General features: G+C 67.8%; 87 protein-coding genes, 4 tRNA genes, 1 pseudogene and 1 riboswitch (2 of these 93 cut by a window edge). Of the genes and pseudogenes, 55 read left to right on the top strand and 37 right to left on the bottom strand.

What is annotated here, in order from left to right; translation table 11 throughout:
- Positions 1-945: the 3' portion of a cytochrome c biogenesis protein ResB gene (gene resB / locus ACSUZC_RS04965; protein ID WP_439031792.1), read on the top strand. 813 nt of this gene lie to the left of the window's left edge; the window shows 945 of its 1,758 coding nt (coding positions 814-1,758); the start codon falls outside the window, past its left edge; it ends in the stop codon at positions 943-945.
- Between the two features lie 20 nt (positions 946-965).
- Entirely contained in the window at positions 966-1,991 is a 1,026-nt protein-coding gene (ccsB, locus tag ACSUZC_RS04970) for a c-type cytochrome biogenesis protein CcsB (protein WP_439031793.1), read from the top strand.
- A 39-nt stretch (positions 1,992-2,030) separates the two neighbouring features.
- Here ccsB and ACSUZC_RS04975 read toward each other — a convergent pair whose 3' ends face one another.
- The 3 genes from ACSUZC_RS04975 to ACSUZC_RS04985 form a co-directional block, all read right to left on the bottom strand.
- A complete protein-coding gene (locus ACSUZC_RS04975) occupies positions 2,031-2,507 on the bottom strand; it encodes a helix-turn-helix domain-containing protein (protein ID WP_439031794.1) in 477 nt (158 codons plus the stop codon).
- A 119-nt stretch (positions 2,508-2,626) separates the two neighbouring features.
- The gene (locus tag ACSUZC_RS04980) at positions 2,627-2,845 is read right to left on the bottom strand and encodes a hypothetical protein (RefSeq protein ID WP_439031795.1); all 219 of its coding nucleotides are present in this window, start codon (positions 2,843-2,845) and stop codon (positions 2,627-2,629) included.
- A gap of 96 nt (positions 2,846-2,941) precedes the next feature.
- The gene (locus ACSUZC_RS04985; RefSeq protein WP_238421464.1) at positions 2,942-3,166 is read right to left on the bottom strand and encodes a BldC family transcriptional regulator; all 225 of its coding nucleotides are present in this window, start codon (positions 3,164-3,166) and stop codon (positions 2,942-2,944) included.
- Between the two features lie 280 nt (positions 3,167-3,446).
- Between ACSUZC_RS04985 and ACSUZC_RS04990 the strand changes: the two genes are divergently transcribed.
- From ACSUZC_RS04990 to ACSUZC_RS05015, 6 genes are all read left to right on the top strand, one after another.
- Entirely contained in the window at positions 3,447-3,719 is a 273-nt protein-coding gene (locus ACSUZC_RS04990; protein ID WP_238421550.1) for a DUF4229 domain-containing protein, read from the top strand.
- A gap of 25 nt (positions 3,720-3,744) precedes the next feature.
- Positions 3,745-4,866, top strand: coding sequence for a PLP-dependent cysteine synthase family protein (locus tag ACSUZC_RS04995; RefSeq protein ID WP_439031796.1), 1,122 nt, complete (start codon positions 3,745-3,747; stop codon positions 4,864-4,866).
- A 119-nt stretch (positions 4,867-4,985) separates the two neighbouring features.
- Positions 4,986-5,615: an ABC transporter ATP-binding protein gene (locus tag ACSUZC_RS05000; protein WP_439032992.1), complete on the top strand. Its 630-nt coding sequence runs from the start codon at positions 4,986-4,988 to the stop codon at positions 5,613-5,615.
- Positions 5,616-5,647: 32 nt separating this feature from the next.
- Positions 5,648-8,221: an FtsX-like permease family protein gene (locus ACSUZC_RS05005; protein ID WP_439031797.1), complete on the top strand. Its 2,574-nt coding sequence runs from the start codon at positions 5,648-5,650 to the stop codon at positions 8,219-8,221.
- A gap of 81 nt (positions 8,222-8,302) precedes the next feature.
- On the top strand, positions 8,303-8,584 hold the full coding sequence (locus ACSUZC_RS05010) for a helix-turn-helix domain-containing protein (RefSeq protein WP_439031798.1): 282 nt from the start codon (positions 8,303-8,305) through the stop codon (positions 8,582-8,584).
- The gene (locus ACSUZC_RS05015) at positions 8,577-9,431 is read left to right on the top strand and encodes a Clp protease N-terminal domain-containing protein (RefSeq protein WP_439031799.1); all 855 of its coding nucleotides are present in this window, start codon (positions 8,577-8,579) and stop codon (positions 9,429-9,431) included. The genes ACSUZC_RS05010 and ACSUZC_RS05015 overlap by 8 nt, the downstream gene beginning before the upstream one ends.
- A gap of 63 nt (positions 9,432-9,494) precedes the next feature.
- Here ACSUZC_RS05015 and ACSUZC_RS05020 read toward each other — a convergent pair whose 3' ends face one another.
- The 5 genes from ACSUZC_RS05020 to ACSUZC_RS05040 form a co-directional block, all read right to left on the bottom strand.
- Positions 9,495-10,364 carry a 1,4-dihydroxy-2-naphthoate polyprenyltransferase gene (locus ACSUZC_RS05020; RefSeq protein ID WP_439031800.1) on the bottom strand — a complete coding sequence of 290 codons (870 nt, stop codon included), beginning with the start codon at positions 10,362-10,364 and terminating at the stop codon, positions 9,495-9,497.
- A 101-nt stretch (positions 10,365-10,465) separates the two neighbouring features.
- Positions 10,466-11,632 carry an o-succinylbenzoate--CoA ligase gene (gene menE / locus ACSUZC_RS05025; protein ID WP_439032993.1) on the bottom strand — a complete coding sequence of 389 codons (1,167 nt, stop codon included), beginning with the start codon at positions 11,630-11,632 and terminating at the stop codon, positions 10,466-10,468.
- Complete coding sequence (locus ACSUZC_RS05030; RefSeq protein WP_439031801.1) at positions 11,629-11,946, bottom strand: DUF3349 domain-containing protein; 318 nt, start codon at positions 11,944-11,946, stop codon at positions 11,629-11,631. Before ACSUZC_RS05030 ends, menE begins: the two co-directional genes overlap by 4 nt.
- An 8-nt stretch (positions 11,947-11,954) precedes the next feature.
- Positions 11,955-12,236, bottom strand: a complete 282-nt coding sequence (locus ACSUZC_RS05035) for a hypothetical protein (RefSeq protein ID WP_439031802.1) — start codon at positions 12,234-12,236, stop codon at positions 11,955-11,957.
- 1 nt (position 12,237) lies between these two features.
- The gene (locus ACSUZC_RS05040; RefSeq protein WP_439031803.1) at positions 12,238-13,545 is read right to left on the bottom strand and encodes an inorganic phosphate transporter; all 1,308 of its coding nucleotides are present in this window, start codon (positions 13,543-13,545) and stop codon (positions 12,238-12,240) included.
- A gap of 142 nt (positions 13,546-13,687) precedes the next feature.
- Here ACSUZC_RS05040 and ACSUZC_RS05045 point away from each other — a divergent pair, with 142 nt between their 5' ends.
- The 4 genes from ACSUZC_RS05045 to ACSUZC_RS05060 all read left to right on the top strand — a co-directional run bounded on the left by ACSUZC_RS05045 (position 13,688) and on the right by ACSUZC_RS05060 (position 32,907).
- Entirely contained in the window at positions 13,688-14,752 is a 1,065-nt protein-coding gene (locus tag ACSUZC_RS05045; RefSeq protein ID WP_439031804.1) for an LLM class F420-dependent oxidoreductase, read from the top strand.
- Positions 14,753-15,464: 712 nt separating this feature from the next.
- Entirely contained in the window at positions 15,465-30,488 is a 15,024-nt protein-coding gene (locus ACSUZC_RS05050) for an amino acid adenylation domain-containing protein (RefSeq protein ID WP_439031805.1), read from the top strand.
- A 104-nt stretch (positions 30,489-30,592) separates the two neighbouring features.
- Positions 30,593-31,147, top strand: coding sequence for a low molecular weight phosphotyrosine protein phosphatase (locus ACSUZC_RS05055; protein ID WP_439032994.1), 555 nt, complete (start codon positions 30,593-30,595; stop codon positions 31,145-31,147).
- Positions 31,144-32,907, top strand: coding sequence for a DUF4012 domain-containing protein (locus ACSUZC_RS05060; RefSeq protein ID WP_439031806.1), 1,764 nt, complete (start codon positions 31,144-31,146; stop codon positions 32,905-32,907). The genes ACSUZC_RS05055 and ACSUZC_RS05060 overlap by 4 nt, the downstream gene beginning before the upstream one ends.
- 27 nt (positions 32,908-32,934) lie before the next feature.
- Here the strand turns inward: ACSUZC_RS05060 and ACSUZC_RS05065 are convergent, their stop codons facing one another.
- Positions 32,935-33,930, bottom strand: a complete 996-nt coding sequence (locus ACSUZC_RS05065; protein ID WP_439031807.1) for a 1,4-dihydroxy-2-naphthoyl-CoA synthase — start codon at positions 33,928-33,930, stop codon at positions 32,935-32,937.
- Positions 33,931-34,111: 181 nt separating this feature from the next.
- Between ACSUZC_RS05065 and ACSUZC_RS05070 the strand changes: the two genes are divergently transcribed.
- Entirely contained in the window at positions 34,112-34,339 is a 228-nt protein-coding gene (locus ACSUZC_RS05070) for a hypothetical protein (protein WP_439031808.1), read from the top strand.
- A gap of 74 nt (positions 34,340-34,413) precedes the next feature.
- A complete protein-coding gene (locus ACSUZC_RS05075) occupies positions 34,414-35,064 on the top strand; it encodes a PaaI family thioesterase (protein WP_439031809.1) in 651 nt (216 codons plus the stop codon).
- Positions 35,065-35,121: 57 nt separating this feature from the next.
- On the opposite strand, the gene ACSUZC_RS05080 is transcribed toward ACSUZC_RS05075, so the two are convergent.
- The gene (locus ACSUZC_RS05080; protein WP_439031810.1) at positions 35,122-37,245 is read right to left on the bottom strand and encodes an Rv1355c family protein; all 2,124 of its coding nucleotides are present in this window, start codon (positions 37,243-37,245) and stop codon (positions 35,122-35,124) included.
- Between the two features lie 172 nt (positions 37,246-37,417).
- Between ACSUZC_RS05080 and ACSUZC_RS05085 the strand changes: the two genes are divergently transcribed.
- Positions 37,418-38,179 (top strand): hypothetical protein, encoded by a 762-nt coding sequence (locus ACSUZC_RS05085; protein ID WP_439031811.1) that lies wholly within the window; start codon positions 37,418-37,420, stop codon positions 38,177-38,179.
- On the opposite strand, the gene ACSUZC_RS05090 is transcribed toward ACSUZC_RS05085, so the two are convergent.
- Positions 38,125-39,330, bottom strand: coding sequence for a GGDEF domain-containing protein (locus ACSUZC_RS05090; protein WP_439031812.1), 1,206 nt, complete (start codon positions 39,328-39,330; stop codon positions 38,125-38,127). The two genes, ACSUZC_RS05085 and ACSUZC_RS05090, sit on opposite strands and share 55 nt — an antisense overlap.
- Positions 39,331-39,822: 492 nt before the next feature.
- On the opposite strand from ACSUZC_RS05090, the gene ACSUZC_RS05095 reads away from it, so the two are divergent.
- Positions 39,823-41,022 (top strand): EAL domain-containing protein, encoded by a 1,200-nt coding sequence (locus ACSUZC_RS05095; protein ID WP_439031813.1) that lies wholly within the window; start codon positions 39,823-39,825, stop codon positions 41,020-41,022.
- A 160-nt stretch (positions 41,023-41,182) separates the two neighbouring features.
- Here ACSUZC_RS05095 and ACSUZC_RS05100 read toward each other — a convergent pair whose 3' ends face one another.
- The 3 genes from ACSUZC_RS05100 to ACSUZC_RS05110 all read right to left on the bottom strand — a co-directional run bounded on the left by ACSUZC_RS05100 (position 41,183) and on the right by ACSUZC_RS05110 (position 44,310).
- Complete coding sequence (locus ACSUZC_RS05100) at positions 41,183-41,629, bottom strand: Hsp20/alpha crystallin family protein (RefSeq protein ID WP_439031814.1); 447 nt, start codon at positions 41,627-41,629, stop codon at positions 41,183-41,185.
- 246 nt (positions 41,630-41,875) lie between these two features.
- A complete protein-coding gene (locus ACSUZC_RS05105; protein WP_439031815.1) occupies positions 41,876-43,165 on the bottom strand; it encodes a saccharopine dehydrogenase family protein in 1,290 nt (429 codons plus the stop codon).
- 50 nt (positions 43,166-43,215) lie between these two features.
- Positions 43,216-44,310 (bottom strand): AbrB family transcriptional regulator, encoded by a 1,095-nt coding sequence (locus ACSUZC_RS05110; protein ID WP_439031816.1) that lies wholly within the window; start codon positions 44,308-44,310, stop codon positions 43,216-43,218.
- Positions 44,311-44,395: 85 nt separating this feature from the next.
- Between ACSUZC_RS05110 and menD the strand changes: the two genes are divergently transcribed.
- Positions 44,396-46,099 (top strand): 2-succinyl-5-enolpyruvyl-6-hydroxy-3-cyclohexene-1-carboxylic-acid synthase, encoded by a 1,704-nt coding sequence (menD, locus tag ACSUZC_RS05115; RefSeq protein ID WP_439031817.1) that lies wholly within the window; start codon positions 44,396-44,398, stop codon positions 46,097-46,099.
- Between the two features lie 49 nt (positions 46,100-46,148).
- Positions 46,149-46,655 carry a hypothetical protein gene (locus tag ACSUZC_RS05120; protein ID WP_439031818.1) on the top strand — a complete coding sequence of 169 codons (507 nt, stop codon included), beginning with the start codon at positions 46,149-46,151 and terminating at the stop codon, positions 46,653-46,655.
- Here the strand turns inward: ACSUZC_RS05120 and ACSUZC_RS05125 are convergent.
- Complete coding sequence (locus ACSUZC_RS05125) at positions 46,642-47,262, bottom strand: Type 1 glutamine amidotransferase-like domain-containing protein (RefSeq protein ID WP_439031819.1); 621 nt, start codon at positions 47,260-47,262, stop codon at positions 46,642-46,644. The two genes, ACSUZC_RS05120 and ACSUZC_RS05125, sit on opposite strands and share 14 nt — an antisense overlap.
- A gap of 131 nt (positions 47,263-47,393) precedes the next feature.
- Here ACSUZC_RS05125 and ACSUZC_RS05130 point away from each other — a divergent pair, with 131 nt between their 5' ends.
- Together ACSUZC_RS05130 and ACSUZC_RS05135 are read left to right on the top strand one after the other, a co-directional pair.
- Positions 47,394-48,557 (top strand): glycosyltransferase family 4 protein, encoded by a 1,164-nt coding sequence (locus ACSUZC_RS05130; protein ID WP_439031820.1) that lies wholly within the window; start codon positions 47,394-47,396, stop codon positions 48,555-48,557.
- Positions 48,558-48,633: 76 nt separating this feature from the next.
- Positions 48,634-49,341 carry a demethylmenaquinone methyltransferase gene (locus ACSUZC_RS05135; protein WP_439031821.1) on the top strand — a complete coding sequence of 236 codons (708 nt, stop codon included), beginning with the start codon at positions 48,634-48,636 and terminating at the stop codon, positions 49,339-49,341.
- Positions 49,342-49,359: 18 nt separating this feature from the next.
- Here ACSUZC_RS05135 and ACSUZC_RS05140 read toward each other — a convergent pair whose 3' ends face one another.
- Entirely contained in the window at positions 49,360-50,385 is a 1,026-nt protein-coding gene (locus ACSUZC_RS05140) for an oxygenase MpaB family protein (protein ID WP_439031822.1), read from the bottom strand.
- A gap of 140 nt (positions 50,386-50,525) precedes the next feature.
- Positions 50,526-51,740, bottom strand: a complete 1,215-nt coding sequence (locus ACSUZC_RS05145; protein WP_439032995.1) for a geranylgeranyl reductase family protein — start codon at positions 51,738-51,740, stop codon at positions 50,526-50,528.
- A gap of 233 nt (positions 51,741-51,973) precedes the next feature.
- Here ACSUZC_RS05145 and ACSUZC_RS05150 point away from each other — a divergent pair, with 233 nt between their 5' ends.
- Positions 51,974-52,990 carry a polyprenyl synthetase family protein gene (locus ACSUZC_RS05150; RefSeq protein WP_439031823.1) on the top strand — a complete coding sequence of 339 codons (1,017 nt, stop codon included), beginning with the start codon at positions 51,974-51,976 and terminating at the stop codon, positions 52,988-52,990.
- A gap of 3 nt (positions 52,991-52,993) precedes the next feature.
- On the opposite strand, the gene htpX is transcribed toward ACSUZC_RS05150, so the two are convergent.
- Both htpX and ACSUZC_RS05160 read right to left on the bottom strand, forming a co-directional pair.
- Positions 52,994-53,851, bottom strand: a complete 858-nt coding sequence (gene htpX / locus ACSUZC_RS05155; protein WP_439031824.1) for a zinc metalloprotease HtpX — start codon at positions 53,849-53,851, stop codon at positions 52,994-52,996.
- A gap of 147 nt (positions 53,852-53,998) precedes the next feature.
- Complete coding sequence (locus ACSUZC_RS05160) at positions 53,999-54,490, bottom strand: YajQ family cyclic di-GMP-binding protein (protein ID WP_086536203.1); 492 nt, start codon at positions 54,488-54,490, stop codon at positions 53,999-54,001.
- 126 nt (positions 54,491-54,616) lie between these two features.
- Here ACSUZC_RS05160 and ACSUZC_RS05165 point away from each other — a divergent pair.
- The 11 genes from ACSUZC_RS05165 to rplA all read left to right on the top strand — a co-directional run bounded on the left by ACSUZC_RS05165 (position 54,617) and on the right by rplA (position 61,443).
- Positions 54,617-54,697: transfer RNA gene (locus ACSUZC_RS05165), tRNA-Tyr, on the top strand.
- Between the two features lie 118 nt (positions 54,698-54,815).
- Positions 54,816-54,888, top strand: a tRNA-Thr gene (locus ACSUZC_RS05170).
- Positions 54,889-54,909: 21 nt separating this feature from the next.
- A tRNA-Met gene (locus tag ACSUZC_RS05175) sits at positions 54,910-54,983 on the top strand.
- A 93-nt stretch (positions 54,984-55,076) separates the two neighbouring features.
- Positions 55,077-55,244: a 50S ribosomal protein L33 gene (gene rpmG, locus ACSUZC_RS05180; protein WP_003929651.1), complete on the top strand. Its 168-nt coding sequence runs from the start codon at positions 55,077-55,079 to the stop codon at positions 55,242-55,244.
- Positions 55,245-55,387: 143 nt separating this feature from the next.
- Positions 55,388-56,485 (top strand): fused (3R)-hydroxyacyl-ACP dehydratase subunits HadA/HadB, encoded by a 1,098-nt coding sequence (locus ACSUZC_RS05185; protein ID WP_439031825.1) that lies wholly within the window; start codon positions 55,388-55,390, stop codon positions 56,483-56,485.
- 209 nt (positions 56,486-56,694) lie between these two features.
- Entirely contained in the window at positions 56,695-58,365 is a 1,671-nt protein-coding gene (locus tag ACSUZC_RS05190) for an ABC-F family ATP-binding cassette domain-containing protein (RefSeq protein ID WP_439031826.1), read from the top strand.
- A 220-nt stretch (positions 58,366-58,585) separates the two neighbouring features.
- Positions 58,586-58,658, top strand: a tRNA-Trp gene (locus tag ACSUZC_RS05195).
- Positions 58,659-58,697: 39 nt separating this feature from the next.
- Entirely contained in the window at positions 58,698-59,168 is a 471-nt protein-coding gene (gene secE, locus ACSUZC_RS05200) for a preprotein translocase subunit SecE (protein WP_439031827.1), read from the top strand.
- A 71-nt stretch (positions 59,169-59,239) separates the two neighbouring features.
- Positions 59,240-60,094: a transcription termination/antitermination protein NusG gene (gene nusG / locus ACSUZC_RS05205; RefSeq protein ID WP_439031828.1), complete on the top strand. Its 855-nt coding sequence runs from the start codon at positions 59,240-59,242 to the stop codon at positions 60,092-60,094.
- Positions 60,095-60,208: 114 nt separating this feature from the next.
- Positions 60,209-60,643 (top strand): 50S ribosomal protein L11, encoded by a 435-nt coding sequence (rplK, locus tag ACSUZC_RS05210; RefSeq protein WP_238421497.1) that lies wholly within the window; start codon positions 60,209-60,211, stop codon positions 60,641-60,643.
- Between the two features lie 83 nt (positions 60,644-60,726).
- Complete coding sequence (gene rplA, locus ACSUZC_RS05215; RefSeq protein ID WP_439031829.1) at positions 60,727-61,443, top strand: 50S ribosomal protein L1; 717 nt, start codon at positions 60,727-60,729, stop codon at positions 61,441-61,443.
- Positions 61,444-61,600: 157 nt separating this feature from the next.
- Here the strand turns inward: rplA and ACSUZC_RS05220 are convergent, their stop codons facing one another.
- From ACSUZC_RS05220 to ACSUZC_RS05235, 4 genes are all read right to left on the bottom strand, one after another.
- On the bottom strand, positions 61,601-63,244 hold the full coding sequence (locus ACSUZC_RS05220) for a DUF222 domain-containing protein (RefSeq protein ID WP_439031830.1): 1,644 nt from the start codon (positions 63,242-63,244) through the stop codon (positions 61,601-61,603).
- A gap of 120 nt (positions 63,245-63,364) precedes the next feature.
- Positions 63,365-64,390 (bottom strand): ABC transporter substrate-binding protein, encoded by a 1,026-nt coding sequence (locus tag ACSUZC_RS05225; RefSeq protein ID WP_439032996.1) that lies wholly within the window; start codon positions 64,388-64,390, stop codon positions 63,365-63,367.
- Positions 64,391-64,440: 50 nt separating this feature from the next.
- Positions 64,441-65,271: an ABC transporter ATP-binding protein gene (locus ACSUZC_RS05230; RefSeq protein WP_439031831.1), complete on the bottom strand. Its 831-nt coding sequence runs from the start codon at positions 65,269-65,271 to the stop codon at positions 64,441-64,443.
- Positions 65,268-66,347 (bottom strand): FecCD family ABC transporter permease, encoded by a 1,080-nt coding sequence (locus ACSUZC_RS05235; protein ID WP_439031832.1) that lies wholly within the window; start codon positions 66,345-66,347, stop codon positions 65,268-65,270. Before ACSUZC_RS05235 ends, ACSUZC_RS05230 begins: the two co-directional genes overlap by 4 nt.
- Positions 66,348-66,395: 48 nt before the next feature.
- A riboswitch (cobalamin riboswitch) is annotated at positions 66,396-66,577 on the bottom strand.
- Positions 66,578-66,697: 120 nt separating this feature from the next.
- On the opposite strand from ACSUZC_RS05235, the gene ACSUZC_RS05240 reads away from it, so the two are divergent.
- The 5 genes and pseudogenes from ACSUZC_RS05240 to ACSUZC_RS05260 all read left to right on the top strand — a co-directional run.
- On the top strand, positions 66,698-67,651 hold the full coding sequence (locus ACSUZC_RS05240) for an L-lactate dehydrogenase (protein WP_439031833.1): 954 nt from the start codon (positions 66,698-66,700) through the stop codon (positions 67,649-67,651).
- A 211-nt stretch (positions 67,652-67,862) separates the two neighbouring features.
- Positions 67,863-68,135, top strand: coding sequence for an excalibur calcium-binding domain-containing protein (locus ACSUZC_RS05245; protein WP_439031834.1), 273 nt, complete (start codon positions 67,863-67,865; stop codon positions 68,133-68,135).
- A gap of 74 nt (positions 68,136-68,209) precedes the next feature.
- Complete coding sequence (locus ACSUZC_RS05250) at positions 68,210-68,908, top strand: YoaK family protein (protein ID WP_439031835.1); 699 nt, start codon at positions 68,210-68,212, stop codon at positions 68,906-68,908.
- Positions 68,909-68,918: 10 nt separating this feature from the next.
- The gene (locus ACSUZC_RS05255; protein WP_439031836.1) at positions 68,919-69,749 is read left to right on the top strand and encodes a DUF2786 domain-containing protein; all 831 of its coding nucleotides are present in this window, start codon (positions 68,919-68,921) and stop codon (positions 69,747-69,749) included.
- Positions 69,750-69,864: 115 nt separating this feature from the next.
- Positions 69,865-70,752: pseudogene (locus tag ACSUZC_RS05260) on the top strand (LysR family transcriptional regulator); the annotation flags it as partial.
- An 87-nt stretch (positions 70,753-70,839) separates the two neighbouring features.
- Here the strand turns inward: ACSUZC_RS05260 and ACSUZC_RS05265 are convergent.
- The 6 genes from ACSUZC_RS05265 to ACSUZC_RS05290 all read right to left on the bottom strand — a co-directional run bounded on the left by ACSUZC_RS05265 (position 70,840) and on the right by ACSUZC_RS05290 (position 77,126).
- Positions 70,840-71,568 carry a carbohydrate ABC transporter permease gene (locus ACSUZC_RS05265; protein ID WP_439032997.1) on the bottom strand — a complete coding sequence of 243 codons (729 nt, stop codon included), beginning with the start codon at positions 71,566-71,568 and terminating at the stop codon, positions 70,840-70,842.
- A 133-nt stretch (positions 71,569-71,701) separates the two neighbouring features.
- Positions 71,702-72,676, bottom strand: coding sequence for a carbohydrate ABC transporter permease (locus tag ACSUZC_RS05270; RefSeq protein WP_439031837.1), 975 nt, complete (start codon positions 72,674-72,676; stop codon positions 71,702-71,704).
- 1 nt (position 72,677) lies between these two features.
- Complete coding sequence (locus ACSUZC_RS05275) at positions 72,678-73,535, bottom strand: metallophosphoesterase (protein WP_439031838.1); 858 nt, start codon at positions 73,533-73,535, stop codon at positions 72,678-72,680.
- The gene (locus ACSUZC_RS05280) at positions 73,532-74,914 is read right to left on the bottom strand and encodes an ABC transporter substrate-binding protein (protein ID WP_439031839.1); all 1,383 of its coding nucleotides are present in this window, start codon (positions 74,912-74,914) and stop codon (positions 73,532-73,534) included. The genes ACSUZC_RS05275 and ACSUZC_RS05280 overlap by 4 nt, the downstream gene beginning before the upstream one ends.
- Positions 74,911-76,038 carry an ABC transporter ATP-binding protein gene (locus tag ACSUZC_RS05285; RefSeq protein WP_439031840.1) on the bottom strand — a complete coding sequence of 376 codons (1,128 nt, stop codon included), beginning with the start codon at positions 76,036-76,038 and terminating at the stop codon, positions 74,911-74,913. The genes ACSUZC_RS05280 and ACSUZC_RS05285 overlap by 4 nt, the downstream gene beginning before the upstream one ends.
- A gap of 185 nt (positions 76,039-76,223) precedes the next feature.
- Positions 76,224-77,126 (bottom strand): hypothetical protein, encoded by a 903-nt coding sequence (locus ACSUZC_RS05290; RefSeq protein WP_439031841.1) that lies wholly within the window; start codon positions 77,124-77,126, stop codon positions 76,224-76,226.
- Positions 77,127-77,249: 123 nt separating this feature from the next.
- Here ACSUZC_RS05290 and ACSUZC_RS05295 point away from each other — a divergent pair, with 123 nt between their 5' ends.
- Positions 77,250-77,768 carry a TIGR04338 family metallohydrolase gene (locus ACSUZC_RS05295; protein ID WP_439031842.1) on the top strand — a complete coding sequence of 173 codons (519 nt, stop codon included), beginning with the start codon at positions 77,250-77,252 and terminating at the stop codon, positions 77,766-77,768.
- 274 nt (positions 77,769-78,042) lie between these two features.
- On the opposite strand, the gene ACSUZC_RS05300 is transcribed toward ACSUZC_RS05295, so the two are convergent.
- From ACSUZC_RS05300 to ACSUZC_RS05310, 3 genes are all read right to left on the bottom strand, one after another.
- The gene (locus ACSUZC_RS05300) at positions 78,043-79,656 is read right to left on the bottom strand and encodes a purine-cytosine permease family protein (RefSeq protein ID WP_439031843.1); all 1,614 of its coding nucleotides are present in this window, start codon (positions 79,654-79,656) and stop codon (positions 78,043-78,045) included.
- Positions 79,657-79,773: 117 nt separating this feature from the next.
- Entirely contained in the window at positions 79,774-81,786 is a 2,013-nt protein-coding gene (locus tag ACSUZC_RS05305) for a hydantoinase B/oxoprolinase family protein (protein ID WP_439031844.1), read from the bottom strand.
- 37 nt (positions 81,787-81,823) lie between these two features.
- Positions 81,824-83,875, bottom strand: a complete 2,052-nt coding sequence (locus tag ACSUZC_RS05310) for a hydantoinase/oxoprolinase family protein (protein WP_439031845.1) — start codon at positions 83,873-83,875, stop codon at positions 81,824-81,826.
- A gap of 307 nt (positions 83,876-84,182) precedes the next feature.
- Between ACSUZC_RS05310 and ACSUZC_RS05315 the strand changes: the two genes are divergently transcribed.
- A complete protein-coding gene (locus ACSUZC_RS05315) occupies positions 84,183-85,712 on the top strand; it encodes a PucR family transcriptional regulator (RefSeq protein ID WP_439031846.1) in 1,530 nt (509 codons plus the stop codon).
- On the opposite strand, the gene ACSUZC_RS05320 is transcribed toward ACSUZC_RS05315, so the two are convergent.
- The 3 genes from ACSUZC_RS05320 to ACSUZC_RS05330 all read right to left on the bottom strand — a co-directional run bounded on the left by ACSUZC_RS05320 (position 85,656) and on the right by ACSUZC_RS05330 (position 90,276).
- Positions 85,656-86,771 carry a transporter substrate-binding protein gene (locus tag ACSUZC_RS05320; RefSeq protein ID WP_439031847.1) on the bottom strand — a complete coding sequence of 372 codons (1,116 nt, stop codon included), beginning with the start codon at positions 86,769-86,771 and terminating at the stop codon, positions 85,656-85,658. The genes ACSUZC_RS05315 and ACSUZC_RS05320 overlap by 57 nt on opposite strands.
- 94 nt (positions 86,772-86,865) lie before the next feature.
- Positions 86,866-88,893: a CocE/NonD family hydrolase gene (locus tag ACSUZC_RS05325; RefSeq protein ID WP_439031848.1), complete on the bottom strand. Its 2,028-nt coding sequence runs from the start codon at positions 88,891-88,893 to the stop codon at positions 86,866-86,868.
- 225 nt (positions 88,894-89,118) lie between these two features.
- Complete coding sequence (locus ACSUZC_RS05330) at positions 89,119-90,276, bottom strand: glycoside hydrolase family 76 protein (RefSeq protein WP_439031849.1); 1,158 nt, start codon at positions 90,274-90,276, stop codon at positions 89,119-89,121.
- Between the two features lie 283 nt (positions 90,277-90,559).
- On the opposite strand from ACSUZC_RS05330, the gene rplJ reads away from it, so the two are divergent.
- The 16 genes from rplJ to ACSUZC_RS05410 all read left to right on the top strand — a co-directional run bounded on the left by rplJ (position 90,560) and on the right by ACSUZC_RS05410 (position 113,185).
- On the top strand, positions 90,560-91,090 hold the full coding sequence (gene rplJ / locus ACSUZC_RS05335) for a 50S ribosomal protein L10 (RefSeq protein ID WP_004019499.1): 531 nt from the start codon (positions 90,560-90,562) through the stop codon (positions 91,088-91,090).
- An 86-nt stretch (positions 91,091-91,176) separates the two neighbouring features.
- Positions 91,177-91,566: a 50S ribosomal protein L7/L12 gene (rplL, locus tag ACSUZC_RS05340; RefSeq protein ID WP_010844580.1), complete on the top strand. Its 390-nt coding sequence runs from the start codon at positions 91,177-91,179 to the stop codon at positions 91,564-91,566.
- A 318-nt stretch (positions 91,567-91,884) separates the two neighbouring features.
- Complete coding sequence (locus ACSUZC_RS05345; RefSeq protein WP_439031850.1) at positions 91,885-92,844, top strand: hypothetical protein; 960 nt, start codon at positions 91,885-91,887, stop codon at positions 92,842-92,844.
- A gap of 374 nt (positions 92,845-93,218) precedes the next feature.
- Positions 93,219-94,448, top strand: coding sequence for an ABC transporter ATP-binding protein (locus ACSUZC_RS05350; protein WP_439032998.1), 1,230 nt, complete (start codon positions 93,219-93,221; stop codon positions 94,446-94,448).
- Complete coding sequence (locus ACSUZC_RS05355) at positions 94,445-95,251, top strand: MlaE family ABC transporter permease (RefSeq protein WP_238421520.1); 807 nt, start codon at positions 94,445-94,447, stop codon at positions 95,249-95,251. The genes ACSUZC_RS05350 and ACSUZC_RS05355 overlap by 4 nt, the downstream gene beginning before the upstream one ends.
- Before the next feature lie 56 nt (positions 95,252-95,307).
- Entirely contained in the window at positions 95,308-96,135 is an 828-nt protein-coding gene (locus ACSUZC_RS05360; protein WP_044507639.1) for an MlaE family ABC transporter permease, read from the top strand.
- A 1-nt stretch (position 96,136) separates the two neighbouring features.
- The gene (locus ACSUZC_RS05365; protein WP_439031851.1) at positions 96,137-97,498 is read left to right on the top strand and encodes an MCE family protein; all 1,362 of its coding nucleotides are present in this window, start codon (positions 96,137-96,139) and stop codon (positions 97,496-97,498) included.
- Positions 97,495-98,577, top strand: a complete 1,083-nt coding sequence (locus ACSUZC_RS05370) for an MCE family protein (protein WP_439031852.1) — start codon at positions 97,495-97,497, stop codon at positions 98,575-98,577. The genes ACSUZC_RS05365 and ACSUZC_RS05370 overlap by 4 nt, the downstream gene beginning before the upstream one ends.
- 5 nt (positions 98,578-98,582) lie before the next feature.
- Positions 98,583-99,692: an MCE family protein gene (locus ACSUZC_RS05375; RefSeq protein ID WP_439031853.1), complete on the top strand. Its 1,110-nt coding sequence runs from the start codon at positions 98,583-98,585 to the stop codon at positions 99,690-99,692.
- The gene (locus tag ACSUZC_RS05380) at positions 99,692-101,020 is read left to right on the top strand and encodes an MCE family protein (RefSeq protein WP_439031854.1); all 1,329 of its coding nucleotides are present in this window, start codon (positions 99,692-99,694) and stop codon (positions 101,018-101,020) included. Before ACSUZC_RS05375 ends, ACSUZC_RS05380 begins: the two co-directional genes overlap by 1 nt.
- Positions 101,020-102,351, top strand: a complete 1,332-nt coding sequence (locus tag ACSUZC_RS05385; RefSeq protein WP_439031855.1) for an MCE family protein — start codon at positions 101,020-101,022, stop codon at positions 102,349-102,351. Before ACSUZC_RS05380 ends, ACSUZC_RS05385 begins: the two co-directional genes overlap by 1 nt.
- Positions 102,348-103,589, top strand: a complete 1,242-nt coding sequence (locus ACSUZC_RS05390) for an MCE family protein (protein ID WP_439031856.1) — start codon at positions 102,348-102,350, stop codon at positions 103,587-103,589. Before ACSUZC_RS05385 ends, ACSUZC_RS05390 begins: the two co-directional genes overlap by 4 nt.
- Before the next feature lie 102 nt (positions 103,590-103,691).
- Positions 103,692-104,330: a hypothetical protein gene (locus ACSUZC_RS05395; protein ID WP_439031857.1), complete on the top strand. Its 639-nt coding sequence runs from the start codon at positions 103,692-103,694 to the stop codon at positions 104,328-104,330.
- Positions 104,330-105,298 carry a hypothetical protein gene (locus ACSUZC_RS05400; RefSeq protein WP_439031858.1) on the top strand — a complete coding sequence of 323 codons (969 nt, stop codon included), beginning with the start codon at positions 104,330-104,332 and terminating at the stop codon, positions 105,296-105,298. Before ACSUZC_RS05395 ends, ACSUZC_RS05400 begins: the two co-directional genes overlap by 1 nt.
- A 362-nt stretch (positions 105,299-105,660) precedes the next feature.
- Entirely contained in the window at positions 105,661-109,149 is a 3,489-nt protein-coding gene (rpoB, locus tag ACSUZC_RS05405) for a DNA-directed RNA polymerase subunit beta (RefSeq protein WP_439031859.1), read from the top strand.
- 79 nt (positions 109,150-109,228) lie between these two features.
- Positions 109,229-113,185, top strand: a complete 3,957-nt coding sequence (locus tag ACSUZC_RS05410) for a DNA-directed RNA polymerase subunit beta' (protein ID WP_439031860.1) — start codon at positions 109,229-109,231, stop codon at positions 113,183-113,185.
- Positions 113,186-113,291: 106 nt separating this feature from the next.
- Here ACSUZC_RS05410 and ACSUZC_RS05415 read toward each other — a convergent pair whose 3' ends face one another.
- Both ACSUZC_RS05415 and ACSUZC_RS05420 read right to left on the bottom strand, forming a co-directional pair.
- Positions 113,292-114,290, bottom strand: a complete 999-nt coding sequence (locus ACSUZC_RS05415; RefSeq protein ID WP_439031861.1) for an alpha/beta hydrolase — start codon at positions 114,288-114,290, stop codon at positions 113,292-113,294.
- Positions 114,291-114,418: 128 nt separating this feature from the next.
- Positions 114,419-115,343 carry the 3' portion of an acyl-CoA synthetase gene (locus ACSUZC_RS05420; RefSeq protein WP_439031862.1) on the bottom strand. 590 nt of this gene lie beyond the right edge of the window, so 925 of the gene's 1,515 nt are visible here — the last part of the coding sequence; its start codon lies off the right edge, out of view; its stop codon occupies positions 114,419-114,421.

Consider the following 115,343-nt stretch of genomic DNA (forward strand, 5'->3'; position numbering starts at 1 on the left):
GGTCAGCCCGACATGTACGACGCGACGATCCGCTACGCCGAGGGCTCCGACGGCAACGTGGGCAACCTCGGCAACCCCGCGACGTGGGCGAGCGCCTCGGTGCGTGTCAACGAACCGCTCCGGGTCGCCGGTGATCGTGTGTACGTCCTCGGCAACGGGTTCGCACCGAAGTTCACCGTGACGTTCCCGAACGGGGAGAAGCGCTCGCAGACCACGCCGTTCGTGCCCGATGAACTGCAGACCATGCTGTCGTCGGGAGCGGTGCGATTCGACACCCCGGCCGGTCTGTACCCCGATCCCGACGACCGTCGGAAGAACCAGATCGCCCTCGAGGGCCTGTTCGCGCCGACGGCGTCCTTCCACGGCTCGCTGCTGATGTCGTCGTCGCCCGAACCCGACGACCCGTTCGTCGCGATCCGGATCTTCAAGGGCGACACCGGCCTCGACACCGGTAAGCCGCAGAACGTCTACTCCCTCGACCAGGAGCTGATCGAGCAGGGCCGTCTGCAGCGGCAGGCCCAGGTCAACCTCGCGGTGGGGCAGAGCCACACGCTGGCCGACGGCACGACGGTGACCTTCGACGGTTACGAGCGCTGGGTGTCGGTCCAGGTCTCCCACGATCCCGCGCAGGTGTGGGTCCTGGTCAGCTCGATCGTGATGCTCGGCGGCCTGCTGGTCTCGCTGCTGATCCGTCGTCGACGCATCTGGGTCCGGCTGGTACCGGTGCCCGAATCGGGGTCGGGTGTCACGGGGTCAAGCGTCACGGGGTCGGAAACCGATGGCGATGACCAGCACGATCCGAAACGACGTACTGTAGTAGAGATCGCCGGCCTGGCACGTACCGATCAGGCCGGCTGGGGAGAGGGCTTCGACGAGCAGGCGGCCGGACTCGTGGCCGAGGATGCGGACGGGCCCGACTCGCGGCGTACGACACGGCGGCTCTAGCAGCCGGCGAAAGGAACCTGATGAACGACGGAACGACGATGCCGATCGACGAGACGCTCGCGCGGTACTCGGACCTGTTGTACGGCACCGCGATGACGGTCTACGTCGTGGCGGTCGTCCTGTTCCTCGGCGCACTGGCCGCAGTCCGGGGCCGTCGCCTCGAGCAGAAGTCGCTGGTGAACGCGGGCGCCACGGGCGCCGCCGACGGCGAGCAGCGAGTGCCGGGCCGCGTCGAGGGGCCGGAACGGCGCACGCTGGGCGAGAAGCTCGGCAACATGGCGCTGCCGGTGGTCATCGTGGGTCTTGTCGCCCACATCGGCTCGATCGTGTTGCGCGGCATCGCGACCGAACGCGCGCCGTGGGGCAACATGTACGAGTTCATCTCGATGACGTGCGCCGCCGGAGTGCTCGCCGGTCTGATCATCCTGCGCAAGCGGGAGCACCGCCCGCTGCTGTCGTTCGTGCTGCTCCCGGTCATCCTGCTGATGTTCATCGCCGGCCGCTGGCTGTACACGCAGGCCGCACCGGTCGTCCCGGCACTGAAGTCGTACTGGTTGGCCGTGCACGTCTCGATCATCTCGGTGTCGTCAGGCATCCTGCTGGTCTCGGGTGTCGCCAGCATCCTGTACCTGATCAAGGTGCGCTGGGCGGCGACATCGACCGATGCGGCCGCGTCGGTGGCGACCCGTCCCGGGATAGGGGGTGCACTGCGGCGCATCGTCGAGCACCTGCCGTCGACGGAGAGCCTGGATCGCCTCGCCTACAAGTGCGTCGTGATCGGATTCCCGCTGTTCGGCCTCGGCGTCATCTGCGGCGCGATCTGGGCCGAGGCCGCGTGGGGCCGCTTCTGGGGCTGGGACCCCAAGGAGACCGTGTCGTTCATCGCGTGGGTCATCTACGCCGCCTACCTGCACGCCCGCGCGACCGCGGGATGGCGCAACAACGCGGCGGCGTGGATCAACGTCGCCGGATTCGTGGCGATGCTGTTCAACCTGTTCATCATCAATCTGGTGGTGTCCGGCCTGCACTCGTACGCGGGCCTATAGGCACCGCGGCCGAGCGGCTCGGCCGACGCGCGCCGGACGTCAGCCGGCGGTGTCGGCCGACGCGGACTGCTCGGCGTTCTTGGCGATCGCCTGTGCCTTCACGAGTTTCAGCAGATCGATGAGAGCGTCGATGGTGTCGGGGCACAGCGACGCCATGTCGATCCCCGACAGGTGGCTTCCGGTGACCTGGAGCATCTCCACGTAGTTCTGCTGCTGCCGAACGCGTTCGAGGTCCTCGTCGGGATTGGAGAGGAAGTACGTGACGCTGACGTCGAAGGCGCGTGCGATGGCCTCGACGGTCCGGAACGAGGGTGTCCGCGCCTTGCCGGTGCGCAACTGGGAGATGTAGGCGTCGGAGAGGGAGTATCCGAGCCGGTTGGCCTTCTCGGCGATCTTCTTCCCGGTGTACCGGATGCCGTTCTCGTCACGGCTGTGCTCGAAGAGATAACCGATCTTCTCGGCGAAGCTCAGGTCGTCTTCGGTCGACGCCCCTTGCGGAGATCGTCCGGGGTTCAACGGCGCCTTCTCTCGGATCAGCCAACGGGGGATCGATGGTGATCTGGACGATACCCTACCCACGGGTATGTTCCGCCGGGGCGTCTGAACCTGGTCTCAGTTTTTGATCGTCCCGGCGCCTACGCGTCGTCGCTGTCGGTGCCATTGGACCCTCGCGTTCGATTGTCGAGGTCGCGCAGGAAATCCGGGTCGTCGTCGGGGCCGAGGGGGCCGCGTGGGCGGGTGCGTCGGGGGCCGGGCGAGGGGGTGTCACCGGCACCGTCGGCGTGCGGTCCGAAGGCGCGCCACATGAGGAAACCGATGGCGAGCAGACCGAGAACGGCGAACAGATAGATCATGACAACCTCCCGACGACCAGCGTACGTGAGTTGCCGGGGTGGCCACGCCGAACGACGTGCCCACCGGACGGATGCCGGTCGACCGGATGACCGGGGTCAGTGGGTGCGGCGGTTGAGCAGCGCGACGACGTCTTCCTCGCGGAAACGTCGATGCCCGCCCGGGGTACGGATGGAGCCGAGGATGCCCGAACTCGCCCAGCGCGCGACGGTCTTGGGATTCACGTTGAACATCGCGGCGACCTGACCCGGGGTCAGGGTGTGCTGACTGGCCATGCCCGGGGTGATGTAAGCGGCATGCGGTGCGGATTCGACGGTGGTCATGATTCCCCCTGGTGCTTCGTTGCGTGCTCCGTCGGTGCGCCGGAGGTGGCGAGCGGCTCGGCACATGGTGGACGAGTGCTTCATGAATACACGCAAAACGCCCAGGTACTCGAACCGTCAGCGGTAGGTAAAGAGCGTGCAAAGGCCCGCGACCTGCGGAGGCGTTCCGGGTGCCCAGTAGTCTGGTGGGGTGAGTGAACCGCAGGACCGCAACGTCGCAGGCGACAGTTCCCCCGAGAAATCCGCACCCGCAGCCGCCCCGCAGGCGGGCGGGCGTCCGATGACGCTGGCGGTCGCATTGTTCGCCTATACCTTCGCGCGGTTGCTCCTGGTCGCGGCGGTCGTCGTGATCATCCTGGTCGGCGGCCGCCTCGTCGACGTCGAGGTTCCGTTCCTGGTCGCGGCGGTGTTCGGCGTCCTGATCGCGCTGCCGCTGGGCATGGTGCTGTTCAAGAAGCTCCGTCTCAAGGTCAACGGCGAGATCGCCGCCCTGGAGGCCGGACGACGATCCAAGCACGACGATCTGCAGGCGCGCTTGCGCGGCGACAAGTGAGTCCCGCTGCAGGAGTTGCGGGGCGATGAAGCCGACGCGGGTCGTCGACCGGCGCGCAGACCGCTCCTGGGCGCAGAACGCCGTCCGCCTGATCGAGGCCGATGCGCGCCGCAGCGCCGACACCCATCTGCTCCGCGTCGCATTGCCGTCGTGGTCGCGATGGGCGGGTCCCGACGCCGAGGTCGGGATCGACCTCTACGTGAAGGACGAGTCGACCCATCCGACCGGTTCGCTCAAACACCGCTTGGCGCGTTCGCTGTTCCTCTACGCCCTGTGCAACGGCTGGGTCGTGCAGGGCACCCCGGTGATCGAGGCGTCGTCGGGGTCCACCGCGGTGAGCGAGGCCTACTTCGCGGAGCTGATCGGTGTCCCGTTCATCGCCGTCATGGCCCGCAGCACCTCGCCCGCCAAGACCGCCCTGATCGAACGTCACGGCGGGCGTTGTCATTTCGTCGACCATCCCGGCGAGGTGTATGCCGAGGCGCTGCGGCTCGAGGAGGAGCTCGGCGGTCACTTCATCGACCAGTTCACGATGGCCGAGCGCGCCACCGACTGGCGCGGCAACAACAACATCGCGGAGTCGATCTTCGCGCAGATGGCCGACGAGGATCATCCGATCCCGACCTGGATCGTCGTGGGTGCCGGGACCGGGGGCACGTCGGCGACACTCGGGCGCTACGTCCGCTACCGGCGCCACGACACGTGGCTGGCGGTCGTCGACCCGGAGAACTCGGTGTTCCTGCCGGCGTACGAGACCGCCGACGGGACCCTCACCGCCCAGACGGGGTCGCGAATCGAGGGCATCGGGCGGCCCCGGGTCGAGCCGTCGTTCATCAGCCAGGTCATCGATCGGATGATCGGGGTGCCGGACGAGGCGTCGATCGCGACCGCGCGCCGCGTGAGTGACCTGCTGGGCCGACGCGTCGGCGGATCGACCGGCACGAACATGTGGGGTGCCTTCTCCCTGGTCGCCGAGATGGCCGCGGCCCGCACGCCGGGCAGCGTCGTGACACTGCTGTGTGACTCCGGGGATCGCTATGCGACCACGTATTTCGACGACTCGTGGCTCGCCGGAAGCTCTTTCGACCTCGGACCGGCGGATGCGGTCCTCGACGAGTTCTTCGCGACCGGTCGCTGGGGAGCGTGAGAAGAACCGGGCGTGTCCCGGGGGTGGGTTACGATCCGGGGGTGTCGAAGGAACCCGGGCAGGCGCCCGGCGCCGGACGTGCCCTCGTGGAGGCCGTCGATCTGGTGCGTGAGTACCAGATGGGCGAGGAGCGGGTCCGTGCTCTCGACGGGCTGAATCTCTCGGTCGACGGCGGCCAGTTCGTGTCCGTCGTCGGTCCGTCCGGGGCGGGCAAGAGCACCTTGCTGCACGTGCTCGGCGCGCTCGACACCCCGACGTCGGGGCGGATCACCATCGACGGAGTGGACCTCGGCTCCCTCGACGACACCGCCGCGTCGGAATTCCGCCGCAACCGGGTCGGTTTCATCTTCCAGTTCTTCAACCTCGTCCCGACGATGTCGGCGTGGGAGAACGTGGCATTGCCGCGACTGTTGGACAACCAGTCGCTGCGCAAGGCGAAACCGCGTGCGGTGGAACTGCTTCGCCGCGTCGGGCTCGGGAACCGGGTCGACCATCGACCCTCAGAGCTGTCCGGCGGGCAGATGCAGCGCGTCGCGATCGCGCGGTCGCTGATCATGGACCCGACGATCCTGCTCGCCGACGAACCGACGGGCAACCTGGACTCCAAGACCGGCGACTCGGTTCTGGAGTTGCTGTCGGAGGTGGCGCACGACACCGCCGACCGTCTCGTGGTCATGGTGACCCACGACCCGAAGGCCGCCGCCGTCGCGGACACCACGATCACGGTGCGCGACGGGAAGATCGCCTAGTGCCGAACCGGGTCCCCCCGCCGGCTGAGCCGGTGCGGAGCGGAGCGACGAGGCGAGTCGAAGCCCTGGGCGCCGGTGTCACGCGCATCCGTCTGCTCAACCTCCGCGAGATCCGCACCCACCGGTTGCGTCTGTTCACGTCGCTGGCGGTCGTGATCGTGTCGTCGGCCCTGTTGGTCGCGGTCCTGGGGACCTACGGGTCGACCTCGGAATCGGTGCGCGAGTTCAACAGTGCGGTGTCGGGTACCGCCGACATCGAGGTCGCGGGGATCACCGACACCGGAGTCGATGAGGCACTGGCCGGTCAGATCCGTCGCGATGTCGACGATGCGAAGGCCGTCGTGCCGATGGTCCGGGGGTCCGTGGTCGTCGACGGCTCGTCGGTCCCGCTTCTGGGTTCGGATCAGCGCGTCACCGCACTGTCGGGCAGTCTGCGAGCCGCGGTCCAACAGGAGCAGTCGGGGCAACAAGGCCAGTCGGCGGCCGTCGATATCGACCGGTTGCGCAACGGCGTGCTGGTGGGTCCCGGCCTCGGCCTCGAGCGCGGGCAGAAGTTGGCCATCGACGGCGTCGACGTCGAGGTGCTCGAGGTCATCGACAACGAGCAGGCGGCCGCGCTCAACAACGGGCGTTTCGTCTTCGCCTATGTCGACCTCGCGCAACGGCTGCTGCGGCTCGACGGACGGCTCGATTCGATCCTCATCGTCACCGATCCCGGCGCGGATGTGTCCGCGGTGCGGTCACGGGTGGAGTCCATCGTCGCGGGCCGCGCGGTGGTGGTCGACCCGGACTTCCGGGCCAAGCAGGCCGAGGTCGCGAGTTCGGTCACGCGAGATGCGACCCTGCTGGTCTCGCTGGTGTCCCTGGTCATCGCGGCGTTCCTGGTCTTCAACACCATGAACATGGCGGTCGCATCGCGTCGCAAGTCCCTGGCGATGATCCGTGCGCTGGGTGCTCGGCGATCGCACCTCGTCGGCGACATGCTGGGTGAGGCCGCGCTGATGGGTCTGGTCGGTGGAGTCGTGGGTGTCCCGCTCGGAATCCTCGCGGGCCGAGCGGTGATCAGCAGCCTGCCCGACCCGCCGGCCGACTCGGTGGGCACGGTCATCAACTACCACCTCCCCGGTTACGCGCCGGTGGTCGCAGTCCTCGCGTGCGTGATCGCGTGTGTCGCGGCGACGACCCTCGCGGCGCGCTCGGTGTTCTCGGTGTCACCGGTCGAGGCGATGGCACCGGTCGAGGTGTCCGACGCGGCGCCGCGCCGGGGTCCCGCCGTCGTCATCGCCGCGATACTCGGTGTCGCCGGGCTCGTCGCGTCGTGGGTGATCGTCGCGACGGTGCCCGGTAGGCCCGCCATCCTCGCCGGTGTCTTCTACCTCGTCGGCGCGCTGCTCGTCTGCTTCGCGCTGTCGAAGCCGTTGTCGTGGTTGGTCGTCCGGGTCGCCCGCTGGTTCGCCGGGCCGGGACGGCTCGCGTCGGTCAACACCGAACGCGCACCGCGGCGAGCATGGGCGACGCTCATGACCGTGGCCGTGGCGATCGCCGTCGGCATGGGGACGTCGGGTGCGCTCGACAATCTGGTGTCGTCGATGTCGAAATCGCTCGACGGCCTGGGGGATCCGGACTTCTACGTGTCGTCGACCTCGGCGGCGAGCCTGCCGCTCGGCCCCCTCCTGCCGCAGGCGGTTGCCGAACGGGTGGCCACCATCCCCGGTGTCACCGAGGTGGTCGGCGGGCAGTGGGCCGCCGTCAACATCGGCGAGAGCAAGGCGAATGTGCAGGGGCTCGAGCCGGATTCGCGCGCGCCGTTCATGCGGAAGGCATCTCCGGAAGCGGTGGCACAGGTACTCGCCGGCGACGGGATTCTGCTGTCCAACGTCCTCGCCCGCGTCCTCGGGGTCGGTACGGGTGACACGGTCGAGCTCGCCACGCCCAGCGGTCCGCGTCAGACGGTGGTGCGCGACACCGTCGACTATGTATCGCTGGATTCCGGTGTCGCCGCGATGTCGCAGCAGCTGCTCGGGGACTGGTTCGGGCGCGAGGGCGACACGTACCTGCAGGTGATCACCGCCCCCGATGCGGACGCCGAGCAGATCCGCGGGCAACTCGAGTCCGCGGTCGAGGACGTGACGACCACCGGGAACAAACCGATCCGTGTGTACAGCGGGGCCGAGGCGCTCGCCGCGACCCAGGCGACCGTCGAGCAGGCGGGCGCGTTCACGGTGGCGATCCAGTGGATCGTCGCCGGTGCGGCCGCGATCGCACTCCTGAACACGCTGCTGCTCTCGGTCATCGAGCGCCGCCGCGAGCTGGGTGTGCTGCGGGCCATGGGTGCGTCGCGCAAGTTCGTGTCCCGCATGGTGCTCGCCGAAGCGGGTGCGGTCGCCCTGATCGGTTCCGCGGTGGGCGTCGTCCTGGGCGCGACCATGCATCTGTTGAGCAATCAGATCCTCACCATCACGACCTCGCTGACCGTCATCTACTCGCCACGCCCGTCGGCGCTGCTCTTCGTCGCCATCGCCGTGGCTCTCTGTCTCATCGGCGCCTTCGTCCCGGCCGTGCGTGCGGCGCGGATGAACATCAGCGAGTCGATCCAGAACGAGTGATCCAGGCTCTGGCCGGGCTCGTGCACGTCTCTGTTGTCAAGAAATATTGACAACCCCTCGTCGTCAACATAACCTGACAGCATGCACGACGACCAGAACACCGACACCGCACCCGACGCATCGAGCGCCGACCTGGCGGGAGCAGCTGCGAGCAGCGATCCCGGACGGGGCCTGGCTGCGGTCCGTGCGCTGCGCACGCTGGCCGACCGGCTCGAAGACGTGCAGGTGGCCAACGCCCGTGCCCATGGGTGGAGCTGGCAGGCGATCGCAGAAGTGCTGCAGATCAGCCGGCAGGCCGTGCATCAGAAGCACTCACAACGTGAGGCCCGCGAGAGTGGGCCGAGAGGAGACACCGATGTTTGAGCGAATCAGTCGCGACGACAAGATGCTGCTGGCATTCGCCACGCAGGAGGCCGGCGACCTGGGTCACCGGCAGCTGGGCAACGACCACCTGCTCCTGGGCATGCTCTGCAACGCCCGGAGCCCGTTGTTCACGTTCCTCGCCGACCAGGGGCTGACCCTGGCCCCGGCGAGAGAAGTGGTGCGTACGTACCACGAGGAACACGCCGACACCGAAGAGTCCGGATCGTCCGCCGACGACGAGTCGGGACGCCGCCGATACGAAGAGGATCGAGAAGCCCTGCGCAGCATCGGCATCGACCTCGACAAGGTCCGCGAGGCCGTCCGCGGTCGCTTCGGCGAGGATCTGTCCGACGGCTGGGGAGAACGGCCCGAGCGAGGGCCCCGCGGCCGCGGTCGACGTGGCCATGGGCGCGGTCACGGGCACGGTCATGGACCGCACCGTGGCCGCGGACCGCGTCCCGAGTGCGGCCCGGCCGAATTCGGTGCCGCGAACGCCGCTCCCTGGGGTCAGGGCTTCGGGCCGGGACCCTTCGGCCCGGGCGGACCCATGGCAGGCGGGCCGTTCGCCGGCGAAGGCGGCCCGTGGGAACCCGGACGGGGTCGACGCGGACCGCGCGGACGCGGGTTCCGCCCGCGCTTCGCGAGCGAGACGCGTGACGCGTTCGGCCGGGCGATGGAGATCGCACGCGACCGAGGAGACCGGCGCCTGCGCGCCGAGTACCTCCTGCTCGGGATCATCGACACCGCCGACGAACCGTCGCGGGCGCTGATCGAATCGGTCACCACCGCCGACGAACTCCGGGCCGCGCTCTGGGCGACCCTCCCGGAGGTCGACGCCCAGGTCTGACTCGGGTCGTCGAACCTCAGACGTGCCCGCCCCACGACGATCCGTGGGGCGGGCACGGTCGTGTCAGGAGAGCGCCAAGGTCACCGCGGTGACCAACGCCCACGCCAGCATCGCCTTTCCGGTCGAACCGATCGACGCGATCAGGCCGGGCCCGACGGCGCCGGTCCGGACCGGCGCGTAGGCCTGCCACAGCAACGGGAACGTCAGCAGGGCGAGCAACGCCCAGGGGGTGGCGAACGCCAGGGCGACGCTCATCACGAGGGGGGTCAGCAGCAACACCGCGAACAGGGTGCGGGTGCGTGCATCGCCGAGTCGGACCGCGAGGGTGATCTTGCCGGACTCGGTGTCACTGGGGATGTCTCGCAGGTTGTTGACGACCAGGACGCTGCTCGAGATCGCGCCGACGCCGACGGCGCATGCCAGCCCGACCCAGTCGACCCGGCCCGAGGCGACGAACTGCGTGCCGAGCACCGCCACCAGCCCGAAGAAGGTGAACACCGCGACCTCGCCCCACCCGGCGTACCCGTAGGGCCGCTTACCTCCGGTGTAGAACCACGCGCCTGCGATGCAGATCGCCCCGACCAGGACCAGCCACCACGCCGTCGCGATCGCCAGCACCAGTCCGCACACCGCGCCGATCCCGAAACACAGGAACGCCGCGATCTTGACCGAATTCGGTGACGCCGCTCCCGATCCGACGAGTCGCATCGGGCCGACCCGGTCGTCGTCGGTGCCGCGCACGCCGTCGGAGTAGTCGTTGGCGAAGTTCACGCCGATGATGAAGGCCATCGCGACCAAGAGCGCCAGCACGGCCTTCCACCACGAGATGTCGCCGGAGTGCAGCGATGCGCCGACCCCGGCCACGACCGGGGCGACCGCGTTGGGGAGCGTGCGCGGACGAGCGCCCTGAATCCACTGCGTTGGGGTAGCCACGCGTCGATCCTGCCACGGCGCCAGCAGCCTGCAGGCGGGGAGTAGGTGTCGCACTTCGTGACGGGCGGCGACACGAAGTGCGACATCGGGGGCAGCAACCCCTACGTCGCCGAGCCGAACCTGTCCCGCAGGGCCCGGCGGTCGTACTTGCCGGGACCGCGCAGGGGGAGCGCGTCGAGTTCGACGACCTCCCGCGGGGCGGCGTACCGGTCGAGGCGTTCGGTCACCGAACCGCGAATCCGGTTGGGGTCCAGACGTTCTCCGGGACGAACGACGACGAAGGCGACGACCTTCTCACCCAGGCGCGGATCGGGCAGACCCACGACGACGCATTCGGCGACTGCCGGGTCGTCGACGATCACGGCCTCGACCACCTGCGGGACGACGGTGAGCCCGCCGGTGGAGATGGCCTCGTCGGCCCGTCCGACGATGGTGAGCGTGCCGGCGTCGTCGAGGACGCCGAGATCATCGGTGCGGAACCATCCGGGCTCGGCGAAGGCGGGATGGTCGAGCCGGTTCCGGTACCCGTGTGCGACGACGGGCCCGCCGAGCATCACACGCCCCACGCCGTCGGGTGCGGCGTCGACGATGCGGACCTCGACGCCGTCGAGGGGGGTGCCGTCGTAGACACACCCGCCGGCGGTCTCGCTCATGCCGTAGGTCGCGACGATGGGCAGGCCCTCGGCGAGTGCCCTGTCCTGCAGAGGTTTCGGGGTCGCCGCGCCGCCGACGAGGATCGCGTCGAGACCGCGAGAGGCCGCGGTGGCGCCGGCATCGTCGAGGACTTTGACGAGCTGGGTCGGGACCAGGGACGTGTATCGCCGCGGGCCGTCGAGATCACCGACGGCGCGTGCGTACGACGACGGGTCGAATCCGTCGTCCAGGTCGAGGATGGCCGGGGTGTGCCCGGCGGCGAGCGCGCGCAGCAACACCTGGAGTCCGGCGATGTGGTGCGGGGCGAGGGCCAGCAACCAGTTGCCCGGGCCGCCGAGGCGCCGCGCGGTCGAGTGCGCCGACGCCGCGAGGGTCGACGGCGTGTGCTGGGCGCCCTTGGGTGTGCCGGTCGATCCGGATGTCGAGATGACGAGTGAGAACGCGTCGTCGATGGATGCCCCGACACCCAGCGCGGTGACGAGTTCGGTTGCGGCGCGGTCTGACTCGGGGACGGGGGCATACGCCGACGACCCGTCGAGGATCGCCCGGACGTCGTCGAGACGGTCGACGACCGCAGGTGTGGCGGGCAGTGGCAGCGCGCGGAGGACCTTCAGGACGGCTCCCGGCCGTCGTCGTCGAACGGCCACCCGCGCGACGCCAGATGGTCGCGCACGCGCGCGATGTCGTCTTCGTGGGGCAGTTCCTGGGTGTAGCGGGTGATCTTGACCGCGGCGTCGATCTTGGAGATGGGCTCGGGCGGGGGCGGGGACTCCTGCGCCAGTTCGAGCGACACCCGCTCCACCTCGTCCTCGGTCAGCTGGCGGCGCAGCAGCGCGACGAGCGGGATGTAGTCGCCCTGCGGGACGCCGTCCGGGTAGCCGGCACGCAACCAGTCCACGATCCTCTGCAGGAACGTCGGACGGTCCACGGGCGGCCTCACTTGTATCCGAAGGGGAAGATCTTGAACCCCGTGTAGTAGAAGATCGTCTGTCGCGTGATCCAGAGGATTCCGGTGAGGACCACCAGGATGACGACGCCGAAGATCACATACGCCAGGGTCTTCAGCGCGGGGTGCGGGTCCTGCGGGGTCTCGTCGGCGTTCTCGCCACCGGACCCGAGGGTCTGCAGGCGGAGTCCGACGGCGAAGAGCGCGGGCAGGCCGGCTCCCAATAATAGTCCGACGACCAGGACCTTGCCGATCGCTTCGACGGTCTCCACGTCAGATGGTCCTCTCGGGATCGCGTTCGATGATCTCCGCGGGGATGGTCGGCGGGACGGGCAGTGTGGTCTCGGCGCCTTTGTCCCAGGCGCCTTCGTCCCAGGCGTCTCCCTCCCAGGCGTCTCCCTCCCAGGCATCCCCCTCCCAGGCATCGTTGACGTTCTCGTGGTCGACCTTGGTGCGCTGGGCCCGCCAGTACATGTAGCCCGACGCCACGATCAGCAGGGCGAAGATGATCACCGAACCGGTGACGTCGCCGAAGAGGTGCGCGAGGTAGTAACAGACGGCTCCGACGGCTCCGGCCGCCGGCAGCGTGGTCACCCAGGCGACGCCCATCCGGCTCGCGACCGACCAGCGGACGTGGGCGCCCTTGCGTCCGAGTCCCGACCCCAGGATCGATCCCGTGGCCACCTGGGTGGTCGACAGCGCCATGCCGGCCGCGCTGGAAGTCAGGATGATGGCTGCCGACGACGCCTCTGCCGCCATCCCCTGCGGGGCGGTGATCTCCACGAGCCCCTTGCCGAGGGTTCGGATGATCCGCCAGCCGCCGAGGTAGGTGCCTATCGCGATCGCCGCCGCACAGCTGAACACCACCCAGAACGGGAGTCCGTGGCTGACGCTCGAGGCGTCGAGGTGACCGGTCGCGATGAGGGCCATCGCGATCACGCCCATCGTCTTCTGCGCGTCGCCGGTGCCGTGGGCGAGTGAGACCAGCGACGCGGTCGCGACCTGCCCGTAGCGGAAACCGCCCTCCTTGGCGCCGTCGGCGATCCGCCGCGTGATCACCAGGACCAGCCAGGTTCCGCATGCGGCGACGATGCACGCGATCACCGGCGCGAGCAGTGCGGGGATCAGGATCTTCGACGTGATCCCGGACCAGTTGATGCCGTCGACGCCGATGGCGGCCAGGCCCGACCCGATGAGACCGCCAAACAGGGCATGCGACGACGACGACGGCAAGCCGAACAGCCACGTGACCAGATTCCACAGGATTCCGCCGATCAGACCCGCGAAGATGATCAGCAGCGCCGTCGTCGCCGACAGTCCGGCGACGAGTTCGCCGGCATCGGGCCCGGACGTCTGCTGGATGTCGAGGACGTCCTTGGTGATCGTCGCCGCGACCTCGACGGACAGGAAGGCGCCGACCAGGTTCAGGACCGCCGAGATGCCCACGGCGACCTTGGGTCGGAGCGCGCCCGTCGCGATCGAGGTGGCCATCGCGTTGCCGGTGTCGTGGAAGCCGTTGGTGAAGTCGAAGCCGAGGGCCGTGATCACCAACAGCACCAGGATCAGCATCTCGCCGCTCATGGCAACGATTGTCGGGGCTGGGGTCCGGAATCCCCAAAATCCTGGCGCAGTTCCGTCGCCGACCCGCCCGTGGGCAGGGAGGCTATCGTACGTTCAGCAGACCCCTCGGCAACCGAGCTCCTCTGTGGAAGAATCCGACGTCATGACATCGATGAAGCTGGGCATGCCGATCAACTACGCGGGCGACTTCCGCGAGACCATCAACAATCTCGCCGACTTCGAGGCCGCCGGTGTCGAGCGCATCGCGGTACCGGAGGCCTACAGTTTCGACGCCGTCTCCCAGCTCGGCTACATCGCGGCGAAGACCGAGACGATGGAGCTGCAGACGGCGATCCTGCCGATGTACTCGCGTACCCCCACCAATCTGGCGATGACGGCGGCCGGTCTCGACTACATCAGCGGCGGGCGTGCCGTGCTGGGCATCGGCGCGTCCGGTCCGCAGGTGATCGAGGGCTTCCACGGCGTCAAGTACGACTATCCGCTGGGTCGCGCACGTGAGCACGCCGAGATCTGCCGAATGGTGTGGCGACGCGAGAAGCTCAACTACCAGGGCAAGCACTACACGCTGCCGCTCGACGAGGAGCACGGTGGCTCCGGACTCGGCAAGTCGCTGAAGATCATCAACCACCCTGTGCGCGACAACATCCCGCTCCTCCTCGCCGCCATCGGGCCCAAGAACATCGAGCTGGCCGCGGAGATGTTCGACGAACTCCAGCCGATCCTGTTCCACCCCGAGCAGATCGACGCGGCCTTCGGTGAGCCGCTCGCGGCGGGCCGGGCCAAGCGCGATCCGTCGCTGGGCGAACTCGGCATCGTCGTGCAGTCCACCGCACGGATCTCCGACGACGCCGAGCAGATCGACAACGCCAAGCAGCTCGTCCGCCATCACGCCGCGCTCTACATCGGCGGAATGGGCGCCCGCGGCAAGAACTTCTACAACCAGCTGGCCATCCGGTACGGGTACGCCGACGAGGCCAAGCTCATCCAGGACCTGTACCTCGACGGCAAGAAGGTCGAGGCCGCCGCGGCGGTCCCCGAGGATCTCGTGAACGCGATGTCGCTGATCGGGTCCAAGTCGGAGGTCGCCGAGCGCGTCGCCGCATTCCGCGAAGCGGGGGTCACGTGCATCCTCGCCTCGCCCACCGCGCCGACCCACGCCGAGCGCGTCACCGAGGTCGAGCATCTGCGCGACATCTTCGGGAGCTGACCCACCTCTCTCCTCATCGAAACGGCGGCCCATCCGGGCCGCCGTTTCGTATATGCCGACGACTCGACCACCGAATCCCCGGCAGGTGCGGTCATGCGCAATTCCGGGACATTCACAAAAGTTCGACGGTGGTCCGAGACCGTGAATTCGGACCCTCGGCTTTATGTGTATTCGACGATTTCGCCGACGCGTCCCGAATGCATTTCCTCCGGTCGGTTAAATGGTCGGAACGGTGTCCCGCGCCCCGAGTTGTGGGTCGACTAGCCGTCCCATAGGCTCTTGGTATCCCGCTCGGCGCGCAACGGTATTCACGAGAATCACCAGTGTGACGATGGTGCAGCAAAACTGCTGTTCGTGCTGGTGAAGCGTATTTCGAAGAATGCGGGACGCCGTGCGGGCGGTGGCCGGAACCCGGGTGATACCGGATAGGGCGGATACCCGAGAACGCGGTACCGACGGAACAACCGGTGGGCGGACAAGAGGACGGCACATGGTGAGTGGTGAGGCAAGGCGTTGATTTCCTCGGCGCCGACGTTTCGTTCATGTGGACGACGCATGTCCTTTTCCTGTTCACCGGTCCGGTGCGAGTCGGGAGCTCGCGCGCGGACGAATCGATGGGTCAGGATGTCAATTCGGGGACCGGGGGGAACAGACGGCCGGCCTGGTCCATGAGGTCGCGGTCCACCCGACCGGCGAGTGACGGATGGCGCGCATGAGCGAATCCTCGACTCCCGGCACCTCCACACCCGGCGCTGCCCGCCGGTTCGCACTGAGTGCGGCTCAGCGTTCGCTGTGGTTCACCCAGCAGGCCGCCCCCGACGTGCCGATCAACGTCGCGCAGTACGTCGAACTCGACGGCCCGATCGACGTCGAACTCTTCGTCCGCGCGACGAGCGTGGCGGTTCAGCGGGCACTGTTCACCCAGTTGCGGTTCGACGAGACCGAGGACGGACTCGTCGGGGTGTACGACCCCGCACTGCACTACTGGGCCGACATCATCGACCTCCGCGACCGGCCCGATCCGCGGGCGGTCGCCGAGGAGATGATGGCGCAGGACTATTCGCGTCCCCTCGACCCCCGTGTCGACCGCACCGCCCGAGGATGCCTCTTCCGGCTCTCCGACGACAGATCGCTCGTCTACAACCGCGGCCACCACCTCCTGTCGGACGGCATGGGTGGCAAGGACCGGATGGTCGAGGCGCTCGCGGCCTACCATGCCGCGGTCACGGGGGAGCCCGCGCCGCCGCAGAAGCCGGTCGACCTGGATCTCCCGGCCCGTGCCGACGCGCAGTACCGCGAATCCTCACGCTTCGGCACCGACCGCGCCTACTGGCGGGAGAACATGGCGGGTGTCGGCGTGGCCGCGACCCTCGCGCATCGTCCGGGCCGTCCGGCTGCGGTGGCCCGACGCGTCGCGGCCCAGGTGCCCGACCGGACCATGGCCGCGCTCCGCGAGGTCGCGCAGCGGCAGTCGACGATCCTGCCGAACGTGATCGTCGCCGCCTTCGCCGCATACCTCGGCCGCGCCGCGGCCCAGGGCGACGAGGTCATCTTCCAATTCCCCGTGGCCGCACGCACGACCGCGGCGCTCCGATCGACTCCGCTCCCGGTGGCGAACATCGTGCCACTGCGGACCCGCGTGACGGGCGACGCCACCGTCTCCGATGCCCTGCGCACGACGCAGACCGCACTCATGGGGGCGTTGCGTCACCAGCGATTCCGCGGCGAGGACATCTGGGACGATGTCGCCGCCGACGAGACCAGCGGCCGGATCCCGCGCACCGCGGCGCAGGAACGATCCGGACCGATGCTCAACCTGATGCTCTTCGACCGCGAATTCCCCTGTGGCGAGGCAACAGCCACCTTCCACATCCTCACCGTCGGGCCGGCCGACGACCTGACCATCAACATCTACCCGGTCCCCGGCGAGGATCACCAGGCGTCGCTGATGATCGGGGTCGAGGCCAATCCTCACCGTTACGACGCCGCCGAGGTCGCCGAGCATCACCGTCAGTTCCTGTCGATGCTCGACACCTTCACCGCCGCGCTGCTGGACTCGCCGGACACCCGCGTCGACGACCTGGCCCTTCTCGTCGACACCCCCGCTGCCATGCCGAATCCGGAGAGTGGTCACGCACAAGCGCTTTCCGTACCCGAGGCGCTCGCGACGGCGGTCGCACGCCATCGGCACGAGCCGGCTGCCGCCACCGGCGGGGCGGTCGCGGCGACCTTCGATCAGATGCATGCCCGTGCACGCGATCTGGGGGTACGCCTGCGCGCCCTCGGAGCCCGGCCGGGCACCGCTGTCGCCGTCGCGCTCCGATCTCGTACCGACCGCATGCTCGCATGGTGGGCGATCGCGGAGAGCGGTGCCGCCACGATCCTGACCGATCCGGATGCACCACCGATGGCCACGCCGCCCGCGGCGAGCCCGACGCTCGTCATCGTCGACGACGACACCCCGGCCGTGACCCGCGCGGAAGGGTCCTACTCGCTCCACGAGATCGGGTCCATGGCACCGGATCTCGACGTCCACCGTCCACGTGAGGACGACATCGCCTGTCTCGTGGCGCAACCGGCCGGTCCCACGGCCAGGGGTTCGATGATCGCGGTTCCGCAGCGGGCGGTCGCGACCCTGATAGCCGACGGCGTCTTCGCCGATGCGACCTCGGGACCCGGTTATGGGCGACTCGCCGGGATCGCGCCCCTCGGATCCTGGGCCGAGCACCTCGAATTCGCAGCGTGTGCCGCTCACGGATTCCGGTTGGTGGACCAGTCCATCGAGCTCGCCACACATGCCGTCGTCACGCCCGGACAGCTGCACGACGATGCCCTGTCGGCTCTGGCGCCGAACGTGCTGATCGTCGGGTCCGACCCCGCGCCGGCCCCGGTCGTGAAACTCGCGTTCGGCCGGGACGTGCGTGCTCCCTACTGCCCGCGTGCAGCGCTGGGGCCGTACACGGCGTCGGACCGGATCGCCCCGGACACCCCGCTCGATCGCCCCCTGCCCGGTGGCGCACCGCGCCCGGGAGTCGACCTCGCGATCCTCGATCACCGGATGCGTCCGCTCCCCGCCGGAGTCACCGGCGACGTCTACGTGGCCGGTTCCCTGTCGGCGCAGGGTTTCGCCGGCGAGGCCGGACGGACCGCCGCCGTGTTCGTCGCGTGCCCGTGGCGTCCCGGTGAGCGCATGGTCGCCACCGGGGATCGCGGTCATCGGGACCCGGGTAGCGGGGTTCTGGTCGTCGACCACCGCGCAGGTGAGGTGGTGACGGTCGACGGCATCCGTGTCGACCTGGCCGTTCTCGAGCGGGCGGCCGCCGAGGTGGCGGGAGTCGCGCGCGCGGTGTCGGTCGTCGAAGGCGGAGAGATCAACGTCGGCATCGTGCGGGCGAGTGCAGAGCACGGTTCGACATCGGAACACCCGGGTCCGCAACGGATTCGCGCGTCGGTCCGGCGCCGGGTCGACGCCGAGCTGCCCACCGTTCTGTGGCCGCGGCGGGTGGCCATGCTGGACTCGCTGCCGCTCGACGCCTCCGGCGGAGTCGACCGCGCGGCCGCCGCCGCGCTCATCAGGGACGCCCCCGAGGCACGCGCCGCTCACCGGCAACCGTCGACCGCCACCGAACGGGCGGTGGCCGATGCCGTGACGAACGTCCTCGGAGTTCGGCAGCCGTCGCTGGACGATGAGCTGGTCCAGCTGGGGGCCACGTCGCTGGGCTTCATGCAGTTGGCCACGCACCTCGGCGAGACGCTGCGCGTCGTGGTGAACGTCCGCGACCTCGCCGACGTCACGACCCTCGCGGAGCTCACCGCGGTCATCGAATCGGCAGCCCCGCGCAGTGTCTCGGCGTCCGGTGTGGTCCGCTACCGTCCCACCCGCGCGCAGCAGCAGATCTGGCTCCTCAACCGCGCCGACAAGAATGCCACCGTCTATCACCTCGCGGTCCGACTCACCCTCGCCGAGGGCATCGCGGCCGACGCCGTCCGTGCGGCCCTGATCGACGTGGCCGCCAGGCACGAAGCCCTGCGCACGGTGTACCCGGATGTCGACGGGGAACCCGTGGCGCACGTCCGCGGGGTTGTCGAAGCGCGGGCCGCCGCGCCGATCACCGGCGCCACACTCGATTCCGGAGGAACCGAGCTGGCCATGTCGGCGCCCTTCGACCTCACGGTGGACGCTCCGTGGCGTGCGGTCGTCGACGAGTCGGGCGAGCGCACCGAGGTCGTCCTCGTCGCCCACCACATCGCGATCGACGAGTGGTCCCTGCACATCGTGGTCGAGGACTTCGCCACCGCGATACGAGCACGGCGCGACGGCGACGAGCCGGTCTGGTCGACCGAGGCCGTGAGCGTCAGCGCGATGCTCGACTCGCGCCGGCAGGGGGCGAACCCGGTGGCCGAGGTCTTCTGGGCGCGGACGATGCGCGGCGCCCCCACCGGCATCCCACTCCCGGAACCCGCCGTCCGCACGCACACCGGCCTCACCGCCGGACCCGCGGTCTACCGGCATCGGCGCATCGGACGAGACGTCCGCGACAACGCCGCCGCCCGGGCTCGCGAGGCCGGTACGACCCTGAACACCCTTCTCTGCGTGGCACTCTCATCCACCCTGGGGGAGTACGCCGACACCGACGACATCCTGCTGTCCATGCCGGTGTCCGGCCGGTTCACCACCGAGGAGCTGCACCCGGTCGGCATGTTCGTCGAGACGGTGCCCGTGCGGGCCGTCGACGTCCGCAGCAGCCGTGTCATCGACGCCCTCGCAAAGGTCGGGGCCGACCTCACGACGGCGACCGCTCACGCGGATGCCGGTCCCACAGGTCTCGCCGACGTCATCTTCGCCTATCACGCCACCCGGCCGGACCTGACGAGGTCGGAGGTGTTCGCCGCCGCGGAGCCGCTCCCGACCCATCAGGCGCGCACCGCCCTCGAGTTGACGGTGATCGACGAGCAGGACGCGCTCACCGTCACGCTCGCGATCGCCGAGCAACGCGTCGACGTGGCCGCCGCCGACTCGCTTCTCGACCGTTTCGTCGACACCGTCGCCGCACTGGGATCGGTGGCGCCGGACACGATCATCGCCCGGTGCAGCCCGGTCTCCGCCCGCGTATCCGTGGCCCGGGACACCCGGCGAACCGCGCCGATCGACCCGATCGAGGCCCTGCGGGACCATGCCCGTCGGCGGCCGGAGGCGATCGCAGTGGTCGCCGGTGCGGAGCGACTGAACTACCGTGAGCTCCTCGACCGCGCCGAGGGCCTCGCACGCGAACTCCGTGACACCGGAGTGCGACCCGGCGACCGGGTGGCGCTGCTCACCGGGAGCGGCACCGACACCGTGGTGGCAATCGTGGCGACGCTCGTCGCCGACGCGGTCTACGTGCCGATGGACCCGGACAGTCCGCGCTCGCGGATCGACCTGCAATTCGCCGCCACCTCGCCGGCCGCGGTCATCGAAGCCGGCCCGGTGATCTCGCGCGGGGTGGGACTCGGTGTCGCGCAGACCGTTCCCGGTGGGGCCTACGTGATCCACACCTCCGGGTCCACGGGCGTTCCGAAGGCCGTGCTCGTGACGCGGGCGAACCTGGCGGCGATGCTCGGGGCGGCGTTGGACGTCGTCGGGGCGACTGCGGACGACGTGTGGAGCCGGGTTCATTCGTATGCGTTCGACTTCTCCGTCTGGGAGATACTGGGGGCGTTGGCTTCCGGTGGCACCGTCGTCGACATGGATCTGGCGACGGTGCGCGACCCTGGGCTGCTGGCGTCGTCGATCGAGCGGCACGGGGTCACCATCTGCTCCCAGACACCCACCGCCTTCGCGACCCTCATCGATCCGACCGTGCGAGCGACGGGGCCGGCATCGGCGCTGCGGTCCCTGCGGACGGTCGTCTTCGGCGGAGAGGCGTTGTCGCCCGGCACGTTACGCATGTGGGCCGCGGACCATCCGCAGGTCCGGCTGATCAACATGTACGGGATCACCGAGACGACGGTCCACCTCACCGCCGTCGACGTCGATGTCGACGACGAGCGCAGCCACATCGGCGCCCCGCTCGACGGTTGCGACGCGGTGGTGCTGGACCGGTACCTTCGGCCGGTCCCGACCGGTGCCGTCGGCGAGCTGTACGTGGTCGCCGAGCAGGTCGCGCTGGGGTATCACAACGCCCTCGGGCTCACCGCGACCCGATTCGTCGCGGACCCGGCCGGGTCGGGGCGGCGTATGTACCGCACGGGTGACCGCGTCCGCGAGATCGCCCCCGGCCGCCTGATCTATCTCGGGCGCAACGACGACCAGGTCCAGATCCGGGGTTATCGCATCGAACTCGGTGAGGTCGGAACGGTGCTCAGGAGCATCCCCGGTGTCGGCGACGCCCGGGTGCTGGTCGAGCCCCGGGCGCGCCCGGGTGAGGAACGGCTGCTCGCGTTCGTCACCGAGGACGGACTCGCCGACTTCGACGTCCTCGACGCCCTGAGCGAGGACGCGATCCTGGCGGCATGCGCCGAACGTCTTCCCGCGCACATGATCCCCGCGCGGCTCGCCATCGTCGACGGTTGGCCGAGAACCTCCACCGGCAAACTGGATCGTGGTCGTCTCCTCGCGACGCTCGCCGACCTCCCCGCGTCGTCGACGAGGACTCTCACCGCGACCGAGCGGGCGGTGGCGGCGGCGATGGCATCGGTCACCGGAACGGACCCCGCGGCACCGGGCGCGGACACCGATTTCTTTGCCGCAGGCGGCACATCGCTGTCGGCGGCCCGCCTCGCGGCGACGCTCGCGGGGATGGGGCTCCGCGTCACGGTCGCCGATGTCTTCGATGCGCCGACGGTCGAGGGTCTCGCGGCACGGGTGCTCCCCGCGGACGATTCCTCCGGGGCGAGTGTCCCGACCCTCGCATCGACGCCGGACGATACCCAGATCCCCGTCGACCTCCCGCTGACACCCGAGCAGATGGATCTGTGGCTGCGGTGGCGGACGCAGCCGGAGTTCACCGGGTACCTGATGCCGTTCGCGATGCCGGTCGACGCGCCGGTCCACGACATCCGCCGCGCACTGCGCGAGATCGTGACCCGCCACGACGCTCTTCGCACCGGTTTCCCGATGCGGGGCGCGCAACCGGTGCAGCACCGCTGGGACGTCGACGCCGTCAGCGCCCACCTCGACGCCGAATTGGCCGTCGAGGTGTCGGCGTCGACGCGCGAAGCCCTCGCGGCCGAGCTCGACGCGCTCCTCGTCCCGATCGACCTCACCGCGACTCTGCCGTGGCGCGTCCGGCTCTGTGAGGTCGGCACGCAGACCTGGCTGCTCGTCGTCGCCCATCACATCGCGGTCGACGGCGAGACCTTCCCGATCCTGGCCACGGAGTTCGACCAGGCGCTCGCCGACACCCTGCCGCCGCCCGGTGATGTCGACTATCGGCGCTATTCGGTCTGGCGGCAGGCGACCCTCGCCGCCACCCGCGGCGATCTCGTCGCCCACTGGACCGCAGCCTTCACCCGTCCCGTCGAACGCCTGCGTCTGCCGGAGGTGAACCTCCAGGCGGCCGGCGACATCGGCTCGGCCGGCACCGACTCCGCCGGTGTCGATTCCGCCGTCACCGTGCACCGGGCGCATCGCTCCCTCGACGGCGTGGCGACCAAGGCGCTCGACGACCTGGCTCCGGCCCTGCGCAGCACTCCGTTCATCGTCGCGCACACCGCGCTCGCCGCGGTGCTGGCGCGGCAGGCCGACGCCGACGTCGTCACCATCGGTACCGCGCTGTCGGGGCGGATCGACCCACGACTCCTCGCTGTGCCCGGACTCTTCGCACGTGCGGTCCCACTGCACACACCGATCGATCTCGACCTCCCGTTCGGCGATCTGGTTGCGGCGGTCACCGCGGTCGACCTCGGTGCGTTCGAGCACGCCGACCTGCCTCTGACCGAGATCACCGACATCGCCGACCCGGGCCGCGTGGGTGCGGGCGCGCCGCTGTTCGAGGTGTCTTTCGGCGCTGTTCCCGACGATGTCGTCGGGGCCGCCCTCGCCGATGGCGATCCCACCTACGAGCCGTCTTCTGCGATGTCGCTGTCCGGGATGTCGCCGTCCGGGATGTCGTCGTCCGGGATGTCGCTGTCGGGGGTGCCGCTGTCGTTCGGGGTGCCCCTGTTCGGAATCGACGTCTCGATGTACCGCCGGAACGGGCAGCTGCACCTGACGATGGCCTGCACCGACAACGTGGCGGGTGCGGCGCGGCTCGACGCGCTGTGCGACCTGGTCGTCGAGACCCTGAGGCGCGGCGTCGCGGAGCCGACCCGGCCGACGGTCGAGGTACTGGCGCCCGCGGGGCCGGACGCAGTCGGGACGATTCGCGTCGCCGATACCGGTCCCGTCGCAGGCCAACGCGTCGAGACGCTGGACGTCCTGCTGACCGCGGGTCTGGGAGTGCGCCCGAACGCGCCGGCGATCATCGACCGTCGGTACCGGATCCCGGGGCACGGGCCGGCCGTCGACAACGCCGGGCTCGACCGGCTCTCGACGGTCGCGGCGCGTGCGCTGATCGAGTTGGGGATCGGTCCGGGAGACGTGGTCGTGGCCCTGCTGCCGCGCTCGGTGTTCGGCGTCATCGCCACGACGGCGGTTGCACGCGCCGGGGCGGCGTTCGTCAACCTGGATCCCGCCGATCCGGCGGAACGTCGCCGGATGATCATCGACCGGTGCCGGCCTCGTGCGGTGCTCGCCCTGGCCGGGGTGTCCGAGGCGGGGATGGAGCCGGGCATCCCGGTCCTGGATCTCGGCGAATTGCTCGGCGCGCCTGACGAATCCGCGGCTCGCGTGGAAGGGTTCGATCCCGCCGAGCGGGTGCGCCCGGTGTCGCCCGACGACGTCGCCTACATCACCTTCACCTCCGGTACGACGGGTGTGCCGAAGGGGGTCGAGGTCACCCATCGCGGCTTGGCGGGGTGGGCACGAGACACTGCCGAACGCCTCCGACTCGAACCGTCGGATCGGGTGATGCACACCTATGCAACGGGTTTCGACGCCCATCTGATGGGAGTGGTCCCGCCGCTGCTGGCCGGCGCGACCATCGTGCTGTGCCCGCCCGATGTCATCGCCGCCGACGAGCTCGCCGCGGAGGTCGACGAGGAGCGGGTGACCGTGTTGCTGACGACACCGTCGGTGCTGGCCACGGTGGATCCCGACGAGCTGCGCCGAGTCCGGCACGTCGCGGTCGGCGGTGAGCCGTTGGGTGCCGGACTGGTACGCGAGTGGACCCGGCTGCACACCCTGAGCAACGAGTACGGCCCGACCGAGGCGACCGTCGCGGCGGGCAGCGCACGGTATGCGCAGGGCGGAGCCGCATTCGACGGCACCGTCCACATCGGACATCCGCTGTCGGGCGTCGTCATGCACGTGCTCGACCGTGCGCTCCGCCCGGTTCCCGACCACACCGTCGGTGAGCTGTACCTCGCCGGGAACTGCCTGGCGCGCGGGTATCTCGACGATCCCGCGACCACCGCCCGGGCCTTCGTCGCCGATCCCACCGGCGCCGGGCGTCGGATGTACCGGACGGGTGACCTGGTCCACCGGCGTGGCGACGGCACCTTCGTCATCCACGGCCGCACCGACGACCAGGTGAAGATCCGTGGCGTTCGCCTCGAGCCCGCGGAGGTCGACGCCGCGCTCTCCGGCCTGCCGGGGGTCGCGACTTCGGTGACGGCTGCCAGGACCACACCCGCGGGCGAGAAGATCCTCGTGTCGTGGGTGGTTCTCGAGTCCGGTGGCATCGACCACGACGGGTCGGCCGCCGGGAACGGGGCCCTCGCGGAACTTCCCGGCCAGTTGGCACACCTGTTGCCGCGCAGCATGATCCCGAGTGCGTTCGTGCCGGTCACGGCGCTGCCGACCGGACGTAACGGCAAGATCGACGTGGCCGCGCTACCCGACCCCGAGTTCGCCGGTATGGCAATCGGTTCGGGCACCGAGGTGAGACGACCGCTGTCGGGGGCCACCGAGGAGCTCGTGGCCGCGGCGTGGGCCGAGGTGCTCGAGCGGCCGATCGAATCGATGGGCGCCGACTCGGACTTCTTCGCCGAGGGCGGTACATCGCTGTCGGCGACGCAGGTGACGTCCCGGTTGTCCTCGGCCACCGGATCCGCCATCGGCGTACGCACGCTGTTCGAGGCCCGAACGGTGGCGCGGGTCGCGCAGCGGGTCGACGAGATGCTCGCGGATGCGTCCACGCGGGAACAGGATTCGTCACCGGCGCCGGCGAGGCTCCCCGTCCCCGAACACCTCCCGCTCGCATACCCGCAGCGCCGCATGTGGATTCATCACCACTTCGATCCACGGTCGACCGCCTATCACGTCCCGGTGGTGCTGCGCATCACCGGCCGGGTCGACCTCGCCCGCCTGCGCAAGGCCGTCGACGAGGTCGTCGCCGCCCACGCGGTACTCCGCACCGTCTATCCGGACTCGCCGGACGGTCCGGTCCAGCGCCGGATCGAACACCGCAGTCCCGTGCTGCGGCATCGGGTCGTCGACGCCGCGGCCGGGTCCGACGGACTCCGGCGGCAGGTGCTCGAGTACCTGCGGCGGCCGTTCGACCTGGAGAACGAGACCGGTTTCCGCGCAACGGTCTTCGAACTCGACTCCGCCGAGGCGCCGGACACGCACCTTGCGGCGGTGCTGCATCACATCGCGATCGACGGCTGGTCCATCCGAGTACTGCTGGCCGACCTCATCCGCGCCTACGACGGCGAGCGGTTGTCGGTACCCGCCGACGAGGCGTTCACCTACGCCGACTTCACGCAGTGGCAGATCGCGCGCCTGGGTGACCCGTCCGATCCCGGCAGCAGGTACGCGCGCGAACTGCGGTTCTGGACCACGACCCTGGCCGGCGCACCCGACCCCGTTCGGCTCCCGGGGCGCCGGGACGTCGATCCGACCGGAGAGACGGGCCGGATCTCGGCTTCGGTGGACGGGACCGGACCGCTGCACCAGGCCGCGAAGACCCTGTCGGCGACGGTCTTCCAGGTGGCCCACGCCGCCCTCGCCGCCGTCGTCGGACAGTGGACGGGGGAGTGGGACACCGTGATCGGCGTGCCGGTGCACGGTCGTCACGCCCCCGAATGGGAATCCGTGGTCGGCATGTTCGTCAACACCGTCGCCCTGCGCACCCGGTTGCGTCCCGACGCGCCGATCCGCGACGTCGTCGAGCAGACGCGCGATGTCGCGCTCGCCGCCCAACCCCACAGCGATGTCCCCTACGAGGACGTCGCCCGCACGGTCCGCCCCGGCGCCCGTGAGGGCGGAGACCCGCTGATCTCGGTGCTCCTGGTGAACCAGGACGTCGTGCCGCAGTCCTCGGGCGAGGTTGCGCTCTCGGGACCCGTGGCGACGCTCGTGCCGGAGGTGACAGCGACCGTCGACGCGAAGTTCGACGTCGAGGTGGTGCTCGCCGAACACGACGACGAACTGCACATCACCGTCGTGCACTCCGGCCACATCCCCTCCGACGTCGCGCAGGCCCTGCTCGACGATTTCCGCGCGATGCTGACGGCCGTGGGTGAAGACACCGAACGCCCCTTCCCCGCACTGCCGGGCCACGCCACCTCGATCGAGACGTCCGGCCATCCGTCCCCGGAGTCGACCGATCCGGCCGCGGACCCGGCCGAGTGGGCCTCCCTCGTCCCCGCGATCACCGCGATCATGACCGAGGTCCTCGAACTGCCCGAACCCGCTGTCGCACCCGACGACGACTTCTTCATCCTGGGTGGGACCTCGCTGTCGGCCACCCGCGTCACCTCTGCCCTCGGGCGGCGCCTGGACCGCCGGATACCGACCCGACTGCTGTTCGAGAACTCCACCCCCGCCGCACTCGCGCGGGCGGTGCACGACCTCGAACCCGAGGCCGACGCACCCACCGCAGCCGACGGAACCACAGCAGACGGAACCACAGCCGACGTGACGAGAGCCGCCGAATCCGTCGAGACCGCGTCGGTCGGGGCCGGTGAACCGCTGGCACCCACGCAGCGCCGGATGTGGGTCGGCGCACAGATGCTCGGCGAGGTACCGATCTACGCGGTCCCCGTCGCGGTCCCGGTGCCGGCAGGAGTCGCCGAAGCCGAGATCGAGACCGCTGTGCGGAGTCTCGTCGCGCGGCACTCGGCGCTGCGCACCCGCTACCTCGCCACACCCGCGGGGCCCCGGCAGGTCGTCGTCGACGGTTGGAGCCCGCAGGTGCGGCGCGTGAGCGGGGCCGATCTGGCCCGGCCGGGCGGCATCGCCGCGCTGTCGGTGCCCTTCGACCTGACCGGCGATCCGCCGGTCCGGGTCTGGATGGTGTTCGACGATCCCGCTGCCGGCGAGGCGATCCCGGTCGCCGTCGTTCTCGTCGCCCATCACATAGCGATGGACGGGGAGTCCGCCGCCATCGTCGGAAGCGAGCTCCGATCACTGCTCGCGGGGCACGAACTCGATTCCGCCCCGCTCGATTTCGAGGTTGTCGCCCGTCGGATGGTCGCCGAGGAGGAGCGGTCGCGTCCGCAGCTGCTCGACCACTGGCGGCGCTCGCTCGACGGTTACAGCGGGGAACTCGACCTCGCGCAGCGCCGCCCCGCTGCCCGGGATCTCCGCACCGTGGTGACCGAGTACCCGGTACGCGGTGCTGCGGCCCAGGCGATCTCCGCGGCCGCCCGCCGCGCGCAGGCCAGTGAGTTCCACGTCTTGCACGCCGCCACGGTCCTGGCCCTCGCGGCCCAGTCCGGCTCCGACGACATCGCGCTCGCCACCCCGGCATCGATGCGCCGCGACACCGACACCGCCCGCACGGTGGGCATGCTCATCTCGACCGTCGTACTGCGTACCAGGATCGTCGCAGGCATCACCGTCGGCGAGTTCATCGCGCGCGTCCGGGACGACGACCTCGCCGCGCTCGATCACGCCGCGATCGCCTTCGACGACGTGGTCGCGCTCGTCGACCCGCCGCGGATGCCAGGTCGTCATCCGCTCGTGCAGGTCGCGTTCTCGGTCGCCCAGACGCCGGTGCCTGCGGGCCCGGTTTCGCCCAGCCCGACGACCCAGGGCCCGGGCGTCGTCGAGGGTGACACGGTCGACTGGATGACGCCGCGGAGCGAGTTCGACCTGCACGTCGTCGCGGTGCCGGACGGCGACGGCTGGCGACTGCAGCTCCACCACGCCCGGGAACTGTTCGACGACAGCGTGATCCGCGGCCTCGGTGAGCGTCTGGTGGCCGCACTCGACGCGATGACCGGTGACCCCGGCCGGCGCGTGGCTGCGGTCGAACCCCTCACGGGTGCCGAGCGGCGTTTCGTCACCGACCGTGCGCGGGCCACGCCGCCGACGGGCGCCGAACCGCTACTCGCCGAGCTCTTCGCGGAGGCGGTCGCGGCGTACCCGGACAGGCCCGCGATCGCCGACGGCGTGCGCACCCTCACCTACCGCAGGCTCGACGCCTGGATCTCGGTCACCGCCCGGACCTTGCGGGCGCGGGGGCTCGGCGTCGGGGACGCCGTGGCCGTCGTGGTCCCGAGGTCGATCGAGTCGGTCGTCGCGATCTGGGCGGTCAGCCGCATCGGCGGGGTGTGTGTGCCGGTCGACGTCACGTACCCCAGCGCGCGGATCGACCACGTCGTCGCCGGAGCGCGCGCGAGCGTGATCACCGAAGCGGACATTCCCGGTGAGCCTTCGGAACCGGTTGTGCCGGAACCGGTCACGACCGTGTCACGGGACTCGCTGGCCTACATCATCACCACCTCGGGTACCACCGGCACTCCGAACATCGTCGGCGTCACCCATCGCGGTGTCCATCGGGTGGCGTCGCTCGGTGACGTCGAACCGTCCGACCGGGTCGGCATGGCGATCAGTCCCGGCTTCGACGCCACGCTGCACGACATGCTCCTGCCGCTGGCCGCAGGCGCGACCCTGGTGGTCGTGCCCGCCGCGATCGCGGGCGGCACCGAGCTCACCCGTTTCCTGGACCGAACCGCCGTCAGCGTGTTCACCGCGACCCCGTCGGTGATGCGCACCCTGCAACCGGCCGGGATCGGCTCGCTGCGGCTGGTCTACATCGGCGGCGAAGCACTCGCCGAGGACCTCGCGGCGGCATGGGCCGACCATGCGCAGGTCCTCAACATCTACGGGCCCACCGAGACGACGGTGACGGTCTCCACCAGCGCCTTCCGCCGCGGCGAACCGATCCGCCTCGGACACCCGCGCCCCGGCATCGGTGCCGAGGTGCTCGATCCGCAGCTGCGCCATGTCCCACCGGGCGTCGTCGGCGAGCTCTACATCGCCGGGACCGGTGTCGCCCGGGGCTATCTCGGAGATCCGGCGCTCACCGCGGCGACATTCGTCGCCTGCGCCGACGGGAAGCGCCGGTACCGGACCGGCGACCTCGTGCGATGGGACCGCGAGACGGGACAGCTGGTCTACATCGGCCGCGCCGACCGTCAGGTCAAGGTCCGGGGGCAGCGCGTCGAGCCTGCCGAGATCGATGCCGTCCTCGTCCGGGCGGGGGCACAGCGCAGCGCGACGGTGCTCCGCCAGGGGCCGGCCGGAGCCGCCCTCGTCTCCTACGTGGTGTCGCCGACGACATCGATCGAGGATCTGACCGCGGCGTGCCGCGCGCGGTTGCCGCGGCACATGGTGCCCAGTCGCATCGTCGAGATGACCGACCTGCCGCGGAGCGGGGCGGGCAAGATCGACGAGAAGCGTCTGCCGGAGCCGGTGTGGTCGGAGTCGGCGCGCGACCCGGAAACCCCTTTGGAGGCAGCAGTTCTCGACGCCTTCCGCGCCGTCCTGGGGGAGACCGCGGGGACCGGCGATCTCGTGGACACCGGGGATCCGACGGACCGCGGTGCCCGGGTCGGCATGGACGACGACTTCTTCGCCGCGGGCGGGAACTCGCTCGCACTGCTGCAACTGCGCGACGAACTCGAGCGCCGCACCGGCCGGATCGTGGCCGGCGCCGACCTGTTCACCCACCGCACCCCGGCCGACATCGCCGGACTCCTGACGTCTTCGGTGTCCGCCGGTGCCGACCATCGGGTGGTACCGCTGTCACCGGCGAGCTCGACGGCCGGCACCGGCGCCACGACGGTGTGGTGTGTGCACACCGCGACCGGTCTCGCCGAACCCCTTCGCCCCCTCGGCGACTCGCTGCGAACGGCGTCGGTGTTCGGATTGCAGTTGCCCGAACTCGTGCTCGCCGACCGGGAGATGCCGCGGACCGTCGAGGACGTCGCCGCCCTCCACGTCGAGGCGATCCGGCGTACGCAACCGAAGGGTCCCTACCGTCTGGTCGGATGGTCGGTGGGCGGGTTGCTGGCGCACGAGATCGCCCGTCAACTGGTCGATCAGGGAGCGCGTGTCGCCCAATTGATTCTGCTCGACGCCCGTACCCCCGCCGAGCTCGCGACCGTGGGCGACGACGAACTGCGCGTCGGCGACCACCCGCTGCGCGCGCTGGCCGAACGTTCCGACCCGCACGCGGTGCGGCGCTTCGAGGACCGGTCGGCCGCGCTCGCCGCCGCTGCCCGTGCCTACGATCTCCGGCCGGTCGTCGCCGATGAGATCGTCTACGTTGCCGCCGAGGACAATCCGACTCCCCAACGATGGGTGGATGTCGTCGGGGGCGGACCGGGCGTCGAGGTGATGGCGGTCGACGCGGCGCATGCGGACCTGGGACGGCCCGAGGTGTTGGCGCGGATAGCCCGCAGAATCGAGGAGGAATGGTGATCGAACCCCACCGGCCGGTGTCCCGACCACACAGTGAGCAGGCCGACACGCCGGGAGCTCATCGGCGGGCGGACGCATCGCCCACGGGCGGGGCGGCGCCGCGGATGTCGGTCCTGTTCGTGTGCACCGGGAACATCTGCCGGTCGCCGATCGGCGAACGCGTACTGCGCGGCCTCGCGCACCGTGCGGATGTGCCGGTGTCGTCGACGAGCGCGGGCGTGGGGGCGCTCAACGGGCAGCCCATCCATCCGCACGCCTCGGCTGTCCTGACCGAGAATGGTTACGACGCATCGGGATTCGAGTCCCGATACCTGCGCCCACCGATGCTGACCGAGGCCGACATCGTGTTGTGCATGAGCCGCGAGCATCGTGCCGCCGCCCAGCAGATGGCGCCTGCCCGCTGGAAGCGGGTGTTCACGCTGACCGAGTTCGCCGCACTCTGCGACATCGGCCCGCTGCCGGACATCATCGCCGGTCGCGGACGCCTCGACCCGAACTCCGAACTCCTCGACATCGTCGATCCGATGGGTCGTCCGCGCGAGGACTTCGATCGCGTCTTCGCCGAGGTCGAGCCGAAGGTCGAGACCGTGGTGTCGTGGCTCGCGGGGTCCGCGCCCGCCGACACCGCGGGGGAGCGTACGTCGGGGGAGCACCGATGATCCGTCGGCTGGCCCGCAACCGCGGCGTCCAGGTGATCGCGGTCGTGGTGGTCCTCGCCGCGGCGGCGGTCGCCTGGCTGGCGTACTCGGCACTGGCGGTGAAGGGTGATCTGGAGTCGGTGCGCACCGACGCGGGCCGGGCCCGCACCCTCATGCTCGACGGGGACCAGGCCGGAGCCCGGCAGGCGGCAGAGGCGGCCTCGGCGCGCGCGCAGGATGCCGCCGACAGATCCCACGGTCTCCTCTGGTCGGCGGTCGCGGCCGTCCCGGGCGTCGGGTCGCCGCTGAAGTCCGTGCAGGAGATGAGCGATGCCGTGGAGGCGCTCTCCTCGGACGTCCTGGTCCCGGCCGCCGACCTCGCCTCGGTGCTCAACCCCGATCAGCTCCGGACCGGCAACACCGTGAACCTCGAACTCCTGCGCAACGCACAACCGGCACTGAAGTCGGTCGCGGAGAAGTCGGCCGAGGTGACCGAACAGGTGTCCTCGATCGAACCCAGCTGGCTCGGCGTCGTCGCCGACGCCCGGACACAGCTCGTCGAGCAGGTCGACGCCGCCGACTCCACCGTGCAGGCCACCAACATCGCCGCGACCCTGGTGCCCGCGATGCTCGGCGCCGATGGTCCCCGCAGCTATTTCATGGCATTCCAGACCCCCTCGGAAGCACGCGGGACCGGTGGCCTCGTGGGCGGTTTCGCGGTGCTCGACGCCGACAGCGGCCGGGTGACCATCCCCGAGCTCGGCGCCAATTCGGAGTTCCGGGACCCGGCCACACCGAAGATCAACCTCGGGCCGGAGTACGACGCCCTGTACTCGTACTACAAGCCCTACACCGACTTCCGCAACGGCAACCTCAGTCCGCACTTCCCCGACGCGGCGCAGATCTGGCTGGCGAACTGGCGTGCGCAGACGGGTGAGCGCCTCGACGGGGCGATCGCCCTGGACCCGATCGCTCTCAAGTACGTGCTCGAGGCCGTCGGACCGGTGACGGTGGGCGGCGGCGAGAGGATCACCGCCGACAACGTCGTCCCGATCACGCTGTCCACCGCCTATCGGCGCTTCGCCGACGACAACCAGGCCCGCAAGGACTATCTGCAGTCCATCTCCCAGGCGGTGGTGAACAAGCTCATCACCTCGGGCGGGAGCACCCGCAACCTGCTCGAGGCGCTCGGCCGCGGCGTGCACGAACGGCGGATCATGGTCTACAGCACCACCCCCGCGGAGCAGGAGGTCATCGAGTCGACCAAGCTCGGTCACCAGATCTCCGACACCTCGTCGCCGTATCTGCAGGTCGCCGTCGGGAACGCCTCCGGAACCAAGCTCGACTACTACCTGAAGCGCGACATCAGCTACACCTCGGGGCCGTGCACCGGCGACACGAGGGAATCGACGATCACGGTCAAGCTGACCAACACGCTCGACACCACCGACATGACCGACTACGTCGCAGGCGGACTCGGCACGGACCTGTCGGTCAAGAAGGGCACCAACCTCGCCAACGTCGAGTTCCTGGCCACCAAGGGCGCGGTACTCAAGGAGATGACCCTCGGAGAGGGCGGTGCCTTCTACGTCGAGCAGACCCTGCACGGCCGCCCGTACTACTCCACCCGCGTCGGGATCGCGCCGGGGCAGACCGCCACCATCGTCCTGAAGATCGACGAACCCACCTCAGCCCACGGTGCCGCCGAGGTACCCGTCCAGCCTCTCGTCGACGAACCCACCGTGAACGTCGACGTACCGGCCTGCGGCCCGCAGGAGTAGCAGACGGGGCCGGGTCGGTCGTCCGGCTCAGTAGTAGTACGGGTAGTCGTCCCAGCGCGGGTCGCGCTTCTCCAGGAAGGCGTCGCGGCCCTCGACGGCCTCGTCGGTCATGTAGGCCAACCGGGTGGCCTCGCCGGCGAATACCTGCTGGCCCATCAGGCCGTCGTCGGTGAGATTGAAGGCGAACTTCAGCATGCGTTGTGCGGTAGGCGATTTGCCGTTGATCCGTCGAGCCCACTCGATGGCGGTGTTCTCGAGATCGGCGTGCGGTGCGACCCGGTTGACCGCACCCATCCGGTGCATGGTCTCGGCGTCGTAGGCCTCGCCGAGGAAGAAGATCTCACGAGCGAACTTCTGCCCGACCTGTTTGGCGAGATAGGCGCTGCCGTAACCGGCGTCGAACGAGCCGACGTCGGCGTCGGTCTGCTTGAAGCGGGCGTGTTCGGCCGACGCGAGGGTCAGATCGCAGACGACGTGCAGCGAGTGTCCGCCGCCGGCCGCCCAGCCGTTGACGACCGCGATGACGACCTTGGGCATCGTGCGGATGAGACGCTGGACCTCGAGGATGTGCAACCGCCCGCCCTCGGCCTTCACACGGGCGGCGTCGACCGTCTCGGCGCCGGCCGCGGTCACGTCCGAGTCGTGACTGGTGGCGTACTGGTACCCGGACCGGCCGCGGATGCGCTGATCACCGCCACTGCAGAACGCCCACCCGCCGTCTTTGGGGCTCGGGCCGTTGCCGGTGAGCAGGATCGTCCCCACATCGGGACTACGGCGGGCGTGATCGAGCACGCGGTAGAGCTCGTCGACGGTGTGGGGACGGAAGGCGTTGCGGACCTCCGGACGATCGAAGGCGATACGGACGATGCCGTGCTCACGCCCCTGTCCCACATGGCGGTGGTAGGTGATGTCGGTGAGATCCGCGAACCCGGGCACAGCAGCCCACAGCGCCGGATCGAAGGGCTGATCGGCCGTTCCGGGGGTCGGGCCGTCGGGGTTCTGGGTGTCGGGCGTCGCACTCATGGGCTCAGCCTAATGACGGGCGCCGGGCACCCGGACGGTACCCGGCGAGCGGGCCGACTCCGTCGAACAGATCACAGAAATGACACGACTGCGATGCAGATTGCACTCGATGTGCTGGTCAACGGTGTGGCTTCGGCGGAAACATCACCGAACTCTCAGATTCGGGTGGTTAGCTGTCCGCATGGCTGTATGGGGGTGGATTCTGATCGTCGGGGGCGCGTGGTGCGTGGTCTCCGCGACGGTCGCGGTGATCGTCGGGAGGGCGGTCCGGATCCGAGACGACAGAGAACGCGGGCCGCGGGGGATACCCGACTACGTCCCGGAATCGACGCGCCGTCTGGCACGCGGGGGCGTGTGCGTGGACCTCGCCGATCACCGGCGGACCGATCGGCGGATCGACTCGCCCTGATGTCCGCAGGCCCGCACGTGCGGACCAGGGCACCCTTCCGATTCGCGGAGCGGCAGCTCATCTACGGTTGAGCGGTGAGTGAAGCGAACGATCGCGCTGCCGAGACCGTCGAAGAAGACCCGCACGAGGGTGGTTTTCGCGCTCATACGGCGATCACGACCGAGCGCGGCGGTCCCCGATACGGAGAGTTCAGCGAGCAGGTGCGCCTCCTCATGGACAACGCGCGTTACGCCTGCCCGGACGACGATCTCGTCGGCGAACTCATCGACCACCTGACCGCCGTCAACGAGAAGCTGGCGAAGGTCCGGATCGACGAATGGCATTCGCCCGCCGGTACCCGCATCGACCTGCCGTCCCGTGGCAACATCACCCTGCCGCCGTACGAGGTCAAGGAAGTGACCGAGACCGGGGTCGTCGCCGAGCTGACGTTCCGTGACTTCCACCTCGGCGGGAACAACGCCGCGCACGGCGGGCACGTCGCGGTCGCCTTCGACGACGTCGGTGGCTTCGCGTCGGCCGTGGCGGTCCAGCACGTCAGTCGCACCGCGTACCTCAACGTCCAATACCGTTCGATCACCCCGCTGAACACGCCGCTGCGCATCGAGGCGTGGGCGGACCGTGTCGAAGGCCGCAAGGTGTTCATCAAGGGCACGCTGCACGACGGCGACCGCCTGTGCGCCGAGATGGACGCGCTGTTCATCAAGCTCAACCCCGGTCAGGCCTGACCGGCCGGATTCCGGAACGGCCGGGCGGGACGTGCGACGCCCCGCCCGGACCGTCGTTCAGAAGGCGATGCGGCGACTCACCTGCAGTGGTGAATCCGTCCGCGACAGGCGATAGACGATCGTCGGGGCCTCGTCTTCACCGATCGGCCACCACTCACGCATCTCCTGTCGCAGTGCGACCAGGTCGTCCCCGTGATTGGACGACAGCGCCCGCGCGGTGGCGTCGTCATGGGCATAGAGGAACGTCGGGGTCATCGGATGGACCGCATAGCCGAGAGACTCCGCAGCGACCCAGACCCGTTCCGCGACGAGGCCGGCGCGCAGATAGTCCGCAGGCTGCGTCCCCTTCTGCACGAGCAACAGCATGGCCGATGACGACGCGACCCGGGAGCCGGCATCGGCCCCGAGCGCGGCACCTCCGCCCCAACGGTCGAGCAGCTCCATCACGTCGGCCCGGCGCAGGACGTCGAGCATCCCCGCCATCGCCGGGGGCAGGTCGAGCGAGGCGACGTCGATGCCCTCGGCCGCATGCGGGTCAGTGGTGAGCTCGGTGAACATCTCCCGGTGCAGTTCGGGAGTCAGGAATCGTGCTCGGTCCGAGCGGGAGATGATCGATGCGTACCGGGCGATGTCCGCCCGATCGGTGATCGCGACCAGACGCGTATGGTCGTCGTCACCCGCGTCCTGCAGGCGGGCGACGTCCTGCGCGGACAGCGGCGATCCGTCGCCCACACCGCGCCGGGTGCCACGGGTGAGGATCTCCCCGAGCTCCTCCTCGGCTTCCGGTGAAGGCGTGCCGGTGCCCACGCCTTTCAGCCGTACCCGTCCGGCCAGGATCCCTTCCTCGTCGAGGATCTCGACGTCGTCGAGCACACCGCGGGCGGTGGCCGCGACGCGGGCGTTGTACAGGGCCGCCCCGACCGCCACCGCCGATGCCCGGTGGCCCACGTCGAGGGTGGAGGTCCGGGTGCGGTCCAGCGAGATCGTGACCGAGTCGTCGTCGTGGGTCACCTGCCACGGTTGCTGATTGCCCGCCGACGGCGCCCGCAGCGCGGCGTGGACCACGAGGTCCCGGTCGCCGAGGTCGTCGGGATCGATCGCGGGCGTCGCGTCGGTCGTGCTCGTGTCCGTGGTGGGGGTGGTGTCGGTCCTCGCCGCGTCGGCTGCTGCGAGGGGATCGTCGAGGCCGTCGAGCCACACGTCGCGGTCGAACCGGACTCGGCCCGAGGGCAGCGGCTTGTCCTGGACGAGCCTGCGGACCGCGGCGGCCACGGTCGCACCGCCGAGCAGGACGTCACCGCCGAGCTGGGGCCACGCGGTGACCGTGTGGCCGAGTTCGATGGCCGACGCCGCCATCGCGGCGGTGACCTTCGACGGTTCGAGGACCCGGACGGCAAGCGGGGTCAGTTGTGCCCGGTCGAGTCCGACGAGGTTCTCCATCCGGAGGTCGCCGGCCAATCCGTGGAACAGGGGCCGCTCGGGATCGAGATCGAATCGCTCGACATCGAGCGTCCCGCCGTCGCTGGTTTCCATGAGCACCGGAATGCGGCGGGACCGGCACTTCTCCCGGACGAGGACTTTCACGTCGAACGAATCACATTCTTCGACGACGAGGTCGAGCCCGTCGAGGAATTCATCGATGTTCTCGGTCGTTATGCCCGTCGAGAAGACAGCGGTGGTGAGGTAGGGATCGATTTCGGAAATTCGGCGGGCGGCAATTTCTGCTTTGTTGTCGTCGATATCCATCAACGTCGCCGGAATTCGATTCATATTCGTCAGCTCGAGATCGTCGAAATCCGCGAGTCGTAATTCGCCGGCGAGTCCCTCGAGGGCGAGGGTCAGAGCTATGGCGTGGCCCACACTGAGACCGACGATGCCGATCCGGAGTCGGCCGGCCGCGTCCTGTTCTGCCGCCGTCAGTTTGTGCCGGTTGCGGTCGAGGCGGAGACGACGGAACGCGCGTGGACCGGGGATCTTCACCAGTGCATTGCGCCAGGGGAAATACGCGAAGCGCGGCTCCTCGGCGTGCAGGTCGGGGTCGGCCGGGGGGAGCAGCTCGTCGAGTGCACGGGTGGTTTCGGACGTGATGTCGGACACATTGACCGAGGAATCCTCAGCAAGCTGAACGGGTAGTTCGGCTGCTGAGTACAGGGTGGCGGCGGCCGCCGGCGACGTGTGCATACAAGCATCGTGGCCCACCTGATTGCGCGGTGCCAACCCGCCAATGGGGTGGATTTCGAGAAAGAAGGACGCTTGTGGGAGTGCATAAAAGCATCACTGTGGCAGCATTACACGCGGGGTCAGGGGAGATCTCGTCTCTAAATTTCCTATTTCCGGAAGGCAGGAAACTGCGATGAATAAGATGACAGCTACCACCGATGCGGTCCGCACCGGCAGACTGCAGGGCGTCGCACCCGAGACCGGCACCGAATACTCGGTGATCGTGGCCAGCCCGCGCCGCGAGCCGGACCTGTGGCGCGAGTACCTGGGCGGCGCCGACGCCTCCTACAACCGGCACGGCTGCGCGGCCGCGCTCGACTACGACGAGGTCGCAGGCGGAACGGGTACCGCCATGTTCTTCGCCGTGCTCGACCACGACGGCAGGGTCGTCGGCGGGCTGCGGGTCCAGCCTCGTCTGGAGGCTGCCGCCCAGACGCACGCTCTGGTCGAATGGGCTGGTCAGCCGGGGCAGGTGCAGCTGGTCAATGCCATCGAGGAGCGTCTGCAGGGCGGGATCGTCGAGGTCAAGACGGCATGGGTGGACGAGCGGTCACCGATCGCGGGTACGGTCGCCGGCCAGCTGTCGCGGCTGGGTCTGGTGATCATGGAGCTCTCCGGCGTCGACCACATGATGGCCACTGCCGCCGACCACGTGCTGCGTCGCTGGCAGTCCGGTGGCGGCCGGCTCGACGAGTCCGTGCCGTCCACCCCGTTCCCGGACGAGCGCTACCGCACTCGGCTCATGTGGTGGGACCGTGCACGGTTGACCGACCACACCACCGCGGAGACCTGGCGCCGTATGCGGTCCGAGGCCGATGCGCTGCAGTCGGCGTCGCAGGTTCAGCGTCCGGTCGTGCGGCTGTCGATGTCCACGAAGTCGGCCGGCCGCCGGTAGAAGACCTCGTACAGGCTCGCCGACGGGGGCGACGCCGTGCGTTCGGCGTCCGCGGCATGCGCACTCGGTGCGCCGTCGTTCCAGACGACGGCGCCGATCGACTTGATCACCGTGGTGTCCCGACCGTTCTCCTTGGCCTGGTACACGCAGTCATCGGCGCTGCCCAGCAAATTGCCGATCACGTCGTCGGTGGAGTAGGCCGTCAGGAACCGGTCCGAGACCAGCTGGTCCCGGGCGGTGAGAAGCGGCGCGCAGACGCCTCCGACGCTGATGGTCACCGGAGCCGCGGCGGCCACCGCGGCACGCAGTCGTTCGGCGCTGAGCCAGAGTTCGTCCTCGTCGTGGACGACGTGGAACATGAGGAACTCCTCGCCGCCGTATCGGCACACCTCCGAGCCCACGGGCGCGTGCTCACGGATCGCCGCTGCCGCCGCGAGCAACACACCGTCGCCCGCGAGATGTCCGTACTGGTCGTTGATCCTCTTGAAGTGGTCGACGTCGAGCAGCAGGATGCCGATCCATCCCGTCGACGATCGGGCGGCCGAGAGGAGCTGGGACGCACGGATCAGGAATCCGCGTCGGTTGAGCAGGCCCGTGAGCGGATCGATGCCGACCAGGCGTGTCTGCTGGTCGAGCACGGCTTCCATGGACTTGCGCAGCGCGACGACCAGGAAGACCGGCACGACGATCAGGCCGAGCATCGACCCGAAGCTGATCAGGTAGGCGGGCAGGGAGGTGTTGGTGATGGCGAGAACCACGGCGACGCACACGACGGCGAGGATCAGGTGGGTCATGATGAGGCGCGTCGTCGCCGAGATCGCGCCGATCGCCGGGATGACCGCGACGATCGCCAGCACCAGGGCCGAAGATCGGGGCGAGGCCAGGATCATCGAAGTTCCGCAGATCCCGACGATGCCGAGGCCGCCGAGGAATGCGAATTCGAGATCAGTCAGACGAGCGCGGATGGCGGTCACCGCGAACACCACGGCGATGAACGACCAGATGGTCAGGAGGATCGGCATCCCACCCGGATACAGGGTGTCGGGTGCGAGCACGCTGATCACCGGGAGCGGGATGACTCCGCCGGTGCTGATCAGCGTCGCCATCGACCGGGCGTCGTAGCGGCGCAGCACCTTCCTGATCAACGACATCTACTGGGACCGCTTTCCGTCGGCGGCTGTTCTCACAGCCGCTGGCTCGCCGAACTCCGCTAATCTGCAACCGTGGCTTCATAGGCGATAATCACGTAATCATAAGAGGACTGGGTGCAAGCAATGAAATGTACCTTACCAGCACTTTTGCCAAGTCAGGCAGAATCGTTAGCCGCGCTGTCGAGAATTACACGGAATGCCTGTGAAGGTGTCTGGGTAATTACTTGACTTGGTGTATGTAAAGGCTGAGAAGTTCATGATCGCGCCGGGGTGCAACCGGCCGAGTCGATTTCGCGAATGCGCGCGGACGAGTTCGCGGGGACCATCCGGCGCCGTCCCGTCGGAGCACGTCGCCGAGGGCACCCGGCAAACCGGTCCCGGGTTTGCCTCTTCGGCCTCTGTCCTCATCGTCTATGCGGAGTAGAATCTCTGCGTGAATGTGCGCGGCGCACTCGACGCCGCCCGGGGGGATCGGACTGAACGAATGACGTCGTGTTGACGTTCGGAACATCGGTGATCGCGGTGTCGGTCGACCCGTACCACCGCGCCGTGGTCGCGTATGGCTATGCGACGTCGGTCTCGGCCGCCGAGCGGTTCATCGAAGAAGTGCTGATGCCCATCAGCCCTCGCGCGCAGTTCCGGCGCCGGTCCGACCTCCAGTGGCTCATCGTCCTGCCCTGGACCGACGGCGGCGAGGACGAGCGCGGGCGCAACGCGCTGATCGACGCCGCGCGCACCAAACTCGGCGCGCACACGGTGAGCGACGGAGACCGGAGCTGGTTCCTCGACGTCTGCATGGGAGTGGCCGTCGGGAACGACGAACTCGACGCGCAGACCGACGAGGAGCTGATCCGTCATGCCGACGCCGCCCTGTGCATCGCACTGAAGCGACGCACCGCGGTCGCCTTCGCCCACCCCAACATGCTGCGCCACATCCGCGCCGAGGTGGACCTCGCCGGTTGGCTCACCCGGTCGGTGGAGCGTGACTTCTCCGTCTTCTACCAGCCGATCGTCGCGGTCGCCGACCGCAGCGTCGTCGGCTACGAATCGCTGCTGCGGTGGCACACCGAATCCGGGGTCCTCGCTCCCGACGCGTTTCTCTCTGTGGCCGAAGGTATCTCGTTGCTCGCACCGATCGGGCGGCACGCCATCCGCGAGGCCATCCGGGATCTGGCCGGGGACATCTCGCGTGTGATGGGGGAGCAGACCTTCGTCTCGTTGAACCTGTCGGGCCAGCAACTGTGGGACGACGGACTCGTCTCGTATGTCGAGGGCCTCATCGAAGGGCACGGCGTCGATCCGTCGAGGGTCTGGGTCGAGGTGCGCGAGGATCAGGCCATCCGGGTCGACACGTCCGCGTCCCGGGCGATCGATGCGCTGCACGATCTCGGATGCACGATCTGCATCGACGACCTGGGCGCCGGATTCTCGGCGCTGCGATACGTCCGTGATCTCCCGGTCGACGTCCTGAAGGTCGACCGCACACTCATCGCACAGCTGGCCGACAGTTCGTCGGACCGCGCGGTGGTCCGTGCCATCGGGGAGATGGCCGCCGCGACTGGCGTCCGGATGGTCGCCGAGGGTATCGAGTCCGAGCATCTGATGCCGATTCTCGAGGACTTCGGCTTCGACTTCGCCCAGGGCTATCTGTTCGGTCGTCCCGCACCGCTGGCGGATCTCTTCGGCGCGTAGCCCCCGGTCGACTCGCCTGCTCGCGGACAGGGGCGGCCGGTCGCCGTCTCCGGCGAACCGACCGCCCAGGCGGACCGTTCTACTGGTTGTTGAGCTCTTCCCGACTTCTACCGATGGCGCCTCCTGATCGGATCAGACTGCTACACAGGGCAGATGGCCATCACGTGACCGTCTGGGTCTCGATGGCCTGCGGTCTGCTCGAGCTCTCCACCTCGATGCGGCGGGGCTTGGCCTTCTCGGCCACCGGGATCGTCACGGTGAGCACGCCGTTGTCGTAGCGGGCGGAGATCCCCGAACTGTCGATGGCGTCGCCGAGCGTGAGCTGACGACGGTAGGTTCCCGAGAACCGTTCGCTCGTAAGCCATTGCACGCCTTCGTCGGAAGGTGTGCTCCGCTGCGCGGACAGGGTGAGGACCCCGTTGTCGACGCTGACGTCGATGGAGCCGGGGTCGGCGCCGGGGAGATCGGCGACGAGCATGTAGTGGTCCTCGACCTTGTAGAGGTCCAGAGGCATGAAACGGGGAGTACGCGGGGTTCCGGCCACCGAACCGGTCATCATGCCTCGGGTCCAGGCATCCATGTCGGAGAAGGGATCGAAACGAAGCACAGCAGTTCACCTCCTGTCTTCCAAGGCTGCTCGCCACCCGTTCGACGAGCAGTTCATCGCTGTACTGACAACGAAGATAGCACCGGATCCGGCACTCGTCTAGCACTCTCCGGTGGAGAGTGCCAGAAATTTTCGAGGCGTCGACGGCAAGCGGCCCAACCGCGAGTTCGGCTGCGCCGCTGATGGTTCGGCGAAGCGCGAACGTGCGCGGTCGGGCCGCTGGGATGTCGGGTGCCGACGGCAGGGTCAGTCGGGGAGCTCTGTCGTCTCGATGCTGAACCCGGCGTTCTGGAGGCGGTCGATGAGCGCATCCCCCATGGCGACGGCCGTGGTGAGGACGCCGGCCCGCTTGGGTAGTCGATCCCGGTCGAGTGCGAGTGCGAGCGCACTCTCGGCCAGCATCACCGCGGTGGCCTTGTAACCCGGGTCGCCCTTGGCGCGCATGCGCGACCGGTACCGCCGGCCGGTCGTGCTGCGCGTATACGTCTCGACCACGAAATAGCCGTTCTCCCGGGCCTTTTCGCTCGGTCCGTCACCCGGCTTGGGTAGCACTCGGTCGAGGACGCGACGGGTGGGTCCGAAGCTCATCGCACCCATGAACGCGCCCGTGCCGACCGCGACCGCGCCGGCCAGGAGTGACGACACGGCGGGTATCCCGCCGACACTCATCGTCTCGGCGTAGTGGAAGTTCTTGCCATAAGCGTTGTCCAGCAAGGCGTTCGAGCGCCGAACGATGCGGGTGTTGTGCGCCGCCATGAAGAACGGCGCGAGTGTGCCGCGCAGCGACGGATCGACCTTCTTCGCGTTGATGATGGACAGGTCGCTGGGTTCGTCGGACAGGCTGACCCGCGGGACGTCACCCGGGCCGCTGGAGAGCGCCTGGGGGTTGAGCATCAGCCGGCGGGACTGGGCGTTGCGCGCCTCCTCGGCGATGACCCGCATCGAGTCGATGGTGCCGCCGGAGATGCCGCCCCGGAACGAGGCGACCACCAGGGTCGTGTCGGTCATCTCGCCGGCGTCGTCGGCGAGGACCTTCTTGTACAGCGCGTAGGTGCTGATGTCGGACGGGACGGAATCGAAACCGCAGGAGTGCACGATGCGGGCGCCCGATGCCGCGGCGACCTCGTGGACTTTGTCGATGGAGTAGCGGACGAAGGGAACCTCACCGGTGAGGTCGACGTAATCGGTGCCGGCGGTGGCGGCGGCGACCACGAGCGCCTCACCGTATTTGAGGTAGGGGCCCACGGTGGTGCAGACGACCTGGGTGCGTGCGACCATCGCGTCGAGCGCCGCGGGCGACTCCGCGTCGGCGATGATCAACGGCCAGTCGTGTGCGCGCAGCGGCAGGCGTCGCCGGGCCTCGGTGAGCTTCGACTCGTTGCGCCCGGCGAGTGCGATCTTGGTGCCGATCGGCGCGTGGTCGGCGAGATAACGCGCGGTCAGCTCACCGACGAAGCCGCTGGCGCCGTAGACGACGACGTCGAATTCGCGGCCGTGGGATGTGGACGTGTTCTCGGTGCTCGATTCCCCGCTCATGGTCCCGACCTTACGTGGGACGCGCGTCACAGGTAATCCCGACTCGGCGGTCAGGATGTCCGACGTGCGGCGACACGCGCGGCGAAGGGTGCCACGAAGAGCATGAGCAGAACCCGCAGGATCTGTGCGGCGACGACGAAGGCCACATTGCCGCCCGCGCCGGTCGCCGCGGCCAACACGGCGTAGATGCCGCCCGGCGTCGTGGCGAGGTAGCAGTCGAACATCGACTCGCCGGTCCACGCCGAGAGCGCCACGCCCAGCAGGGCGCAGCCCGCTCCGATGGCGAGGATGAGGACGAGCGCGAAGGGGAGCACTCGGCCGATCGCCCGCAGGCGCGGCATCGTGAAGCCGAGACCGGCCTGCCAGCCGATGACCGCATAGGCGACGGTGAGCAGCGCGGGGGAGACCTCCGCATCGCCGGCCACGCCGGTCAGTTCGGCGACGGTGGCCAGTGCCAGCGGACCCAGCAGTCCCGCCGCGGGCAACCGCACCAGACGGCCCAGCGGTATCCCGGCGCCGAGACAGGCCACGAGGAGCAGCAACCCCCAGGCCTGGTCGGTCAGGCCCTCGGCGGACCACTGCGGGGTCTCTGCCGCGCCGGCGTCTGCCGTGGCGCCGAACACGAGCGACGCGACCAGCGGGATCGTGACGGTGACCAGGGCGACCCGCAGGTACTGGATGACGGCGACCATCCGCTCGTCGCCGCCGAACTCGCGTGTCAGGGCCACCAGTCCCGACGCCCCACCCGCGACCAGCGACAGCGATCCGGTCAACGGGTCGACGTCCCGGTGCAGGCCGAGAAGCGCTCCGCACGCGACGGAGATGGCGAGCGTGCCCACCCCGATCACCAGCACGGGAAGCCACGACGACCCGAGGCCGCTCAGGGTCTCCGGTTCGGCCATGGTGCCGATGAACACGCCGAGCACACCCTGTGCCGACACGAATGCCCATCGCGGGACGATCGGCTGGTCGGGATCGTCGGGTCTGTCGGGCGGTGCCGGCCTGCTGCGAGGTGCCCGTCCCGCGATCGCGAGTGCGCCCGCGACCACCAGGCCCGCGAACAGGGCTGCAGCATCGACGTCGACGATCTCGAGGATCAGCGTCGCGACCGCGGTGAGGAGAACCAGCAGAGTCCAGCGACGCACCGGATCAACAGTAGGGGCCGTGCCCGCGGGTGAGTGAGGGGACCGCCTGGCGCGGCCGGGACCCGCGAGTCCCTAGGCTTGTGGGATGAATCCATCGGCCCAGAAGGCGTCGGGACCGAACCCGTCCACGCTGCAGGCCCGGGTGATCGTCGACGAGATGATCCGCGGCGGCGTGCGCGAGGCGGTCCTGTGCCCGGGCTCGCGTAACGCGCCCCTGGCCTTCGCGTTGCACGCCGCCGACACCGCCGGGCGGTTGCGGCTGCACGTGCGCATCGACGAGCGGTCGGCGGGATACCTCGCCCTGGGCCTCGCTGTCTCCTCGGGCCAGCCGGTGCCGATCGTGATGACGAGCGGTACCGCTGTCGCGAACATGGGGCCTGCGGTCTTCGAGGCCAACTACGCACGGGTGCCGCTGGTGGTCGTCAGCGCCAACCGGCCCTATGAACTGCTCGGATCGGGCGCCAACCAGACGGTGGAGCAGTTCGGGATCTTCGGCACCCAGGTGCGCGCCGCGATCAGTCTCGGCCTCGCCGAACAGGATCTCGACACCAACAGCCAGTGGCGTTCCGCGGTGGGCCGCGTCCTGGCCGCCGCCCGCGGCGCACGCACCGGCAACGCCGGACCGGTGCAATTCGACATCCCGTTGCGCGAACCCCTCGTCCCCGACCCGGACGAGGTGGCCTCGCCCGACCCCACCTCGGATCTCGGCGTGTTCTCCGGGCGACCCGACAGCCTGCCGTGGACGCAGGCACCGGTCGGCAAACTCGACGTCCCGCTGCCCATCGACCTGTCACTCGACACCGTCGTGGTCTCGGGGCACGGAGCGGGAGTGCACCCGGGTCTCGCGCACGTGCCGACGGTCGCCGAGCCGACCGCCCCTCGCGCGGTGACCCCTCTGCACCCCCTCGCCCTCGGCTCGGTGCGTCCGCGGCAGGCCATCATCTGCGGGCGGCCCACGCTGCACCGCGGGGTCGCGCGGCTGCTCGCCGATCCGGAGGTACGGGTGTACGCGCTGACCACCGGCCCGCGGTGGCCCGACGTCTCGGGCAACGTCTATGCGACGGGCACCCGTATCGAGGTCGCCGGCGAGCCGCGCGAGGACTGGCTCAAGGAGTGCGCCGCGGTCACCGAACGTGTGGTGGACGCGGTGACGGCCGAGCTCGACGCGCCGGGACCGGCCACCGGGCTGCACGTGGCACGCGCGGTCAGCGGTGCCATGGACGCAGGCGACCAGCTCGTCGTCGGCGCCAGCAACCCGATCCGCGACATCGCGTTGGCCGGGCGGATCGGCGACGGCGTGCGCGTGCTCTCCAATCGCGGTGTCGCGGGGATCGACGGCACCAACTCCACCGCCATCGGGGCCGCGCTGGCTCTCGATCGCAACGGTTCGGGCGCGCGCACGATCGCGCTGATGGGTGATCTGACCTTCGTCCACGACGCGACCGGACTGGTCATCGGACCGGGGGAGCCGCGGCCGCGGTCGCTGCGCATCGTCGTCGCCAACGACGACGGGGGCGGCATCTTCGGACTGCTCGAACAGGGCGATCCGCGCTACAACACCGGAGCGTATGCCGGTGCGTACGAGCGTGTTTTCGGCACCCCGCACCGCACCGACATCGCGTCGATGTGCGCGGGGTTCCGCATCCCGCATCGCCGGGTCGGCGTCGCGGATCTGTCCGGTGTGCTCGCCGAACCCGCGGTGGCCGGCGGGATCGAGGTCGTCGAGGTGGCGACCGATCGCGAGCGGCTGCGGTCGGTGCACGCGGCGATCTCCGCCCGGCTCGCGTGAGCGGTGTCGCCGAAACGGCGTCCTCGCCCTCCCCGCTAGTCTGAACGGCATGAATCCGGTGATCCAGCGGCGCGTGCAGCTCGGTCTGCTCGTCGTCGCCGTGGCGATCACGTTCATGGGTCTGACCCTGATCGCCGGATGCTTCAAGAACGACGCGACGATCGACGCCAGCAAGGCCACCGTGATGGCCGAGGTGGTGTCGGTAGACAGCCTGCACGCCGCGGTGAACTTCCAGACACCCGACGGATCGTTCCACAGCCCGCGTTTCGGACTCCTGTATCCGACCGAACTGAGCGAGGGACAGCGCATCAGCGTCGACTACGCGGTCTACAACCCCGACCTGGCCCGCCCGACCGGCCGCACCGCGATGCTGTCGATCATCCCGGCACTGTCGGTCGTGGTCGGTGCGTGGCTGGTGATCGGACTGCTGATGGTCGGGGTCGCGGAGTTCAGCCGTCGATGGTCGCGCCGCGGGGCGACCGATTCCGACGACGAGACGGCCACCGACTCCCATGCGCCGGACGCCGACCGGGACGAGACCGTCAGCCCGGGATGACCGTCGCGATTCCACCGGAGACGACGAGTGCCTCGTCGTCGCGCAGGAAGTGCAGCCGATGGGAACCGGCGAAGCGTTCGCGGGTCGCGTCCACCGGTCCCTTACCGCCGACCGTGCCCTCCGCATGCGGGATCACCGTGACGTCGACGAGGTCGAGGCCCCGCGTCGAGTCGAGTGGGGCGGCCTCGCCGGGATCGTCGAGCAGTGCCAGTGGGGCGATGTCGGGCCCGGTGACGGCAGCGCCCGCGCTGACCCCGATGTAGGGGAGTCCGCCCCGCACCGAGTCGACGATCCGGCGGTCGGCGCCGGACAGGCGAAGCGCCCCCAGCAGGTGGAAGACGTTGCCGCCCGCGACGAAGAGCGCGTCGAGCGCCTCGATTCGCCGGGCGAAGGCGGCGCGACTCTCGGCCTCCGGGTCCAGCTCGACCACCTCGTACCCCTGGTCGCGCAGCGTGCCGCGCTCGAGATCCAGCCAGTCCTGGTCGGGGTAGATCGACGACGCGGTCGGCACATATCCGACGCGCCCGCCGCGCCCGATGAGTGGCGTCAGGAACTGCGGGACGGGTGTGAGCCATCGGCTCAGCAGCAACAGGTCGGGTTCGCCCACACGTCCACTCTGCCCGCACGCGGGCGCGCTGCGCATCGCATCGCGGCGGCCACGGCGAGTTCACCGCGAATTGGGCGGCGCGACACGTCGATCGACCGGTCTGGTCAAGTGGGTCGGTCACGATCGTGGCCATGCGCGTCGCGATCGTCGCCGAAAGCTTCCTGCCCCAGATGAACGGGGTGGTCAACTCCGTCCTCCGGATCGTCGACCACCTCGAGTCGACGGGACACACCGTCGTCGTCATCGCCCCCGACACCCCGCGCGGGGTCCCCTGTGGGCCGCGGCTCGTCGGGCGACGAACCCCCGTTCACCTGCTGCCCGCGGTCCAGGTGCCGCGCGTGACCTCGTTGCCGGTGGGTGTGCCCTCGCCACTGCTCTACCGGGCCCTGCGTGACTTCCGGCCCGATGTCGTCCACCTGGCGTCCCCGTTCGTGGTGGGAGCGGCCGGCGCGATGGCCGCCCGCGCCCTCGACGTGCCCGTGGTCGCGGTCTTCCAGACCGACGTCGCGGGCTTTGCGGCCGCCTACCGTCTCGGTGCCGTGGAGAAGCTGGCGTGGCGGTACACGCGCCGCCTGCACGAGATGTGCGACCTGACCCTCGCGCCGTCCACCGCGACGCTCGACGTCCTCGCCTCTCACGGGATACCCCGGCTGAAGCGGTGGGGCCGCGGCGTCGACGTCGGCCTGTTCTCGCCGGCCAAACGCAGTGACGCGCTCCGGGCGCAGTGGCTCGGTCGCGCGGGGGGCAGCACCGATCGGATGGTGGTGGGTTTCGTCGGCCGGCTTGCACCGGAGAAGCACGTGGAACGGCTGGCCGGCCTGTCCGGGAACAGCGGCATCCAGGTGGTCGTCGTCGGTGCCGGTCCCGAGCGCGAACGTCTCCAACGGCTGATGCCCGACGCGGTCTTCACCGGCGAACTCCGCGGCGACGACCTCGCGCGCGCCTACGCCAGCTTCGACGTGTTCGTGCACGCGGGCGAGCACGAGACGTTCTGTCAGGCCATCCAGGAGGCGATGGCGAGCGGACTGCCGGTGATCGGTCCCGACGCCGGCGGCCCCCGGGACCTGGTGTCACCGTTCCGGACCGGCTACCTCCTCGACGTCGCCGAGTTCGCCGGCACACTGCCCGGAATCGTCGACTCGCTGCGGGACGAGTCGGTGCGTTCGGCCTTCGGGCGCGCCGCGGTGCAGGCCGTCCGGGCTCGCACGTGGCCGTCGGTGTGTGCCGAGCTGGTAGGTCACTACGCGGACACGATCGGGACCGGCGTCGCCACCGAGGTCGGTCGGCCCGCCTGAACCCCGGTGGACCCACATGACGGTGTCGGCGCACCTCACGGTGGGTGCACACGCGGCGACCGGTAGCGTGATCGGCATGGCATCGACGGGCGCGACACCACCGGAACGGGCAACTCTGGACAAGGACCCGGCCGAGGTCGCGGCCATGTTCGACGGCGTCGCGCGCCGCTACGACATCACCAACACGGTGCTGTCGTTCGGGCAGGATCGGGGCTGGCGCAAGAAGACACGACGGGCGCTCGACCTCAAGTCCGGCGACGTCGTCCTCGATCTCGCTGCGGGGACCGCGGTGTCCACGGTCGAGCTCGCGTCCTCCGGCGCCCATTGTGTCGCCGCCGACTTCTCGCTCGGCATGCTCAAAGCGGGAGCACACCGGGACGTGCCGAAGGTGGCGGCGGACGCCCTGTCGCTGCCCTTCGCCGACGGATCGTTCGACGCCGCGACCATCTCCTTCGGTCTGCGCAACGTCAACGATGTGCCGAAGGCGCTCGCCGAATTACGACGGGTACTCAAACCCGGTGGCCGACTGGTGATCTGCGAGTTCTCGACGCCGACTCTCAAGCCGTTCCGCACGGTCTACATGGAATATCTCATGCGGGCGCTGCCTGCCGTCGCGACGAAGGTGTCGAGCAGTCCGGCCGCGTATGTCTATCTTGCCGAATCGATTCGGGCGTGGCCGGACCAGTTCGCTCTCGGTGATCTCATCCGCGAAGCCGGCTTCGGGCAGGTGCGGTGGCAGAACGTGACAGGCGGGATCGCCGCGATCCACTCCGCCCGCGCCTGAGGGTCGAGCGGGCTCGCCCTAGGAGTTGGCGGCCTGCTGTGCGGGCGCGATGGCGTCGTGGGGCACGGGGCATCCGGCGGCCGGTGGGTTCGGAATCGTCGACTTGTCGCCGGACGTCTTCTCCACCGGACATCCCGGGGCGAACGTGCCGAGCTCGTCGAGCTGGAATCCGTTGGGGTAGCTGCGAACCTGCTTGGTCTGCCGTCCGAAGAGAGGCTCGGTGCGCGGCGATGCGAAGAACCGGATGGCCAGACCGCGCGCCTTGAGCCCACTGCGGACCAGCACCCGCTCGACGGCCGTCGGCTTCGGGTACCGGAAGGCGTTGAGAAGGCGATCGTCCATGAGCGCGAACGACATCCGGCGCACCACTGCTCGCGGCAGCAGCTTGTAGGGCATGAACGTGCCCATCAGGTCGAGGGTGGCGTCGGCGACGGCCAGTGAGTCGGGGCTGAACGCGAAGTGGGCGGTTTCGTAGTCCTCGTAGAAATTCTTGAACTCGTCGTAGGTCTCCGGGATGTCCTTGATGCCCATGAGTTGCCCGAGCCGGCGGTAGTAGTTGGTGAGCCCGAGCACCTCGTGGGTGGTGAGCCTGCGCCACTCGTAGGAGTTGATCCATTCGACCGGGCACACGACGAAAGTGGCCAGCACATAGAGGAAGTCGCCGTTGGGGATGTCGTACATGCCGTGCATCTGGTTGATACGGCGGATGCCCGCGCGGCCGGCCGGACTGTCGACGCCGTGTTCGAGAGGGGCGTCGAGCAGCAGGACGGTGTCGTCATAGCGCTTCTGGGTCGACTCGGTGAACTGGCTCGTCTTGTACAGGAGGTCGCCGATGGACGGCACGGCGTAGGTGCGGAAGAGGGCGAAGCTCAGCGCCTGGGTGTTGCCCCACGGGAACTCGCGGGTGGCGAGGGCCTGGGCGACTGCTGTCGGATCGTTGACCGCGTCCATGTGGTCGATCTCGCCGCGGAGGTGGTAGCGCTGCGCCAGGCGGTTCTGCACGGCGTGCTTGGCTCGGGTGGCGAGGGTGGATGCGGTGGACATCTTCCGTCTCCTGAAACGTCGGGTGGCATCGGATCGACGCGTGGCACGATTCTTGCACACGTGTGGCGGGCGCCACACGCATTGGAACAGTACCGCTTCATCGTCTCATCGCGCGACACGGGTGGCCCCGCCCGGATTGCTCAGGAGAACGGCGGGCGCGGATCGACCTGGCGTGAGACGCGCCCGGCGGTACGCCACGCCCGCGCCACGAGGTCGGCGTCCTCGGCGGTGATGAGGTTGCCCATCACCCGGACGACCAGTGACATCAGCTGTGGGGACCGGATCCCCGGGCGGCCCAGGGTGGGCACCGCGCTGGGCATGGTGAGCAGGCCCGCGAGCCGTCGCGCGGCGGAGAACGCCAGGCCGTAGTGCCCGACCAGGATGTCGCGCCAGCGGGTGCTGTAGTCGTCGGCGCCCAGGAGTTCGACGGCGAGTCGTGCCGTCTCGAGCGCATAGTCGATGCCCTCCCCGTTGAGCGGATTGACGCACGCGGCGGCGTCGCCGATCAGCATCCAGTTGCGGCCGGCGACACCGGAGACGGCGCCGCCCATCGGCAGCAGCGCGGACGCGATCCGTACCGGGGGGCCACCGAGTGCCCACTCGTCGCGCACCATGGCCGCATAGTGCTCGAGGATCGGGCGAAGTGCCATGTGCGCCGGACGTTTCGACGTCGCCAGCGCTCCCACGCCGACGTTGACCAGCCCGCCGCCCGCGCTGCCGAGCGGAAAGACCCAGCCGTACCCCGGTAGGAGGCTGCCGTCGGGTCCGCGGAGCTCGAGGTGGGAGCCCATCCAGTGCGAGTCCGCGCGCGCCGACGGCGCATAGGCGCGGGCGGCCACGCCGTAGGCGGTGTCCCGATGCCACTGCCGGCCAAGGGTTTTGCCGAGTCCGGAGCGGACGCCGTCGGCGACGATGACGTCGCGAACCGTCATCGAGTGCGTTCCCGACGACGTCTCGAAGGTGACAGAGCCCACGCGGTCGCCATCCATCGTGACGTCGACTGCCTTGGCGCCCTGCACCATTCGCGCCCCGGACGACACCGCGTGGGTGCGGATGGCGTCGTCGAACTCCGTGCGGGCCACGGCGCTGCCATACGCCGGGAACCGTCCCGACGGCCACCGGACCTGCTGTCGCGCTCCCCATCCGTTCAGCAGGAGGCCGTCGAGACGCGGGCGGTCGGCGAGGAGGCCACCGAGTCCGAGGGCGTCGAGTTCGGCGACCGCACGCGGGGTGAGGCCGTCGCCACAGGTCTTGTCGCGCGGGAACACCGCTGCGTCGACGAGCACGACGTCGCGTCCCGCCGCCGCCGCGTGTGCCGCGGCCGCCGAGCCGCCCGGTCCCGCGCCCACGACCAGGACGTCCGCGTGCCCGGGAAGGGTGTCGGCGGAAACAGGGTGGGAATCGGCCGTCGAGGCGCCGCCGGGAACGGCGGGCGGGATGCGCTCGGGCGGCGTCGTGTCCGTGCTCACCCGACCAGTATGTCCGCACCGGCGACGGGCTACGCTCAGCAGGCAGGTGGGGTTGACGCGGGGACGCGTATCCGCCGAGAGACGATTTGCCGGATCAGACGAGATGGGGCCGCGTTCACGTGAAGTCCACATTCGCCGGGGTGGACCTGGTGTCGGATGAGTTCGCCGAGACGGTGCGCTCCTCACTGCAGAAGGTCGAGGACCTGCTGCTGAGTGAACTCTCCTCGGGTGACGAGGTCATGACCGAGGCCGCCACGCACCTCGCCAGGGCCGGCGGCAAGCGGTTCCGGCCGATGTTCGCGATCCTGGCCGCCCAGTTCGGCCCGCAGCCTGATTCCGAGGACGTCATCACCTCGGCCACCGTCGTGGAGATGATCCACCTCGCGACGCTCTATCACGACGACGTCATGGACGAGGCGGCCATGCGGCGCGGCGCTCCCAGTGCCAATGCCCGCTGGACCAACAGCGTGGCCATCCTGTCCGGTGACTTCCTGTTCGCACGGGCGTCCCGACTCGTGTCGACCCTCGGCCCCGAGGCTGTGCGCATCATCGCCGAGACCTTTGCCGAGCTCGTCACCGGGCAGATGCGCGAGACGGTCGGCGCCAAACCGGGTGCCGACCCCGTGGACCACTACCTGCAGGTCGTCTGGGAGAAGACGGGGTCGCTGATCGCCGCTGCCGCGCGTTTCGGCGCGATGGCCTCCGGGGCCACCGCCGACGACATCGAACGCCTCTCGCGCATCGGCGACATCGTCGGTGTCGCCTTCCAGGTCTCCGACGACATCATCGACATCAGCTCGGTGTCGGTGGAGTCGGGCAAGACGCCCGGGACGGACCTGCGGGAGGGCGTACACACACTGCCCGTGCTCTACGCGCTCGCCGGCGACGACGCGACGTCGGACCGCCTACGAGAACTGCTCGTCGCCGAAGGCGGCGCATCGCGTCCGCTCACCGACGACGCCGAGGTCGCCGAGGCGATCGAGCTGCTCGGTTCGTCGGAGGGCATGACCGCCGCACGCGCGAAGCTCCAGCAGTTCGCCGACGAGGCGCACGCGATGCTCGCCGAGCTCCCGGAGTCGCCGGCCCACCGCGCGCTGGCGTCCCTGGTGGACTACACGATCGAGCGCGTCGGCTAGCGGTCAGTGGCCGTCGCGGGCCATCTCCTGCAGGCGTCGGATGCGTTCGGCGGTCGGGGGATGGGTCGAGAACATGCGCGCCATCCGATCGGTGGAGCGGAACGGGCTCTCGATCATCAGGTGTGACTGCGCGGCGATGTCGGGCTGCGGTGGCAGCGGCGCGGCCTGGACCCCGCCGGAGATCTTCGCGAGCGCCGATGCGAGGGCCAGTGGGTCCCCGGTGAGCTCGGCACCCGACTGGTCGGCCTGGAACTCCCGGGAGCGGGAGACAGCCATCTTCACCAGCGACGCCGCGATCGGGCCGAGCAGCGCGATGAGGAGCATGGCGAGCGGGTTGGGCGCGTTGTCGCGGCTCCCGAACGCCCCCATGATCATCGCGAAGTTGGCCAGGCCGCTGATCACCGCAGCCATCGCGCCCGCGACCGAGCTGATCAGGATGTCGCGGTTGTAGACATGCGACAGCTCGTGGCCGAGCACGGCGCGCAGCTCGCGCTCGTCCAGCAGCTGCAGGATCCCGGTGGTGCAGCACACTGCGGCGTTCTTCGGGTTGCGGCCCGTGGCGAAGGCGTTGGGTGACTCGGTGGGGGAGATGTAGAGCGCGGGCATCGGCTGGTGCGCCGTCGTCGCCAGTTCGCGCACGATCCGGTACATGACCGGTGCCTGCAGCTCGGTGACCGGTTGGGCGTGCATCGCCTTCAGCGACATCTTCGCGCTGTTGAAGTAGACGTAGGCGTTCATGCCGACGGCGACGACGACCGAACCCCACAGGATCAGCGGGCTCTGGAACAGGGCGCCGATGCCGACGATGATCGCCGACATCAGGCCCAGCAGTGCCGCGGTCTTCACTCCGTTGAAATGCATCGGGTCCTCGTCTGTCCGGCGCCGCTGGACTGGGACTCCGGCCGCCTCCCCGGCGATCCGGGGAGTTCGGCGGAGGAGTGCTGGCGCCCTCGTACGGTCAAACGACGCAGGACGCGATCAGGTTTCCGGCGCCTGCCCGGCCGGCGGCTAACGGTAGTTGACGAACTGCAGGGCGATGCCGAAGTCCTCGCCCTTGAGCAGGGCGATGACCGCCTGCAGATCGTCGCGCTTCTTGCTCGACACCCGCAGTTCGTCGCCCTGGATCTGTGCCTTGACGCCCTTGGGGCCCTCGTCGCGGATCTTCTTCGAGATCTTCTTGGCGTGGTCGGAGTCGATGCCCTGGACCAGGGTGCCGGTGATCTTGAAGGTCTTGCCCGATCCCACGACCTCGCCGGCGTCGAACGCCTTGAGCGAGATGTCGCGCCGGATCAGCTTCTCCTTGAAGACCTCGAGGCCGGCCTGCGCGCGTTCCTCGGCATCGGAGGTGATGACGATGTTCTCCTCGCCGGACCACTCGATGCCGGTGTTGGTGCCGCGGAAGTCGTAACGCTGCGACAGTTCCTTCGCGGCCTGGTTGAGGGCGTTGTCGACCTCCTGGCGGTCGATCTTGCTCACCACGTCGAACGATGAATCAGCCATGGGCACCAGCGTATGTCATGACGACGGGAGCAGGTTGACCAGCCGGTTTGCGCGCGGGCACATGGTTCGTTGTATTCTTCACGGCGTTGTTCGAACGGCTGTCACGCACGGCCCGCAGAGCGGCACGGCAGGTTGCCCGAGCGGCCAAAGGGAGCGGATTGTAAATCCGTCGCGCAAGCTACATAGGTTCGAATCCTATACCTGCCACAGCGTGGTACCACCTCCACGAACCTGCACTTTCGACAGTCGCCCACCGGCGATTTGGATAGCGCAGACGCGGATGTGTAACCTCGTTAAGGCTCTCGGACAGAAATGTCCGGGGCACGCCCCCTTAGCTCAGTCGGTAGAGCGTTTCCATGGTAAGGAAAAGGTCGACGGTTCGATTCCGTCAGGGGGCTCGCTGGACGACGAGTCCACGGGGCGGTGTAGCTCAGCTGGTTAGAGCGCACGACTCATAATCGTGAGGTCGAGGGATCGAGTCCCTCCACCGCTACACATCGGGTCCGACCGGAACCGAGCGCAGGGGTCGCAAGCCCTGAGGGAACTGCCGAACCCGACCACGTACCACCCGAAAGAAGGCAATCAAGTGGCCTCCTCAACAGATGTTCGCCCCAAGATCACCTTGGCATGCGAGGTGTGCAAGCACCGTAACTACATCACCAAGAAGAACCGCCGCAATGATCCCGATCGCCTCGAGATCAAGAAGTTCTGCCCGAACTGCGGCAAGCACCAGGCGCACAAGGAATCGCGCTGACCTGACGTCGGCCATTCCGGTAGTACAACCAGCAACGGGCTGCCTCGTCACGAGGCGGCCCGTCTTGCTGTCGGCGGCCGGATGCAGGGACAGTTCGCCACAAGAGCGGTAAGCGTGGGACTTGCCGAAGGGAGCATCGATCAATGTCAGACGTCAGCGCCACCCGGGATCGGATCGACGACGCGGACACCGGCGGCCCGGCCGCCAAGATGACCCCCGAGGAGATCGCCGCACACACGCAGACGCTGGTCGGCTTCCACTACACCGTCGACGACTACTACGAGATCGGTCGGGAAGAGGTCCGCAAGCACGCGATGGCCGTGCAGGACGCGCACCCGACCCACTGGAGCGAGGAAGGTGCGCGGGCGTTCGGGCACCAGACCCTGATCGCCGCACCGACCTATGTGTCGGTGCTCGGCATCATCGCCCAGCGCAGGTTGTTCGAAGACGTCATCACCGGCTACGACATGTGGCAGATCATGCAGACCGACCAGCGGCTGGTCTACCACCAGCCGATGAAGGTGGGGGATCGGCTGATCTGTGACGTCTCCCTGGAGTCGTTCCGCCACGTCAGCAGCCCCGAGATGATCGACCTGATGGTCACCAAGAACGTCATCTGGAACCAGCACGACGAGCCGGTGATGACCACCTGGACCTCGCTGGCCGCGCGTCCGGGGATGGACGTCGATCCCGATCTGGAGGCCTCGCTCGATCACGTCATGATGAAGATCGATGCCGTCGGCGAGCCGGGACACACCGTCGAGCCCCAGACCGGCCGCTACGGGCTGCCCGACCCGACACAGTCGCCCGGCGCTTTCGGCGCCATCGACTTCGACACCCTCGAGAAGGGGCAGGAACTCCCCGCCAAGCGTTACCTGCTCACCCGGGGCAACCTCTCGAACTACGCCGGTGTCGCGGGAGACCCGAACCCCATCCACTTCTCCGATCACGTCATCCAGGCGGCCGGTATGGATGACGTCGTCGCCCACGGCATGCAGACGATGGGCCTCGGCGCCAGCTTCATCTCCGAGTTCATCGGCGACCCTGCGGCCTTCTGCGAGTACAACGTGCGGTTCACCAGTCCGGTCTACGTGCCGGCCAACGACAGCGCGGCCGTCGACTTCACCGGCAAGGTCAAGTCCCTCGATCCCGAGACCCGCCGCGGCACCATCGCGATCACCGCCAAGCAGGGCGACCGCCGCATCTTCGGGCGCGCTCAGGCCGTCATTCAATTCAATTGATCGTGCGCGAACGCCGCTGTAACGTCGCCGCTCATGTACTCCGGCATCGCCTCGTTGAAGCTCTGGACTCGTCGCTGACGGCGACGAGTCCCTCCTGAGTTCTCACCAGTAGCTCTCGTACGTCGTCCTGGCCGATTGCCGGACGACCCCCCAGTCGTGTTGTCCGGCTCCTGTCCGCTGAGAAGCACAGACGAGCTGAGGGCACACCCATGTCTGCTGAACGCAGTAATTCCATTCCGCGAGAAATTTCCCTTTCGCGAGAACAACATCCCGCCGGCGTAGCGGCGCATGTCCGAGCCCAGGGTGTCAGCATCGCCCGCGGCGATCGCTCTGTCCTGCACGAGGTCGATGTCACGGTCTCCGCGGGGTCGCGGCTGGCCGTGGTCGGCGAGAACGGCCGCGGCAAGACCACCCTCCTCCATGTTCTGGCAGGGCTGATTGCTCCCGACCACGGCACCCTCACCCGGCACGGCACCATCGCCATGGTCGAGCAGGACCTACCGACCGATGACCACCGCACCGTAGGGGCACTCATCGAGGACGCCGTTGGCGTGTCTCTCGCCGCGCTTGCCGCCCTCGACGATGCGACCGGCGCACTGGGCCGGGGGGTGCCGGGAGCCGAGGACTCCTATGCCGCGGCGCTGGAACTGGTCACCAGGCTCGACGCCTGGGACACCGAACGTCGCATCGACATCGCGCTCGACGGCATGTCCGCGTGCACCGACCGTGATCGGCCGTTGTCGACGCTGTCGGTCGGCCAGCGCTACCGCGTTCGGCTGGCGGTGGTTCTCGGTTCCGGCACCGACCTGGTGCTGCTCGACGAGCCGACCAACCACCTCGACGCCGACTCACTGGACTTCCTGACCCGCCGGTTGCGCGGGTACCCGGGCGGGGTGGCGGTCGTCAGTCATGATCGCGCGTTCCTGCGCGCGGTCGCGACCACGTTCCTCGACCTGGACCCGAGCCGTGATGGACGCCCGCGGATGTACTCGGGCGGATACGACGGCTGGGTGGCGGGCCGCGACCGCGAACGGGCGCGATGGGAGCAGGATCACGCCGCCCAGCAGGCTGAACACGAAGATCTGGTGCGGGCGGCCGACGCGGCTCGCGGGCGGCTCCAGACCCACTGGAAACCCGACAAAGGCACCGGCAAGCACCAACGGGCCACGCGTGCGGGCGGGGCCGTACAGGCATACAACCGTCGCATCGAGGACCTCGTGGAGCACCGCATCACCGTCCCGCCACCACCGGCCCGGTTGAGCTGGCCGCAGACGGGCACGCGAGCCGGCGCGCCCCTCGTGGACGGATGGGGCCTGACGATCACCGGGCGTCTGAGGGCCCCGGTATCGGTGTCCCTCACCGGCGGCTCGCGCCTTCTCCTCGTGGGACCCAACGGGACCGGGAAGTCGACGCTGCTGGGGGTGTTGGCCGGTCGGCTTCGGCCGGACGGGGGTCAGGTCGCCGTGCATCGTGGGGCACGCATCGTGCTGCTCTCCCAGGAGGTCCCGCGATGGGAGCCGGACCGCACGGCGCACGACGTCTACGAGGAGTACCGGCGCCGCCTCGATGCCGAGGGCCGCGATGCCCCGTCGTTGCGGAGTCTCGGACTGCTCGACACCGTTGCGGCACGCACCCCGGTGTCGCGGCTGTCGCAAGGGCAACAGCGGCGGCTTCACCTGGCGTCGTGCCTGGTCGCTCGACCAGACCTCCTGCTTCTGGACGAGCCGACGAATCACCTCTCGGCGACCCTCGTCGACGAGATGACCGTTGCTCTCGGCGCTGTCGAGTGCGCTGTCGTGGTGGCGACGCACGACCGGCAGATGCTGCTGGATCTCGAGGCGTGGCCGCGGATCGAACTCGCTGATCCGACGGCGTCGTGACGGACCTCTGGCGGAAGGCGTGTACGGTCGTCGGGGGAGCAGATGGAGCTGGTTTTGGGTCCACCGCCCCGGTGATCTACACTGAAGTGTCTGATTGATTCAGGCTTGCGCGCTACCCATAGGGTGGCGCGTTGGTTTTGTCGGCGGTTGAAGCCCCGGCGAGGTCGCGAGACCGGATCGATGAGAACGGCAACGCCAACACCCCGGTGGGGCGTCGCAAAGGGGCGTAGCTCAATTGGCAGAGCAGCGGTCTCCAAAACCGCAGGTTGCAGGTTCAAGTCCTGTCGCCCCTGCCCTGGTGAAGGGCACACGTTGACGAGAGGACCGCGAAGTTGAGCAAGCGAGACCGGGCAGCCCGCGCCAAAGAAGCCGCTGAGGGTTCTGCGGCGGATCCGGCTGAGCTCGACGGTCGCGACGACGCCACCGATGCGGGAACGGACGACGAGAAGTCGACCGGCACCGACAAGGAGCTGCGGCCGTCCGGTAAGCGCTCGGCTCGCGGACGTCGCTCGTCGGCGGGTGCAACCGACGGTGACACCGACTCCGATTCGGGGTCGGCGGTCGCCGTCAAGGAACGCAAGACGAAGAAGAAGGCGTCTGCGGGAGAGAGTCGGAATCCGTTCGTTCGGATCTGGCTGTTCCTCACGCAGGTCGTCGCCGAGCTGAAGAAGGTCATCTGGCCGACGCGGCGCGAGATGATCACGTACACGATCGTCGTGCTCGTGTTCGTCATCGTGATGACCGCGTTCATCTCCGGCCTCGACCTCGCCTTCGCCAAGGGCGTGCTCTGGTTGTTCGGCTGACCCACGCGGTGGGCTCGGCCGGGCGACGAGAAGTACGACCGCGAGATGAACCATAAGGAGCGTGGGCTGCAGTGAGCACCCCGGAGAACGAACTCGCCTCGACCGAATCCGTCGACGTGACGGACGCCGATGTCGATGCGGCCCCGACCGACTCGGCAGACGCCGATGACGCGGCGGCCGTGGACTCGACGGTCGACGAGTCGGGTGCCGTCGAGGGCGACGAACTCCCCGCCGAAGACACCGTCTCCGAGGACGCCGACGCCGACGCACCTGCGGAGGAGCCTGCCGAAGAGGCGGAGGTCGATCCGGTCGAGGAGCTGCGCAAGCAGCTGCGGCGCGCCCCCGGTGACTGGTACGTGATCCACAGCTACGCCGGTTACGAGAACAAGGTCAAGGCCAACCTCGAGACCCGCGTGCAGAACCTCGACGTCGGTGACTACATCTTCCAGGTCGAGGTGCCGACCGAAGAGGTCACCGAGATCAAGAACGGCCAGCCCAAGAAGGTCAACCGCAAGGTGCTGCCGGGTTACATCCTCGTTCGCATGGAGCTCAACGACGAGTCTTGGGGCGCGGTGCGCAACACCCCGGGCGTCACCGGCTTCGTGGGCATGACCAGCAAGCCGTCGCCGCTCTCGCTCAACGAGGTGCTGCAGTTCCTGATGCCGCGCGTCGAGGCGAAGAAACCGTCCGCATCGCGCGGATCGGCTGCCGACGGTGTCGAGGCCGCTGCTGCCGCCGCGTCGAACGTCATCGAGGTGGACTTCGAGGTCGGCGAGTCGGTCACCGTCATGGACGGCCCGTTCGCCACGCTGCCCGCGTCGATCAGCGAGGTCAACGCCGAACAGCGCAAGGTCAAGGTGCTCGTGTCGATCTTCGGTCGCGAGACGCCGGTCGAGCTCGGGTTCAATCAAGTCGAGAAGATCTAGCCCTTCGAGGCTCGCTTCGCTCGCACCTCAGGGAGCGGGAGAAGCAGACAAACACAGACTTTCACGTCTCCAGCGGGCGTGAATTCGCAAGGAAACCAAGCAAGGAACATAAAGATGCCTCCCAAGAAGAAGAAGCTCGCCGGGATCATCAAGCTCCAGATCCAGGCAGGCCAGGCCAACCCGGCCCCGCCCGTGGGTCCGGCGCTCGGTCAGCACGGCGTGAACATCATGGAGTTCTGCAAGGCGTACAACGCGGCGACGGAGTCGCAGCGCGGCAACGTCATCCCGGTGGAGATCTTCGTCTACGAAGATCGCTCTTTCGACTTCAAGTTGAAGACCCCGCCGGCTGCGAAGCTCCTGCTGAAGGCTGCAGGCCTGCAGAAGGGCTCCGGCGAGCCCCACACCAACAAGGTCGGCAAGGTGAGCATGGACCAGGTCCGTGAGATCGCCAAGACCAAGGCCGAAGACCTCAATGCCAATGACATCGACCAGGCCGCGAAGATCATCGCCGGTACTGCTCGGTCCATGGGCATCACCGTCGAGGGCTAAGACCTACCCAGTCGTCACCGTGGGAGGGCCGGCTCGGCCCGCACCACACACCCCGCACGTGAGTGCGGAGAAGGAACAGAGCAATGAGCAAGAAGAGCAAGGCCTACGCGGCCGCGGCCGAGAAGGTCGACAAGACCAAGCTGTACAGCCCGCTGGAGGCTGTGGAGCTGGCGAAGGACACGTCGTCGAAGAACACCGATGCGACCGTCGAGGTCGCAATCCGCCTGGGCGTCGACCCCCGTAAGGCAGACCAGATGGTTCGAGGCACCGTCAATCTGCCGCACGGCACCGGTAAGACTGCCCGCGTGATCGTGTTCGCCGCCGGCGACAAGGCCGCCGAGGCCACCGCCGCCGGTGCCGACGAGGTCGGCGCCGAGGATCTGATCGAGCGCATCCAGGGCGGTTGGCTGGACTTCGACGCCGCGATCGCCACCCCGGACCAGATGGCCAAGGTCGGCCGCATCGCGCGTGTCCTCGGACCGCGTGGCCTGATGCCGAACCCGAAGACGGGCACCGTGACCACCGATGTCACCAAGGCCGTCAACGACATCAAGGGCGGCAAGATCAACTTCCGCGTCGACAAGGCAGCGAACCTGCACTTCGTCATCGGCAAGGCTTCGTTCGACCCGGCCAAGCTGGCCGAGAACTACGGCGCCGCATACGACGAGATCATGCGCGCGAAGCCGTCTGCAGCGAAGGGTCGCTACATCAAGAAGGTGACCGTCTCCACCACGTCGGGCCCGGGTATCCCGGTCGACCCGCAGGTGAGCCGCAACTTCACCGAAGCGGCGCAGGCGTAGTCTTTCAGAGCCACAACACGAGGGGCCCGGCATTTCGATGCCGGGCCCCTCGTGTTGTGTGCTGCCGTTGTCTGTCGGCTGGACGCGTCCGCGGTCGGCAGTGCGACTGGTGAACCTAGGATCGGCTCCGGTGGACGGTTCGGATTCGGGGCGCTGGTCAGTGGGTGGCGAGTAGCCACATGAGGTGTGCTTCGACGAGGGAGGGGCGCGGTGTCGGTCGGCCGGGCTGGGCTGGTCGGACGTCGACGACGTGGCTGATGTCCAGACGCAACTCATCTGGACGCGACTGATCTGGACCCGACTGATCTGGGCGTGGCTGTGTGCCGGGCCGGGTTGGTGGTCCGTGGATCTCGTTGCGCACGGTGTTCAGATGTTGCGCGAACCGTTTCGGTATGTCGGGTCGGCGGTTGAGGCGGTCGGAGTTGGGTGGTGCGCCGGGTTCGCTGTTCAGTCGCCAGATGCAGCGGCCTTCGTCGGGGCCGTCGCGGACCACCCAGGTGGTGTACTGGCCGGGTTGATCGCCGACCATGCGGTTGTGTCGTGGGCAGGCGGGGGCGAGGTCGTCGATGTCGGTGAGCCCGCCTGTGGTCCAATCCTGGTGGGCGTGGTGGATCTCGACCTGGGTGGCGGGTTGATCGCATCCGGGTGCCGAGCAGACCTCGCCGTCGGGTCGCGCGAAGGAGGTGAGGCGTTGTTCGCGTGTGGCGAGGCGCTTTCCGCGCCCGAAGTACAGCGGAACAGCTGTGGAATCCTTGAACACCGCCAACCAGGGTTGGGCGTCGGCGGCCATCGCGATGACGTCGGCGATGGGTAGCAGGGTGCCGGTCGCGGTGATGGCGAGCCCGGCTTCGCGGATGAGGTCGCCCAGGTCGGCTTTGATGATCACCTGTACGGGTAGGCCGCGATGGGATTTTCCGAGCAGTCCGTCTTCGAGGACAGCCTTGAGGAGCGCGTTGAGCGCGTCGTTGTTGATCTGTGCGGGGGTGCGGTCGTCTCGGTCGGCTGCGGCAGCCAGGGTGGTGGGGTCGGCGTCTTCGAATGACCCTGTGGGCGAGTTCGGGTCGTCGGGGTTGTTCATGCCGGGTTTGGCCCAGACGGCGAGCAGCATGGTGACGCGGGCAGCCAACTCGGGGGTGAGGGTGCCGGTGAGTTTGGCGGTGCCGTCGGCGCGTTGCCGGTTGACCCACAGGTTGCGCCGTCGCTTCCGTTCGGTGTCGTCGACGAGGGTGCCGTCGGGGTCGAGGTGGGCGAGCAGCCGCGCACCGAGTTGGGTGATGTCGGCGGGGGTGTGAGCTTCGGCGATCTCGGTCATCTGTCGTTCGGCGGCGACTGTGACGTCGTGGTCGACGGCGTGGGGGATCTGGTCGAGGACGTCGGTGACGGCACGCACGTGGGCGGTACCGACGCGACCGTCGGCCAATGCTGAAGCGAGGGTGGGGTGTTCGGGTGGGAGTGATTCGCCGGTGTGGGTGTGGTGGGTGGCGGTGGCGTGGCGTTGGTTGTTGCGGCGCATCGGGTCGGAGACGCGCAGGCGGTGGGTCATGAACGCGGTGATGCTGCGGTGCCCGGTGCGATGTGGCAGGTCGCGGTCGGCGATGGTGACGAGCTGTCGGTCGCCGGCGTAGGTGAGTCGGGCGATGGCCTTTTCGGTGTCCGCGGCAACGTCTACGAGTTCGGTGTCCGAGCACGGGCCGAGGTCGATGGTCTGTAATTCGTCGATGAGCTGATGCAGTTCGGCGACGAGTTCGACCGCCCGGGACGTAGGCATGCCGCCTTCGGCGACGTGCGTGGTGCCGGCCATGACGGTCACCTCCCCCGAGAGCCGCTGGTGCGAATGTACTTTCGAGTCTACACATGACATGGGCTCACGGGGAAGGCGAAACAGCTGTTGCGCTGTCGGTTCCGGTTCTGACACCCGGGTTCACTCCAACCAGTTGTTGCCTCCGAGGTCCAGTTGCACGACGTCGAGCGTCGGGGAGATCCCGGATTCCGGTGCGAGGCCGTGGTTCTCGAGAACGTTGCGCATGATCTCTGCGGCGTCGATGTTGAGTGGGCTGGACACCCACATCGCGTACGGCAGGTTGACGAACCGGTTCTCGCGCACCGCTTTCAGGTTTCGGCTCGCGGGATTGGTGCGTAGGGCCTCGATCTTCTGCTCGACCGTCTGACCGGGGTAGTCGACGAAGACGATGAGGTCGGGGTCGGCCGTGGTGAGCCGTTCCCAGCTGACGGCCGTCCAGGTGTCCTCGATGTCCCCGGTCGCATTGCGCCCCCCGGCCGCGTCGATGATGCCCTGCGGGCCGCCGAACGATCCCGACGAGAAGATGGTGTCGGACACGCTGTCGAAGACGAAGACCGTGGGCTTGTCGGCGGGTTGCGGTGCGTCACGGAGCTTTGTGAGGCGCTCGGCGATGTCGTCGGCTGCTTCGGCGCCTTGCTCGGGGTCGCCGGTGATGGTGCCGATGTTGCGGAGGTCGGTGTCGAGCGCGACCCACGGGTCCATGGTGCCGCGCCGGGTCTCTCCCTCCACCTGCCGGCAGGCCTCGGAGAGTTGATAGACGTCGATTCCGTGGGTGGCGAGTATCTCCGGGGTGATGCCGCGGGATTCGCTCATGCCGTAGTTGTATCCGGCGTAGAGGACCTCGGGTTTGGCGCCGACGATGTTCTCCAGGGACGGTGATTCCGGGGCGACCTCGTTGAGGCCGTCGACCTGCGATCCGTACTCGAGCCGCAGCACGTCCTTGTCACGAGCGAGTGCGCTGACCGCTACCATCTTGTCCCGGGCCCCGGCGGCCAGGGCGATGGCGATCATGCCGCCGTCGTTGACGAACAGACGGTTCAGGGGTTGCGGGAAGGCGACCTCCGATCCGCAATTGGTCACCGTGACCGTGTCTTTCGACGCCGCTCCGGTGTCGGTGCCGCACGCGGCGGTCGTGCCGAGGGTCATCGCGGTGACGGCGAGGGCGAGGGCGGGGCGGATGCGGGTCGAACGAATGGTCACGGGATGTCCTCGGTGAGTGTCTGCGTGCAAGGGGTCGGGGGAGAGGTGAGCAGGAGATGGGGTGAGCCGGTGGCGGGATGGTCGACGACGGTGCCGGAGACCTCGAAGACGGATGCGAGGAGTTCGGTGGTCAGCACGTCGACCGGACGGCCGTGCGCGATGAGTCGCCCGTCGGAAACGACTGCGACGGAATCGAAGTGACGGAGGGTGAGGTCGAGGTCGTGCATCGCGGCGACGACGGTCGATTCCAGGTCGTCGAGAACCTGCATCAATCGCAACCGCCATGCCGCGTCGAGATGATTGGTCGGTTCGTCGAGAACCAGGATCGGTGTCTGTTGGGCGAGCGCGCGCGCGAGCACGACCCGATGGCGTTCCCCGCCCGACAGGTGCGTGCACGACCTGTTCTCCCAGCCGTCGAGGCCCACCTTCGTCATGGCGGCCCGCACGATCGCGGCATCGTCGAAACCCCCGGTCGCCCAGGCTGATCGGTAGGGGGTACGGCCCAGCCCCACGGCCTCGGTGACGGTGAGCTCGGCGGAGGGTTGCTCCTCCTGGCCGACGACGGCGATGGACTGTGCGCGGCGTCGAGGCGGCATCTGTCGCAGATCGGTGCCGTCGACCAGTACGGTGCCTGCGGCCGGATGCTGCAGACCGCACAGGGTTCGCAGCAGGGTGCTCTTGCCCGCACCGTTGGGTCCGACGATGGCGAGTCTCGTGCCCGCGGGGACGTCGAGGTCCACCTGCTCGAGGACGGTGCGGTTTCCGCGTCGGCACGCGAGGTCGTCGGCGCGCAGGGCCACCGCCCGCGTGCGACCGTCGCCCGTCATGAGCCACCTCCGAACACGTATTGGCGTCGCCCCATTAGGAACAGGAAGATCGGCGCGCCGATCAAACCGGTGACGATGCCCAGCGGCATCTCCCGAGGCGCGGCGGCCACGCGTGAGATCACGTCGACCCACACCAGGAACAGCGCACCTCCGCAGACGGCGACGGGCAGCATGGCGCGGTGTGTGGCGCCGACCATCAATCGGGCCGCGTGCGGGACGATGAGACCTACGAATCCGATGCCGCCCGCGACGGCGACCAGCACCCCGACCAGTACGCCCTGAATCCCGAAGAGCGCGTTGCGCATCGCGCGTACGGGAACACCCAGGGACGTCGCGGTGTCCGTGCCCGCGGCATAGGCGTCGAGCCACGAGTGGATGGCCAGCATCGCCAGAACGGTCACGACCACGACGACGCCGGCGATCTGGACCTTGGCCCACGTGGCGCCGGCCACGCTGCCGAGCATCCAGAACATCACGTTGTCGGCGGCGTGCGGATCGGCGGCGGTGAACACGAGCAGCGACGACAACGCCATGAACGCCGAGGAGAGCACGACGCCGGACAGGATGAGCCGCAGTGCGGTGAGGCCGCCCTGGGCGCGGGCCACGGCATACACCGTGGCCGATGCGGCGAGCGCGCCGAGCAGCGCGCCGCCGGACAGCGACCACACCCCGAGGCCGGCGAGGATGCCGAGGGTCATCACCGCGGTCGCCCCGACCGCGGCGCCCGCGGACACACCCAGCAGATAGGGCTCGGCCAGGGGATTGCGGACCAGGGCCTGCATCAGGGCGCCGGCGAGTGCGAGTCCGGCTCCGACGATCGCGGCCAGGACCGATCGGGGCAGCCTCAGGTCCCAGATGATCACCGCGTGCGCGGAGTCGATGTCGCCACCGGCCAGGCGGCCGACGACGGTGTGCCACACGTCGCCGACGGGGATGGGTTCGGCGCCGAACGCGGTGGCGAGCACGATGCTGATGAGTGTGAGGGCGAGCAATACGACGGAGAGCGGCGTCGACGGGAGTCGCCGCGCCGAGGGGGCGACGGCGATCTCGGTCGTGCCGTCGGGAGGACGGGACACGTGGTGGTACTGCCTATCGGTCTGGGTATCTGTGCGCGAGATACACGTTGGACTCGGGCGAGATCGGCAGGTATTCGGACTCGGGTTCGACCGGCTCCGACGCCTTCCCGGGTTGCCCCAGTGGCTCTGTGTCGGATCCGTCCCCCATACCGCTGCGCGCCAGTCCTGGATTCCCACCAGGTTCCCTGGCACCCACGTCTGCAGGTGCGACCGTTCTCGCCAGGTCAACCTACCAACACCGGCGGCGACGGTGAACACCGTGGTGGCGAGGTGACCAGGACAGGGGTTGTGCCGAGCACCTAGGGTGGTTTGGGGGACGACCGATGGACCGACGGCGAAACGGTGAACCGATGGATGTACGAGACACGAAACTGGCCATCATCGGAGCGGGGGCGGTGGGAACCGCGATCGCCTACTCCTCTCTCATCAGGGGCGTCGCGCGGACCATCGCGCTCCTCGACGTCAACAGTGCGAAGGTCACCGCCGAGGTGCTCGACATGTCCCATGGGCTCGAGTTCGTACCACGCGCGGACATCATCGGGTCCGACGATGTGTCGGTGTGCGCCGACGCCGACGTCGTCGTCTTCACCGCGGGTGCCAAACAGAGGCCGGGGCAGTCCAGGCTCGAACTGGCCGAGGCCACAATCGGATTGACGCGCGCCATCCTGCCCGGCGTCCTCGACGTCGCTCCCGACGCGATCTTCCTCATGGTGACCAATCCGGTCGATGTCGTCACCTACGCGGCGATGAAGATCAGCGGCCTGCCGCCGAATCGGGTGTTCGGCTCCGGCACCGTGCTCGATTCCTCGCGCCTGCGATTCCTCATCGCGCAGCACTGCGGAGTCGCGGTGCAGAGCGTGCACTCCTACATTGCGGGCGAACACGGTGACACCGAGATCCCGCTGTGGAGTTCGGCGACGATCGGCGGGGTCCCGCTCACGTCATGGACGCCGCTTCCCGGCCACCCGGCCCTGGACGCCGTTGCGCGCGAACGCATTCAGCACGAGGTGGTGCACGCCGCGTACAAGATCATCGAGGGCAAGGGTGCCACGAACTATGCGATCGGGCTCGCCGCGACCCGCATCGTCGAGGCGGTCCTCGACAACGAACACCGCGTGCTGCCCGTGTCGACCATGGCTTCCGGATTCGACGGGTTCGAGGATGTGTGTCTGTCCATGCCGACGGTTGTCGACCGCGGCGGAGCCCAGACCCGCCTCGACGTCCCGCTGTCGGAGTCCGAGCGCGCGGGACTGCTGGCGTCGGCGGAGACCCTGCGCGGCATGCAGGCGCGGTTCGGACTGTGAGGCCGACCGTGAGGCTACGCGGGGACGGTCGCCCGTGAGAATTTCGAGCTGACCGGCTACCACCCGCTCGAAGTCGGCGCCGACGTAGATGTCGACGTGTCCGTCGGCCGGACCAATCTTCGCGATGCATGCGCTTTTCGATGGCCTGACCCCGTAATGTCACCTCGTCACGATGAGGTGTCGGGGGACACACAGAAGAAGGTCAAGCACGATGCGTTGCTCGCGAAAGATGGTCCTCGGATTCCTGGCCGCGGCGTCCATGACGGTCGCCCCGCTGATGGTGGCGGCACCCGCCTCGGCGGCCACGGACTACGACAATTGCACGGCGCTGCGCGTCGACTACCCGCACGGTGTCGGCGAGACGGGCGCCGTCGACTCGACGTCGGGCACCCCGGTCACCACGTTCACCGTCGACGACGAGTTGTACGACGCCAATTCGGAGAGCGACCGCGACAAGGATGGCATCGCCTGCGAGAAGCACTGAGCGTGACCAGAGCCTGGTGACGTCACAGAGGTCGTGCACCTGCCAGGGGACACGCAGGCGTTAGATTCGTGCCCATGGCGGTCCGATTCGACAGATTCCTGAGCAGCACGCATCCGGACATCGCGATCGGTGCCGCGCTGCTCTTCGTGGCCGGACTGATCGACGCCATCGCGTTCTTCGTGCTCAAGGGCAGCTTCGTCGCCTTCATGTCGGGAAACTCCACCATCATGGGTGCCTCGGCGGCGACGGGCAGGTGGTCGACGATCGCTCTCGTCGCCGGACTCGTGGTTGCGTTCTTCGGTGGCGCCGCAAGCGGTGCGGCGATCAGTCGCTGGGGCGGCGCGCGCTCGCGGGTCTGGGTTCTCGTGGCGGTGACCGTCGCGCTTCTCGCCGGCACCGTGGTCGCGATCACCGCGTCGCCGACCGCCGGGATGATCGTCGTCGCGGCGGCCACCGGTGCGATCAACTCGGCGCTGTCGCATACGTCGACCGTGCAGGGCGGACTGACCTACGTCACCGGGACGCTGGTGAGATCCGCGCACGAGCTGGTCGCATCGCTGGGCACCGATCGGCCGTGGTCGTGGCTTGCGGTGTTCTGGATGTGGCCGGTGTTCGTGCTCGGCGCGGTGTGCGGCGGCTTCGCCGAACAACACTGGGGTGTCGCCGGATTGTGGGTCGGGGTCCTGATCGCGGTCGGCGCCCTGCTCCTGCGCGTCGCAGAGACGTCTCGAGGCGATTCGCGCTCAGATGGAACCGAACGGGCCGCTGGATAGTCTGAAACATATGCGCGACGACAAGCTGCTCACCCGGATCTCGGCCCTTCTGCGCCAAGCGGAGAACACCGACAACGAGCACGAGGCCGAGACCTTCATGCAAGCCGCTCAACGGCTGGCGACGGCGTCGTCGATCGACCTGGCCGTGGCTCGGGCGCATGATCCGGCGGCACGTAAGAAGGTCACGCCCATCAGCCGGCAGATCGCCATCGGGGAAGCCGGCAAACGCGGGTTGCGTACCTACGTGCAGCTCTTCGTCGCGATCTCGATGGCGAACGACGTGACCGTGGACGTCGCGAGCAACTCGACCTTCGTCCTCGCGTACGGGTACGAGGCCGACATCGACGCCTGTGAGGCGCTGTACACGTCGCTGATCGTGCAGATGGTCGCGGCGAGCGACGCGTACCTGCGGTCGGGTGCGTACAAGGGCGAGACATTCGCGCGGGTCGTCACCCGGGGGAGCGGGTGGCGCGCCCGGCGGGTGATCGAGGAGAAACCGCTGTCGCCGATCACCGCCCGCCTCAACTTCCAGTCGGCATTCGCCGAGCGAATCGGCAAGCGGCTCACCGAGGCACGGGACGCGGCCCGCGACGAGGCGCTCGCCGCCGACCGGGATGCCGGGGAACGATCGAGTGGCACCGCGATAGCGTTGCGCAACAAGGAACTCGAGGTGACCGACTTCTACCGGACGGAGTCGAGCGCGCGCGGCACCTGGCGTCCATCGAGCGCCTCGGCCGGCTACTCCGAGGCGGCGCGTCGGGCGGGGGATCATGCGGGACGGCGCGCGAAGATCGGCGCCGATCGTGAATTCGGCGGGGCACGAGGGGCTCTCGAGGGCTGAGGGGCATCACCTGAGTGTCGTCCCCGAGCATTCATGTGGTGTTCACGAGGTACTAGATGCCACCGCTAGCGTGGTCGGCGTTCAATCGTGGTGAACGCGACCTTCGGGGGAAACCGTGGAATTCAGGCACCTGGTGTCCTTTGTCGCGATCGCGGAGGAGCTCCACTTCGGTCGGGCCGCGGCGCGGCTCCATCTGACGCAACCGTCGTTGAGTGCCCAGTTGCAGAAGCTGGAGCGGACTGTAGGCGTCCAGCTCGTGGCACGAAACTCGCACGAGGTGCGGCTGACGTCGGCGGGTGTGGCCTTCGAAGAGCACGCCAGGCTCATCCTGCAGCAGCTGCAGAAGGCGGCCAGCAGTGCGAAGTCGACCGCCGAGGGCATCTCGGGTTCGCTGAATGTCGGGTACAACCTACCGGCCGATCATCATGTTCTACCGCGTGCCATGGCGAGGATGAGTGAGGCGTACCCCGACATCTCGGTCTCACTGTGGGAGAAACGGACCGGTCCGCAGCTCACGGCGTTGTCCGACGGCACGCTGGACCTCGCGCTCATGTACGGCCGGCCGCACACACACGAGTTTCGGTCGCGGAGGCTGATCGCGAACATCCCGATCGTGGCGATCGTCGGCCGCAGGCACAGGTGGGCAGGCCGTCCGGGGGTGCGGTTCGCCGAGCTCGCGTCCGAGCGCTGCCTGCTCTTCCAACGCGCCCAGACCCCGGCGATGTACGACTCGATCCTCGGCGCCGCGAACGACGCCGGGATCGAGATGACCATCGCGCAGAACGCAGACGATCCGGGTGCCACCGCGCACATGGTCTCGGTGAAAAACCTGGTCGGGTTCGCTTCGCTACCGCGTGCGGTCGTTGTCGGGCGCGGGGCCTCCGGCTCGGATCCGGTCGCGGTCAAGCTGTTCGACCCCGTTCCGGTCGTCGACCTGTACGCGGTGTGGCGCACCGACGACACCAGCCCTGCGCTCGTCAACTTTCTGGCCTGCCTTGAGTCCGATACCGACTCCAGGGCCCAACGCGTGCAGGGCCCGGCGAGCGACGAACAGCGTGCTCGACCCACATGGCTCCCGTCAGGTGTCGCACTACTTCAGTCCGGAACGCACGAACGCGTTCACGATATGTCGCTGCAAGGCGAGGTACAGAACGAACACGGGCAGACAAGTCATCCCGGCCAGCGCCATCATCGCGCCCCAGTTGGTGCCCTCGGCGGTCATGAAACTGCGCAGTCCGAGCTGCACGACCGAACTGGTGCGCTGTAGGACCACCGCCGGCCAGAAGTACTCGTTCCACGCGTTGATGAACAGCAACAGACCCAGCGCGACCAGTGCAGGCCGCAGATTGGGGACCACCACCGTCCACAGAATCGACCACGACGAGCGGCCGTCCATCTGGGCGGCCGCGACGAGTTCTTTGGGGAACGAGTCCATGTGCTGACGCAGCATGAGCACGGCCAGCGCCGAGCACAGCGTCGGCATCACCACGCCTGCGAGCGTGTTGAGGAGGCCGAGCTGTTGGAGCAGGACGTAATTCGGCAGCATGGTGACCTGGAACGGCACCAGCCAGGTACCGACGAACCCGAGGTACAGCAACCGTTTGAACGGGAACTCGAACATCGCGAACGCGTAGGCGGCGAGCAGTGCGATGAGCAATTGCGCCACCGTGGATCCGGTGGCGACGGCAAAAGTGTTGACCAGCAGCCGAACCACATCGGCCTGTGCCGCCGCATCTGCATAGTTCTGGACCGACAGCGGCCATGGCAACGGGGCCAGCGAGTACTGGTCGTCGGGGCGGCGAAACGACGTCGCGACCATCCAGTAGATGGGGAATCCGCAGCAGAAGGCGACCGTGGCCAGGGTGAGGTGACCGCGCACCGCCGCCCGGCGTGTCGGGACGGCAGGACCACGGGTGGTTGCGGCGCTCTGAGAAATCGAGGCGTCGTTCACCTCATCGGTTGTCATGGAAGGTCACTTTCTCGGCGAGGCGCATCAAGCCGGCGGCCAGCAGCCCGAACAGGACGAACGCCACCACCCCGACCGCCGCGCTCATACCGGCGTCGAAAGTCTGGAAACCGTACTCCCACAACAGGTAGTAGACGTTGGTGGTCGCGCCCGACGGACCGCCTTGCGTGAGTGTGTCGATCAGCGGGAACGTCCACTGGGCGCTCAGGATCACCGTCAGCAACGTGAGCAGGACGAGCGAGGGGGACAGCAGCGGCAACGTGATCCAGCGATCTATCTGGCTACGGGTCGCGCCGTCGACGCGTGCGGCCTCGTCATAATCGGGGCTGACATCGGCGATCCCGGCGGCCACGACGAGGACCGCGAACCCGACGACGTGCCAGCCGGTGATGACGATGACGGCGAGCTGCGCCGTGCGGGTGTCGTTGATCCAGTTCACGTCGAGACCGAGGGCGCGGTTGATCGCGCCGGCCTCCGGCTCGGCGAGCCACCGCCACGCGGCCGCCGATGCCACGGGTGCGACCAAGAACGGCGCGAAGATGATGGCCTGATACACGTTGCGCATCCGGCCGGTGACTCCACGGGCCGCGAAGGCGATCATGACCGGGAGGATCACCGAGAACGGCAGGAGCCCGAGTATCACCTCTCCGGTGCGCACCAGCGAGTCTCCGACTTCGGGTATCTCGGTGAGCCGACGGTAATTGTCCCCGCCGACGCCGACCATCTCGCTGGTGGGCAGCAGGTTCCACGAATGAAAGGACAACTGAACTGCCTGTGTCAGCGGCCGATAGGTCCAGACGACGAGCATCGCGATGGCCGGCAGCAGATACAGGTAGGGCAGGGTGAGGGACCGGATTCGTCGCCACCGCCGAGCACGGCCCTCGCCGGCCTCGATGGTCGGCGACGAGGGGGCCGGGACGATCATGTGCTGGGCCGCGACCTCCGGTTCGAGGACGAACACGTCACATCTCCTGACGTGCGAGGTCGCGGAGCCTGGCCAGCGTCTCGCTCTCCGACACGTCGTACACCGGTTCGCAGGGAGTCGCCTCGACTGCAGTCGCGACGACGGTACCGCCCACGACATCGACACGGCTGAACCCGAACCCGAGCACGCCGCGATGCCTGCCGATGGGAGCGAAGGTATCCAGACGGTAGGAGAGTGCGGGCCCGACCCACACCGGAATCCCGGCGAGGGAACCACTGCCGGTCAGGTGAGAATGTCCGCACACGATCATCTTCACGTCCGAGCCGAGGAGAACGTCACCGAGCCGGTCCGCATCTTGGAGACGAAGCCTGTCGATCGGCGGGATCGCCGACCTCAGTGGTGGGTGATGCAGCACGAGTACGGTGCTGCCGGCCGGCGCGGCGGTCGCCACCTGGTGACGTAACCAGGACAGTTGGTCGTCGGTGAGCCAACCCTCGTGACGGCCCGGTCGTGTGCTGTCCATGGTGATGACGCGGGTACCGGCGAGGAGGTGCACGGTGTCGTGCGGACGATCGGGATCACCGGCGTCATCGAAGAGTCCGACCCGGAAGTTCTCTCGCACATCGTGATTCCCCATGGCGTAGATCACCTCGGCATCGAGTGCGGCTGCTGCCGGTTCGACGAGTTCGCGCAAGCGCCGGTAGGCCCGGATGTCGCCGTCGTCGGTCAGATCACCGGACAGCAGCAACGCATCGACGTTCCTGCCCGATCCGACGACCTGCTCGAGTACGACCCGTACGTTGTGCGCGGTGTCCACGACGCCCCGGACCAATTCCCCGGGCGCCACGATATGGGTGTCGGTGAGTTGCACGATGGTGCAGGCAGGTGTGCTCATTGCGCCGGCATCAGGTTCGTCGACAAGCGCTGCGCCTCGCTCAGGGTCGCTTGGGGGTCGGCACCCTGATAGACGATCTTCTCCACCGCCGCCATCAGGTTTCCCTGGATCTGTTTGTAGCTGTTGCCCGGCATCGAGACCCAAGGGGTGAGACGTTGCAACTGTTCCAGATTCGGCTCGAGCAGATCTCGGTTCTCGTCGGCCCAGGCGGCGAGGTAGGCCGGGTCGTCGACCAGTCCCGTACGTAGCGGTAGATAACCGATGCCTTTGGCGATCGTGGTGAAGGCCTCGTTGCCGGTCAGATACTGGATCAGTTGCCACGCGGCGCGTTGCTTGACCGGATCTTTTGCGAATGTGTACAGGGCCACACCGGAATTCGTCGGTACCGTCGGACGAGCGCCGAAACCGGGCATCGGCGCGGCGCGCAGCTCCCACTTGCCGACCGCGCCCTTGAGGAACGTCGACTGCATCGAACTGCTCTCCAGGATCATGCCCATGTCGCCGCGCGTGAACGCCTCGTAGCCCTGTTGTTGGGTGTACGCTGGCGTGGCGCCGGTCTTGACGAGTTGCTGCGCCATCCCGGTGGCCTCGAGTGCGGCCGGGTCGGCGAACGACAGCGTGCTGCGATCATCCGAGATGACCTGTCCGCCCGCCGAACCCACCAGCGCCTGATAGCACCAGTCGGTTGCCGATTTCGTGAGGCAGTCGATGTAGACCCCGCCCTTGCCGGTCTTGGCGGCTATCACCGACGCGGCCGTCCGGACCTCATCCCATGTGCGGGGTGGCCGCTCCGGGTCCAGACCGGCACGGCGGAACAGATCCGCGTTGTAGTAGAAGACCGGCGTCGACATGACGAACGGGATACCGAAGGTGGTGTCGTCGGACACGGCGAGGTTCCGGACGCTGTCCGCATACGGGTGCTCGCCGCCGAATGCCTGCTCGATGGCGTCGGGGCCGAACAGAGTCGACAGGGGTTGGGCACCGAGCTGATCGACGACGAAGCCGAAGTCGCCGAACCCCAGCTGTGCGACGTCGGGCGGGCTGCCTGCGACCGACTGCTTCTGCACGCTGGAGATCGCATCGCGTGCGGGGTTGGGGCTGTTGCCCTGCGGCTTCTGTGCCTTCACGGTGATATTGGGGTACTTCTCGCCGAAGTCGGCGATGAGCGTGTTGAAGGTGTCCGTCCACGCGCCGGCAAGGCCGTAGTTGTAACTCTCGAAGACGATCGTCACCTTCTCGTCGGGGTCGAGTTCGGGCACTCGGGCCGACGAGTCTCCCTCCGATGACCCTCCCATGCTGCATGCGGACAACGCGACGAGCGCCGCGGTGCAGAGGGCCGTGGAGGCGCCGGCCCGGCGAGCGAAGTTCCTGCGTCTCATGACGGTGCTCCTTGGAGGCTCAGAGGGTTGTCGAGGGGACTGTGGGCGTCCGACCAGCGCAGACGGCGGCCGGAGGTCGAGTCGAAGAGGTGGATGTCGCCGACGGGGACTCCTACCCGGACCCGGTCACCGGACTGCATCCGACCGGGTCTGGCGATGCGCGCCTGCAGGGGGATGGTGCCCACGCGTAGGTGGACGATCTCGTCACTGCCGTGGTTCTCCACTGCGTGGACGAGGGCGTCGATGTCTCCGGCGGAGTCGAATCGGAGCTTTTCCGGTCTGATTCCCGCCGTGACCACCTGATCGACGTGGTCGGGTGGTGCGGCCAGGCCGAGCGGAATGTCGAGCCCGTCGGCGCGCAGGACGATCTCGCCGGCGCGGGCACTGGTGGTCGCGTCGAAAAGACACATGGGCGGTGCTCCGAGAAACGTTGCGACGAAGCTTGTCTCGGGATGGTCGTAGAGTTCGTCCGGAGTGCCGACCTGTTCGACCCTGCCGCGGTTGAGCAGGACGATACGCGTGGCCATCGACATGGCCTCGACCTGATCGTGTGTGACATAGAGGAAAGTCGATCCGATTCGGCGGTGCAGATCGATGAGTTCTGTCCTGGTCGCCGAACGCAATTGCGCGTCGAGATTGGACAGTGGTTCGTCCATCAGATACGCACCCGGTTCTTGAACCATGGCCCGCGCGAGTGCGACTCGCTGTCGCTGGCCGCCGGACAGATCCGAAGGTCGGCGTTCGAGGAGTTCATCGAGTTGAACCGTGTCGGCGATTCGGGTGACTCGGTCCGCGATGTCTGTGCGTCGCATTCGGCGGGCCCGGAGTGGAAACGCGATGTTCTTGGCGACCGTGAGGTGGGGATAGAGTGCGTAACTCTGAAAGACCATCGCCAGCCTGCGATCCCGGGGTGGGAGGCCGGTGACATCGCGGCCGTCGATGCGGATCGCACCGGCGCTCGGGTCGAGAAGCCCGGCGATCAGCCGCAGCAGCGTCGACTTGCCACAACCGCTGGGCCCGAGGAAGACGACGAACTCTCCATGGGCGATGTCGAGGTCGACGGCGTCGAGTGCGCGGGTCGAGCCGAACTGCATCGTCAGTCCACTCAGTTCGATCGAGCTCACCGGCGGAATACTCGCGGTTTCGGCGACCCGGTGCGGGTGCGGTGACTCGCGGATGACTGGTGACGGTTCATTCCGGTCCCTCTCACATGGCTCGACTTGCACAGCCAGTGTCAGCAGCCGGTGGCGCACTCAGGGGTTGGATAGGCGATGCCGATCGTGGGGTACCCGATTGTCGATCGCGGGGTTCAGGGTGTTCGGTCGTACCAGGCCACCGACGATGTCGGGGCGAACGGCGTCGGGGTGCCCGCCCAGTGCCGCACCCACCGACCGACGCGGCCCTCGTCGGTTGCGGCGGCGTGCACGACGATGGCGGTGACGACCAGGATCAGAGCGAACACGAACAGCCAACTGATGGCGACGAAGACGATACCGAGAGTGCCGTAACTGCGGATGGTGCCCGCGGCGAGTGCGGGCAGGCCGACGCGGCTGCCGGCCAGCAGCACCGTGATGAGGAGGCCGGTCCCGACCCCGTTGAGGACGAGCAACTTCATCGGAACCTGCGACGACACCAGGAGACGGGGGATGGCGGTGAACGTGGCCGACCAGATCACCAGGGTCACGACGAGAACGAGCACGATCCCGAGGACGCCGCGGTCTCCGATGCGCACACCGAACAGCGAGGTGGCCTGCAACCCGGTGGAAAGCCCTTGCGCGGTGACCGCGACGGGGATCAGGAAGACCACCACCACCCACCGCCAGAACGTACGCCACGGCAGTTTGGCGACGTCCCAGATCGACACATACATTCGGCCGAGGGCACGGGACAGGGAGGTGGCGCCGGCGATGGTCATCAGCGCACCGACGATCCCGAAGGTCGTGGCGGAGGTCGGGTCATCGACCCAGGTCGAGTCGAGCCGGCTGATCGGGATGCCCAGATCGGTCAGGGCGTCATCGACGACGTCGGTGCCCGGAAGGTTGAGCACGAGGATCACGATCGGGAGGATCGACGTGAACGCTTGTGCGGCCAGTGTCATCGACCGGTCGGTGATGTTGCCCCGAGCGATGTCGACGACGATGCGCAGAACCAGGGAAGCGCCGGGCAGTTGTAGTACCTTCTCACGGATTGCATCGATGTCAGGACGGCGCATGAACACTCCCATCGGCTCCGGGTTGAGCTTCGGCCCGCTCGCTTCGCTCCCGGCGCCGGGGTTGAATTTCGGCCCGCTCGCTTTGCTCCCGGCGCCGGGTCCGCTCTCATCATCGGCGAAGCCGTGAGTGACCGGGACACGGGGCGCGCCCGATTCTATGAGGCCGAGCACCTCGTGCACCGGCTCTTCGACAACGTCTCGTCGTCGCGGACCGTCCAGCTCGCCGGCACCGAGATCACGCTGCCGGCGGAGGCGAGGTTCGCCTCCATCGACGCCGTGGACGACTACGTGCGTCGGGTGCTCGAACTGCCCGCGGTGCGGTCGGGTTTCCCCCGGGCCGCGGAGCCGGTGTCGGTCCGCGAACGCCGCGGTCAGCGGTCGGCGCACTATGCCGCGAGAGTTCGCGCAGACGATGGCACCCAGGTCGAGGCGGAGATCGCCATACCGTCGTCGCGAGAGGGGCGGTGGGCGCTACGTGAGCTGGTGGTTCTGCACGAACTCGCGCACCACCTCGACGGCACGGCCGGACCCGCTCACGGCCGTGGCTTCGTGCTGACGCTCGTCGAACTCGTCGGACTCGTACTCGGGCCCGAGGCGGCTTTCGTCTATCGCGTCGTTCTCGCCGACTCAGGAGTGAGCTGAAGGTCCGCGATCCCTCTGCCGAGCGTGTCGACATGGTGCGCCGCGGGCGTCGAGAGAGGCTGCTGTCCCAGGGTTTCACACGCAAGCAGCATTCGGCGACGAGCGACCCCGGGACCTGGTCGTCGAGGACGCACGCGGATTTGGTCCGGCATCCCGAAGACGAGGATGGTCGCTGAGGTTCACGCCTCGGCGACGCACGGGTCTCGAACGACAAAGCCCACCACCGCAAACGGGCGGTGGCGGACTTGTCGACCGGTGATGGTGTGCGCGATTTCTACCCGGTCTTCGCCTCCCGATCTGCGGCGCGCTGGAACTCGAGATCGTCTGAGGCGCAGGCCAAGCAGATCGCCGCGTGGTCGGCGGACGGATCGCGGTCCATCTCGTAGGCGATGTAGCTGTCGTCGCAGCAGTGACAGCGGATGCGCGCCTCCCACATGTCGTCGACCTCATTCCGAGGGTCGTGGGGGCGTTGCATGGTGAACCAGCCTTCGCGCCGGAACTTGAGCGCCACAGCGTAGATGACGCCGGCGACGACGAAGGCGATGGGCGACGCCCACACCGCGCCGAAAGTACCGCCGAACAGGACGAGAGCGATGCCGATCACGGATGCGGCCGCCCAGGCACCGACGCCGGCCGGGTTGACCGCGGGCACGCGTCCCGGACGGAACTCCAGCGAATCGGCCGGGATCTTGCGCAGGCGCATCCAGCCGATGTGGGTCAGTGCGATCGCGACCCATCCGACGATGAGGACACCCTGGTACTGGAGCGAGGTGGTGATCCAGGACAGCACGTTCGTCAGCATCATCAGGTAGACGATCACGGCGACCACGCCCACCCAGAAGGTGCGGGGCATCGAGAACTTGACGGTGCGGGCGAAGAAGTTCTGGAAGTTCGTCGATGCCAGGTAGAAATTGCCGCTGTTGACGCGTGTCTGGCTGACGACGACCCACAGCAGACCCCAGATGCCCATCATGCCCACGATCCCGAGGATCGCCGACTCCTCCGAGAGTGGTCCGGCGATGGTGATGGTCTGGGCGAGGAACATGCCGACTGCCGCGTTGATCAGGAGCGTGACGACATAGAACGGGGTGCCGAAGGACACGCGTGCGTTGAAGGTCGCATCCTGCGGGCGGCCGAATCGCGCGTAGTCCCAGGCCATCATGGTGACGACCCAGACGCCCATGTAGATGACGAAGGCGTACCACCATCCGGGCACGCCGAGATCGGCCGCGGCCTCCGGCTCATAGGTGAGCCAGTCGTTGCTGTAACCGTATTCGGCGATCGCCCACACCACCGAGCCGATCAGTCCGACGACGTAGAGCGGCAGCAGTACCCCGTTGAGCCGGTCGAGCCAGGTGGCGACACCTCGCCACGCCAGCGGCGCCTGGTAGGCGACGACCACGAACGCCCAGAACGCGATCGGGAGACCGCCGAAGTAGGCATGCAGGGCCGACGCGACGATCGCACCCTCGGCCACCACGTAGTAGGCGATCGTGATCCCGAACAGGGCTGCGGCGAAAGCGGATCCGGCGCGACCGAACACGACGCGGGAGAACAGCGAGACGCTGGTTCCGGTCTGGTTGGCGAACTTGGCTGCGACGGAGTTGATGGCGCCGTAGGCCACCACGGAAAGCCCGATGCCGATGAGGGCGTCGGTGGCTCCCACCGAGAGTGAGACGGTGGCGCCGACGACCACGAAGAACATCGCGCTCATCAGGCCGAACCAGGCCATCGACACCGACGACCGCGACGTCCGCCAGGAGTTGGGCACGATGTGCATGGAGTAGTCCTCGGCTGCGGCGCGTGCCAGGACCTGGGGATCGTCGGTGTACGTGACGTCCAGGGGCGGAACTCCGCCCGCCCTGGAGGATGAGATGTCGAGAGTCATTGCATTCCTTGAGGTTCGAGTGGTTTCGGGTCAAAGCGGAGCAGCGGCGGGTGAATGGCGTCGTCGCCATCACCCGCCGCTGGGTGTTCGTACGAATCGGGTCCCGGAGTCGGGACGTCAGACGATCGCCGGTTCCGACACCGTCAAGGTGCCCGGGACGAAGTCGATGCCGGGGTCGTCGGTCCAGTGGACGACGGTGCGCCGCTGCAACATCTGCCGGAACTGTGCCGTCGTGTTGGTCAGCACTTCACCGCTGCCCCAGTCGAGGATCACGCCGTACTGACGGACACAGTCCATCTCGTTGATCAGACCGGAGCGATACTCCGCGGAAACCGCTTCCGGGTCGCGTTCGATCCACGCGTGCCGATTGCTGCGGATGTACTCACGCGCACCGATGGTGGCTTCGAGATCGACCTCGTAGGAGAAGATCTCGGGGTCGATCTCCTTGATGACCACGCCGTAGTCCTTCTCCGCGCGAGCAATCGAGACGTAGCCGTCGATGACGTCCTCCAGTACCGCGTCGACGTCCCGTTGGAGCGGGTCACCGAGGCCGCCGCCCCCGGCCGACGGGCGGGTGAACTCGTCTCCCGACTTGATGGGAACCGCGGCGAAGATCGAGCCGAGATATTGCTCGTCCTCGGTGCCCTTGTTGAGCCAGACGCCGTGGGGGATCGACGGCAGGCCGCCCCACAGACCCCAGGTGACCGACCGTTCGCGGTCACAGCAGTAGGACATGACGGTGTTGTCGCTGGCCCACAGCTTTCCGCCCTTCTCGGCGCCGAGGCCGCCCCGGAACTTGCCGGGCCCGCCGGAGTCGGGCACCAGGTCGTGACACGAGGTGAGAACCGGGGCCAGGCGCTCCTGCCCTTCGAAAGGTTGTGTGCCGTACTGGACACCGAAGACGGCGGCGGATGCGTTGTAACCGTCGGCGCCGTTGCGGCCGCCCCAGCCGCCCATCATCCAGTCGTACCACATGAAATTCGGATTGCCTTCTCCGCGTTGATCTCGACCACCCACCAGGAGGTACTCCAGGTTGAACGTGCATGCCATCGCGCGCTCGGGCTGGATGTCCGACCAGATCTCGAAGACCGAACTCATGATCTTCTCGAACGGGCCCGAGCAGAAGCCGGCACACGGCGACGGCCAATCGGCGTTGACGACCGATCCGAGCGGCCCGAGGTCCGCGGTCACGACGCGGTAGAACCCGGAATTCAACGGGATGTCGGGAAACTGCATTTTCGTACCGGCGACGATGCCGGCGAACGACCCGCCGAATCCGGCGTTGAGCATCGACGAGATCGAGGCGTGCGACTCGCTGAGGTCGTAGTGCACGGTGTCTCCGGAGATGGTCATCCGTGTCTTGATCGGGATGAGACCCTCGCCGCGTGCCGGGTCCTGGTCGATGTAATCCTCGGTGTACCAGACACCGTCGGGGAGCTCGGAGATCTTGGCGCGGGTGAGATCCTCGACATAGTCCTGCACTTCGGCCATCGCCGTCTTGATGGTCTCGACGCCGTACTTGTCGCACAGGCGCTGGATCTCGCGCTCGGCGACGCGAGTTGCCTCGGCCTGCGCCTGCATGTCGCCGATGATGTCGCGCGGGTTGCGGGTGTTCTTTGCGATGAGGTACGCGACGTCTTCGAGGAACTGGTCCTTGCTCCACAGTCGGGTCGGCGGGATCCGAAGCCCCTCACCCATGTGATCGAGTGCCTTGACGTTGAACGAGCCGGGAGTGGCACCGCCGACGTCGGCCCAGTGCCCGTTGGCCTGTGCGTACCCGAGCAGCTCACCGTCGTAGTAGATGGGCCGGATGATGCGGGTGTCGTTGAAGTGGCTGCCTCCCTCGTAGACATCGTTGATGACGAAGACGTCGCCGGGGTGGATGTCGCCCTCGAACTGCCGGATGACCGCCTTGGCGGTGTAGTGCAGGGTTCCGACGTGGGCGGCGATGTCGCCGGTGCCCTGCATGACCGTGTTGCCCTCGGTGTCGCAGAGGGCCGAGGAGAAGTCACGGGAATAGATGACGAACGAGTAGCAGGTCCGGAGGATCTGTTCGGCCATCTGGTCGACGGTGTTGATGAAGGCGTTCTTCAGCACCTCGAAGGTGACCGGATCGAGTGTTGTTGCCATGGTGGGGTTTTCCTGTTCTGTCAGAGACGATGGGAGATCACTCGGCGGCGGTGAGCAAGAGGTTGCCCCACTCGTCGACGCGGGCCGAGGTCCGCGGCGGGACGACGGTCGTCGAATCGAGCTGGTCGACGATGCACGGACCGGCCAGTACGGCTCCGGGCGGCAGGCCGGCACGGTCGTAGACCGGCGTCGCCAGTCGGGCGACCTCGTCCGGGAAGAGCACATCCCGCACCTCGAGGGGCTCCGGTGAGAAGGTCGCCGGATCGATCAGATCGGCGGGAACCGTGTCCATCCGAGGGGTGAGCCCGATGGCGCGCAACGAGATCCGGTAGATCTCGACGCCGGTGTCCTCCGCGGCGAAGTTGTGCTCCTTGAGATGCGTCGCGTGGAAGGTCGCGATCACCTCGTCGAGGCTCGTCAGGGGCATCGACACCGGCACCGCGATCGCCCGCCACTGTCCCTCGTAGCGCATGTCGAGGTGGTACTCGAAGAGCATGTCGTCGGGGTCGACGTGCTCGGCCGACAGACGTGCGCGACCTTCCTCCTGCAACTCGGCGAAGGTGGCGGTCAGATGGTCGAGGTCGGCGTCGGCGGCGTCGGCGAGGTACATCCGGGTGATGTCGTGCTGGATGTCGACCAACATGCAACCCATCGCCGAGGTGACTCCCGGGTGCGGCGGGATGATGACCGTCGGGATGCCCAGGTCCTTGGCGAGATAGGCGGCGTGCAGCGGTCCGGCTCCGCCGAAGCCGACCAGCGCGAAGTCCCGCGGATCGTGACCCTTGCGGATGGAGATCAGACGGATCGCATCGGCCATGTTGGCATTGGCGACCTTGATGATCGACTGCGCCGCCGTCTCGACGTCGAGACCCAGTGGCGCGGAGATCTTCTCCAGGGCCGCCCGCGCCATCGACTCGTCGAGCTCCTTCACACCGCCGGCCAGCTTCTTGCCGACGGTGCCCAGGATGAGGTTGGCGTCGGTGTTGGTGGCGAGATCCCCCGACGCGCCGTAGCAGGCCGGACCGGGGTCGGACCCCGCGGACTGCGGACCGTTGCGCAGCGAACCGGCGTCGTCGAGCCAGGCGATCGACCCGCCACCGGCGCCGATGGTCAGCACTTCGATGCTGGGGAAGCAGATCGGGTGACCGAACGCGACGCTCCACATGTTCGTCGTCGCCAGCACGCCGTTGTCGGTGAGCGAGACGTCGGTGGAGGTCCCGCCCATGTCGAACCCGATCGAATTCTCGAAACCGCATGTGCGGGCGATGTGCCGGCTCGCGATCGCCCCTGCCGCGATCCCGGAGGCGGCCAGACGGGCGCCGTACTTCTCGGCCATGGTCGGTGTCATGACCCCGCCTCCCGAATGGAGCAGCAGGACATCGTTGTCGTAACCCGCCTCAGCCAGGCGTCCCTCCAGCGTCCGGGCGTAGGGGCCGATGATCGGGACGAGTGCGGCGTTGGCCACGGTCGTCGAGAAGCGTTCGTATTCGAAGATCTCCGGCAGGACATCGCTGGAGGTGGTGATGGACACGCCCGGCAGTTCCTCGGCGAGGATCTCGGCCATCCGGTTCTCGTGCGCGGGATTGGTGAAGGAGTTGACGAAACACACTGCCACGGTCTCGATCTCGCGTCGGCGTAGAATACGGGCGACCTCGCGTGCGGCGGCCTCGTCGAGCGGTTCGAGTACGGTGCCGTCGTAACCGATCCGTTCGGGAACGGTCAGGCGGTGACGACGGGGCACCACCGGCGGGGCGACCTCCTGGTACGGATCCCAGGACTCACGATCACCGCGCCGGATCTCGATCACGTCCCGAAAGCCCTCGGTCGTCACCAGTGCGACCTTCGGGAACTTCCTCGTGATGAGTGCGTTGGTCGCGATTGTCGTTCCGTGCGAGAAGAATTCGACATCCTCCCACGCGACGCCGGCCTGCTCCATCCCGGCCAGCACACCCTCGATGGGGTTGCTCTGGGTCGGATACTTCGCGGTGACGATCGTGCCGTCGGACTGCTGGATGAAGACGTCGGTGAACGTCCCACCGATGTCGACGGCGGTGCGGACCTTGTCGGTCCGGCTGATGGCTTTCGTCATGGGTACTTCCTCGTGGCTCAGCGGTCTCGGGACGCTCATCACGAAACCCGCCGCGGCGGCGTCGGACAATTGGCTCACCGACCAGTGGTGCGCCGCCGGCCGCTGGACGTTCGCACGCGACGCAAGGCCCGTCAGCACGCGACCTGCGGAAACCGTCCCTCTCGGCGCGTAACGCGGATATGTCCGACATGGGCCGGAAACGTGATGTCACACAACGGAAACACTGACGACCATGTCCGGTCGGGTGGTGAAAACGACTGTGAGCACCGATAATCGACGAACAGGACGGCGACGAGGAGGCGATCGGATGGCGACCGTGGGCGACGTCGTCATCGGTGTGGGTCTGCTGTCGGTCACCCCGGGGGCAGCTGGGCGGACGCGACACGTGGAGGTGTCCGGTATCTGCGAGGTCGGTCGAATCGAGCCCGCCGAGGTCGGAGCGGGGGACATCGTCCACATGGGCTCGACGGGGTGGCCGACGACGGGCGCGTCGGAGGTGTTCGCGGCGACGCTGCGGCAGTGCGCTGCAGCCGCGGTGGTGGTGGACACCGACGACGACAACCTGTCCGCCGAGTTCGTGTCCGCCTGCGTGAGCCACGGCGTACCGATCTACATGCTCCCCAGGACAAAGACGTTTCGCGACATCGAGATGATCGTCGCGCCGCATTCGATCGTCGACGACGCCCCTGACGAATCCGGTCCGGTGGCATCGATTCTGGCGTCCCTCGGGGCGTTTCACCGCGCGTCGGGCATCAACGGGGCCGTGGTGCTCGACGGCGCCGTCCTCTCAGCGTCGTCCGCAACCGTCGACATCGATCTCCTGCGAAAGAGCATTGCGTTGACTCCCGCTGTCCTGCACGCGATCCCCGGGACCGCTGCGGCCCTGCATGTCACCTTGCCGAGGTCTGCTGCGGCCCTGGTGCTCTCGAATCCGCGACGGCGTCCACTCGAATCGACCAGGGTTCGCAAGCTCGTGAACGACGCCGACGCCGACGCGTACCTGCTGCGGGTGAACCGGACGATGCGCAGGCCCCTGGAGGTAGCCCTCGTTCGCGAGCTGATCGAGGCCCGGATCCCGTCGTCGGCGATGGATCCGTGGGTCGGCTCCTTCGGTTACGGATCAGGCGATCGCGTCCACTCGGTGGCGGTGATCATCGGGCCGCACGGTGACACCTCGGCGACGAGGGTCGTCGACGCCTTGCACGACCTGGGTGCCTGCGCCGGCCTTGCGACCGTGGCGGCAGCACACGAGTCGGTCGCGTACGCACTGATCAAGACGGGCACGGAGAAGGGCCCGGCACCACCGACAGGACGCGACTTCGACGCGCACCTGCGGACATTCACCGACATCTTCGTCGCCCGGCGCCCCGAGCTCGCCGTCGGCGGCAGCTCCTACGTGATCCGGAGCAGCGACGACCTGACGAGGGGGCTCATCAACGCTCGGCAGATGGCCGAGCGGAACTCCCGTGCCGACGATCAGTCGTCGGCCACGATCGCGCTGCCGGTGCCGCTCGCCGCGACGCTTCTGGGCGGCGACTCGGAACGGTCGGCGGCGCTGCGCCGTTCGCTGCTCGATCCGGTACTCGCCTATGACAAGGAAAAGGACACGAGCTATGTGTCCACTCTGATCACGTTCTTCGCACTCGACTGCCACTCGGGCGCGACGGCCAATGAACTGGGCATCCACATCAACACGTTGCGATATCGACTGTCGCGCATCGAGAAGCTGACCGGCCGTGGATTGCAGTCGATGGTCGATCGCACCGACTATTACCTGGCCCTATGCGTCGGCGAGGCGACCCGCGGACGGGGGGACCGTAGCCGCGGGACGCCCTGACCACCACGGATCGGGCTGGCGCGCGGCGAAGTCGGCGATGACCTCATACCTGCCGCCTGCGGCACGACCGACGTAAGACGGATGCGAACTGTAGTGGTTGGCGCGGAAGTAGAACGGCGCACCTTCGGGATTGTCTTCGAAGCGGATGCCGATGAGCGCGCGGGACAGGGCGTCGACATCGAGTGACTGGGCCTGCTCGGCGGCCAGCGCGAGCGCGTGAACCGCATTGAACGCCCCGATCTGGGCGGCGTGACTCCACCGTTGGCCCCGAACGTCCGCCAGATCGCGCCGGAACGTGTCGTTCACCGGCGACGACAGCTCGGAGAAATAGGTCGCGACCATGTAGTGCCCGTCGCTGACCTCGGTCGGCATGTGGGCCAGATCCAGTTCGGTGGTGACGGTTGCCGCGATCGGAATCGTGTCCGGGGTCAATCCGGCGAGGTGATACTGGGTGTAGAACGCGGTCGTCGAGTCGGTGCCGACGAGATTGCACACCACGACGTCGGGGCGCACCCGATCGATGTCGTCGATGATCGACTCGAACCTGGTCTCACTCAGGGGTGCATAGCGGTCACCGACGATCTCGAGCCCGAGGCTTCCGGCGAGTCGTCGGATCGCCTCGGCCAGGACCCGCGGATAGATGTAGTCCGAGCCGACGACGTACACGCGCCGGCCGAGAGTGCCGGCGACCCACGCCAGATAGTCGGCGACATACTGGTTGGGCGCGGCGCCGCAGTAGAAGATCCGCGAATCGGTCTCCTCGCCCTCGAAGTACGTGGGGTACATCAACAACGAGGCATTCGCGTGGATTGCCGGGGTCAGCGCCAAACGGGCCGCCGAGGTGTATCCACCCACGATGGCGTCGACCTTCTCGGTGGTGCACAGATGGTCCACACCGCGGGCGGTCGACGACACCTCGGAGTGGTCGTCGTAGATCGCGACCTGGACGTCCGAACCCAGAACGCCACCGCGCGCGTTGATCTGGTGGACGGCGAGCATCGCCCCGTCCAGGATCGACTGCTCCATCTCTGCCTGGTTGCCCGACAGTGAATACAACATGCCGAGCTTCACGTCGGTCCCCGATCCGCGCGATCCGTCTGCATGGCAGCCACTATGCCAGCTGGGCCGCTCCTCGGCCCGCCCGAGAACCGCCTCAGCGCAGCCCGTCACCCGCCAGCAACGTGAGATGACTCGGGTGGTCGGGGTCGAGGACGAGACGCTGATGGCGGCGCCCGCGTGCCTTGATGAGGTCGGGTACCAGCGTCAGGTACCGCGGCAGGCTGGCGGCGTAGACGTCCACGCGCAACCGGTGACCGGGCTGGAGGACGGCGTCGGTGGGGACGAGGTCGACGTCGATGCGGATCGGTTCGTCGGCGGGCACCGGCAGTTTGCGTTTGCGGGACAGGTAGTGGTGTGCCGAGAGCAGACTGCCGTCCTCGGCGTATGTCGACTTGCTGCGGTCCAGGGCCCGGTTGGACGCGGAGAGAGCGCCGTTGGTCAGCACCGTCGAAGTACCGTCGGGCGCAACATCGTTCACCGTGACCGCCCAGATCGCCTCGTGCGCTGCGGTCGCGACGTTGAGGCGCAGATTCATCGCGCCGCTGATCGGGGTGGCCTCGACGACCGGTTCGGTCGTGAACGACAACGCACCGTGCTCCTGGTGGCGGGCGTCTTTGGCGAAGTCGGCGCCGAGCACCATCGTCGCGCCCGCGGTCACCTGGGTCATGTCGCGTGACCGCAGTCCGCGGGCGTCGGGACGGACGTGCAAAGACGAATGGTCCTGCGTCGGAACGGGGCTGAGTGATCCGTCGTGCACCGTGTGCTCGGCTGTCGACGACGATTCGGCGCTCAGGTAGAGCCGGGTCGGAGAGACCCCGGCGCGGGGGAAGCTGGTGCCCGCGGTCCAGGCGCCGCCCTGCTGCAGCATGGTGACAGGGCCGTAGTACTCGACACCGTTGCGGTGCCCTTTGAGCCAGCGGTCGAACCAGGCGCGCTCGAGGACGTCGAGGCGAGGCGGCGCGAACTTGCCGCCGTAGCCGGATCCGACGTCGAGGTGATAGCCGTCGCCGACGATCATCTGCTTGCGTCCGGGTTCCATCTGCAACCGCTCGTACACCCCGGTTGCACTGCGGCCGAACAGATCATGCCAAGCGCCGACGGTGAAGGTGGGTGCCTCGATGCGGTCGATCACCGGGTCGCGATCGTCGAAATACGGGTCGTCGAAGATGCGCGGGTCGCGCGCGGTGAGGAATCCCAACAGCAACGAGGGGATCTCGGTGGCCGGCGACTTCACCCGGTCCATGGCCCAGCGCAACGCGTCACCGTGCATGATGTCTCGAACCACGTTCGCGGGGTTGGGAACCCACTTGAGCATGTTGACCGCGGACAACCACACCGGGATGAATGCCGACGGCATGCCGCCGGTGATGTAGATGTCGCGAACGAGGTCGTCGCAACCCTCCACGGCGAAGACGGCCTTGAGGGCGGCGGGCCGCTTGTCCGCGGCCTGCAACGAGTTGATGGCCGAGTACGACCAGCCGGCCATCCCCACGCTTCCGTCGCACCATTCCTGCTCGGTCACCCAGTCGATGACCTCCACCGAGTCCTGCTGCTCGCGAGGACCGAGGATCTGCCATTTGCCCAGGCTGGCACCCGTTCCGCGGACGTCGACGATGACCTGCACGTAGCCGCTGCGCACCAGGTTGCGATTGATGCCGAAGACGTCGAAGACGCCACCGGACAGGGTCTGCGTCAGCGTCGTGAGGCCTTCGAGCGCGGTTCCGGTCCCGTCGATGGACCGTGAGGCGGTGTGCAGCGCCTTCCCGAGTACCGGTGCGTGCAGGGTCTGGTCGATGAAATCGATCGCGGCGCGGTTGTACGGGTTGATGTTGATGACCGCCGGATACGGCGTGAGGACCGTCTGGCCGAAGCGGTTGGCAGGACGGATGACGGTTGCCCGGAGGACGACACCGTCACTCATCGTCAACGACACGTTGCGATCGATGGCGACTCGGGGATACAGCTGCTTGCCGTCGACCTGTTCGCGCCAGCGCATCCCGTCGGCGCCGCCGGTCGGGTCGCCGAGGGGGAGGGTGCCGAAATGCGGCGTACCGGTGGGGCGTGGGCGGGCCGCGGGAATGCGGTGGGCAGGTGCCTGCGCGGGATCCAACTGATACGTCATGGTGCATCACCCTGCCTGGGGTCAGGTGTCACACCGCGTGTTGCTGCACGGATCGAGATGGCCGGGGTGGACACCGACACCCCTCGTGTCGGTCGCGAGCGCCCGGTCGACGCCCGCCGAGGCGGATCTCGATGTGTTCCAGGTCACTTCACGCATTTTCTGAAGGATAACTCAGTTCCGGTATCGGATGGCTAACCAGGTGGCCACTTTTTGGACATGCTCCACTCACGGCAGGTCACGTTCCGGCTTCGCCAGCTCGATCGCCGCCGCCGCTTCGAGCACCATCCACGCCGAGAGCTGGACCGACAGATCGCGCTCGGGGATCTCCGACGGGTTGACCGCACCAGCTACGAACTGGGCTTTCGTGCCCGAGTCGGTGGGCACGACCGCTCGACGACGCCAGTCGCTGCCGAAGACCGGACGGCCCCCGATCGCGGCTCTGTTCTCCCATGCGGCGTCGGCACTGGTGGTCACGATCCGTGCAGCGCGGGCGCGAAGTTCATCCGAACCCTCGACCGGGGGCAGATCGGTGGCGATGAGCGCGAGGTAGCGGGCGAGGATGCCGTGGAACAGGCCGCCGTCGCCACCGCCGCCGCCGTTGATGACGCCGTCGGTGCAGCAGTGGCGCTCCACGGCGTCCAACAGCCGGACCATCCGGTCGAGGTGTGTGCCGTCGCCCGTCGACCGGAATGCCTCGAGTTCGGCACCGAGGACCACCCCTTGGCAGTAGGTGAACGTCCCCGTCTCGGCCTTCAGCGATCCGTCGGGCTGCTTCTTCAGGCCGTCGATGACGAGGTGTGACTGCGGATGGATGAGATTGGCGTCCATCCAGTCGCACATCGCCACCGCGCGGTCGACGTGGCCTGTGCGCGCCAGCAGGATCGCGGCCGGGCCGTTGGCCGGCGCGTTGAAGAACTGATCGGCCTTGCGCCACGGGATTCCGCCGCCGTCGTCGGGAACCCAGGCGTCGAGCATCTGGCCCGCGAGGATCCGGAGTCCACCCGCATGGTCGAGGCCCAGGTGGCGGTCGGCACGTTCGACGGCCAGGCCCAGCCAGGCCATGTCGTCGTAGTAGTCGTTGGTCCAGCGGCCGCCGTTGCGAATACGGATGCCGCGCAACAACCGGTTGACATCGGACGCAGTCCCGGGTGCGGGGCGATGGATCGCGGCGTCGACCAGGAGGTCGACGAGGTGCGCGTGCCACCAGTAGTGCCAGGATCCGAACTGCGCCTGCATCCGCCCGATCGGCCAGGCGACCGCGGCGGCCCGCGTCCCCGGCAGCCAGAAGGCCCGCTGGAGGTGCCGGTCGTAGACGGCGTCCGCGGCGGCCTGCGCGCGGCCGTTGGGGTCGTGCGGGTCCGACGATTTGGATTGTTCGTCCACGTCCGCGTAGCCTAGTCCTCGATGTGATGCACACCCGTGTGTCGTATCGGTTCAACCAGAGACCGTTGGTCGTCGGGATTTCCCGGACGAAGGCGCGACGAGGTCGCCGGCCCACGCAGGATGAACGAGGAATGTCGCCCCACACTTTCAGTGTGCGCGTTCACGCCCCGTGCCTGTGTGCCGGGGCGTTTGTCGTTTCGATGCCCTCGCTCGCCGTTCCGAAGCCCGTCGCTCTCGGTGTTGGACTCGACCAACTCATAGTGACGAGGAGAGGAGGCGAAGTATGGCCAAGTCCGAAAAGGTCGCCGCAGTTGCGGAGATCGCGGAGCAGTTCAAGAGCTCCACGGCGACGGTTGTCACGGAATACCGTGGCCTGTCCGTCACCCAGATCAGCACGCTGCGACGTTCCCTCGGTGAGGGTGCAACCTACTCCGTCGCCAAGAACACCCTGGTGAAGCGCGCCGCTGCTGAGGCGGGCGTGGAAGGGCTCGACGAGCTGTTCACCGGTCCGACCGCCATCGCCTTCATCGAGGGTGAACCGGTTGTGGCCGCGAAGGCGATCAAGACTTTCGCCAAGGACAACAAGGCGCTGGTCATCAAGGGCGGGTACATGGACGGCCGCGCGCTGTCCATTGCCGAGATCGAGCAGATCGCCGACCTTGAGACCCGTGAGGTCTTGCTGGCCAAGCTCGCCGGTGCCATGAAGGGCAACTTGGCAAAGGCCGCCGGTCTGTTCAACCAGCCGGCTTCGCAGGTGGCGCGCCTGGCCGCGGCCCTGCAGGAGAAGAAGAACGAAGCCGGCGAGACCGAATAGGTCGTCCGCCGCACCACCGCAATCCCCGAACCGTACGGGGATGAACACCAACCCCCGTACGGGGACATACAGGAAGGACGCCGATCATGGCGAAGCTCACCGCTGACGAGCTCATCGATCAGTTCAAGGAACTGACTCTGCTGGAGCTCAGCGATTTCGTGAAGAAGTTCGAAGAGGTCTTCGAGGTCACCGCCGCGGCTCCGGTCGCCGTTGCCGCTGCCGGTGCCCCGGCTGCCGGTGGCGCCGAGGCTGCTGCCGAGCAGGACGAGTTCGACGTCATCCTCGAGGGTGCCGGCGACAAGAAGATCCAGGTCATCAAGGTCGTCCGCGAGGTCGTCTCGGGCCTGGGCCTGAAGGAAGCCAAGGACCTCGTCGAGAGCGCTCCGAAGGCTCTGCTGGAGAAGGTCGACAAGGACGCCGCCGAGGCTGCCAAGGCCAAGCTCGAAGAGGCCGGCGCCAAGGTTTCGGTCAAGTAAGACCGCTTCTCACGCGCTAGCGTTCACGAGCCCGGAACAGCATCGCTGTTCCGGGCTCGTCGCTGTTTCGGGGAGGGGTTCGCTGTTTCGGGGGAGGGGTCGCTGGGTCGGGAGGGTCGCCGGGCCGGGTCCTCGTCGGGGTTCGCCCGCACACCGGCCCCCGAATTGAGGTCGCACGCGATCTCATTTCGTCGACGCGACCTCGATCGAAGTCGCGCCGACGAAATGAAGTCGCATGCGACTTCGTACGGGGCGGGGCGGCCCGGGGTCCTGGCACGGCGGATGGATCCGCAGGCACTGTCGGTGCGTCCAAGTCCCATGCCCGCGCCTTTCGCTCATCAACTGCCCACCGACCGGTACGGTCTCGTCCGTCGCGAAGCGACCCTGCGGGCCGGTATCGGCGACGACGTCGTCGCCGATGCGGTCCGACGCGGCGACCTCGTGCGGTTGGCCCCAGGGGTGTGGGTCGAGGGGCGGGCGCGGTTCGAGGGGCCGGAGGGCGCCGATCTGCTTTATCGCCGACGATCCGTGGCCGTCGCGACATCGGCACGGGACCGCGGCATCTCGACACTGAGCCACGAGTCGGCCGCGGCCATGCTCGGGCTCGACACACTGCATCCAGATCGCGCGACGGTCCACCTGACGAAGGCGGCGAGATCCAGTGGTGGCTACGTCCGCGGACACCGTCACGTCCACAACGGCCCCCTGGGGCGCGATGAGATGGTCACGGTCGACGGCCTGTCGGTCACGAGTCTCGAGCGCACCGCCGTCGACATCGCGATGGCCGGTGACTTCGCCCAGGGGCTCGTCGTCTTCGATCGTGCGCTCGCCAAGGACGCGGATCGAGACACGATGACAGCCATGCTCGACGTACGAGCGGGGTGGAAGAACGTCGGCACAGCTCGCCGTGCACTGTCGTGTTCGGATCGTCTCTCGGAGAGCGTCGGCGAGTCATGGAGCCGGGCGCAGATGACCGTCGCCGGCCTCCCGGCGCCTCGGCTACAGAGCACGTTCCTCACTCCAGACGGAGAGGTGCGGGCGGACTTCGACTGGGCGGGCCGGGTGATCGGCGAATTCGACGGCCTGCAGAAATACGGTCGGCTACTGCGCCCCGGAGAAGAGCCCCGCGATGCGCTGATCCGCGAGAAGCGCAGGGAAGACGCGCTGCGCGCCCGAGGGATCATGGTGATCCGATGGACGTGGTCGACTCTGGAACGCAGGGAACTCGTCGATCTGTTACGACCGTGGCTGGCCACAATCGGCTCTCCCGCAGCCTGACCGTGCGCCCACGCTAACGCTGTCGTCGCGGACTGCGATATCGCATCTGACACCACTTCGACACCCGCCCGCTCATCGACCCCGATGCGCGGCGCCCAGTCGTCGAAATCGCGTCCCGCGGATGAAGCCGAGGTCTGCGGTGGCCGTCACATCGGGGACCCCGACCCGACTTCCCTCACCGCGAACCATCGGTTATTGTCATCGTCGCGGAGGGAGTTACCGGGCGGTAGGTTTCCCGCAGCCAATGCTGAGAACCATGCGGTGGCGTCGTGGCCCGGGTTCGGTCGGTTAGAGTGACCCCAACCACAAATGCCGCCGGTTGGTGCGCGGTCACACCGTGGCCGCCTCGGGGGCAGCGATCGTCTGGAGGAATTGTGGGTGTTGAGGTCAGCGTCGAAGGACTCACCAAGTCGTTCGGTTCGCAGAACATTTGGCGTGATGTCTCCCTGACCCTGCCGGAGGGCGAGGTCTCTGCACTGCTGGGTCCGTCGGGTACGGGTAAGTCGGTGTTTTTGAAGACCCTGATCGGTCTGCTGCACCCGGAGCAGGGGTCGGTGATCATCGATGGCACCGACATCACGCAGTGCTCGGCCAAGGAACTCTATGAGATCCGCAAGCTGTTCGGTGTGCTGTTCCAGGACGGTGCGCTGTTCGGGTCGATGAGCTTGTTCGACAACATCGCGTTCCCGCTTCGTGAGCACACGAAGAAGAAGGAGAACGAGGTCCGCGACATCGTGATGGAGAAGATCGACTTGGTCGGTCTGACCGGTGCCGAGGACAAGCTGCCCGGTGAGATCTCCGGCGGTATGCGCAAGCGTGCCGGCCTGGCACGCGCGTTGGTGTTGGATCCGCAGATCATCCTGTGTGATGAGCCGGACTCGGGTCTGGATCCGGTGCGTACGGCCTACATCAGCCAGTTGTTGATCGACATCAATGCCCAGATCGATGCGACGATCCTGATCGTCACGCACAACATCAACATCGCGCGCACGATCCCGGACAACATCGGGATGTTGTTCCGCAAGGAGTTGGTGATGTTCGGTCCGCGTGAGCAGTTGCTGACCTCTGAGCAGCCGGTGGTCAAGCAGTTCCTCTCCGGTGACCGGTTCGGTCCGATCGGCATGTCCGAGGAGAAGGACGAGGCCGTCCAGAAGCAGGAAGAGGCGATGCAGGCCGCGGGTATCTCCGGTGGTGGTACCAAGGAGGACTTCACCGAGATCATCCCGCAGGTGCAGCCCAATCCCGGTATGCCCGAACGCAAGGCCATCGCCCGCCACCGCGAGCGCGTGCACCAGATGCTGCCCGATCTGCCGGAGAACGCGCAGGAAGCGATCCGCCGCAGCCAGGAACAAGAAGACCAGATCCGCGAGGAGAGCCGCGCGCACGCCGACAACATGGCGAACGGGCGGGAGCCCGGCGACAACCGGAACAACGAATGGACCGCGGCACCCGGCGGCAACGTCGCGGTCGCAGATGCCAAGACAGACGTGATCGACTACGGCGGCAGTGATGCACCGACCGAGCAGTGGCACACACCCGGTGACGCGCTGACCAAGCCCGCTCACCGTGCTGACGGGAATGAAGGGCGGACACCTCAGGGATGACCAGTGCCACCACGCGTGGCGTCGATCGAATCGCGCAAGCCGGGACAGGTGCTCTGTCGCAGACCGGCAATATTGTTCAGCTCTTCGTCGATGTTGCACGCCAGACCTTTGTGCGCCCGTTTCAGTGGCGGGAGTTCATCCAGCAGGCGTGGTTCATCGCCAGCGTGACGATCCTGCCGACGGCACTGATCGCGATTCCGTTCGGTGCCATCGTCTCGCTCCAGACGGGTTCGCTGATCAAGCAGCTCGGTGCGGAGTCCTACACCGGTGCGGCGAGCGTGCTGGTGGTCATCCAGCAGGGTTCGCCGCTGGTGACGTCGCTGCTCATCGCGGGCGCGGCCGGGTCTGCGGTCGCCGCCGACCTCGGGTCGCGCACCATCCGCGAGGAGATCGACGCGATGGAGGTGCTCGGCATCAACCCGATCCAGCGCCTCGTCGTACCGCGTGTGCTGGCCATGGTGCTGGTGGCGATGCTGCTCAACGGTCTGGTCGCCGTCATCGGCATCGGTGGTGGTTACTTCTTCAACGTCGTGGTCCAGGGCGGAACGCCCGGCGCCTACCTGGCGTCGTTCGGCGCGCTCGCCCAGCTGCCCGACCTCTGGGTCTCGACCCTCAAGGCCGCGATCTTCGGTGTCCTCGCCGGTGTCGTGGCGTCGTACAAAGGCCTCAACCCCAAGGGTGGGCCGAAGGGCGTGGGTGACGCGGTCAACCAGAGCGTCGTCATCACCTTCCTGCTGCTGTTCTTGGCCAACCTGATCATCACTGCGGTCTACCTGCAGGTCGTCCCACCGAAGGGGAGCTAGACGTGACCGAAGGTGGGGGCGGTGTGACGATCGCCAAGAGCCGGCCCGAGTACTACATGTACGAGGCCCGCAAGCAGCTGGGCAAGCCGCTCAAGGTGCTCGACGGTGCCGGCGAGCAGATGTCGTTCTACGGCCGCACGCTCGCCTGGATCCCGAAGACCCTGGTGCACTACACGCGTGAGGTCATGCGCCTGCTCGCCGAGGTCGCGTTCGGTTCGGGCGGACTCGCGGTCATCGGCGGCACCATCGGCGTGATGGTGCTGATGTCGGGGTTCACCGGCGTCGTGGTCGGCCTGCAGGGTTATGCCGCGCTCGACCAGATCGGTTCGCAGGCCCTGACCGGCTTCCTCTCCGCCTACGTCAACACCCGCGAGGTGGCGCCGCTGGTCGCGGGCCTCGCCCTCTCGGCGACCGTCGGCTGTGGCTTCACCGCGCAGCTGGGCGCCATGCGGATCTCCGAGGAGATCGACGCGCTGGAGACGATGGCCGTGCCGTCGATCCCGTTCCTCGTCTCGACGCGCGTGATCGCCGGCTTCATCGCCGTTATCCCGCTCTACGTCCTCGGTCTGCTCTCGGCCTACCTCGCCTCGCGCGTGGTGACAACCGTGTTCAACGGTCAGTCCGGTGGCTCTTACGACCACTACTTCAACCTGTTCCTGCCACCGGCCGACGTCCTGTGGTCGTTCGGCAAGGTGCTGGTCTTCGCCTTCGTCATCATCCTGGTGCACTGCTACTACGGCTACTACGCGTCGGGCGGTCCGGCCGGCGTCGGCGTGGCCGTGGGTCACGCGGTACGTGCGGCATTGGTGCTCATCGCGGTCCTGGACTTCTTCCTCGGCCTCGCGATCTGGGGTACCACCACAACGGTGCGAGTGGGGGGTTAGCGTGCCGGTCCTACGTAAACGACTTCTCGGCCTCGTCTTCTTCATCGTGGTCGCGCTGTTCCTCACCGCGACGATCACGAAGTTCAACAAGACGTTCACCGAGTTCACCGACGTCACGTTGCTCACCGATTCGACCGGCAACGCTCTGCCGGAGAACGCCGACGTCAAGGCCCGCGGCATGACCGTCGGCGAGGTGCGCGATGTGAAGCCCGGTCCCGACGGTTCCGTCGAAGTGGTGTTGGGGCTCAACCCCGATCAGGCCTCGACGCTGTCGGACAAGACCACCGCGCGCATCCTGCCGAAGACCCTGTTCGGCGAGCGCTACGTCGCACTGCAGGTGCCCGAGAACAACTCCGGGCCGACGCTGAGCAACGGCGCGACGATCCAGACCGACCGCAGCGGCAACGCCCTGGAGATCCAGCAGCTGTTCGACAAGCTGCTCCCGGTCCTCGAGGCGATTCCGCCGCAGGACCTGAACGCGACGCTGACCTCGCTCTCGTCGGCGTTGTCGGGCCGCGGTGAGCAGCTCGGCACCACGCTGGAGGAGCTCGACGAGATCTTCGGCGAGATCAACGAGAACCTGCCCGAGCTCGAGGGCACCCTCGAAGGCCTGGCCACCTTCTCGCAGACCTACAAGCAGGCGCTGCCCGATGTGGTCGATGCGCTGGACTCGCTGCGGACGACGACGAACACGATCGTCGAACGTCAGGACGACCTGCGCACCCTGATCGCCACCCTGGGCGTGGCGTCGGACGACCTCACCGGTTGGCTCCGGGCCAATCGCACGGACCTGATCGATCTGGCCGTCGATTCCGAGGAGCTGCTCGTCGGACTCGCCAAACAGTCGCCGACGTTCGTGTGCACCTTCCGCAACTTCGCGGGCTTGATCCCGGAGTCGCGCAAGATCGTCGGCCAGGGAACCAAGAACCCGGGCGTGCGTGTGAACCTGCAGTTCGCCAACCCCCGCGGCCGTTACCTACCGAACCAGGACGAACCCCGCTTCATGGACCTCGATCCGCCTGCTGTGTGTTACGACCCCAAGATGGGTGGCAACCGCCCGTTCCCGCAGTACCCGGGCGGCGGCCTCGCCGACGGCAGCTACCAGCCGCCGTCGCGCAATCCCGGCCCCCGCAACATGCCCCAGCTGCCGCAGCCGCAGTTCAGCGGCGTGCCGGCCGGATCGGTATCGACCGCGGCGAAGCCGGTCGTGGCCGAGGCCAACCCCTTCGACGACCCGGACTACCGCAAGCAGCTGCAGGTCATCTACGGCGCCACCAGTGGTAAGGCGCCCGAGGATGTGCCGACCTGGGTGACCATGATCGGCGGCGGTGCGCTGCAGGGAGCGAAGGTCGACATCAAATGAAGTCGATCGTCGGACCCCTGATCAAGCTGATCATCTTCGGCGTGGTCACCGTGGTCACCACCAGCCTGCTCGCCGTCACCATCGCCAACGCCGGCGGTGACGGGGATGCGAAGTTCAAGGCCGTCTTCACCGACGCCACGCTGCTCAATCCGGGCGACGATGTCCGCATCGCCGGTGTGCGCATCGGTCAGGTGGAGAGCGTCGAGGTCTATGACCGCAACCGTGCGCTCGTCGCGTTCAACGTCGATCGCGACCGTCTGCCCGACGGCACCCAGCTCTACATCCGTTATCGCAACCTGACCGGTCTGCGGTATCTGGCGCTCGAGCGGGGCGCGGGCGATCCATCGCAGACGGTTCCGCAGGGTCACACCTTCGGGCTCACGCCCGGCCGCACCGACACCCATCCGCCGGTGAACCTCACCGAGCTGTTCAACGGCTTCCGGCCGCTGTTCCAGCAGCTGTCGGCGTCGGATGTGAACAAGCTGACCGAGCAGATCATCGCGATCTTCGACGGTCAGGGCGGCTCGATCACGCGTCTGGTCAGCGACACCGCCGACCTCACGAACGCGATCGCCGACAAGGACGAGGTCATCGGTGAGCTCATCACCAACCTCACCAAGGTGCTCGACACCGTCAACCGGAACGACGAGCAGTTCACCAGCCTCCTCGACAACACCGAGAAGCTTGTGACCGGCCTTGCGGCGCAACGCGGTTCGGTGGGCTCGGCGATCACGTCGGTGTCCAACCTGACCTCGGTCACCGCGAACATCCTCGGTGCCACGCGTCCGTCCATCCAGGGCGACATCGCCGGACTCAAGTCGCTCGCCGATCAGATCAACAAGCGCGACGACGACATCGAGGAAACGCTGACCAACCTGCCGATCAAGCTCCAGAAGATCGGTCGCGCAGCGACATTCGGCTCCTGGTTCCAGTTCTACCTGTGCGGCATCGACGTGGTGGCGGGCAACGGCAAGTCGCCGGTGCTCACCCAGCCGCTCGTCCCGCTGCCCGACATCAATCATGTGCTCTACACCAGCGCGGCGACGCGCTGCTGGGCCGACGACCGGCCAGGGGGGTGACCACGATGGCAGACAACAACGATCCGAACCCGCGCGACGAGAACGATCGCGATGAGACCGGTCGCGACGGGACCGGGGCCCCGGTGCAGCATCCGCATCGGCGCTTCGGGGGTCGGCGCAGCCCGGTCAGCATCGGTGCCATCGGCATCCTGATCCTGCTGATGCTCGGACTCAGCTCGTTCTATCTCGCCGAACTGCCCCTGCTGGGTGCCGGCGCGCGGTACACGGCGAAGTTCACCGAGGCCGCCGGGCTCAAGCCGGGCAACGAGGTCCGCGTCGCGGGCGTCAAGGTCGGCGAGGTCGACGACGTCTCGCTCGACGGCGACCGGGTCGACGTCACCTTCCGGGTGGAGAACACCTGGATCGGGGATCAGACCCAGGCCACGATCCAGATCAAGACGATCCTCGGACAGAAGTTCCTGTCGCTGAACCCGCGCGGCAGCAAGCCGGCCGACCCCGACGTCCCGCTGACCGACACGGTCGCGCCCTACGACGTCATCGAGGCGTTCTCGGGTGCCGCCGAGCAGATCGGCGAGCTCGACAACGACCAGCTCGCCGAGTCGATGCGGGTCCTGTCGGACACGTTCTCGGGCACCGCGGGCAACACCGGTCCGGCCCTCGACGGCATCGCGCGACTGTCGCAGACGATCGCCAGCCGCGACCAGGAGGTCCAGCGACTGCTCGCGGCGACGAAGGACACCTCGAAGATCCTCGCCGACCGCAACGAGGAGTTCGTGCGCCTCATCGGCGGTGCGGGCCAGCTGCTCGACGAGCTGAACAACCGGCAGCGCAACATCTCCGCGCTGCTGGCGAGCACCACGAGTCTCGGGGATTCGCTGACCGGCATCGTGCGTGACAACGAAGAACAGATCGGACCGGCGCTCGATGCGCTGAAGGGCGTCAATGAGCTGCTACAGCGTCAGAACCAGAACATCCGCGACTCCATCAAGTACATGGCGCCGTTCTACCGGTTGTATGCCAACGTCCTCGGCAACGGTCGCTGGTTCGAGTCGTCCGTGGTGAACCTGCTGCCGCCCGCGCTGCCGCAGCAGAACACGACGCGACCGCCGAACAAGCAGGCCATGGAGAACCAGGCCGGAACGGGAGTCGGCTGATGACCACACCGGATCTGACCAGGAATTCGGGTCCAGGCCGCTGGTTCACACCGCGGCACATCGTGGTGCTCGTGATCGGACTGATCATCGCGCTCATCCTCGCGGGTGCGCTGTGGTGGGTGTTCACCTCGGTCGGGACCACCAAGATCACCGCGACGTTCAAGCGGTCGGTCGGCATCTACGAGGGTTCCGACGTCCGTATCCTCGGCGTGGCCGTCGGCAAGGTCGACTCGGTGACACCGCAGGGTGAGACCGTGAAGGTGACCATGACGGTCGATCGGGGAGTGGAGTTGCCCGCCGATGTCCGTGCGGTGCAGATCATCCCGTCGGTCGTCGCCGACCGGTACGTCCAGCTCACGCCGGCCTACACCGGCGGTCCCAAGGCGCCGCGCGACATCAGCCTCTCGGTCGATCAGACGATGATCCCGGTCGAGGTCGACCAGATCTACGCCAGCGTCAAGGAACTGTCCGACGCCCTCGGACCCGACGGCGCCAACAAGACCGATGGCACCGGACGCCAGGGCGCGGTGAGCGAGCTCGTCACGACCGGCGCGGAGAATCTCGAGGGCAACGGCGAGAAGCTCGGTGCGGCCATCGAGGGCCTGTCCAAGGCGTCGACGACCCTCAGCGACTCCCGCGGCAACCTGTTCGACACGATCAAGAACCTGAACACGTTCGTCGGGGCCCTTCGGGAGAACGACGCCCAGGTGCGTCAGTTCAACACGCAGATGGCCTCGTTCAACCAGTTCCTCGCAGGCGAGCGCGAGCAGCTCGCCGCGGCGCTGAACAAGCTGTCGATCGCCCTCGGCGACGTCGCGACCTTCCTCGCCGACAACCGCGAGCAGATCGGCGAGACGGTCAAGGACCTGCAGCCGACGACGCAGGCGCTGCTCGATCAGAAGAACAACCTCAAAGAGGTTCTGACCGTGCTGCCGATCACGGTGAACAACCTGATCAACGCCTACGACGCGGAGTCGGGCACCCTGTCGATGCGCCTGACGATCCCCGATCTGCAGGACCTGATCGGTGCGCAGTGCCGCCTGCTCGACCTCGGTCAGCTGCTGCCGGGCAACCCGGCCGCCGACCAGTTCAGCAACACGCTGCGTCCGCTGATCAGCCAGTGCGAGGAGATCGGCGACCAGATCCAGCGCGGCGTCCTCGAGCCGCTGTTGCCGGTGCTGCCCTTCGGCATCATGAGCAACAACAAGCTGCAGCGCGCACCGGTGCCCGGCACCGTCCCGGGTAACCCCGACCCCGAGATCGGCAACCCGTCGCCCTCGCGGTCCCCGGCCCCGTCGTCCACCCCGCGACCCAGGGGAGGTAACTGATGAACCGCAGGACGATGCGCACGGCGATGGCCGGCGCCGCACTGTCGCTCACCCTCCTGGTGTCGGGCTGCATGTCCAACGGCATCCAGTCGATCCCGCTGCCCGGCGGTGTGAACACCGGCGACAACGCGCGAACCTACAAGATCCAGTTCGACGACGTGCTCGACCTGGTGCCCCAGTCCATGGTGAAGCGCGACGGCATCCCGGTCGGGCGCGTGACCAAGGTCGAGGTGCCGACCGATCAGTGGTTCGCGCAGGTCACCGTCGAGGTGCAGAACAACGTCGACCTGTCCGACGAGGCCGAGGCGAGCGTCCAGCAGACCTCACTGCTCGGTGAGAAGTTCGTGTCGCTGTCCGAACCCGACGGCAGTGCCGATGCACCGCGCCAGAACCCGGCCCAGCCGATCCCGGTCTCGCGGACGCGCACCGCCACCGACATCGAGCAGGTTCTCGGTGCGCTGGCCCTGCTGCTCAACGGCGGCGGTCTCAACCAGTTGCAGCCGATCGTCACCGAGCTCAACAAGGCACTCGACGGTCGGACCGACAAGGTCCGGAACCTGATCGGGGAGACCGAAGACCTCATCGCGGGTCTGAACCGCCAGCGCGACGACATCATCACCGCGATCGACGGTCTCGCCGACCTGTCGACACGGACCGCGGCCCAGACCGCTCAGATCGACCGCATCCTCAAGCAGCTGCCTGCGGGTGTCGAGGTCCTCGAGGAGCAGCGTCCGCAGTTCGTCGAGCTGCTGACCAAGCTCGACCAGCTCGGCCAGGTGGGCACCGACGTGCTCGGCAAGTCCCGTAAGGCTCTGATCAACGATCTGAAGGCGCTGCGGCCCGTGCTCACGCAGCTCGCCGCCGCCGCCCCGGATCTGATCACGGCCGCGCCGCTGATGCTCACGCATCCGTTCCCGGACTGGCTGCTGCCGGGCGTCCGCGGTGACTCGACCAACCTGTTCATGACGCTCGATCTCCGCGTGCTCAACCAGCTCGAGGCGCTGGGCGTCGGCCAGGGAACCCCGAAGTACTCGCCGAACGCGCGGGTCGACGTGCCGGTCGATCGACGTAACCCGTACTACCGGGGCAACGGACCGCGCTACGGCTGGCCGACCATCACGCTGCTGCCGCCGGGCCCGAACTGGCGTCCGGGGCCGAACACGCCGCCGTCGGGTGGACGCTACCCCGCGTCGTTCTCACGATCGGCCGACGACGCCGGTCCGATGCCGACGCCGGCCACGCCGGGACAGGGCATCCTCGACGGTCCGCTGGCCGCCATGGGGATCGCGCCGAAGGCCCCCGCACCCACCCCCTCAGGAGCAGGCCGATGATCAGCAAGCTCGTCAAGATCCAGCTGATCGTGTTCGTCATCGTCGGACTCGTGGCGCTGGTGTACGTGGGAGCCAAGTACGCCCGTCTGGACAAACTCGCGGGCGTCGGTATGTACACCGTCACCGCCGAACTGCCCGATTCCGGTGGCATCTTCAGCAACGCCGAGGTCACCTATCAAGGTGTGCCGGTGGGGCGCGTCGGCAAACTGACGCTCACCCCGGATGGCGTCGACGTCGCACTCGACATCGACAAGGGCGGGCCGGAGATCCCGGCGTCGGCCACCGCCGTCGTCGCGAACCGCTCGGCGATCGGTGAGCAGTTCGTCGACCTGCAGCCGACGACGTCGGAGGGGCCGTACCTCAAAGACGGCGACACGATCACCAAATATGCGCTGCCCGAGCCGCTCGAGGACGTCGTCGCGTCGGCGATCGACTTCACCGACTCGATCCCGGTCGACGACCTGAACACGGTCATCACCGAACTCGGCAACGCCTTCAACGGCCAAGGGGAGAACCTGACCCGCCTGGTGGACTCGTTGGGCAAGCTGTCCCGTGCCGGCGTGGACAACCTGAGTCAGACGGTCGCGCTCATCCAGGACTCGAATGTCGTGCTGGACACCCAGGCCGATCAGTCCGACGCGATCCTGACGTGGTCGCGCAACCTCAACCTGGTCACCGCGACGCTGGCCTCGGCCGATCCCGACCTCCGTCGTCTGCTCACCACCGGCACGTTGTCGGCGACGCAGATCTCTGAGCTGATCCAGAAGAACGGCAACGACCTCTCCAAGGTCGTCAAAGACCTCGCCGAGGTGGCCCGCACGATCGAGCCGGCCACCTACACCACGTCGACGACGTTCGCGATGTTGTCGGCGTTGTCCGCGGGCAGCCACGCGCCCGCACCGGGTGACGGTCAGATCCACTTCGGTGTCGTGCTCGAGACCAACAATCCCGCGGCCTGTACCCGCGGTTACGAGAGCACGGATCTGGTGCTGGCCGAGGCGCGGCGCAAGAATCCGAACTTCGACCCGCGCTACGACGATTTCGCGTTCAACACCGAGGCGAAATGTACTGTGCCGTTCGGTAATCCGACCGGTGTGCGCAGTGCGGAGCGTGCGCGCTACGCCAACCCTGCCTACCCGCAGCCGTGGGACAACACGCCCAAGAAGGACCCCGACAAGCTCAACCTGAACCCGCTCGCCCAGCAGCTCGCAGCGCTGCTCGGCGTCCGGCCCCGCTAGACCCGACCCCGAACGGGCGCCGCCGCCGCGATCGGACCGCCCAGCGGTCCGGCCTGCGGGCCTTGGCTTGCGCTCAGGAGCGATATATACAGTGTGTTCCCGATGACTGGCACCCCAGAACCAACCGAGAAGAACCCCACCGGCGCCCGCCCCGCGTTGCGCCGCGCCGCGGCACTCGCGCCGGGTGTCCTGGCCTCCGTCGCGGTGGTCGCAGCCGTGGTGCTCGTGGCCGTCTTCGGTGTTCGTGCGTGGAACGTGTACTTCGACGAGTACCCGGCGCAGGAGACCCGCGACGCCGCGACGCAGGCGGCCGAGCAGGCCGTTCTGAACATCACGACGATTGATCCGCAGGACATCGACGGGTTCAAGAAGCGCGCCGAGGCGTCGCTGACGGGCAAGGCGGCCACCGAGGTGCTCGGTGGCAAGGACGGCAGCGTGCTCGACATGCTCGGAACGGCGGGACCCGACGCGGCCAAGCTCAGTGCCCGGCTGCTGCGCAGCGCGCCGAGCGAGGTCGACGCCGACGAGAACAAGGCGAAGGTGCTCGTCTACGTCGTGACGACCCTCGAGCGGCCCGGCCAGGCCGGCGTGGACGAGACACGCGGCTTCGACGTCAGCATGACCAAGGTGGACGACCTGTGGAAGGCCGAGAACATCCTCGGCCTCGAAGGCATCGCCTACGCCGACGGGAGCGGTGCGGCCGTTCCTCCGGCAACGCCGGCTCCGGGAGGGGGTAACTGATGGCATCCGATCGCGGCAAGAAGCCCACCCCGAAGCGTCGGCCGACCCCGAAGGTCGCGGGGCGAACCGCCCCGTCGAAGAACCCCGAGGTCGACGCCCCGTTGCCGGGCACCGAAGCAGAGACGACCCCCTCGACCCCCGAGACGGAAACCGCGCAGCCCTCGACCCCTGAGTCGGAAACCGCGGATTCCCCGACCACTGAGGTGCGAGGAGCGAAAGCGACGAGCCTCGAAGGGCCCGCCGACGAACCGGGCGATGCGAACACAGCGGATGCCTCGGAGAGCGCAGACCCGGCGGACGACTCGAAGGTCTCGATCACCAAACCCAAGACCAAACCGGTGGCCCGGGTCTCGACCCTGCGACGCGGTGACGCGTCCTCGGCGGCAGCCCCGACCACGGAGACGAAGAACCGCCCCAAGGGTCGACGACCCGGGCGGCGGGACAAGCGGCAGCGGAGCGGTACCCGGGTGCTCGGTGTCCCGGTGGCGGTTCTGTTCGGGATCGCCGCCGTGCTCGGCATCATCGCCGTGGTGCTGGCGTTCCATCCCGGCGCGCGGATCGGTGAGAACAAGGCGTTCGTGGAGCAGGAGGCGACGTCGCAGCTCACCTCGCAGGCCCAGGAGCGGATCTGTGCGGTGTTCGGCTACGACCACACCGAGCTCGACAAGTGGCAGCAGCGCGCGCAGGACGCCCTGACCGGGCAGGCCCGCACCGAGTTCGACGAGACGCTCAAGGCGCAGCGCGACCTCATCACGCAGACCAAGACCGGCGCCGAGTGCCGGGTCGACGCCATCGGCGTGCGGGACCTCAGCGGTGGCGGAGACGGCGCAACGGCGACCGTCATCGCCAACCTCATCGTGAGCGAGACCCAGAACAGCATGGCCACCAACAGCGGTGCCCCGCGCGCACAGTTCGCGATGGTCCGCGAGGGCGACCAGTGGCGCATCCGGTCGGTCGAACCCTTCTGATCCCACGGCCGTGACGGCCGCCCCGGCGGGTCCGTCCGGAACCTTGCGACGCAACTTCGCGAATTTCGCGCGTAGCGCTTGACGTGGAGGCGATGTCGGGCCAGTCTGTGACCAGCGATCGACGTGCAGGCAGCCACCCGCGCGAAATCGCTTCTAGACGGGCTTGACAAAGTGCGTCTATTTTCTGCTACAGTTGGACGTTGCGCTGGCTGCCTCCTGTCCATCTATCGATCCTTCTTCGGCCACTCCTAGACGTGTGTGCTGCGGTGATCGCCGATTTCCAGGTGTCACCAGCGAACGGCCCATCAAGCCACGTACTGCACATCTAGGTTGTGAATAACGTCGTGTTGGAAGGACGCATCTTGGCAGTCAACCGCCAGTCCACCTCAACAATCCCCGGCGCGCCGCATCGCGCGTCGTTTGCAAAGATCAGTGAGCCGCTGGAGGTTCCGGGCCTCCTCGACCTCCAACTCGATTCGTTCGAATGGCTCGTCGGTTCGCCGGAGTGGCGCGCCAAGGCGATCGCCCGCGGCGACGAGAACCCCACGGGTGGCCTCGAGGACATCCTCCACGAGCTGTCCCCGATCGAGGACTTCTCCGGTTCGATGTCGCTGTCCTTCTCCGAGCCGCACTTCGACGAGGTCAAGGCCTCCGTCGAGGAGTGCAAGGACAAGGACATGACCTACGCGGCGCCCTTGTTCGTCACCGCGGAGTTCATCAACAACAACACCGGCGAGATCAAGTCGCAGACCGTCTTCATGGGCGACTTCCCGATCATGACCGAAAAGGGCAGCTTCATCATCAACGGCACCGAGCGTGTCGTGGTGAGCCAGCTGGTCCGTAGCCCCGGCGTGTACTTCGACGCCTCGATCGACAAGACCACCGAGAAGACCCTGCACACCGTCAAGGTGATCCCGGGTCGCGGCGCGTGGCTCGAGTTCGACGTCGACAAGCGTGACACCGTGGGCGTGCGTATCGATCGCAAGCGTCGCCAGCCCGTCACCGTGCTGCTCAAGGCCCTCGGCTTCACCGCCGAGGAGATCACCGAGCGCTTCGGGTTCTCCGAGATCATGATGTCGACCCTGGAGAAGGACAACACCGGCAACCAGGACGAGGCGCTGCTCGAGGTCTACCGCAAGCTGCGTCCGGGTGAGCCGCCGACCAAGGAGTCCGCGGAGAACCTCCTGGAGAACCTGTTCTTCAAGGACAAGCGTTACGACCTCGCCCGCGTGGGCCGCTACAAGGTCAACAAGAAGCTGGGCCTGACGGGTAACCCGATGGTCGGCGAGTCGACCCTGACCCGCGAGGACATCATCGCGACCGTCGAGTACCTGGTGCGTCTGCACGAGGCCGACCCGCACACCACCACCTACATGACCGTCCCCGGTGGCGTCGAGGTGCCCGTCGAGGTCGACGACATCGACCACTTCGGCAACCGTCGCCTGCGTACCGTCGGCGAGCTGATCCAGAACCAGATCCGCGTGGGCCTCTCGCGTATGGAGCGTGTCGTGCGTGAGCGCATGACCACCCAGGACGTCGAGGCGATCACCCCGCAGACCCTGATCAACATCCGTCCCGTCGTGGCGGCGATCAAGGAGTTCTTCGGAACCAGCCAGCTGTCGCAGTTCATGGACCAGAACAACCCGCTGTCGGGTCTGACCCACAAGCGTCGCCTGTCGGCGCTGGGCCCGGGTGGTCTGAGCCGTGAGCGCGCCGGCCTCGAGGTGCGCGACGTGCACCCGTCGCACTACGGCCGCATGTGTCCGATCGAGACCCCTGAGGGTCCGAACATCGGTCTGATCGGTTCGCTCTCGGTGTACGCGCGGGTCAACCCGTTCGGCTTCATCGAGACCCCGTACCGCAAGGTCGTCGACGGTGTCGTCACCGACGAGATCCAGTACATGACCGCCGACGAGGAGGATCGCTTCCTCATCGGACAGGCGAACACCAACTTCGACGGCAACGGCCGCATCACCGACGAACGTGTCCTGGTGCGCAAGAAGGGCTCCGAGGTCGAGTTCGTCGGTTCGACCGATGTCGAGTACCTCGACGTCTCGCCGCGTCAGATGGTGTCCGTCGCGACCGCGATGATCCCGTTCCTCGAGCACGACGACGCGAACCGCGCCCTGATGGGTGCGAACATGCAGCGTCAGGCCGTGCCGCTGGTGCGCAACGAGTCGCCGCTGGTCGGTACCGGCATGGAGCTGCGTGCCGCCGTCGACGCCGGTGACGTCATCGTGTCGACGAAGACCGGTGTGGTGGAAGAGGTCTCGGCCGACTACATCACGGTCATGTCCGACGAGGGCACCCGCGACACCTACCGGATGCGCAAGTTCGCGCGGTCCAACCACGGCACCTGTGCCAACCAGCGTCCGATCGTGGACGAGGGTCAGCGCGTGGAGTCCGGCCAGGTCCTCGCCGACGGCCCCTGCACCGAGAACGGTGAGATGGCGCTCGGCAAGAACCTGCTCGTGGCGATCATGCCGTGGGAGGGTCACAACTACGAGGACGCGATCATCCTGAGCCAGCGTCTCGTCGAAGAGGACGTGCTCACCTCGATCCACATCGAGGAGCACGAGATCGACGCCCGCGACACCAAGCTCGGTGCCGAGGAGATCACCCGGGACATCCCGAACGTCTCCGACGAGGTGCTCGCCGATCTCGACGAGCGCGGCATCGTGCGCATCGGTGCCGAGGTCCGCGACGGCGACATCCTGGTCGGCAAGGTCACGCCGAAGGGCGAGACCGAGCTGACCCCGGAAGAGCGTCTGCTGCGTGCGATCTTCGGTGAGAAGGCCCGTGAGGTCCGCGACACCTCGCTGAAGGTTCCCCACGGCGAGACCGGCAAGGTCATCGGCGTGCGCGTGTTCAGCCGCGAGGACGACGACGATCTGGCTCCCGGCGTCAACGAGCTGGTCCGCGTGTACGTGGCCCAGAAGCGCAAGATCCAGGACGGCGACAAGCTCGCCGGTCGTCACGGCAACAAGGGCGTCATCGGCAAGATCCTCCCGCAGGAGGACATGCCGTTCCTGCCCGACGGCACTCCCGTCGACATCATCCTGAACACCCACGGTGTGCCGCGTCGTATGAACATCGGCCAGATCCTGGAGACCCACCTCGGGTGGGTCGCCAAGGCCGGCTGGAACATCAACGTGGCCGAGGGCGTGCCGGAGTGGGCGTCGCGGTTGCCCGAGGACATGTACTCGGCGGAGCCCGACACCAACACCGCCACCCCGGTGTTCGACGGCGCTCGCGAGGAGGAGCTGACGGGACTGCTGTCCTCGACGCTGCCCAACCGCGACGGCGAGGTCATGGTCAACGGCGACGGCAAGGCGACGCTGTTCGACGGTCGTTCCGGCGAGCCGTTCCCGTACCCCGTGTCGGTCGGCTACATGTACATCATCAAGCTGCACCACCTGGTCGACGACAAGATCCACGCACGTTCGACCGGTCCGTACTCGATGATCACCCAGCAGCCGCTCGGTGGTAAGGCGCAGTTCGGTGGTCAGCGTTTCGGTGAGATGGAGTGCTGGGCCATGCAGGCCTACGGCGCGGCCTACACGCTGCAGGAGCTGCTCACGATCAAGTCGGACGACGTGGTCGGCCGCGTGAAGGTCTACGAGGCGATCGTCAAGGGCGAGAACATCCCGGAGCCGGGTATCCCCGAGTCGTTCAAGGTGCTGCTGAAGGAACTTCAGTCGCTGTGCCTGAACGTCGAGGTGCTCTCCTCCGACGGTGCCGCCATCGAGATGCACGACACCGACGACGAGGACCTGGAGCGCGCAGCTGCCAACCTCGGCATCAACCTGTCGCGCAACGAGTCGGCCACGGTCGACGATCTCGCCAACTGACCCTCACCACCTCGGGCCGGGCGCCGGAATCCCACCGGCGCCCGTGCCCACTGACAACAGAGCTCTGGAAAGGTAACAAGTGCTCGACGTCAACTTTTTCGACGAACTGAAGATCGGCCTGGCGACGGCCGACGACATCCACAACTGGTCATACGGTGAGGTCAAGAAGCCGGAGACGATCAACTACCGCACGCTCAAGCCGGAGAAGGACGGCCTGTTCTGCGAGAAGATCTTCGGCCCGACCCGTGACTGGGAGTGCTACTGCGGTAAGTACAAGCGCGTCCGCTTCAAGGGCATCATCTGTGAGCGCTGCGGCGTCGAGGTGACCAAGGCCAAGGTGCGCCGCGAGCGCATGGGCCACATCGAGCTGGCCGCCCCGGTCACGCACATCTGGTACTTCAAGGGTGTGCCGAGCCGGTTGGGCTACCTGCTCGACCTTGCGCCGAAGGATCTCGAGAAGATCATCTACTTCGCCGCCTACGTCATCACCGCGGTCGACGACGAGCTCCGCCACAACGAGCTCTCGACGCTCGAGGCGGAGATGGAGGTCGAGAAGAAGGCTGTCGCCGATCAGCGCGACGCCGACCTGAACGAGCGTCAGCAGAAGCTCGAGCAGGATCTCGCCGAGCTCGAGGCCGAGGGCGCCAAGGCCGACGTGCGCCGCAAGGTGCGCGACGGTGCCGAGCGCGAGATGCGTCGTATGCGCGACTCCGCTCAGCGTGAGCTCGACGGTCTCGAAGAGATCTGGGACAAGTTCGTCAAGCTCAGCCTGGGCGATCTCATCATCGACGAGAAGCTCTACCGTCAGCTCGAAGAGCGCTACGGCGAGTACTTCCAGGGTTCGATGGGTGCCGAGGCGATCAAGAAGCTCCTCGAGACCTTCGACATCGACGCCGAGGCCGAGTCGCTGCGCGAGACCATCCGTAGCGGCAAGGGCCAGAAGAAGCTGCGTGCGCTCAAGCGACTCAAGGTCGTCGCGGCGTTCCAGCAGTCGGGCAACTCGCCGCTGGGCATGGTCCTCGACGCCGTGCCGGTGATCCCGCCGGAGCTGCGTCCGATGGTGCAGCTCGACGGTGGCCGCTTCGCGACCTCCGACCTGAACGACCTGTACCGCCGCGTCATCAACCGCAACAACCGCCTCAAGCGTCTGATCGATCTCGGTGCGCCCGAGATCATCGTGAACAACGAGAAGCGGATGCTGCAGGAGTCGGTGGACGCACTCTTCGACAACGGTCGTCGCGGCCGTCCGGTCACCGGACCGGGCAACCGCCCGCTGAAGTCGCTGAGCGATCTGCTCAAGGGCAAGCAGGGTCGTTTCCGTCAGAACCTGCTCGGCAAGCGCGTCGACTACTCGGGCCGTTCGGTCATCGTCGTCGGTCCGCAGCTGAAGCTGCACCAGTGTGGTCTGCCGAAGCTGATGGCTCTCGAGCTGTTCAAGCCGTTCGTGATGAAGCGTCTGGTCGACCTGAACCAGGCACAGAACATCAAGTCGGCCAAGCGCATGGTCGAGCGTCAGCGTCCCGCGGTGTGGGACGTCCTCGAAGAGGTCATCTCCGAGCACCCGGTGCTGCTGAACCGCGCACCGACGCTGCACCGCCTCGGCATCCAGGCCTTCGAGCCGCAGCTGGTGGAGGGCAAGGCCATTCAGCTCCACCCGCTGGTGTGTGAGGCCTTCAACGCCGACTTCGACGGTGACCAGATGGCCGTGCACCTCCCGCTGTCGGCGGAGGCGCAGGCCGAGGCGCGCATCCTGATGCTGTCGTCGAACAACATCCTGTCGCCGGCGTCGGGCCGTCCGCTCGCCATGCCGCGTCTGGACATGGTGACCGGTCTGTACTACCTGACCACCCTCCAGGAGGGTGCGATCGGCGAGTACACCCCGGCTTCGGGCGACGACGTCGAGCGTGGCGTCTATTCGAACCCGTCGGAGGCCATCATGGCCGTCGATCGTGGTGCGCTCACCGTGCGTTCGCGGATCAAGGTGCGTCTGACCGATCAGCGTCCGCCCGCCGAGATCGAGGCCGAGCGGTTCCCGGATGGCTGGAAGTACGGTCAGGCGTGGGACATCGAGACCACGCTGGGTCGTGTGCTGTTCAACGAGCTGCTGCCGATCCAGTACCCGTTCGTCAACGAGCAGATGCCGAAGAAGCGTCAGGCCGTGATCATCAACGATCTCGCCGAGCGCTACCCGATGATCGTGGTCGCCCAGACCGTCGACAAGCTGAAGGACGTCGGCTTCTACTGGGCCACCCGTTCGGGCGTCACCATCTCGATGGCCGACGTGCTGGTGCCGCCGCAGAAGGCCGAGATCCTCGACAAGTACGAGGAGCGGGCCGACGGTCTGGAGCGCAAGTTCCAGCGCGGTGCCCTCACCCCGGACGAGCGTCGTGACTCGCTGGTCGAGATCTGGAAGCAGGCGACCGAAGAGGTCGGTGCGGCCATGGAGGCGCACTACCCGGATGACAACCCGATCCCGATGATCGTGAAGTCGGGTGCGGCGGGCAACATGACCCAGATCCGCTCGCTCGCGGGCATGAAGGGTCTGGTGACCAACCCGAAGGGTGAGTTCATCCCGCGCCCGATCAAGTCCTCGTTCCGCGAGGGCCTGACCGTCGCCGAGTACTTCATCAACACGCACGGCGCCCGTAAGGGCCTGGCCGACACCGCGCTTCGTACCGCGGACTCGGGTTACCTGACCCGTCGTCTGGTGGACGTGTCGCAGGACGTCATCGTGCGTGAGACCGACTGTGGCACCGAGCGCGGCATCAACACCACGATCGCCGAGAAGCAGGCCGACGGCTCGCTCATCCGCGATGCGCACGTCGAGACCTCGACCTACGCCCGCACGCTGGCGCAGGATGCGGTCGACGCCGACGGCAACGTCATCGTCGAGCGCGGTCACGATCTGGGCGACCCGGCCATCGAGGCACTGCTGGCCGCCGGCATCACGCAGGTCAAGGTCCGTTCGGTCCTGACCTGTGGGACCGGTACCGGCGTCTGCGCGATGTGCTACGGCCGTTCGATGGCCACCGGCAAGCTCGTCGACATCGGCGAGGCCGTCGGTATCATCGCGGCCCAGTCGATCGGTGAGCCCGGTACCCAGCTGACGATGCGTACGTTCCACCAGGGTGGCGTCGGTGACGACATCACCGGTGGTCTGCCGCGTGTCCAGGAGCTCTTCGAGGCTCGCGTCCCCAAGGGCGTGGCGCCGATCGCGGAGGTCTCGGGCCGGGTGCGTCTCGAGGACGACGACCGCTTCTACAAGATCACCCTCATCCCGGACGATGGTTCCGAAGAGGTTGTCATCGACAAGATCTCGAAGCGTCAGCGTCTGCGTGTGTTCAAGCACGACGACGGTTCCGAGCGCCTTCTGTCCGACGGCGACCACGTCGAGGTCGGCCAGCAGCTCATGGAGGGCTCGGCCAACCCGCACGAGGTGCTGCGCGTCATGGGACCCCGTCAGGTGCAGATCCACCTGGTCAACGAGGTCCAGGAGGTCTACCGCAGCCAGGGTGTGTCGATCCACGACAAGCACATCGAGACCATCGTGCGTCAGATGCTGCGTCGCGTGACGATCATCGATCACGGTTCGACCGAGTTCCTGCCCGGTTCGCTCGTCGAGCGCGCCGAGTTCGAGGCGGCCAACCGTCAGGTCGTGACCGAGGGTGGCGAGCCCGCTGCCGGACGTCCGGTGCTGATGGGTATCACCAAGGCATCGCTCGCGACCGAGTCGTGGCTGTCGGCGGCGTCGTTCCAGGAGACCACGCGTGTCCTGACCGACGCGGCGATCAACAGCCGCAGCGACAAGCTGATCGGTCTGAAGGAGAACGTGATCATCGGTAAGTTGATCCCGGCCGGTACGGGTATCAACCGTTACCGCAACATCCAGGTTCAGCCGACCGAAGAGGCACGTGCCGCGGCTTACGCGGTGCCGTCCTACGACGACACCTACTACAGCCCGGACGGCACCTTCGGTGCTCCGGCCGGCGCTGCGGTGCCGCTGGATGACTACGGGTTCTCCAACGACTACCGGTAGCCGGATTTCGTAGCAGTAATGCGCGCTATTGCCGCATTACTGCTACCGAATCGCCAGACATACGGCGCGGCCACGCACTCATCGAGTGCGGGGCCGCGTCGTATGTCTATCGCACGGGAAGTGTGGTGACGGTGCGGGTTTCGAGCAGCAGGTCGTAGTAGCGGCCACCGGGGTAGTAGGTGGCGGTGACGGTGCCGGCCACCATGTCCGACGACCAGGCGGTGGCCAGCGTGCGGAGGACTCGACCGTTGCGGGGACGCGGGACGGCCAGTTCGGACAGTTCGCCGATCAGGTCGGTGGACTCGCCTTCGGCGTCGATGTGGATGCCCGTGACGAGTCGTGAGCCGAGAAACGGCTGCTGTGTCCTCCTTTGGAGGACGGACACACCCTGCCCGAAGTTGTTGGACACCGAGGGTTGCGACGCGATGACTCGGATGGGAAGCAGTTCGGCGCCGAGAGATGCTGCGGCGGAGGTGAAGTTGACACCGAAGAACGAGTTCACGGGGTCGAACAGCATGAGCCCGGCCAGGCGACGGTAGGCGACCGGGTCGGCGCGGCGGAGCGCGTCGGCCGCCACGACGACGAACTCGCCGCCGGCCGAGTGCCCGGAGAAGACCATCCGGTAGGGCATCGTGACGTCGGCCCGTCCGGCGGCGGCTCGTGCACGCACAAGGCTGTTCGCCAGTGGGCTGTTGAGATCGCGCCCCGACCCGAACACCCCACCGATGGTGCGGGCGAACGCGGCGTTGTCGGCGATGTTGTACGCGACGGCGCACCCGCCGAGGTTGACCGAGTCCAGCGACGGGCTCACGACGAGGAAGCCGGCGTTCGCGTACGCGCGGGCCACGGTGTCGAGATTCGCCGCGGTGCGGGAGAAGCCGTGCTGGAGCCAGACGAGCGCCGTGGGTTGACCGGGTGGAAAGTACCAGCGGGCGGCGACCCGGACGGGCTTGCCTGCGCATTCGGTGGCGATGTCGGACGACGACACGGCCACAGGTGCGCCGGGGGCCGGCGCGGCGAGGGCCGCGGGTGGAGTTGCACCGACCAGCGCGATCATCGCCGCGAGCGTCGCGAGCAAGGGCCAGCGGAACCATCTCCCGGACATCCGGCCAGTCTAGGACCGGCCGGATGTCACGGTGCGGTGTTTTGGGGAAGGGTGCCGTGGTGCAAGGAGCGGGCCATCTCCCTCTGCTCCCTGAGGTGCGAGGAGCGCAAGCGACGAGCCACGAAGGGTCAGAGGTTGCGCTTGACCAGTTTCCCGGTCGGCGTGCGCGGCAACGTGTCCCGGAAGATCACCTCGCGCGGCAACTTGAACCGCGCGATCCGCGGTCGCAGGTGCTCCAGCAGAGCGTCGGCGAGATCGTCGTCTCCGGTCTGCCCGTCGACGGGTTGCACGACCGCGGTCACCCGCTCGCCGAGATCGGGGTCGGGCACACCGATGACCGCGGCGTCGAGCACCGACGGGTGGGCGAGGAGCGCGTCCTCGATCTCCCGCGGGTAGATGTTCACCCCGCCCGAGATGATCAGGAAGGAGTCCCGGTCGGTGAGGAACAGGTGGCCCTCGTCGTCGACGTAGCCGACGTCGCCCGTCGTCGTCCAGGTGGGATGGTTGGGATGCTGTGCGGCCCGGGTCTTCTCGGGATCGTTGTGATACTCGAACGGCAACTGGTCCCGCTCGAAGAAGATCGTGCCGATGGTGCCGGTCGGCACCTCGGCACCCGAGTCATCGCAGACGCGGATCGTGCCGAGTGCCGCTCGGCCGACAGTCCCCGGATTCTCCAGCCACTCCGGCGTGTCGACGATGGTGAGGCCGTTGAGTTCGGTGGACGAGTAGTACTCGGAGAGGACGGGTCCCCACCAGTCGATTATGGCTCGTTTGACGTCGACGGGGCACGGTGCGGCGGCGTGCACGGCGACCTCCAGGCTCGAGGTGTCGTACCGCGCGCGCACTTTCTCGGGTAGGCGCAGCATGCGCACGAACATCGTCGGCACCCACTGGCTGTAGGTGACGCGGTGCTCCTCGATGAGCGCGAGCGCCCGTTCCGCGTCGAACCGTTCCATCACCACGACGGTACCGCCGAGCGCCTGCACCGCGGCGCAGGTCCGAAGTGGCGCAGCGTGATACAGCGGCGCGGGCGACAGGTAGACGGTGTCGGGT

The sequence above is a fragment of the Gordonia terrae genome, from assembly GCF_051789125.1.
GTDB lineage: Bacteria > Actinomycetota > Actinomycetes > Mycobacteriales > Mycobacteriaceae > Gordonia > Gordonia terrae_A.

Excerpts from the sequence above, each read along its gene's own strand:
- ccsB (WP_439031793.1), top strand. The coding sequence starts at position 966 with ATGAACGACGGAACGACGATGCCGATCGACGAGACGCTCGCGCGGTAC.
- ACSUZC_RS04980 (WP_439031795.1), bottom strand. The coding sequence starts at position 2,845 with ATGATCTATCTGTTCGCCGTTCTCGGTCTGCTCGCCATCGGTTTCCTC.
- ACSUZC_RS04985 (WP_238421464.1), bottom strand. The coding sequence starts at position 3,166 with ATGACCACCGTCGAATCCGCACCGCATGCCGCTTACATCACCCCGGGC.
- ACSUZC_RS04990 (WP_238421550.1), top strand. The coding sequence starts at position 3,447 with ATGACGCTGGCGGTCGCATTGTTCGCCTATACCTTCGCGCGGTTGCTC.
- ACSUZC_RS04995 (WP_439031796.1), top strand. The coding sequence starts at position 3,745 with ATGAAGCCGACGCGGGTCGTCGACCGGCGCGCAGACCGCTCCTGGGCG.
- ACSUZC_RS05000 (WP_439032992.1), top strand. The coding sequence starts at position 4,986 with ATGGGCGAGGAGCGGGTCCGTGCTCTCGACGGGCTGAATCTCTCGGTC.
- ACSUZC_RS05010 (WP_439031798.1), top strand. The coding sequence starts at position 8,303 with ATGCACGACGACCAGAACACCGACACCGCACCCGACGCATCGAGCGCC.
- ACSUZC_RS05015 (WP_439031799.1), top strand. The coding sequence starts at position 8,577 with ATGTTTGAGCGAATCAGTCGCGACGACAAGATGCTGCTGGCATTCGCC.
- ACSUZC_RS05040 (WP_439031803.1), bottom strand. The coding sequence starts at position 13,545 with ATGAGCGGCGAGATGCTGATCCTGGTGCTGTTGGTGATCACGGCCCTC.
- ACSUZC_RS05045 (WP_439031804.1), top strand. The coding sequence starts at position 13,688 with ATGACATCGATGAAGCTGGGCATGCCGATCAACTACGCGGGCGACTTC.
- ACSUZC_RS05050 (WP_439031805.1), top strand. The coding sequence starts at position 15,465 with ATGAGCGAATCCTCGACTCCCGGCACCTCCACACCCGGCGCTGCCCGC.
- ACSUZC_RS05055 (WP_439032994.1), top strand. The coding sequence starts at position 30,593 with ATGTCGGTCCTGTTCGTGTGCACCGGGAACATCTGCCGGTCGCCGATC.
- ACSUZC_RS05060 (WP_439031806.1), top strand. The coding sequence starts at position 31,144 with ATGATCCGTCGGCTGGCCCGCAACCGCGGCGTCCAGGTGATCGCGGTC.
- ACSUZC_RS05065 (WP_439031807.1), bottom strand. The coding sequence starts at position 33,930 with ATGAGTGCGACGCCCGACACCCAGAACCCCGACGGCCCGACCCCCGGA.
- ACSUZC_RS05070 (WP_439031808.1), top strand. The coding sequence starts at position 34,112 with ATGGCTGTATGGGGGTGGATTCTGATCGTCGGGGGCGCGTGGTGCGTG.
- ACSUZC_RS05080 (WP_439031810.1), bottom strand. The coding sequence starts at position 37,245 with ATGCACACGTCGCCGGCGGCCGCCGCCACCCTGTACTCAGCAGCCGAA.
- ACSUZC_RS05085 (WP_439031811.1), top strand. The coding sequence starts at position 37,418 with ATGAATAAGATGACAGCTACCACCGATGCGGTCCGCACCGGCAGACTG.
- ACSUZC_RS05090 (WP_439031812.1), bottom strand. The coding sequence starts at position 39,330 with ATGTCGTTGATCAGGAAGGTGCTGCGCCGCTACGACGCCCGGTCGATG.
- ACSUZC_RS05105 (WP_439031815.1), bottom strand. The coding sequence starts at position 43,165 with ATGAGCGGGGAATCGAGCACCGAGAACACGTCCACATCCCACGGCCGC.
- menD (WP_439031817.1), top strand. The coding sequence starts at position 44,396 with ATGAATCCATCGGCCCAGAAGGCGTCGGGACCGAACCCGTCCACGCTG.
- ACSUZC_RS05120 (WP_439031818.1), top strand. The coding sequence starts at position 46,149 with ATGAATCCGGTGATCCAGCGGCGCGTGCAGCTCGGTCTGCTCGTCGTC.
- ACSUZC_RS05130 (WP_439031820.1), top strand. The coding sequence starts at position 47,394 with ATGCGCGTCGCGATCGTCGCCGAAAGCTTCCTGCCCCAGATGAACGGG.
- ACSUZC_RS05135 (WP_439031821.1), top strand. The coding sequence starts at position 48,634 with ATGGCATCGACGGGCGCGACACCACCGGAACGGGCAACTCTGGACAAG.
- ACSUZC_RS05140 (WP_439031822.1), bottom strand. The coding sequence starts at position 50,385 with ATGTCCACCGCATCCACCCTCGCCACCCGAGCCAAGCACGCCGTGCAG.
- htpX (WP_439031824.1), bottom strand. The coding sequence starts at position 53,851 with ATGCATTTCAACGGAGTGAAGACCGCGGCACTGCTGGGCCTGATGTCG.
- ACSUZC_RS05160 (WP_086536203.1), bottom strand. The coding sequence starts at position 54,490 with ATGGCTGATTCATCGTTCGACGTGGTGAGCAAGATCGACCGCCAGGAG.
- ACSUZC_RS05185 (WP_439031825.1), top strand. The coding sequence starts at position 55,388 with ATGTCAGACGTCAGCGCCACCCGGGATCGGATCGACGACGCGGACACC.
- ACSUZC_RS05190 (WP_439031826.1), top strand. The coding sequence starts at position 56,695 with ATGTCTGCTGAACGCAGTAATTCCATTCCGCGAGAAATTTCCCTTTCG.
- rplK (WP_238421497.1), top strand. The coding sequence starts at position 60,209 with ATGCCTCCCAAGAAGAAGAAGCTCGCCGGGATCATCAAGCTCCAGATC.
- rplA (WP_439031829.1), top strand. The coding sequence starts at position 60,727 with ATGAGCAAGAAGAGCAAGGCCTACGCGGCCGCGGCCGAGAAGGTCGAC.
- ACSUZC_RS05220 (WP_439031830.1), bottom strand. The coding sequence starts at position 63,244 with ATGGCCGGCACCACGCACGTCGCCGAAGGCGGCATGCCTACGTCCCGG.
- ACSUZC_RS05225 (WP_439032996.1), bottom strand. The coding sequence starts at position 64,390 with ATGACCCTCGGCACGACCGCCGCGTGCGGCACCGACACCGGAGCGGCG.
- ACSUZC_RS05230 (WP_439031831.1), bottom strand. The coding sequence starts at position 65,271 with ATGACGGGCGACGGTCGCACGCGGGCGGTGGCCCTGCGCGCCGACGAC.
- ACSUZC_RS05240 (WP_439031833.1), top strand. The coding sequence starts at position 66,698 with ATGGATGTACGAGACACGAAACTGGCCATCATCGGAGCGGGGGCGGTG.
- ACSUZC_RS05245 (WP_439031834.1), top strand. The coding sequence starts at position 67,863 with ATGCGTTGCTCGCGAAAGATGGTCCTCGGATTCCTGGCCGCGGCGTCC.
- ACSUZC_RS05250 (WP_439031835.1), top strand. The coding sequence starts at position 68,210 with ATGGCGGTCCGATTCGACAGATTCCTGAGCAGCACGCATCCGGACATC.
- ACSUZC_RS05255 (WP_439031836.1), top strand. The coding sequence starts at position 68,919 with ATGCGCGACGACAAGCTGCTCACCCGGATCTCGGCCCTTCTGCGCCAA.
- ACSUZC_RS05265 (WP_439032997.1), bottom strand. The coding sequence starts at position 71,568 with ATGGTCGCGACGTCGTTTCGCCGCCCCGACGACCAGTACTCGCTGGCC.
- ACSUZC_RS05275 (WP_439031838.1), bottom strand. The coding sequence starts at position 73,535 with ATGAGCACACCTGCCTGCACCATCGTGCAACTCACCGACACCCATATC.
- ACSUZC_RS05280 (WP_439031839.1), bottom strand. The coding sequence starts at position 74,914 with ATGAGACGCAGGAACTTCGCTCGCCGGGCCGGCGCCTCCACGGCCCTC.
- ACSUZC_RS05290 (WP_439031841.1), bottom strand. The coding sequence starts at position 77,126 with ATGCGCCGTCCTGACATCGATGCAATCCGTGAGAAGGTACTACAACTG.
- ACSUZC_RS05300 (WP_439031843.1), bottom strand. The coding sequence starts at position 79,656 with ATGACTCTCGACATCTCATCCTCCAGGGCGGGCGGAGTTCCGCCCCTG.
- ACSUZC_RS05305 (WP_439031844.1), bottom strand. The coding sequence starts at position 81,786 with ATGGCAACAACACTCGATCCGGTCACCTTCGAGGTGCTGAAGAACGCC.
- ACSUZC_RS05310 (WP_439031845.1), bottom strand. The coding sequence starts at position 83,875 with ATGACGAAAGCCATCAGCCGGACCGACAAGGTCCGCACCGCCGTCGAC.
- ACSUZC_RS05315 (WP_439031846.1), top strand. The coding sequence starts at position 84,183 with ATGGCGACCGTGGGCGACGTCGTCATCGGTGTGGGTCTGCTGTCGGTC.
- ACSUZC_RS05320 (WP_439031847.1), bottom strand. The coding sequence starts at position 86,771 with ATGTTGTATTCACTGTCGGGCAACCAGGCAGAGATGGAGCAGTCGATC.
- ACSUZC_RS05325 (WP_439031848.1), bottom strand. The coding sequence starts at position 88,893 with ATGACGTATCAGTTGGATCCCGCGCAGGCACCTGCCCACCGCATTCCC.
- rplJ (WP_004019499.1), top strand. The coding sequence starts at position 90,560 with ATGGCCAAGTCCGAAAAGGTCGCCGCAGTTGCGGAGATCGCGGAGCAG.
- rplL (WP_010844580.1), top strand. The coding sequence starts at position 91,177 with ATGGCGAAGCTCACCGCTGACGAGCTCATCGATCAGTTCAAGGAACTG.
- ACSUZC_RS05345 (WP_439031850.1), top strand. The coding sequence starts at position 91,885 with ATGCCCGCGCCTTTCGCTCATCAACTGCCCACCGACCGGTACGGTCTC.
- ACSUZC_RS05355 (WP_238421520.1), top strand. The coding sequence starts at position 94,445 with ATGACCAGTGCCACCACGCGTGGCGTCGATCGAATCGCGCAAGCCGGG.
- ACSUZC_RS05360 (WP_044507639.1), top strand. The coding sequence starts at position 95,308 with ATGTACGAGGCCCGCAAGCAGCTGGGCAAGCCGCTCAAGGTGCTCGAC.
- ACSUZC_RS05370 (WP_439031852.1), top strand. The coding sequence starts at position 97,495 with ATGAAGTCGATCGTCGGACCCCTGATCAAGCTGATCATCTTCGGCGTG.
- ACSUZC_RS05375 (WP_439031853.1), top strand. The coding sequence starts at position 98,583 with ATGGCAGACAACAACGATCCGAACCCGCGCGACGAGAACGATCGCGAT.
- ACSUZC_RS05380 (WP_439031854.1), top strand. The coding sequence starts at position 99,692 with ATGACCACACCGGATCTGACCAGGAATTCGGGTCCAGGCCGCTGGTTC.
- ACSUZC_RS05385 (WP_439031855.1), top strand. The coding sequence starts at position 101,020 with ATGAACCGCAGGACGATGCGCACGGCGATGGCCGGCGCCGCACTGTCG.
- ACSUZC_RS05390 (WP_439031856.1), top strand. The coding sequence starts at position 102,348 with ATGATCAGCAAGCTCGTCAAGATCCAGCTGATCGTGTTCGTCATCGTC.
- ACSUZC_RS05395 (WP_439031857.1), top strand. The coding sequence starts at position 103,692 with ATGACTGGCACCCCAGAACCAACCGAGAAGAACCCCACCGGCGCCCGC.
- ACSUZC_RS05400 (WP_439031858.1), top strand. The coding sequence starts at position 104,330 with ATGGCATCCGATCGCGGCAAGAAGCCCACCCCGAAGCGTCGGCCGACC.
- ACSUZC_RS05415 (WP_439031861.1), bottom strand. The coding sequence starts at position 114,290 with ATGTCCGGGAGATGGTTCCGCTGGCCCTTGCTCGCGACGCTCGCGGCG.